This window comes from Nocardioides sp. Root140, assembly GCF_001426745.1.
Taxonomy (GTDB): domain Bacteria; phylum Actinomycetota; class Actinomycetes; order Propionibacteriales; family Nocardioidaceae; genus Nocardioides.
Map to the genome: position 1 here is coordinate 456,497 of NZ_LMFI01000010.1, position 111,962 is coordinate 568,458.

Annotated in this window: 118 protein-coding genes and 1 pseudogene (2 of these 119 running past the window's edge); 30 read left to right on the forward strand and 89 right to left on the reverse strand. The window is 69.2% G+C overall.

From position 1 onward, the window contains the following. The 6 genes from ASD30_RS12540 to rplM form a co-directional block, all read right to left on the reverse strand. On the reverse strand, positions 1-279 hold the 5' portion of the coding sequence (locus ASD30_RS12540) for a hypothetical protein (RefSeq protein ID WP_056681650.1). 498 nt of this gene lie to the left of the window's left edge; 279 of the gene's 777 nt are visible here — the first part of the coding sequence; its start codon is at positions 277-279; its stop codon lies off the left edge, out of view. A gap of 7 nt (positions 280-286) precedes the next feature. Further along, a complete protein-coding gene (locus tag ASD30_RS12545) occupies positions 287-1,333 on the reverse strand; it encodes a GNAT family N-acetyltransferase (protein WP_156393636.1) in 1,047 nt (348 codons plus the stop codon). Beyond that, a complete protein-coding gene (locus ASD30_RS12550) occupies positions 1,330-2,334 on the reverse strand; it encodes a GNAT family N-acetyltransferase (protein ID WP_056681654.1) in 1,005 nt (334 codons plus the stop codon). Before ASD30_RS12550 ends, ASD30_RS12545 begins: the two co-directional genes overlap by 4 nt. Positions 2,335-2,499: 165 nt before the next feature. Further along, positions 2,500-3,849: a phosphoglucosamine mutase gene (gene glmM / locus ASD30_RS12555; protein ID WP_056681657.1), complete on the reverse strand. Its 1,350-nt coding sequence runs from the start codon at positions 3,847-3,849 to the stop codon at positions 2,500-2,502. 20 nt (positions 3,850-3,869) lie between these two features. Continuing rightward, positions 3,870-4,379 carry a 30S ribosomal protein S9 gene (rpsI, locus tag ASD30_RS12560; protein ID WP_056684904.1) on the reverse strand — a complete coding sequence of 170 codons (510 nt, stop codon included), beginning with the start codon at positions 4,377-4,379 and terminating at the stop codon, positions 3,870-3,872. 20 nt (positions 4,380-4,399) lie between these two features. After that, a complete protein-coding gene (rplM, locus tag ASD30_RS12565; protein WP_056681660.1) occupies positions 4,400-4,843 on the reverse strand; it encodes a 50S ribosomal protein L13 in 444 nt (147 codons plus the stop codon). Between the two features lie 356 nt (positions 4,844-5,199). Between rplM and ASD30_RS12570 the strand changes: the two are divergent. The 3 genes and pseudogenes from ASD30_RS12570 to ASD30_RS12580 form a co-directional block, all read left to right on the forward strand. Beyond that, positions 5,200-6,414 (forward strand): annotated as a pseudogene (locus tag ASD30_RS12570) (citrate synthase); the annotation flags it as partial. 305 nt (positions 6,415-6,719) lie between these two features. Continuing rightward, a complete protein-coding gene (locus ASD30_RS12575) occupies positions 6,720-7,352 on the forward strand; it encodes a ceramidase (protein ID WP_235532582.1) in 633 nt (210 codons plus the stop codon). Between the two features lie 8 nt (positions 7,353-7,360). Further along, the gene (locus ASD30_RS12580) at positions 7,361-7,891 is read left to right on the forward strand and encodes a DoxX family membrane protein (protein WP_056681666.1); all 531 of its coding nucleotides are present in this window, start codon (positions 7,361-7,363) and stop codon (positions 7,889-7,891) included. A gap of 36 nt (positions 7,892-7,927) precedes the next feature. Here the strand turns inward: ASD30_RS12580 and ASD30_RS12585 are convergent, their stop codons facing one another. The 4 genes from ASD30_RS12585 to ASD30_RS12600 form a co-directional block, all read right to left on the reverse strand. Continuing rightward, a complete protein-coding gene (locus ASD30_RS12585; RefSeq protein WP_056684907.1) occupies positions 7,928-9,502 on the reverse strand; it encodes a long-chain-fatty-acid--CoA ligase in 1,575 nt (524 codons plus the stop codon). A 110-nt stretch (positions 9,503-9,612) separates the two neighbouring features. Beyond that, entirely contained in the window at positions 9,613-11,313 is a 1,701-nt protein-coding gene (locus tag ASD30_RS12590) for an ABC-F family ATP-binding cassette domain-containing protein (RefSeq protein ID WP_056681668.1), read from the reverse strand. 55 nt (positions 11,314-11,368) lie between these two features. Further along, positions 11,369-12,400, reverse strand: coding sequence for a hypothetical protein (locus ASD30_RS12595; RefSeq protein WP_056681672.1), 1,032 nt, complete (start codon positions 12,398-12,400; stop codon positions 11,369-11,371). Beyond that, positions 12,393-12,896 carry a SigE family RNA polymerase sigma factor gene (locus tag ASD30_RS12600; protein WP_235529945.1) on the reverse strand — a complete coding sequence of 168 codons (504 nt, stop codon included), beginning with the start codon at positions 12,894-12,896 and terminating at the stop codon, positions 12,393-12,395. Before ASD30_RS12600 ends, ASD30_RS12595 begins: the two co-directional genes overlap by 8 nt. Before the next feature lie 143 nt (positions 12,897-13,039). Here ASD30_RS12600 and ASD30_RS12605 point away from each other — a divergent pair, with 143 nt between their 5' ends. Next, positions 13,040-14,059, forward strand: coding sequence for a phosphatase PAP2 family protein (locus ASD30_RS12605; RefSeq protein ID WP_082563810.1), 1,020 nt, complete (start codon positions 13,040-13,042; stop codon positions 14,057-14,059). 37 nt (positions 14,060-14,096) lie between these two features. Here the strand turns inward: ASD30_RS12605 and ASD30_RS12610 are convergent, their stop codons facing one another. The 3 genes from ASD30_RS12610 to ASD30_RS12620 all read right to left on the reverse strand — a co-directional run bounded on the left by ASD30_RS12610 (position 14,097) and on the right by ASD30_RS12620 (position 16,506). Beyond that, complete coding sequence (locus tag ASD30_RS12610; RefSeq protein WP_056681681.1) at positions 14,097-14,696, reverse strand: class I SAM-dependent methyltransferase; 600 nt, start codon at positions 14,694-14,696, stop codon at positions 14,097-14,099. Next, on the reverse strand, positions 14,689-15,525 hold the full coding sequence (truA, locus tag ASD30_RS12615; protein ID WP_235532583.1) for a tRNA pseudouridine(38-40) synthase TruA: 837 nt from the start codon (positions 15,523-15,525) through the stop codon (positions 14,689-14,691). Before truA ends, ASD30_RS12610 begins: the two co-directional genes overlap by 8 nt. A 69-nt stretch (positions 15,526-15,594) precedes the next feature. After that, positions 15,595-16,506, reverse strand: a complete 912-nt coding sequence (locus ASD30_RS12620) for a PfkB family carbohydrate kinase (RefSeq protein ID WP_056681688.1) — start codon at positions 16,504-16,506, stop codon at positions 15,595-15,597. Between the two features lie 48 nt (positions 16,507-16,554). On the opposite strand from ASD30_RS12620, the gene ASD30_RS12625 reads away from it, so the two are divergent. Both ASD30_RS12625 and ASD30_RS12630 read left to right on the forward strand, forming a co-directional pair. Next, positions 16,555-16,914, forward strand: a complete 360-nt coding sequence (locus tag ASD30_RS12625) for a GntR family transcriptional regulator (RefSeq protein ID WP_056681691.1) — start codon at positions 16,555-16,557, stop codon at positions 16,912-16,914. A 78-nt stretch (positions 16,915-16,992) separates the two neighbouring features. Next, entirely contained in the window at positions 16,993-17,730 is a 738-nt protein-coding gene (locus ASD30_RS12630; RefSeq protein WP_056681694.1) for a DUF2786 domain-containing protein, read from the forward strand. Positions 17,731-17,810: 80 nt separating this feature from the next. Here ASD30_RS12630 and rplQ read toward each other — a convergent pair whose 3' ends face one another. The 35 genes from rplQ to rpsJ form a co-directional block, all read right to left on the reverse strand. Then, positions 17,811-18,482: a 50S ribosomal protein L17, sunset domain variant gene (gene rplQ, locus ASD30_RS12635; RefSeq protein ID WP_056681697.1), complete on the reverse strand. Its 672-nt coding sequence runs from the start codon at positions 18,480-18,482 to the stop codon at positions 17,811-17,813. A gap of 282 nt (positions 18,483-18,764) precedes the next feature. Continuing rightward, entirely contained in the window at positions 18,765-19,781 is a 1,017-nt protein-coding gene (locus ASD30_RS12640) for a DNA-directed RNA polymerase subunit alpha (protein ID WP_056681700.1), read from the reverse strand. A 109-nt stretch (positions 19,782-19,890) separates the two neighbouring features. Then, positions 19,891-20,499, reverse strand: a complete 609-nt coding sequence (gene rpsD / locus ASD30_RS12645) for a 30S ribosomal protein S4 (protein ID WP_056681703.1) — start codon at positions 20,497-20,499, stop codon at positions 19,891-19,893. A gap of 30 nt (positions 20,500-20,529) precedes the next feature. Further along, a complete protein-coding gene (rpsK, locus tag ASD30_RS12650) occupies positions 20,530-20,937 on the reverse strand; it encodes a 30S ribosomal protein S11 (protein WP_056681707.1) in 408 nt (135 codons plus the stop codon). A 76-nt stretch (positions 20,938-21,013) separates the two neighbouring features. Continuing rightward, positions 21,014-21,388: a 30S ribosomal protein S13 gene (gene rpsM / locus ASD30_RS12655; protein ID WP_056681710.1), complete on the reverse strand. Its 375-nt coding sequence runs from the start codon at positions 21,386-21,388 to the stop codon at positions 21,014-21,016. Between the two features lie 178 nt (positions 21,389-21,566). Then, positions 21,567-21,680 (reverse strand): 50S ribosomal protein L36, encoded by a 114-nt coding sequence (rpmJ, locus tag ASD30_RS12660; protein WP_056681713.1) that lies wholly within the window; start codon positions 21,678-21,680, stop codon positions 21,567-21,569. Positions 21,681-21,754: 74 nt separating this feature from the next. Next, complete coding sequence (infA, locus tag ASD30_RS12665; protein WP_026145687.1) at positions 21,755-21,976, reverse strand: translation initiation factor IF-1; 222 nt, start codon at positions 21,974-21,976, stop codon at positions 21,755-21,757. 290 nt (positions 21,977-22,266) lie between these two features. Then, on the reverse strand, positions 22,267-23,334 hold the full coding sequence (locus ASD30_RS12670; protein ID WP_200951150.1) for an LLM class flavin-dependent oxidoreductase: 1,068 nt from the start codon (positions 23,332-23,334) through the stop codon (positions 22,267-22,269). A gap of 133 nt (positions 23,335-23,467) precedes the next feature. Then, positions 23,468-24,640 (reverse strand): hypothetical protein, encoded by a 1,173-nt coding sequence (locus tag ASD30_RS12675; protein ID WP_056681717.1) that lies wholly within the window; start codon positions 24,638-24,640, stop codon positions 23,468-23,470. Continuing rightward, the gene (locus ASD30_RS12680) at positions 24,633-25,130 is read right to left on the reverse strand and encodes a SigE family RNA polymerase sigma factor (RefSeq protein WP_235529947.1); all 498 of its coding nucleotides are present in this window, start codon (positions 25,128-25,130) and stop codon (positions 24,633-24,635) included. The genes ASD30_RS12675 and ASD30_RS12680 overlap by 8 nt, the downstream gene beginning before the upstream one ends. Positions 25,131-25,327: 197 nt before the next feature. After that, complete coding sequence (locus ASD30_RS12685) at positions 25,328-27,931, reverse strand: FHA domain-containing protein (RefSeq protein ID WP_082563812.1); 2,604 nt, start codon at positions 27,929-27,931, stop codon at positions 25,328-25,330. A gap of 54 nt (positions 27,932-27,985) precedes the next feature. Beyond that, on the reverse strand, positions 27,986-28,807 hold the full coding sequence (gene map / locus ASD30_RS12690) for a type I methionyl aminopeptidase (RefSeq protein WP_056681722.1): 822 nt from the start codon (positions 28,805-28,807) through the stop codon (positions 27,986-27,988). Between the two features lie 4 nt (positions 28,808-28,811). Further along, on the reverse strand, positions 28,812-29,381 hold the full coding sequence (locus ASD30_RS12695; RefSeq protein ID WP_056684915.1) for an adenylate kinase: 570 nt from the start codon (positions 29,379-29,381) through the stop codon (positions 28,812-28,814). Between the two features lie 20 nt (positions 29,382-29,401). Continuing rightward, a complete protein-coding gene (gene secY, locus ASD30_RS12700; protein WP_056681725.1) occupies positions 29,402-30,703 on the reverse strand; it encodes a preprotein translocase subunit SecY in 1,302 nt (433 codons plus the stop codon). 194 nt (positions 30,704-30,897) lie between these two features. After that, positions 30,898-31,338, reverse strand: coding sequence for a 50S ribosomal protein L15 (rplO, locus tag ASD30_RS12705; RefSeq protein WP_056681727.1), 441 nt, complete (start codon positions 31,336-31,338; stop codon positions 30,898-30,900). Position 31,339: 1 nt separating this feature from the next. Beyond that, positions 31,340-31,522, reverse strand: coding sequence for a 50S ribosomal protein L30 (gene rpmD / locus ASD30_RS12710; RefSeq protein WP_056681735.1), 183 nt, complete (start codon positions 31,520-31,522; stop codon positions 31,340-31,342). After that, entirely contained in the window at positions 31,522-32,133 is a 612-nt protein-coding gene (gene rpsE, locus ASD30_RS12715; protein ID WP_056681737.1) for a 30S ribosomal protein S5, read from the reverse strand. The genes rpmD and rpsE overlap by 1 nt, the downstream gene beginning before the upstream one ends. Before the next feature lie 28 nt (positions 32,134-32,161). Further along, positions 32,162-32,545 carry a 50S ribosomal protein L18 gene (gene rplR / locus ASD30_RS12720; protein ID WP_056681741.1) on the reverse strand — a complete coding sequence of 128 codons (384 nt, stop codon included), beginning with the start codon at positions 32,543-32,545 and terminating at the stop codon, positions 32,162-32,164. 2 nt (positions 32,546-32,547) lie between these two features. Next, positions 32,548-33,090 (reverse strand): 50S ribosomal protein L6, encoded by a 543-nt coding sequence (gene rplF / locus ASD30_RS12725; RefSeq protein ID WP_056681744.1) that lies wholly within the window; start codon positions 33,088-33,090, stop codon positions 32,548-32,550. Positions 33,091-33,128: 38 nt separating this feature from the next. After that, positions 33,129-33,548 (reverse strand): 30S ribosomal protein S8, encoded by a 420-nt coding sequence (gene rpsH / locus ASD30_RS12730; RefSeq protein ID WP_056681747.1) that lies wholly within the window; start codon positions 33,546-33,548, stop codon positions 33,129-33,131. A gap of 82 nt (positions 33,549-33,630) precedes the next feature. Continuing rightward, positions 33,631-33,816, reverse strand: a complete 186-nt coding sequence (locus ASD30_RS12735) for a type Z 30S ribosomal protein S14 (protein ID WP_011757321.1) — start codon at positions 33,814-33,816, stop codon at positions 33,631-33,633. Position 33,817: 1 nt separating this feature from the next. Next, complete coding sequence (rplE, locus tag ASD30_RS12740) at positions 33,818-34,384, reverse strand: 50S ribosomal protein L5 (protein WP_056681750.1); 567 nt, start codon at positions 34,382-34,384, stop codon at positions 33,818-33,820. A 1-nt stretch (position 34,385) separates the two neighbouring features. Beyond that, positions 34,386-34,742, reverse strand: coding sequence for a 50S ribosomal protein L24 (gene rplX, locus ASD30_RS12745; RefSeq protein WP_056681752.1), 357 nt, complete (start codon positions 34,740-34,742; stop codon positions 34,386-34,388). Continuing rightward, on the reverse strand, positions 34,742-35,110 hold the full coding sequence (gene rplN / locus ASD30_RS12750) for a 50S ribosomal protein L14 (RefSeq protein ID WP_056681755.1): 369 nt from the start codon (positions 35,108-35,110) through the stop codon (positions 34,742-34,744). The genes rplX and rplN overlap by 1 nt, the downstream gene beginning before the upstream one ends. Positions 35,111-35,228: 118 nt before the next feature. Then, positions 35,229-35,507, reverse strand: a complete 279-nt coding sequence (gene rpsQ, locus ASD30_RS12755) for a 30S ribosomal protein S17 (protein ID WP_056681758.1) — start codon at positions 35,505-35,507, stop codon at positions 35,229-35,231. After that, a complete protein-coding gene (gene rpmC, locus ASD30_RS12760) occupies positions 35,504-35,752 on the reverse strand; it encodes a 50S ribosomal protein L29 (RefSeq protein ID WP_056681761.1) in 249 nt (82 codons plus the stop codon). Before rpmC ends, rpsQ begins: the two co-directional genes overlap by 4 nt. Then, positions 35,752-36,171, reverse strand: coding sequence for a 50S ribosomal protein L16 (gene rplP, locus ASD30_RS12765; protein ID WP_056681764.1), 420 nt, complete (start codon positions 36,169-36,171; stop codon positions 35,752-35,754). Before rplP ends, rpmC begins: the two co-directional genes overlap by 1 nt. A gap of 3 nt (positions 36,172-36,174) precedes the next feature. Beyond that, positions 36,175-37,017, reverse strand: a complete 843-nt coding sequence (rpsC, locus tag ASD30_RS12770) for a 30S ribosomal protein S3 (protein ID WP_056681767.1) — start codon at positions 37,015-37,017, stop codon at positions 36,175-36,177. Beyond that, positions 37,017-37,454, reverse strand: coding sequence for a 50S ribosomal protein L22 (gene rplV / locus ASD30_RS12775; RefSeq protein ID WP_082563813.1), 438 nt, complete (start codon positions 37,452-37,454; stop codon positions 37,017-37,019). The genes rpsC and rplV overlap by 1 nt, the downstream gene beginning before the upstream one ends. Further along, on the reverse strand, positions 37,451-37,732 hold the full coding sequence (gene rpsS / locus ASD30_RS12780; RefSeq protein WP_056681770.1) for a 30S ribosomal protein S19: 282 nt from the start codon (positions 37,730-37,732) through the stop codon (positions 37,451-37,453). Before rpsS ends, rplV begins: the two co-directional genes overlap by 4 nt. Before the next feature lie 6 nt (positions 37,733-37,738). Then, the gene (gene rplB / locus ASD30_RS12785; RefSeq protein ID WP_056681773.1) at positions 37,739-38,575 is read right to left on the reverse strand and encodes a 50S ribosomal protein L2; all 837 of its coding nucleotides are present in this window, start codon (positions 38,573-38,575) and stop codon (positions 37,739-37,741) included. Between the two features lie 31 nt (positions 38,576-38,606). Beyond that, positions 38,607-38,912, reverse strand: a complete 306-nt coding sequence (gene rplW, locus ASD30_RS12790) for a 50S ribosomal protein L23 (protein ID WP_056681776.1) — start codon at positions 38,910-38,912, stop codon at positions 38,607-38,609. Then, on the reverse strand, positions 38,909-39,823 hold the full coding sequence (rplD, locus tag ASD30_RS12795) for a 50S ribosomal protein L4, sunset domain variant (RefSeq protein WP_056681779.1): 915 nt from the start codon (positions 39,821-39,823) through the stop codon (positions 38,909-38,911). The genes rplW and rplD overlap by 4 nt, the downstream gene beginning before the upstream one ends. Beyond that, positions 39,820-40,479: a 50S ribosomal protein L3 gene (gene rplC / locus ASD30_RS12800; protein WP_056681783.1), complete on the reverse strand. Its 660-nt coding sequence runs from the start codon at positions 40,477-40,479 to the stop codon at positions 39,820-39,822. Before rplC ends, rplD begins: the two co-directional genes overlap by 4 nt. 11 nt (positions 40,480-40,490) lie before the next feature. Continuing rightward, positions 40,491-40,799 carry a 30S ribosomal protein S10 gene (gene rpsJ / locus ASD30_RS12805; RefSeq protein ID WP_008360994.1) on the reverse strand — a complete coding sequence of 103 codons (309 nt, stop codon included), beginning with the start codon at positions 40,797-40,799 and terminating at the stop codon, positions 40,491-40,493. Positions 40,800-41,238: 439 nt separating this feature from the next. Here rpsJ and ASD30_RS12810 point away from each other — a divergent pair, with 439 nt between their 5' ends. Further along, positions 41,239-41,976 carry a tetratricopeptide repeat protein gene (locus ASD30_RS12810; RefSeq protein WP_156393637.1) on the forward strand — a complete coding sequence of 246 codons (738 nt, stop codon included), beginning with the start codon at positions 41,239-41,241 and terminating at the stop codon, positions 41,974-41,976. Between the two features lie 74 nt (positions 41,977-42,050). On the opposite strand, the gene ASD30_RS12815 is transcribed toward ASD30_RS12810, so the two are convergent. From ASD30_RS12815 to ASD30_RS12860, 10 genes are all read right to left on the reverse strand, one after another. Further along, the gene (locus ASD30_RS12815; RefSeq protein ID WP_056681789.1) at positions 42,051-43,451 is read right to left on the reverse strand and encodes a hypothetical protein; all 1,401 of its coding nucleotides are present in this window, start codon (positions 43,449-43,451) and stop codon (positions 42,051-42,053) included. A gap of 5 nt (positions 43,452-43,456) precedes the next feature. Beyond that, positions 43,457-44,176 (reverse strand): tRNA (guanosine(46)-N7)-methyltransferase TrmB, encoded by a 720-nt coding sequence (trmB, locus tag ASD30_RS12820; RefSeq protein ID WP_056681793.1) that lies wholly within the window; start codon positions 44,174-44,176, stop codon positions 43,457-43,459. Positions 44,177-44,361: 185 nt separating this feature from the next. Beyond that, positions 44,362-44,934, reverse strand: coding sequence for a mismatch-specific DNA-glycosylase (locus tag ASD30_RS12825; RefSeq protein ID WP_056681796.1), 573 nt, complete (start codon positions 44,932-44,934; stop codon positions 44,362-44,364). A gap of 219 nt (positions 44,935-45,153) precedes the next feature. Beyond that, a complete protein-coding gene (gene tuf, locus ASD30_RS12830; RefSeq protein ID WP_056681799.1) occupies positions 45,154-46,347 on the reverse strand; it encodes an elongation factor Tu in 1,194 nt (397 codons plus the stop codon). A 75-nt stretch (positions 46,348-46,422) separates the two neighbouring features. After that, positions 46,423-48,534: an elongation factor G gene (fusA, locus tag ASD30_RS12835; protein WP_056681802.1), complete on the reverse strand. Its 2,112-nt coding sequence runs from the start codon at positions 48,532-48,534 to the stop codon at positions 46,423-46,425. 56 nt (positions 48,535-48,590) lie between these two features. Beyond that, positions 48,591-49,061: a 30S ribosomal protein S7 gene (gene rpsG / locus ASD30_RS12840; RefSeq protein WP_056681804.1), complete on the reverse strand. Its 471-nt coding sequence runs from the start codon at positions 49,059-49,061 to the stop codon at positions 48,591-48,593. Next, complete coding sequence (gene rpsL / locus ASD30_RS12845; protein WP_056681807.1) at positions 49,061-49,435, reverse strand: 30S ribosomal protein S12; 375 nt, start codon at positions 49,433-49,435, stop codon at positions 49,061-49,063. The genes rpsG and rpsL overlap by 1 nt, the downstream gene beginning before the upstream one ends. A gap of 158 nt (positions 49,436-49,593) precedes the next feature. After that, positions 49,594-50,895, reverse strand: a complete 1,302-nt coding sequence (locus ASD30_RS12850; RefSeq protein ID WP_056681809.1) for an MFS transporter — start codon at positions 50,893-50,895, stop codon at positions 49,594-49,596. Between the two features lie 51 nt (positions 50,896-50,946). Beyond that, entirely contained in the window at positions 50,947-51,396 is a 450-nt protein-coding gene (locus tag ASD30_RS12855) for a MarR family winged helix-turn-helix transcriptional regulator (RefSeq protein ID WP_056681812.1), read from the reverse strand. Positions 51,397-51,446: 50 nt separating this feature from the next. Further along, positions 51,447-52,076: a hypothetical protein gene (locus ASD30_RS12860; protein ID WP_056681814.1), complete on the reverse strand. Its 630-nt coding sequence runs from the start codon at positions 52,074-52,076 to the stop codon at positions 51,447-51,449. 195 nt (positions 52,077-52,271) lie between these two features. On the opposite strand from ASD30_RS12860, the gene ASD30_RS12865 reads away from it, so the two are divergent. Genes ASD30_RS12865 through ASD30_RS12880 form a run of 4 tightly spaced genes read left to right on the forward strand, consistent with a single transcriptional unit; the run spans position 52,272 to position 56,161 of the window. Then, positions 52,272-53,036 carry a hypothetical protein gene (locus tag ASD30_RS12865; protein ID WP_056681817.1) on the forward strand — a complete coding sequence of 255 codons (765 nt, stop codon included), beginning with the start codon at positions 52,272-52,274 and terminating at the stop codon, positions 53,034-53,036. Positions 53,037-53,059: 23 nt separating this feature from the next. Then, positions 53,060-53,755, forward strand: a complete 696-nt coding sequence (locus tag ASD30_RS12870; RefSeq protein ID WP_056681819.1) for a class F sortase — start codon at positions 53,060-53,062, stop codon at positions 53,753-53,755. A gap of 22 nt (positions 53,756-53,777) precedes the next feature. Further along, on the forward strand, positions 53,778-54,491 hold the full coding sequence (locus ASD30_RS12875) for a YcnI family copper-binding membrane protein (protein ID WP_056681822.1): 714 nt from the start codon (positions 53,778-53,780) through the stop codon (positions 54,489-54,491). Then, a complete protein-coding gene (locus ASD30_RS12880; RefSeq protein ID WP_056681825.1) occupies positions 54,491-56,161 on the forward strand; it encodes a copper resistance protein CopC in 1,671 nt (556 codons plus the stop codon). Before ASD30_RS12875 ends, ASD30_RS12880 begins: the two co-directional genes overlap by 1 nt. A gap of 36 nt (positions 56,162-56,197) precedes the next feature. Here the strand turns inward: ASD30_RS12880 and ASD30_RS12885 are convergent, their stop codons facing one another. Continuing rightward, complete coding sequence (locus tag ASD30_RS12885) at positions 56,198-57,688, reverse strand: NCS2 family permease (RefSeq protein WP_056681828.1); 1,491 nt, start codon at positions 57,686-57,688, stop codon at positions 56,198-56,200. Between the two features lie 95 nt (positions 57,689-57,783). On the opposite strand from ASD30_RS12885, the gene ASD30_RS12890 reads away from it, so the two are divergent. Further along, positions 57,784-58,053, forward strand: coding sequence for a DUF2530 domain-containing protein (locus ASD30_RS12890; protein WP_056684921.1), 270 nt, complete (start codon positions 57,784-57,786; stop codon positions 58,051-58,053). A gap of 150 nt (positions 58,054-58,203) precedes the next feature. Then, positions 58,204-60,369, forward strand: a complete 2,166-nt coding sequence (helR, locus tag ASD30_RS12895; protein ID WP_056681831.1) for an RNA polymerase recycling motor ATPase HelR — start codon at positions 58,204-58,206, stop codon at positions 60,367-60,369. Between the two features lie 45 nt (positions 60,370-60,414). Here the strand turns inward: helR and ASD30_RS12900 are convergent, their stop codons facing one another. Beyond that, positions 60,415-61,200 (reverse strand): DUF3027 domain-containing protein, encoded by a 786-nt coding sequence (locus ASD30_RS12900; protein ID WP_235529948.1) that lies wholly within the window; start codon positions 61,198-61,200, stop codon positions 60,415-60,417. A gap of 121 nt (positions 61,201-61,321) precedes the next feature. Here ASD30_RS12900 and ASD30_RS12905 point away from each other — a divergent pair, with 121 nt between their 5' ends. Next, positions 61,322-62,836 (forward strand): MFS transporter, encoded by a 1,515-nt coding sequence (locus tag ASD30_RS12905; RefSeq protein ID WP_082563815.1) that lies wholly within the window; start codon positions 61,322-61,324, stop codon positions 62,834-62,836. A gap of 33 nt (positions 62,837-62,869) precedes the next feature. On the opposite strand, the gene ASD30_RS12910 is transcribed toward ASD30_RS12905, so the two are convergent. Both ASD30_RS12910 and ASD30_RS12915 read right to left on the reverse strand, forming a co-directional pair. Next, positions 62,870-63,265, reverse strand: coding sequence for a cold-shock protein (locus ASD30_RS12910; RefSeq protein WP_056681834.1), 396 nt, complete (start codon positions 63,263-63,265; stop codon positions 62,870-62,872). Positions 63,266-63,368: 103 nt separating this feature from the next. Further along, positions 63,369-63,995: an HAD family hydrolase gene (locus tag ASD30_RS12915; RefSeq protein ID WP_056681837.1), complete on the reverse strand. Its 627-nt coding sequence runs from the start codon at positions 63,993-63,995 to the stop codon at positions 63,369-63,371. 113 nt (positions 63,996-64,108) lie between these two features. Here ASD30_RS12915 and ASD30_RS12920 point away from each other — a divergent pair, with 113 nt between their 5' ends. Next, complete coding sequence (locus tag ASD30_RS12920; RefSeq protein WP_056681840.1) at positions 64,109-66,232, forward strand: S8 family serine peptidase; 2,124 nt, start codon at positions 64,109-64,111, stop codon at positions 66,230-66,232. A gap of 150 nt (positions 66,233-66,382) precedes the next feature. On the opposite strand, the gene ASD30_RS12925 is transcribed toward ASD30_RS12920, so the two are convergent. Genes ASD30_RS12925 through ASD30_RS12945 form a run of 5 tightly spaced genes read right to left on the reverse strand, consistent with a single transcriptional unit; the run spans position 66,383 to position 72,496 of the window. Then, on the reverse strand, positions 66,383-67,225 hold the full coding sequence (locus tag ASD30_RS12925; protein ID WP_056681843.1) for an ABC transporter permease: 843 nt from the start codon (positions 67,223-67,225) through the stop codon (positions 66,383-66,385). Continuing rightward, complete coding sequence (locus ASD30_RS12930; RefSeq protein ID WP_082563816.1) at positions 67,222-68,415, reverse strand: ABC transporter ATP-binding protein; 1,194 nt, start codon at positions 68,413-68,415, stop codon at positions 67,222-67,224. Before ASD30_RS12930 ends, ASD30_RS12925 begins: the two co-directional genes overlap by 4 nt. 31 nt (positions 68,416-68,446) lie before the next feature. Next, complete coding sequence (locus ASD30_RS12935) at positions 68,447-69,694, reverse strand: RDD family protein (protein ID WP_056681846.1); 1,248 nt, start codon at positions 69,692-69,694, stop codon at positions 68,447-68,449. Positions 69,695-69,710: 16 nt separating this feature from the next. Further along, on the reverse strand, positions 69,711-71,681 hold the full coding sequence (locus ASD30_RS12940; protein WP_056681848.1) for an FHA domain-containing protein: 1,971 nt from the start codon (positions 71,679-71,681) through the stop codon (positions 69,711-69,713). Further along, on the reverse strand, positions 71,678-72,496 hold the full coding sequence (locus tag ASD30_RS12945; protein ID WP_235532584.1) for a PP2C family protein-serine/threonine phosphatase: 819 nt from the start codon (positions 72,494-72,496) through the stop codon (positions 71,678-71,680). Before ASD30_RS12945 ends, ASD30_RS12940 begins: the two co-directional genes overlap by 4 nt. Before the next feature lie 345 nt (positions 72,497-72,841). On the opposite strand from ASD30_RS12945, the gene ASD30_RS12950 reads away from it, so the two are divergent. From ASD30_RS12950 to ASD30_RS12960, 3 genes are read left to right on the forward strand one after another with little or no spacing between them, the layout of a single operon-like run. Next, the gene (locus ASD30_RS12950; RefSeq protein WP_235529950.1) at positions 72,842-74,581 is read left to right on the forward strand and encodes a helicase-associated domain-containing protein; all 1,740 of its coding nucleotides are present in this window, start codon (positions 72,842-72,844) and stop codon (positions 74,579-74,581) included. A 9-nt stretch (positions 74,582-74,590) separates the two neighbouring features. Continuing rightward, complete coding sequence (locus ASD30_RS27520; protein WP_056681856.1) at positions 74,591-75,151, forward strand: CGNR zinc finger domain-containing protein; 561 nt, start codon at positions 74,591-74,593, stop codon at positions 75,149-75,151. Then, positions 75,148-76,794, forward strand: coding sequence for a DNA repair helicase XPB (locus ASD30_RS12960; protein ID WP_056681859.1), 1,647 nt, complete (start codon positions 75,148-75,150; stop codon positions 76,792-76,794). Before ASD30_RS27520 ends, ASD30_RS12960 begins: the two co-directional genes overlap by 4 nt. 52 nt (positions 76,795-76,846) lie before the next feature. Here ASD30_RS12960 and ASD30_RS12965 read toward each other — a convergent pair whose 3' ends face one another. The 4 genes from ASD30_RS12965 to ASD30_RS12980 all read right to left on the reverse strand — a co-directional run bounded on the left by ASD30_RS12965 (position 76,847) and on the right by ASD30_RS12980 (position 81,822). Then, entirely contained in the window at positions 76,847-77,524 is a 678-nt protein-coding gene (locus ASD30_RS12965) for a copper homeostasis protein CutC (protein ID WP_056681861.1), read from the reverse strand. A gap of 151 nt (positions 77,525-77,675) precedes the next feature. Further along, positions 77,676-78,395 (reverse strand): GntR family transcriptional regulator, encoded by a 720-nt coding sequence (locus tag ASD30_RS12970; RefSeq protein ID WP_056681864.1) that lies wholly within the window; start codon positions 78,393-78,395, stop codon positions 77,676-77,678. Between the two features lie 124 nt (positions 78,396-78,519). Continuing rightward, positions 78,520-81,063 (reverse strand): ABC transporter permease, encoded by a 2,544-nt coding sequence (locus tag ASD30_RS12975; RefSeq protein ID WP_056681867.1) that lies wholly within the window; start codon positions 81,061-81,063, stop codon positions 78,520-78,522. Positions 81,064-81,069: 6 nt separating this feature from the next. Beyond that, positions 81,070-81,822, reverse strand: a complete 753-nt coding sequence (locus tag ASD30_RS12980) for an ABC transporter ATP-binding protein (protein WP_056681869.1) — start codon at positions 81,820-81,822, stop codon at positions 81,070-81,072. A gap of 120 nt (positions 81,823-81,942) precedes the next feature. Between ASD30_RS12980 and ASD30_RS12985 the strand changes: the two genes are divergently transcribed. Beyond that, positions 81,943-82,566 (forward strand): alpha-ketoglutarate-dependent dioxygenase AlkB, encoded by a 624-nt coding sequence (locus ASD30_RS12985; RefSeq protein ID WP_056681872.1) that lies wholly within the window; start codon positions 81,943-81,945, stop codon positions 82,564-82,566. A 7-nt stretch (positions 82,567-82,573) separates the two neighbouring features. Here ASD30_RS12985 and ASD30_RS12990 read toward each other — a convergent pair whose 3' ends face one another. Both ASD30_RS12990 and ASD30_RS12995 read right to left on the reverse strand, forming a co-directional pair. Then, positions 82,574-82,978 carry a YbaB/EbfC family nucleoid-associated protein gene (locus tag ASD30_RS12990; RefSeq protein WP_056681876.1) on the reverse strand — a complete coding sequence of 135 codons (405 nt, stop codon included), beginning with the start codon at positions 82,976-82,978 and terminating at the stop codon, positions 82,574-82,576. A 9-nt stretch (positions 82,979-82,987) separates the two neighbouring features. Further along, entirely contained in the window at positions 82,988-84,013 is a 1,026-nt protein-coding gene (locus ASD30_RS12995; protein WP_056681879.1) for a hypothetical protein, read from the reverse strand. A gap of 96 nt (positions 84,014-84,109) precedes the next feature. Between ASD30_RS12995 and ASD30_RS13000 the strand changes: the two genes are divergently transcribed. Beyond that, entirely contained in the window at positions 84,110-84,748 is a 639-nt protein-coding gene (locus ASD30_RS13000) for a hypothetical protein (protein WP_056681882.1), read from the forward strand. Between the two features lie 135 nt (positions 84,749-84,883). Here ASD30_RS13000 and ASD30_RS13005 read toward each other — a convergent pair whose 3' ends face one another. The 12 genes from ASD30_RS13005 to ASD30_RS13060 form a co-directional block, all read right to left on the reverse strand. Then, positions 84,884-85,489, reverse strand: coding sequence for a hypothetical protein (locus tag ASD30_RS13005; RefSeq protein ID WP_056681885.1), 606 nt, complete (start codon positions 85,487-85,489; stop codon positions 84,884-84,886). Further along, complete coding sequence (locus ASD30_RS13010) at positions 85,486-86,103, reverse strand: nuclear transport factor 2 family protein (protein WP_056681888.1); 618 nt, start codon at positions 86,101-86,103, stop codon at positions 85,486-85,488. Before ASD30_RS13010 ends, ASD30_RS13005 begins: the two co-directional genes overlap by 4 nt. 29 nt (positions 86,104-86,132) lie before the next feature. Next, positions 86,133-87,260 (reverse strand): MlaD family protein, encoded by a 1,128-nt coding sequence (locus ASD30_RS13015; protein WP_056681892.1) that lies wholly within the window; start codon positions 87,258-87,260, stop codon positions 86,133-86,135. Beyond that, the gene (locus ASD30_RS13020) at positions 87,260-88,588 is read right to left on the reverse strand and encodes an MCE family protein (protein WP_056681894.1); all 1,329 of its coding nucleotides are present in this window, start codon (positions 88,586-88,588) and stop codon (positions 87,260-87,262) included. The genes ASD30_RS13015 and ASD30_RS13020 overlap by 1 nt, the downstream gene beginning before the upstream one ends. Further along, a complete protein-coding gene (locus ASD30_RS13025) occupies positions 88,585-89,625 on the reverse strand; it encodes an MCE family protein (RefSeq protein WP_056681897.1) in 1,041 nt (346 codons plus the stop codon). The genes ASD30_RS13020 and ASD30_RS13025 overlap by 4 nt, the downstream gene beginning before the upstream one ends. Beyond that, positions 89,622-90,638 (reverse strand): MCE family protein, encoded by a 1,017-nt coding sequence (locus tag ASD30_RS13030; protein ID WP_235532585.1) that lies wholly within the window; start codon positions 90,636-90,638, stop codon positions 89,622-89,624. The genes ASD30_RS13025 and ASD30_RS13030 overlap by 4 nt, the downstream gene beginning before the upstream one ends. After that, a complete protein-coding gene (locus tag ASD30_RS13035) occupies positions 90,638-91,645 on the reverse strand; it encodes an MCE family protein (protein ID WP_056681903.1) in 1,008 nt (335 codons plus the stop codon). Before ASD30_RS13035 ends, ASD30_RS13030 begins: the two co-directional genes overlap by 1 nt. Beyond that, positions 91,642-92,934, reverse strand: coding sequence for an MCE family protein (locus ASD30_RS13040; RefSeq protein ID WP_056681906.1), 1,293 nt, complete (start codon positions 92,932-92,934; stop codon positions 91,642-91,644). The genes ASD30_RS13035 and ASD30_RS13040 overlap by 4 nt, the downstream gene beginning before the upstream one ends. Further along, positions 92,931-93,785 carry an MlaE family ABC transporter permease gene (locus ASD30_RS13045; RefSeq protein WP_082563818.1) on the reverse strand — a complete coding sequence of 285 codons (855 nt, stop codon included), beginning with the start codon at positions 93,783-93,785 and terminating at the stop codon, positions 92,931-92,933. Before ASD30_RS13045 ends, ASD30_RS13040 begins: the two co-directional genes overlap by 4 nt. Position 93,786: 1 nt before the next feature. Then, positions 93,787-95,592, reverse strand: coding sequence for an ABC transporter permease (locus ASD30_RS27970; protein ID WP_442938237.1), 1,806 nt, complete (start codon positions 95,590-95,592; stop codon positions 93,787-93,789). Positions 95,593-95,909: 317 nt separating this feature from the next. Then, the gene (locus ASD30_RS13055; RefSeq protein WP_056681908.1) at positions 95,910-97,172 is read right to left on the reverse strand and encodes an ATP-binding protein; all 1,263 of its coding nucleotides are present in this window, start codon (positions 97,170-97,172) and stop codon (positions 95,910-95,912) included. A gap of 332 nt (positions 97,173-97,504) precedes the next feature. Then, entirely contained in the window at positions 97,505-99,640 is a 2,136-nt protein-coding gene (locus tag ASD30_RS13060) for a PA domain-containing protein (RefSeq protein ID WP_056681911.1), read from the reverse strand. Between the two features lie 151 nt (positions 99,641-99,791). On the opposite strand from ASD30_RS13060, the gene ASD30_RS13065 reads away from it, so the two are divergent. The 8 genes from ASD30_RS13065 (at position 99,792) to ASD30_RS13100 (ending at position 108,487) form a co-directional block, all read left to right on the forward strand. Then, entirely contained in the window at positions 99,792-100,550 is a 759-nt protein-coding gene (locus tag ASD30_RS13065) for an arsenate reductase/protein-tyrosine-phosphatase family protein (RefSeq protein ID WP_056681915.1), read from the forward strand. 13 nt (positions 100,551-100,563) lie between these two features. Beyond that, complete coding sequence (locus ASD30_RS13070; RefSeq protein ID WP_056681918.1) at positions 100,564-100,971, forward strand: VOC family protein; 408 nt, start codon at positions 100,564-100,566, stop codon at positions 100,969-100,971. 39 nt (positions 100,972-101,010) lie between these two features. Next, the gene (locus tag ASD30_RS13075; protein WP_056681921.1) at positions 101,011-102,870 is read left to right on the forward strand and encodes a helix-turn-helix domain-containing protein; all 1,860 of its coding nucleotides are present in this window, start codon (positions 101,011-101,013) and stop codon (positions 102,868-102,870) included. Positions 102,871-102,982: 112 nt separating this feature from the next. Continuing rightward, complete coding sequence (locus ASD30_RS13080) at positions 102,983-104,251, forward strand: hydroxymethylglutaryl-CoA reductase, degradative (protein ID WP_056681924.1); 1,269 nt, start codon at positions 102,983-102,985, stop codon at positions 104,249-104,251. Next, positions 104,248-105,219 (forward strand): hydroxymethylglutaryl-CoA lyase, encoded by a 972-nt coding sequence (locus ASD30_RS13085; protein WP_056681927.1) that lies wholly within the window; start codon positions 104,248-104,250, stop codon positions 105,217-105,219. Before ASD30_RS13080 ends, ASD30_RS13085 begins: the two co-directional genes overlap by 4 nt. Then, positions 105,219-105,635 carry a hypothetical protein gene (locus tag ASD30_RS13090; RefSeq protein ID WP_056681929.1) on the forward strand — a complete coding sequence of 139 codons (417 nt, stop codon included), beginning with the start codon at positions 105,219-105,221 and terminating at the stop codon, positions 105,633-105,635. The genes ASD30_RS13085 and ASD30_RS13090 overlap by 1 nt, the downstream gene beginning before the upstream one ends. Further along, a complete protein-coding gene (locus ASD30_RS13095; RefSeq protein WP_056681932.1) occupies positions 105,632-107,002 on the forward strand; it encodes a tripartite tricarboxylate transporter permease in 1,371 nt (456 codons plus the stop codon). Before ASD30_RS13090 ends, ASD30_RS13095 begins: the two co-directional genes overlap by 4 nt. 243 nt (positions 107,003-107,245) lie before the next feature. Next, positions 107,246-108,487, forward strand: a complete 1,242-nt coding sequence (locus ASD30_RS13100) for a mechanosensitive ion channel (protein ID WP_082563820.1) — start codon at positions 107,246-107,248, stop codon at positions 108,485-108,487. A 20-nt stretch (positions 108,488-108,507) separates the two neighbouring features. Here ASD30_RS13100 and ASD30_RS13105 read toward each other — a convergent pair whose 3' ends face one another. Next, positions 108,508-109,704, reverse strand: a complete 1,197-nt coding sequence (locus tag ASD30_RS13105) for a DUF6895 family protein (protein WP_156393639.1) — start codon at positions 109,702-109,704, stop codon at positions 108,508-108,510. Further along, entirely contained in the window at positions 109,701-109,925 is a 225-nt protein-coding gene (locus ASD30_RS13110) for a hypothetical protein (RefSeq protein ID WP_056681940.1), read from the reverse strand. The genes ASD30_RS13105 and ASD30_RS13110 overlap by 4 nt, the downstream gene beginning before the upstream one ends. Before the next feature lie 246 nt (positions 109,926-110,171). Between ASD30_RS13110 and ASD30_RS13115 the strand changes: the two genes are divergently transcribed. Further along, positions 110,172-110,873: a hypothetical protein gene (locus tag ASD30_RS13115; RefSeq protein ID WP_056681943.1), complete on the forward strand. Its 702-nt coding sequence runs from the start codon at positions 110,172-110,174 to the stop codon at positions 110,871-110,873. After that, the gene (locus ASD30_RS13120; RefSeq protein ID WP_056681946.1) at positions 110,870-111,265 is read left to right on the forward strand and encodes a hypothetical protein; all 396 of its coding nucleotides are present in this window, start codon (positions 110,870-110,872) and stop codon (positions 111,263-111,265) included. Before ASD30_RS13115 ends, ASD30_RS13120 begins: the two co-directional genes overlap by 4 nt. 144 nt (positions 111,266-111,409) lie before the next feature. Here the strand turns inward: ASD30_RS13120 and ASD30_RS13125 are convergent, their stop codons facing one another. After that, positions 111,410-111,808 carry a type II toxin-antitoxin system VapC family toxin gene (locus tag ASD30_RS13125; RefSeq protein ID WP_056681949.1) on the reverse strand — a complete coding sequence of 133 codons (399 nt, stop codon included), beginning with the start codon at positions 111,806-111,808 and terminating at the stop codon, positions 111,410-111,412. Further along, positions 111,805-111,962 carry the 3' portion of a type II toxin-antitoxin system Phd/YefM family antitoxin gene (locus tag ASD30_RS13130; protein WP_056681952.1) on the reverse strand. The gene runs 85 nt beyond the window's last position, so only the last 158 of its 243 coding nucleotides appear in the window; its start codon lies beyond the right edge, outside the window; it ends in the stop codon at positions 111,805-111,807. Before ASD30_RS13130 ends, ASD30_RS13125 begins: the two co-directional genes overlap by 4 nt.

A 111,962-nucleotide genomic window follows, 5' to 3' on the forward strand; every position in this document is an offset into this window, starting at 1 on the left:
CAATCTGTAGCTGGCCACCTCACCGGAGTCGCCGGGCATGCCGTTGACGACCTTCCAGCCGGTGTAGTCGAAGCCCGGGTCCTCGGTGGTGCTCGTCTCGGACGGCCCCGTCCCGGACTCCGTCGGGTCGCCCTTGCCGCGGACCAGGGTGCCCGAGCCGTCGGGGTCGTCACCCTGGCCGGCCGCGACACCCGCGGTGATCCCCGCGCCCAGGGTGGTCAGGACACTCACGACAGCAAGCGCCAACGCTGCCTGGCGCAGGCCTCCCCGTTCGTTCATGACTCCATCATGACGCACCGGGATTCTTCTGAAACTCCCCCAGTCGTTCGACCGGGCGGAAGCCCAGCAGGTCGTTGACCGCCACCATGTGATCGTTCACCTCCGCGTTCCAGGTGCGTACGACGCCCAGGTCGGGGCGTTCACGTTGCAGGGACACGAGGTTGCGCGCCTTGAGCGCCAGGCCGAGCCGGTGGCCGCGATGCGCCGACCAGACCAGGGTGCCCCACTGGTAGCCGCGGCCGCGGTCGTGGGCGCTGGCGACGATGTCGGTGTAGCCGGCCAGTGTGCCGTCGTCGGCGATGGCGACCGTGCCGTAGCGGGTGCGCCCCTGCCGCTCGAGGACCTCCTGCTCCGCACGGAAGGCATCGACGTCGACGTGACTCGACTCGAGGACGAGGTCACCGGTGGGCGCCTCGGTCATCAGCGCTCCGCACAGGGCGGCGTACTCGGCGAGGAGCTCCTCGGGGATCTGCCCGGCGAACGAGCGGAAGGTGTACGACGCGTGGCTCGACGCAGCTGAATCGACGAGGGCATGCAGGTCGTCCTCGGGGACCGGCAGGTCGAGGATGCGCTGCACGTCACCGATGCCGAAGGTGAACCCGCGGTGCCGCAGGAAGTCGGCGTACGGGTGTCCGGAGCCGTCCTGGGGCGCGTCGATCGGGTAGCTGCACTCGGCGAGCAACCGGGTGCGGCCGGCCGCCCGGGCCTGCTCCTCGAGCACCGCCAGCATGGCCGAGCCGTGCCCGTGGGTGCGATGGGCCGGCTCGGTGAAGACCTCCACCATGGCGAGGTCGCGGTTGTCGTGGTGGGTCAGCCTGAGCTTTCCGGCGACCACCGTGCGGCCCTCCAGCAGCCCCGACCACCACGCGCTCTCCTGGTGCTCCTGCACCGCCTGTCCCTGGGCCCGCAGCTCGGCCAGCGTCCAGGTGGCGGCCAGCTCCTCGCGTCCGTGTGCGTCGGCAGCGGCGTACGTCGCGTACCAGGCCTCGAACGCCTCGTCGTCGAACGGATCGACCCGGACGATCTCGCAGCTCATGCCCTTCCCTTCCGTCATGCCAGGCGCTTCTGCACGTCGAGGCAACGCTCCACCACGCGATAGCCCATGCGCTCGTTGACCGCGTTCATCGGCGCGTTGACCCCGGCGTTGCCGGTCTCGATGAACTCGCACTCGGGGAAGAGCTCCCTCACCCGCCCGTGCGTGAGCAGCTTCATCGCCAGCCCGAGCCGATGGCCCCGGTGTTCGGGGACCACCAGCGTGCCGCCGACCCCAGCGTGCCGTGGGTCGGCCCGGCTCAGGCGTACGTCGGAGAACCCGCAGACCCCACCGGCCGGGGTCAGGGCCAGCGCCGTGACGTTGACCCGGCCGGCCTCGACGCGTTCGCGCTCGCCGAGACGGATGCGCTCGGGAGTCCACTGGGCGTCCTCGAGGTCGAGGTCACCGGACGGAATGGCACCGATGAAGATCGAGAGCACGTCGGCGAACCCCTCGACGTGCTCCTCGGGGCACGGGCCGTCGAAGACGATGCAGGAGTAGTCGCCGAGCCCGGCATCCGCCTCGTCCTGCAGGGAACCCCACGACTCGGTCGCGGTGGCCAGATCGACCAGCTTGGTCTCCTCGGCGCTGCCCACGGGGTATCCGCGCGCGGCGGCGAAGAGCGAGCCCGGGCTCTCCCCGTCGACCGGGGCGAAGGCACTCGAGATGATCGAGGTGCGGCCGCTGCGGCGTACCCGCTCCTCGGCCTCGTCGAGCAGCTGCGTGCCGAACCCGCGCCGGCGCTGTGCCGGGTCGACGTACACGGTGACCTCGGCGAGGTGGGTGTTGTCGAGGAGGAACTCCACGACCAGTGCCGTGCCCACTGCGGCGCCCGCGTCGAAGGCGGTGAGCAGGGTGATCGCGGAGTCGGTGCGCGGGAACGGCAGCGCCACCCGCGAGACCTCCCACGCCGGCCATGCGTCGAAGGGCCGCTCCGCGCTGGCCGCGTGCCCGACCTCCCACCAGGTGCGCAGCGCGGCCTCGTCATGGACGTCGACCTCGCGGATCTCCAAGTCACTCACGGGGCGACCCTAGGCACTGGGGCAGGCCGGGTCGACCCGTTTTCGTCCCACCCCGCCCCGGGTAACGCGGGGTTACGGTCGCTCCACACGCGTCACGCCACGGGCGAACCGACCACAGCACCGCACAAGTGCGGCCCCGTATCCGTTACCCGTACCCGCGCTCGGTCAGAGCGACAGGCGCTCGCGCACGACGGCGGCGAGCTGCTCGGCCACCGAGGCGGCCTGTTCCTCGGTCGGGGCCTCGACCATCACCCGCACCAGCGCCTCGGTGCCCGAGGGGCGCAGCAGCACCCGACCGGTGTCGGCCAGCTCGGCCTCGGCCTCGGCGACCGCCGCAGCGAGTACGGCGTCCTCGTCGGCCCGCGACTTGTCGACGCCGGGGACGTTGATCAGCACCTGCGGCAGCCGGGTCATCACGGCGGCCAGCTCGGCCAGGGAGGACCCGGTCGAGGCCATCCGCTCCAGCACGTGGAGTGCGGTGAGGATGCCGTCGCCGGTGGTGGCGTGCTCGCTCATGATCACGTGGCCCGACTGCTCGCCGCCGAGACCGTAGCGGCCGGCCTTCATGGCCTCGAGCACGTAGCGGTCGCCGACCTTGGTCTGGCGCACCTTCACCGAGTTGGCCTTCATGGCCTGCACGAAGCCGAGGTTGCTCATCACGGTGGCGACCACGACGTCGTTGGGCAGCCGACCGGCGTCGCGCATGGAGAGCGCGAGTACGGCGAGGAGCTGGTCGCCGTCGACGACCTCGCCCGAGGCATCGACGGCGAGGCAGCGGTCGGCGTCGCCGTCGAGGGCGAAGCCGACGTCGGCGCCGTCCTTGATCACGGCCTTGCGAAGGGACTCCAGGTGGGTCGACCCGCAGTCGTCGTTGATGTTGAGCCCGTCGGGCTGGGCGTGGATCGCGGTGACGTCGGCCCCGGCGTCCGCGAGCGCCTTGGGCCCGGCCTCGGCGGCCGCACCTTCGGCGCAGTCGAGCACCACGCGCAGTCCGGTGAGCGGACGGGTCGTCGTACGGACCAGGTGAGCGCAGTAGTCGTCGACCGCCGCGTCGTACGTCGACACGCGGCCGACGTCGCCACCGGTGGGACGGTCCCAGGGCTCACCCAGGCGCTGCTCGATCGCGTTCTCGATCGCGTCGTCGAGCTTGACCCCACCCCGGGCCAGGAACTTGATGCCGTTGTCGGGCATGGGGTTGTGCGAGGCGCTGAGCATCACGCCCAGGTCGGCCTCGAGCGCACCGGTCAGGTAGGCCACGCCCGGTGTCGGCAGCACGCCGAGCAGGAGGACGTCGACCCCGGCAGAGGCCAGGCCGGCCACGACGGCAGCCTCGAGGAACTGCCCGGAAATGCGCGTGTCCCGACCCACCACGGCGACGGGGCGGTGCCCCGCGAACTCGCCGCGGTCGGCCAGGACATGTGCAGCAGCCACGGAGAGGTCCAGGGCCAGCTCTGCGGTCAGTTGACCGTTCGCCAGACCCCGGACCCCGTCCGTGCCAAACAGTTTCTGCGGCATGGACCCAGAAACCTGCGCGATCAGCGCTTGGAGAACTGCGGTGCCTTGCGGGCCTTCTTGAGACCGGCCTTCTTGCGCTCGATGACGCGCGCGTCGCGGGTCAGCAGCCCGGCCTTCTTGAGCGACGGGCGGTTCGCCTCGACGTCGATGGCGTTCAGGGCACGGGCCACGCCGAGACGCAGGGCGCCGGCCTGGCCGGTGATGCCACCACCGTGGATGCGGGCGATGACGTCGAAGCGGCCCTCGAGCTGGAGGTTCGCGAACGGCTCGTTGACAACCTGCTGGTGCAGCTTGTTCGGGAAGTACGAGTCGAGGTCGCGGCCGTTGACGGTCCACTGGCCGGTGCCGGGAACGAGGCGGACGCGGGCGACGGCCTCCTTGCGGCGGCCGGTGGCGTTCGCGGGCGCGATGGTCGCGGGACGCAGCGGGGCGTCGGCGGACGGGGCGGACTCCGAGGAGTACGCGACGCCGTCTTCGTTGGTCTCGAAGGTCTCTTCGACCTCGGCGGTCTCAGCCTGGTTCTCAGTCACGTTGATGTCCTTGTCTGCAATCACTGGGAGATCTGCGTGATCTCGAACGGCTTGGCCTGCTGGGCCGCGTGCGGGTGCTCGGGTCCGGAGTAGACCTTGAGCTTCTTCAGCATCTGGCGGCCGAGGCGGTTCTTGGGGAGCATGCCCCAGACCGCGTTCTCGATGGCCTTGCGGGCGTCCTTCTCGAGGAGGTCACCGATCGGCGTGGTGCTCAGGCCGCCCGGGAAACCGGAGTGGCGGTAGACCATCTTGTCGGTCTTCTTCTTGCCCGACAGGGCGACCTTCTCCGCGTTGACGACGATGACGAAGTCACCCATGTCCATGTGCGGGGCGAAGTTCGCCTTGTGCTTGCCGCGGAGCAGCGTCGCGGCCTGGACGGCGAGGCGGCCGAGGACAACGTCCTGGGCGTCGATGACAAGCCATTCGCGCTGGATGTCAGCGGGCTTGGGGCTGTACGTACGCACGTATGTAGCCTTTTCGTTCGTTGGGCCCGGGCAGAGGTCCTGACCGGGTGGTGACGCAGCGCTTCTGACGAACTCTGCCCGGTTCCATTTCGTCCGGGTCTGCACCCGTGCGGGCGCGGCAGGAGACGCGACTGTCAAGAATAGGCGGCGCGCTCCCCCACGGTCAAAACGGGCGAACCCACCCGATCGTGGCCACTGCCCGTCGTACGACGCACGGCGTACCGGCGCGGCTTGCTACTCACGGGTCACGACCACGATGAGGGACGCCGCGTTCGCGTCATCGACACGGACGGAATAGGTTGGCATCCGACACATATACGAGAGTCAACGACACTCTTTCACCGACAGGAGCCGACGTGACCGACGTACCGGCCGTCACTGCCAACGAGGCAGGCTCGCTCACCGTTCGAGACAACCGCACGGGCAGCGAGTACGAAGTACCCATCACCGACGGCACCATCAAGGCCGCCGACCTGGGCAAGATTCGCGTTTCCGAGGAAGCACCCGGCCTGGCGGTCTATGACCCCGGCTTCGTCAACACCGCATCGTGCCGCAGCGCGGTCACGTTCATCGACGGCGACAAGGGCATCCTCGAGTACCGCGGCTACCCGATCGAGCAGTTGGCCGAGAAGTCCAACTTCCTCGAGGTTGCCTACCTGCTCATCCACGGCGAGCTGCCGACCAAGGAGCAGTACGACAACTGGGAACACGAGATCACCTACCACACGTTCGTGCACGAGAACGTGAAGACCTTCATGCAGGGCTTCAGGTACGACGCCCACCCGATGGGCATGATGATGGCCTCGGTCGGTGCCCTCTCGACGTTCTACCCCGACGCGCGCAACATCGGCGACCCGGACAACCGGCACATGCAGATGGTGCGCATGATCGCCAAGATGCCGACGCTCGGCGCCTGGTCGTTCCGCCACGCACAGGGCAAGCCCTACATCTACCCTGACAACGACCTCGGCTACACCGCCAACTTCCTCTCCATGCTGTTCAAGATGAGCGAGAAGAAGTTCGAGGCCGACCCGCGCCTGGTCAAGGCCCTCGACGTGCTGTTCATCCTGCACGCCGACCACGAGCAGAACTGCTCGACCAACGCGGTCCGCTCGGTCGGTTCCAGCCAGGTCGACCCCTACTCGGCAGTGGCTGCCGGCGTCGGCGCCCTCTACGGCCCGCTGCACGGTGGCGCCAACGAGGCCGTGCTGCGCATGCTTCGGCGCATCGGCAAGAAGGAGAACATCCCCGCGTTCATCGAGGGTGTGAAGGCCGGCAACGAGAAGCTGATGGGCTTCGGCCACCGGGTCTACAAGAACTTCGACCCGCGCGCCACGATCATCAAGAAGGCCTGCGACGACGTCTTCGAGGTCACCGGGGTCAACCCGCTCCTCGAGATCGCCAAGGAGCTGGAGAAGATCGCGCTCGAGGACGAGTACTTCGTCAAGCGCAAGCTCTACCCGAACGTCGACTTCTACTCCGGCCTGATCTACGAGGCCTTCCAGTTCCCGCCCGAGATGTTCACCGTGCTGTTCGCCATCGGCCGTACGCCGGGCTGGCTGGCCCAGTGGCTCGAGCTGGTCCAGGACAAGGAACAGAAGATGGCCATCGACCAGCAGAAGCCCGACGGCACCCGCCAGCTCGTCGCCCCCTCCATCAAGGCGACCGAGTCGATGGACTTCGCCGGCTTCACGCCGTGCGTCCGGGGCCCGTGGTCTGTGCCGGGGTGGTGGCCGTCGCCGGTGTGGGGCTCCTGCTCCTGGCGGCGTACGACGGGTGGCTGGGCGCCGACGTCGGCCGCGGCGACACGTTCTGCGAGGCCGCCCGCGGCGGGTTCATCAAGCAGCCGGCCAACACGTGGAGCAACCTCGGGTTCGTGGCCGCCGGACTGGCCATCGCCTGGTCGTTGCTGCGCCACAGCCCGACCCGCGGCGCCCTGGGCCGGCACCGGTCACTCGCCCCCGCGTTCGCAGTCCTGGTCGTGCTCCTCGGGCCGGCCAGCATGGCCAAGCACGCCACGCAGTCCAGCCTCGGTGGCCACCTCGACATGGCGAGCATGTACCTCGTGGCCTCGTTCATCGCCGGCTACGCGCTGATGCGGCTCCTCGACCGTGGGCCGGTCTTCCTGGCGGTCATCTTCGTCGTCTTCGTCGCCGCGTGTGAGATCGCCGGGCTGTGGAGCCGTGAGATCCCGGTCGTGATGTACGCCGGCAACGTCGCGTTCGGCTTCCTCCTCGTGGTCGGCCTGGCCATCGAGGCAGTCCTGGTCCGCCGCGGTCTCTTCCCTCACGCGCGGTGGGCCTGGGCCGCGGTGGCCTGCATGGTGGTCGCCTTCACGATCTGGAACCTCACGGCGTCGGGCACCGGCCTCTGCTCGCCCGACTCGCTGCTGCAGGGTCACGCCGTCTGGCACGTGCTGTGCGCGGCGTCGGCGTACTGCCTCTATCGCCACTACGCGACCGAAATCGACCGGGACCCGACTCCCGCCCGACTTGGCGGTCGGGTATGAATGGAGGCATGACTCTCGTGCGACTGATCGCCCGTCCGCTCCTCGCGACCACGTTCTTCTTCGGCGCCACCAACGCCCTGAAGAACTCCGACGTGCTGGCCGCCAAGGCCGCCAAGGTCACCGACCGGGTCGTCCCGCTCGCCCAGCGCGTCGCGCCGGGTGCGCCGGTGCCGTCGAACCCGCAGACGCTCGTGCGCCTCAACGCCGGCGTGCAGATCGCGGCCGCCGCGGCCCTGGCCCTCGGCAAGGCGCCGCGTCTGTCCTCCACGGTGCTGGCCGCGAGCCTCGTGCCGACCACCGTCGCCGGTCACCCCTTCTGGGAGGAGACCGACCCCGCCGCGAAGAACATGCAACGGCTCCAGTTCTTCAAGAACGCCGGCGTGCTCGGCGGCCTGCTGCTGGCCGGCGTCGACACCGAGGGCAAGCCGGGCGTGGCCTGGCGCGCCCGCCACGCCGCCACCTCCGCCCGCAAGGACGCACGCCGCCTCGCCAAGGACGTACGCCGCGAGGCGAAGCTGGCCAAGGCCCAGCTCTCCTGATCCCGGTCCGCCCGGCGCCGGGCGGACCGCCGCGTGCTAGACGATGGCGGAGTCGCGGCCGCCCCAGTGCAGCTTGCGCAGCTCACGCTTGAGGATCTTGCCGCTGGGATTGCGCGGCAGCGCCTCGATCACGTCGATGGAGCGCGGGCACTTGAACGACGCCAGGCTGGCCTTGCAGAACGCGATCAGCTCGTCGGCGGTGGCGGTGGTGTCCGGCTTGAGCGCCACGACCCCCTTGACCGACTCGCCCCAGGTGTCGTCCGGCACGCCGATCACGGCGACCTCGAGGACGGCCGGGTGCTCGGCGAGCACCCGCTCGACCTCGGGCGAGTAGATGTTCTCCCCGCCGCTGATGATCATGTCCTTGATGCGGTCCTGCACGTAGACGAACCCGCCGTCGTCGACCTTGCCCATGTCGCCGGTGCGGAACCAGCCACCGTCGACGATGACCTCGGCAGTCTCGTCGGGCCGGTTGAGGAACCCCTGCATCAGCTGCGGCGTGCGCAGCCAGATCTCACCCTCCTCACCCACTGCCACGTCCCCGAGGGATGCGGGGTCGACGATGCGCACCTCGACACCCGGGATCGGGATTCCCGCGGAGAGCAGTCGCTCCGGGTGGCCCGGGTCGCGGTGGTGCTCGGGCAGCAGGTGCGTGGCGACACCCGCGACCTCGGTCAGTCCGTAGACCTGGAGGAAGTCGGTGTCGGGCCAGGCCTCCATGGCGGCGCGCAGCAGCGGCGGTGGCATCGGGGCCGCGCCGTAGGTGTAGGTCTTCAGCTTCCCGAAGACCTTCACCGCGTCGGGGCCGGACTGGAGCACCTGTGCCAGCACCGCCGGCACCAGGAAAGTGCGGTTGGCGCCCTTCATGATGGCGCCGGCCAGTGACGCGCCGTCGGGGTCGCGGGTCATCACGCTCGGCACGCCGTCGTGCATGCCGAAGAGCACGTACGACGACCCGCCGACGTGGAACAACGGCATCGAGACCATCGACTTGTCGCCGGGCTCGAAACCCCATCCGTCGTGGGCGTTGATCGTGTGCGCGAGCATGTTGGCCTGCGAGAGCATGATGCCCTTGGGCCGGCCGGTCGTGCCGGAGGAGTACATCACCAGGCAGGTGTCCTCGGGAGTCACGTCGTCGGCGCGCCCGACCGGCTCCGATGCCGCCAGCCACCGTTCGTACTCGTCGCCGTCGGCGCCGTCGGGCGTGACCACGATGACCTTCTCCACGGCGGTCAGCCGGTCGCGGCTCGCCTCGATGGTCGGCATCAGCTCGGCTCCGACGAAGAGCACGCGGGCCCCGGAGTCGTTCACCGCGTAGTCGACCTCGTCGCCCGCGGAGCGCCAGTTGACGATGGCGTTGGCGGCGCCGCGCGAGGCGGCCGCCTGACTGATCTCGACGCAGGCCGGGTGGTTCTTGTCGAGGAACGCCACCACGTCACCGCGGCCGATGCCGAGGTCGCGCAGGCCACCCGCCGCCCGGCGTACCCGGTCGTTCCACTGCGCCCAGGTCCAGGTGCGGTCGAGGTAGGTCATCGCCTCGCCGTCCGGGTCGTGCTCGGCCCACCACGCCAGCCGCTCGTCGAGGAACTGCGGGATCGGTGCTTCGGTCACGGGGATCTCCACTCGGGTCGTGTCCGCGGATGCGCTCGCCGCATTGTGACCCGCGTCACGCGCCACGGCAAGGGCGTCGTACGCCGGACGTGGCCGCCGTGTCCCGTGGCTCAGCGGACCCGCTCGACCCGGCCCTCGTCCCAGACCGGCCCGTCGGACTCGTAGACCGAGCCGTCGGACCCGTAGACCAGGAACCGGTCGAACCCGCGTGCGAACCAGCGGTCGTGGGTGACCGCGAGGACCGTGCCGTCGAAGGCGGACAGCCCGTCCTCGAGCGCCTCCGCCGACTGGACGTCGAGGTTGTCCGTCGGCTCGTCGAGCAGCAGCAGGGTCGCCCCCGACAGCTCGAGGAGCAGGATCTGGAACCGCGCCTGCTGGCCGCCCGAGAGCGACTCGAACCGCTGCTCACCGGCGTGCGCCAGCTCGTAGCGGTCGAGCACGCGTGAGGCCTGCTCGCGCCCCATCCCCTGGCGTCCTCGGCCGTCGGGCTGGGCCTCACCCCGGTGCAGAATCTCCAGCAGGGTGCGACCGACCAGCTCGGGGTGCTCGTGGGTCTGCACGAACCAGCCGGGCCGCACCCGGGCACCCAGCTTTGCCTTCCCGTTGTGGAGCACCGGTACGACGGGGACGTCGCCGACCGGCTGGTGCTCGATGTCGGGGTCGGTGCCGCCGGCCGCCAGGAGTCGCAGGAAGTGTGACTTGCCGGAGCCGTTGGAGCCGAGCACGGCCACCCGCTCGCCGTACCAGACCTCCAGGTCGAAGGGCCGCATGAGACCGGTGAGCTCCAGGGACTCGCAGACGACCGCGCGCTTGCCGGTGCGGCCGCCCTTGAGGCGCATCGTCACCTGCTGCTCGCGGGGCTGCTCCATCGGCGGCCCGGCCTCCTCGAACTTGCGCAGCCGGGTCTGGGCCGCGCGGTACTGCGAGGACATGCCGTCGTTGTACTCCGACTTGATCTTGAGCCGGAGCACGAGTGCCTTGATCTTGGCGTGCTCCTCGTCCCAGCGGCGGCGCAGCTCCTCGAAGCGCAGGAACCGGTCCTTGCGTGCCTCGTGGTACGACGCGAAGCCGCCCGGGTGGGTCCAGACCCGGTTTCCGGCCGAGCCGAGCTCGACGGTCACCACCCGGGTCGCGGTGTTGTCGAGCAGCTCGCGGTCGTGGCTGATGAACAGGATCGTCTTGTCGGACTCGTTGATCCGCTGCTCGAGCCAGATCTTCCCCGGCACGTCGAGGAAGTTGTCGGGCTCGTCGAGCAGCAGCACCTGGTCGGGCCCGCGGAGCAGGTACTCCAGCACCAGCCGCTTCTGCTCACCGCCGCTCAGGGTGGAGAGGTCGCGGTACTTCGCCCGGTCGTAGGAGACGCCGAGGGCGGCCGTCGTACAGACGTCCCAGATGACCTCGATGTCGTAGCCGCCGGCGTCGGTGAAGTCGGAGAGCGCCGTGGCATAGCGCATCTGGGTCTTCTCGTCGTCGGATTCCATCAGCGCCCGCTCGCACTCGTCGACGGCGGCCGCCGCCGCCCGCACACGGGGTGGGGCGACCGAGAGGAGCAGGTCCGCCACCGTCGGCGCCTCGGCCAGTCCGGCGTTGACCATCTGCCGCATGACGCCCAATCCGCCGGTGCGGGTGACCGCGCCGGCGTGCGGCGTCAGCTCACCGGTGACGATGCGCAGCAGGGTCGTCTTGCCAGCGCCGTTGGCACCGACCAGCGCGACCTTGGCGCCCTCCCCCACCCGGAAGGAGACGTCGTCGAGGAGCACCCGGCCGTCCGGGAGCTCGTACCGGACACCGGCGACATCGACATGGCCCACGAGCGGATTGTTCCCCGCCGTGGGCCCTGCCAGCAAACGAGTTCTTGCGCCGGGCTCAGCCCAGCGACATCGTGGCCGGGTCGACCGCGTCGAGCAGGGCGTAGTCGAGCTGCTGTGGGCCGTCACCGGTCACGATCTGGGTGCCGCCGCAGTCGCTCGAAGCGATGTCGACCAGCACCACGTCACCGACCTGGAGCCGGTGCACGAGGACCGGCGGCGCACCCTTCGACAGCGTGCACCCGGGGTCGACCTTGGCTGCGTTCGCCATCGTCCGTGTGCTGGTCAGGGCCGCGGTCAGCTGCTCGCCCTGCGCCTCCTTCAGCGTGCGCGAGGAGTCGAGCACGGGCGTGCTGCGGTCGGACCCGTATCCCCCGATGACGTAGTCGCACATCGTGACGGCTCCCTCGGCCTCCCCGAAGGCCGCGGTGCCGAACTCGATCGATGGTGCACAGCCGAGGCTGTCGGTCTCGGTGATCTCGTGGGCCGAGGCGACGACCTGGTCGAGGGTCTCTTGGTCGGCGGCGACCACGTCGAGGGTGTTGCCGGCGAGGCTGACCCGCTTGGCGACCCCGTCGCCGGCCGCGATCGGTTCCTTGGGGGTCCCGGCCAGGAAGGTCACGCCCTGCGGGCAGCTTGCCGTGCCCTCGACGTCGGGCTCGAAGTCGGCCTGGTAGGCGTCGCGGCTGATGTTGCCCGCGGGCTGGTTGGGTGCCCCCGGGATGCAGAGGTCGTACGCCGAGCCGTCGCGCCAGTCGCCGGGCACCGCGACCTCGACGTTGCGCCACGACTCCCACCGCCAGCCGTCGGGGATCTCCGGAAGGTCGGAGGCGGGGTCCGCGGCCCCCGTGTCAGGGCTCGTGCTCTCACGGGCCGCGCTGTCACGGCCACCGGAGTCGCCGCGGTCGACGAGGGCCAGCCCCAGCGGAATGGCAGCCACCACGGCCGCGGCCACGACGGCACCGCCGATCGCCGTACGCCGGCGGCCACGACGAGCCCTGGCCGCGTCGGCCAGCCCGGAGGCGTCGCCGGGTGCCTTGTCGGCCTGCCCGGCGAGGGTGTCGCGCACCCTCTTCTCGAAGTCACTCATCTGCCGTTCCCCTTTCGTGGTCGTGGTCACCGAGCTCGGCCCGCAGCGCGTCGAGCCCACGCGAGACGCGTGACCTGACGCTGCCCTCGCGGACGCCTGTGATCGCGGCGATCGCCGCGTAGTCCATGTCTTCGTAGAACCGGAGCACGATCGCGGTCCGTTGGGCCTCCGGGAGTCGGCGGCAGGCCTGCCAGAGCCGGTCGTCGTACGCCGGCGGGCCGGTCACCTCTGAGCCGTCGGTGCGCACCTCGGCGACCGGGGACTCCCGGCGGCGGAACTTGCGCCACCAGGAGGTGTGCGCGTTGACCACCATGCGGCGGACGTAGGCGTCGGGGTCGTCGGCGGCACAGATCCGAGGCCAGGCGCCGATCGCCCGGGAGAGGGCGTCCTGGACGACGTCCTCGGCGTCCGCGGCGTTGCCGGTCAGCACGTAGGCGAAGCGGAGCAGGCCACCGCCGCGCGCGGTCACCCAGGACTCGAAGTCCGGATCGGTCACACCCACTCCATCCAAGGTCATCGTGCTCATGCAGAACAGACGCGTTCGGGGTCCATTGTGTTGCGAACCCCGGCAATTCTTCGTCCCGACACCTCCCGATAAGGAAATGCCACCTTTACATGGGTTGACGTAGCATTCCGCTCATGGCAGAAGCAACGGGGGACACATCGGTCCGCTCTGCCCTTCCCTCTCGACGGGGTGTGACGCGGCCCGGAATCCGGGCACTGGCCTACGCCGTCTTCGCCGTCGCGCTCGGCGCCTGGATCGTCCGGTTCGGCATTCCGAGTGACACGGTCCAGATCTTCCTGTGGTTGTGGCTCGCCACGATCTGCTGGAACGTCGAGGAGGAATGGCGGTACCACCTCAACTTCGTGCGCGACTGGTGGATACCGGTGGCCGCGCTCGTCGTCTACTTCTACAGTCGCGGCCTGGCCGACGAGCTGCTGAAGATGCCGGTGCACATCCGCATGCCGGTGCAGGCCGACCAGGCGTTGTTCGGCGAGCTGCCGTCGTACTGGCTCCAGGAGCGCATGTGCGGCTCCCCCTGCGACCCCGACAGCCCCGCCCGGTGGTACGACATCGCCCTGGCGGTGGTCTACACGAGCCACTTCGTGGCCGGCCTGATCCTGGCCATGGTGCTGTGGCTGCGCAACCGTGGCGAGTGGAAGAAGTGGATGCGCCGCTACGTCGGGGCCAACCTCGTCGCGCTCGTGATCTACATCCTCTACCCGATGGCCCCGCCGTGGATGGCCTCCGAGGACGGCTATCTCGAGCATCCGGTGTTCCGGATCACCCACCGCGGCTGGGAGGCCGTCGGCCTGGGCCGCTTCCACCTGGTGCTGACCGGCGTCGGCAACCCGGTGGCCGCGATGCCCTCGTTGCACTTCGGCATCTCGTTCCTGATCGCGGTCTACGCCATCATCCGGCTCCGCTCGGGGCTGCGCTGGCTGCTGCTCGCCTACCCCGCGACCATGGGCCTGGCCCTGGTCTACTTCGGTGAGCACTACGTCATCGACATCATCTGCGGCGCCGTCCTGGCCGGCTTCGTGCTCGCCGTGTGTGCCTGGTGGGAACGCTCGCGTGACACCCTCGACCGGGCGGCCCGTGACGGGCTCGACCGGGCCGAGCACGAGTCCGTCGACGAGGCAGCGCCCCTCCAGTAGGAGTCCGCTCGTACGACGACTCAGCCCGGCCGCGGGCTCAGTCGGCCCGGCGCGTCTCGAGCACCCGGAAGCCCTTGGCGCTGGCCAGCCGGGTCGTCGGGTAGCCCTGGTCGCCCAGCCACCGCTGCAACGAGTCGGCGCCCAGGTGTTTGCCCACCACCATCACTGCCCGGCCGCCGGGAGCCAGCCGGGGCAGCCAGGTCAGCAGCAGCTCGTGCAGGGCCTCCTTGCCGATGCGGATCGGCGGGTTCGACCAGATCTCGTCGAAGAGGTACGTCGAGGGCACCTGCTCCGGCGTACAGGCCACGAAGCGGCCGTCGAGCCCGAGGGACTTCGCGTTCTCGTTGGCCAGCAGCACGGCGCGGGCGTTGACGTCGACACCGGTGACGTTGGCCAGCGGCACCGCCCGGGCGACGGCCAGCCCGATCACGCCGTACCCGCAGCCGAGGTCGAGCACCTGGCCCTGGGCTGGTGGTTCGGTCTCGCGGAAGAGGATCGCGGTGCCGTGGTCGAGGTGCCCGCGCGAGTAGACGCCGGAACCGCTGGTCAGGGCGAGCTCGTTGCCCCAGACCTCGCAGGTGAAGTCCTCACGGGTGAACGGCACCGACGGGTCGGCGGAGAAGTAGTGGTCATCCATGCGGGAGCTCCCTCTTGTTGCGTGCCCGGTCGGCCTGCGCGCGCAGTTCGTCGCCGTCCGGGTAGCCGACCTCTTCGAGCGTGAGGCCACGAGCCTGCACCACGGTCACGGCCGGGTTCCGGGCGCCCGCGACCAGCACCTGTGCCGGCCACTCACGAGGTCGCCGTCCGTCGCCGACGGCGAGGAGGCACCCGACCAGGGAGCGCACCATGTTGTGGCAGAACGCGTCGGCGCGCACGGTGAGCTCGGCCAGGCCGTCGTCCGCGCGCGCCCAGTGCAGGTCGATCAGGGTGCGCACGGTGGTGGCGCCCTCGCGGCGCTTGCAGAACGACGCGAAGTCGTGGAGGCCCAGCAGGTCGGAGGCGGCGAGGTTCATGGCCTCGATGTCCAGCGGCTTGGGCCAGGCCAGCACGTGGTTGCGGCGCAACGGGTCGACGGCCGCGGCGGTGTCCGCGACCCGGTAGACGTAGCGGCGCCAGCTGGCCGAGAACCGGGCGTCGAAGCCCTCAGGGGCCGGCGAGATGCGCAGCACCCGGATGTCCGGCGGGAGGAGCCCGTTGAGCCTGCGTCGCAGCGCGTCCATCGGTGGGTCCTGGGAGCGCCCGCCGCCCTTGGCCACGACGGCTTCCTCGAGGTCGACGTGGAGCACCTGGCCACGGGCGTGCACGCCCGTGTCGGTGCGGCCGGCGACGGTGACGGTGACCTTCTCGATGCGCAGCACCGTGGCGAGTGCCTTCTCGAACTCGCCCTGCACCGTGCGGAACGCCGGTTGGCGGGCCCAGCCCCTGAAGTCGGTGCCGTCGTAGGCGAAGTCGATCCTGATGCGCACGGTCGGCAATCCTGCCATGGCTCCGGCACGCGACGGGCTGCCGGTCGGCCGGTCACTCCTCGCCCGGCCTCAGCGCTCGAGCTCGCGGCGGTACGGCGGGTCGGCGCCGGCCCGCGAGACGGTCACCGCGGCCGCCGCCGCACCGTGCGCCAACACCTCCTGCCACCCGGCCGGGTCAAGGGCGCGCAGGCGAGCGCGCGCCGGGGCACCCAGCAGGTCCCTCGCCCACAGTGCGTCGAGCACGGCCGCGGAGAAGGTGTCTCCGGCGCCGATGGTGTCGACGACCTCGGTCTGCAGCGCCGCGACCTCGACGGTCGCCTCGGCGGTGAAGCACGTCGCGCCCGCGCTCCCCCGGGTCAGCACGACCGCGGCAGGTCCGAGGGCCAGGAGGGCCGCGGCCGACTCCGGCGCCGAGCGCAGCGGGAACAGGCCCTTGAGGTCCTCGTCGGAGGCCTTCACGACGTCACTGAGCCCGACCAGGTGCTCCGCCCGCCGTCGAACCTCGTCCCCGCGACCGCTGACCTCGGGGCGCAGGTTCAGGTCGAAGCTGACCGTGGCCCCGGTTCGCATCCTGGCGACCAGGTCGCGCACGTCGTCCGCACCGGGGCTCAGCACGGCGCCGAGGGAGCAGAGATGCACGACGACCGGTGCCAGGTCGGTGGGCTGCGCCATGCGCCACTCGATGTCGAAGTCATAGCTGGCCCCGCCTCCCGGGCCGATGGTGGCGACCGCCGTCGACGTCCTCGCCAGCTGCAGCGGGTCACTGGCCAGGCCGACCCCGTTCGCGGCCAGGTGGTCGGCCAACAACCGGCCGTGCTCGTCGTCGGCCCAGCTCGTGGCCAGGAGTGTGGGCCGCTCCAACCTCGACAGGGCGACCGCGACGTTGGCCGCGCTGCCACCGGGGAACGCGGTGACGGATCCGTCCGCCGCATGCACGACGTCCACCAGTGACTCCCCGACGACCAGCGCGACGTTGTCCATGCCCCCTCTCTACCGCATCGGCCCCGCGCCACCTCATAGGGTGCGGGCATGGAGTTCACACCGCTCGATCCGGAGTCGGCCACGCCGCCGTACGAACAGCTGCGCGTGCAGATCGCCTCGCGGGTGGCCTCGGGCGAGCTCACGCCGGGCACGAGGCTGCCCACAGTGCGGGGCCTCGCCGGACAGGTCGGGCTGGCCGTGAACACCGTCGCCCGGGTCTACCGGGAGCTCGAGGCCGACGGGGTCGTGGTGACTGAGGGCCGGCGCGGCACGTCGGTGGCCAGCACTGCGACGGCCTCCGGCGGGGAGGCCCGGGCAGCCGCCGCGGCGTACGTCGCGACCGCGCGCCAGCTGGGCCTGGAGCTGTCGGAGAGCCTGCGCCTGGTCGAGCAGCACTGGCGCGCCTGACGATGCCTGTGGAGAACCTCCGCCGCTGTCGGTGCGGTGTCGCAGAGTTGTCCACCCACCGACGAGAGGATTCCCCCCATGCACGCTGACCACCCCATGCTGGCGAAGATCCGCAAGCTGCTGGCCAAGGCCGAGAACGACGCCTCGACGCCCGAGGAGGCCGAGCTCTACACGGCCAAGGCGGCCACGCTCATTGCCGACTACGGCATCGACCAGGCGCTCCTGGCCGCCGAGGTGCCGCAGTCCGACGTCGTGGGCGACCGCGTCGTGCATCTCGAGGCGCCCTATGCCCGCGACAAGGCCGACCTGCTCAGCGCGGTGGCGGTCAGGTTGCGTTGTCGCGCGGTGCACATGACCGATCGCACGCCTGACGGCAAGCGGTTCGCGGTGCACCTGTTCGGACACGAGTCCGACCTGGCCCGCGCCGACCTGCTGTTCACCAGCCTGCTGATGCAGGCCTCGACCTGGCTGGGCCGCACACCGGTTCCGGCGTGGGACCACAAGGCCGCCTTCCGGCGCTCCTGGCTGGCCGGTTTCCGGCTGGCCATCAGCCGCCGCCTCGAGACCGCGGAGCGCCTCGCGGAGACCGGGGCCGCAGGCCGGGCCGCCGCGGCCGGCCGCTCCATGGGCCTCGTGCTCGCCGACCGCTCGCTCGACGTCGCCCGGGCGGTCACCGACACCTACCCCCGCCTCGGTACGGCGCGGCCGCGCCAGCTCTCCGGCTCGGGCCTGCCCGGTGGCTATGCGGCCGGTCAACGCGCCGACCTCGGTGGGTCGCGCCTGGGGTCCGACCAGGATCCTGCCCTGCTCCCCTGACCTCTGCCGAACCGCTGCCGGGAAATGACGAAGGCCCGCCACCGCGAACGGTGACGGGCCGACGAGTGCGAGCAGAGTGGTCAGCCGGCCTTGGTGAAGCCAGCGGCCTCGGCGGCTTCCTCGGTCTTGAACCAGACCTCGGCAACCGTCGCGTCGTACCACTGCGACTCGGTGGTGTGGAACTTCATCGAGTCCTGGTTGCCCTTGATGGTGAAGCCCTCGGGGGCCGAGCCGTCCTCGAGAGGAGCGGCAGCGTCGTCGCCGAGGTCGGCGAGACCCTTGACCTCGGTCTCGTCAGCAGCGGCCTCGGTCTCGGTGGTCTCCTCCGCGGGAGCCTCCTCGACGGGAGCAGCGGCCTTCTCGACCTTCTTGGTCGACGGGGCCTTGGGGCTGTAGGCCTCGGTCACCAGCTCGATGACCGCCATGGGGGCGTTGTCGCCCTTGCGGGGGCCGATCTTGGTGATCCGGGTGTAGCCACCCGGACGGTCGGCGAAGGTCGGCGCGATCTCGGTGAAGAGGGTGTGCACGACCGACTTGTCGCGGATGGTCTTGAGGACCTCGCGACGGTTGTGCAGGTCGCCCTTCTTCGCCTTGGTGATCAGCTTCTCGGCGTGCGGACGCAGCACCCGGGCCTTGGCCTCGGTGGTGGTGATGCGACCGTGCTCGAACAGAGCAGTGGCCAGGTTGGCGATGATGTGACGCTGGTGCGCCGGGCTTCCGCCGAGGCGGGCACCCTTCATGGGGGTAGGCATTGTGTTCTCGATTCTCCCCGGCCGTGTCAGGTACCGGAGTAGATGTTGCGGGAAGTGTGGTGCCGATGGCGACCGACGTACGAAGGTGACCCCAGGTCCGTCAGCCGCCGAGAGCGACCGACGCACGAAGGTGACCCCGAGTCCGTCAGCCGCCGCGAGCGACCGCTGTACGAGGGTGACCCCAGGTCCGGCAGCCGCCAGCCGACCTCAAGCCGAGCGAACCTCGACCGCGAGGCCGGCAGCGTGGACGGACGGAGTCCGGACACGCTCGGCCAAATTCAATTAGTACTGCTCGTCCTCGACGAAGGTGTCGTCGTCGTCATCGCCGTACGCGGCGAGGGCGGTGGCCGGGTCGAAGCCGGGCGCGCTGTCCTTGAGGGACAGGCCCATCTCGACCAGCTTGCCCTTGACCTCGTCGATCGACTTGGAACCGAAGTTCCGGATGTCGAGCAGGTCCTGCTCCGAGCGCGAGATGAGCTCACCCACGGTGTGGATGCCCTCGCGCTTGAGGCAGTTGTAGGAGCGAACGGTCAGCTGCAGGTCCTCGACCGGGAGGGCGAGGTCGGCAGCCAGCTGCTCGTCGACGGGCGACGGGCCGATGTCGATGCCCTCGGCCTCGACGTTCAGCTCGCGGGCCAGGCCGAAGAGCTCGACCAGCGTCTTGCCGGCCGAGGCGATCGCGTCGCGGGGACGGATCGACGGCTTGGTCTCGACGTCGATGACCAGCTTGTCGAAGTCCGTGCGCTGCTCGACACGGGTGGCCTCGACCTTGTAGGTCACCTTCAGGACGGGCGAGTAGATCGAGTCGACCGGCATGCGGCCGATCTCGTTGTCCCCGCCCTTGTTCTGCACGGCGCTGACGTAACCGCGACCGCGCTCGACGACCAGCTCCATCTCCAGCTTGCCCTTGTCGGACAGCGTGGCGATCTTGAGGTCGGGGTTGTGCACCTCGACACCGGCCGGCGGCAGGATGTCGGCAGCGGTGACGTCGCCGGCACCCTGCTTGCGGAGGTACATCGTGACGGGCTCGTCGTGCTCCGAGGAGACGACCAGACCCTTCATGTTGAGGATGATCTCGGTGACATCTTCCTTGACGCCCTCGATGGTCGAGAACTCGTGGAGAACGGTGTCAACCTTGATGCTGGTGACGGACGCACCCGGGATGGAGCTGAGGAGCGTACGGCGCAGCGAGTTGCCGAGCGTGTATCCGAAGCCGGGCTCCAGGGGTTCGATCACGAACCGCGAGCGGAACTCGTCGACGGACTCTTCCGACAGGGTCGGGCGCTGAGCGATAAGCACTGATTCTTTCCTTTCCGGACCCACCCACTATTTGACGGGCCCGATTTCAAAGGTATTCGGCGGATAGTCGTCTGTGGTCGCAGACTGAGCATCGACCACCGAACAGGTGTTACTTCTTCGAGTAGTACTCGACGATCAGCTGCTCCTGGACCGGGATGTCGATCTGGGCCCGGACGGGGAGCTGGTGCACGAGGACGCGCATGCGGTTCGGCAGCGCCTCGAGCCAGGCGGGGACGACGCGCTCGCCGTGGGTCTCGCGAGCCACGATGAACGGGGTCATCTCCAGCGACTTCTCACGCACGTCGATGACGTCGTGGGCGGTCACCTGGAACGACGGGATGTCGACCTTCTTGCCGTTGACCTTGAAGTGGCCGTGCACGACGAGCTGGCGGGCGTGGCGGCGGGTGCGGGCGAAGCCGGCACGGTAGACCACGTTGTCGAGGCGGCACTCGAGGAGCTGAAGCAGGTTGTCACCGGTCTTGCCGGCGCGGCGCGAGGCCTCCACGTAGTAGTTGTGGAACTGCTTCTCGAGGATGCCGTAGGAGATGCGGGCCTTCTGCTTCTCGCGAAGCTGGAGGAGGTACTCGCTCTCCTTGATGCGGCCACGGCCGTGCTGGCCGGGCGGGTAGGGGCGACGTTCGAACGCCTGGTCGCCGCCGACGAGGTCGACACCGAGACGGCGCGACTTCTTGGTCATGGGGCCGGTGTAACGGGCCATTTCTCAAAGTCTCCTAAGGTCTCGGGGTGATCAGACGCGACGGCGCTTGGGCGGCCGGCATCCGTTGTGCGGAGTGGGCGTGACGTCCTGGATGGTGCCGACCTCGAGGCCGATTGCACCAAGCGAACGGATCGCCGTCTCGCGACCCGAGCCCGGGCCCTTGACGAAGACGTCGATCTTCTTCATGCCGTGGTCCATGGCCCGACGACCGGCAGCCTCGGCTGCCATCTGTGCCGCGAACGGGGTGGACTTGCGCGAGCCCTTGAAGCCGACGGTGCCGGCAGAGGCCCACGAGATGACCGCACCCGTGGGGTCGGTGATCGTGACGATGGTGTTGTTGAACGTGCTCTTGATGTGGGCTTCGCCCTGAGCGATGTTCTTCTTCTCCTTGCGGCGCACCTTCTTGGCGCCAGCCGCGGTGCGGCTCTTGGGAGGCATTCAATATCTCCTGAAGTTTGCTGGTAGCTGTGTGTACGAGGAAGTGGGCGTCAGTGCCGTGCCGTGAGGCAGCGGGTCACTTGGCCTTCTTCTTGCCGGCAACCGTGCGCTTGGGACCCTTGCGGGTACGCGCGTTGGTCTTGGTGCGCTGGCCGCGGACCGGGAGGCCCATGCGGTGGCGGCGACCCTGGTAGCTGCCGATCTCGATCTTGCGACGGATGTCTGCCTGGACCTCGCGACGGAGGTCACCCTCGATCTTGAAGTTGGCTTCGATCTCGTCACGGAGCTTGACCAGCTCTTCGTCGCCCAGCTCGTGGACGCGGAGGTTCGGGTTGACCCCGGTGGCTTCCAGCAGCTGCTGGGAGCGGGTACGGCCGATGCCGTAGATGTAGGTGAGTGCGATCTCGATGCGCTTGTCGCGCGGGAGGTCAACACCAACAAGGCGTGCCATGTGATGGCCCTTTCTGTGAAGAGCTTGCGCCCTTCGGTAGTTCACAGAGGTTTCGGTCGTGTCGCGCCCTGACGAGTGCCAGGCCCCGGCCTTCTGCTCCGGAGGTGGTTTCGGCCCTGAGGCCTAAGCGATCACGTTGTCTTGGTGTTCAGTTGTGTGGGTTGGTCGCTGTTGCGACCTAACCCTGGCGCTGCTTGTGGCGCGGGTTCTCGCAGATGACCATGACGCGGCCGTGGCGACGAATCACCTTGCACTTGTCACACATCTTGCCGACGCTCGGCTTGACCTTCACGAGGACGGTCCTTTCGGTTTGAATTCGGCTGGCACAAGCCACCGACCCGGTCACGCAGGCGCGACCGGTTGCGATCACTTGTAGCGGTAGACGATCCGACCGCGAGTGAGGTCGTACGGCGAAAGCTCCACCACGACCCGGTCCTCGGGGAGGATGCGGATGTAGTGCTGGCGCATCTTGCCGCTGATGTGGGCGAGAACCTTGTGTCCGTTGCTGAGCTCAACACGGAACATGGCATTCGGAAGGGCCTCAGTGATGGTGCCCTCGAGTTCGATCACGCCTTCTTTCTTCGGCATGTCCTCCACAATCTGTTGTAACGGATACGTCTACCGTGGTGCACTGCGACCGGATGGCCGGTCCCAGCTGGCCCGGGAACCTCTCCCACGTGAGTGGAAGTGGACCTCGTGAACCGCCGCATGGGCCTCATTTTCCCCAGACACACTCCCTCACCCGGGGGTGAGGAAACTCGATGTCCGGGCAGCCGCGAGGCACCACGAAACAGACCCACGTTGGGCCGACGCACCAGTCTAGTTGGTGGGCGCCGACATCCCTAATCAGGCCGGTTCGGCCGGTTCAGCCTCGAGGCTCAGCCCACGAACGCGGGAATCGCCGCGGCCAGGTGCCTGAGGGTCGCCTCACGGGTGGCTGCGGAGTCGACCGGCTCGCCGACGTACGACCCGGCGACGGGGTGCACCATGACCTCGTCGACGTCGAACTCCGCGGCCAGGTCCGCGATGCGCTCGGCGGCGGTGGCCGGGTCACCGATGACCCAGCGGCCGCGCATGCCGTTGACCAGTGGCAGGTGCGCGTCGGGGAAGCCGATCGCCTCGGCCTCCTCGACCAGCAGCTGGGGCCGGAGCTGCCCTCCTGTGCGGAGGGTGAGCATCGCGTGCAGCTGCGGGAGCGCGAGTCGCTCGGCCTCCTCGGTCGTCTCGGCGACGGAGGCGTTCACGGTCAGGAAGGTGCGGGGCTCGGGGTTCTCGGGCGAGGGCCGGTACGTCGACCGGTAGAGCTCGAGGGCCTCCGCCGTACCGCGGCCCGAGAAGTGGTGCGCGAAGACGTAGGGCAGGCCCTGGCTGGCGGCGAGGCGGGCCGAGTAGTCGGAGGAGCCGAGCAGCCACACGGTCGCCCGCGACGCGGCCCGGGGCGTGGCCCGCAGCTCATGGGTACGTCCCGCAACGGACAGGCCGACGCCGCCCTCGTCCATCATCGCGACGATGTTCTCGACGTACTCGGGGAACCGCTCGACCGCGTCCTCACCGACCCCGCCGGCGCCGTGGCGCAGGGCGAAGCTGGTCACCGGGTCGGTGCCCGGCGCGCGTCCGATGCCGAGGTCGATGCGGCCGGGGAACGCGGCCTCGAGGAGGGCGAACTGCTCGGCGACCACGAGCGGCGCGTGGTTCGGCAGCATCACGCCGCCGGAGCCGACCCTGATCCGCTCCGTGGCCGCCGCCAGCAGGGCGATCATCACCGGCGGGTTCGTCGCTGCGACGGCCGGCATGTTGTGGTGCTCGGCCACCCAGTAGCGCCGGTAGCCGGTCTCGTCTGCCACCCGGGCCAGGCCTCGGGTGGCGGCGACGGCGTCGGCAGTCGTCTGGTCGGTGCGCACGGGCACCAGGTCGAGCACGGACAGGGCAGGAGCAGGTGACGTCACACCCGGCCCAACGACGTCCGCACCGCCCCTATTCCAGCGACCCGTCGTGAGTTCGTGTTGACCTGTCGCCAGTTCTGGAACAAGCGACGGGTCAATCCGTATTCACGACAGGTCGATCAGAACAAGCGACAGGTCAACCGAGGAGACCGCGGAACATTCCCTCGCCGTCCTTGCCGGCGTACTCACCCCAGTTGACGGGCCCGGCAAGGTAGCCGCGGGTCCAGGAACTGGCCCAGGGCGCCACCGTCCGCGGAACCACAGGTGAGGCGGCGAGCGACTCGGGATCGCCCTGCGCCTTGTAGTGCCACAGGATCTGCGCGCACTCCCCCATCACCACGCCGGTCCACGCGGTCTTGCCACCGGCGCCGTTGACGCCGATCGCCAACCACTCGCCGTCGGGCTGCTCGGTGCACGGCCGGATCGGGTCGTAGTTCGCCGACGACTCCTCCACGACCTGGGCGTACTGCGCCGCGTCGTCCGTGTCGCGTCGTGCCGACCAGACCAGCGTGGTCTCGCCGCGATAGGTCATGTAGCTGCACACGGACAGGGACTCCGGCTCGATCTCGCGCAGTGTGCCGTCGGGCACGTCGTCCCACGTGGCGTCGGTGGCACAGCCGTTGGCGTCCACCTCGACCGACTCCGCCGTGGCCAAGATCTTCGTGCGGAGCTCGGGATCGTCGCTCGTGACCGTGACCGTGTCGTCCCCGACCTTCACCGTCTCGCGGACATAGCCGTTGCCGACGTCCACCGTCCCTGGCTGCACACCCACCGCGTCCAGCCAGACCGAATCCGACGTCGGCACACCAAGCTCCGACAGCTCGCGCCCGGTGAGGACCGTGCAGGCGTCGGTCATCATCACCGGACGTCCGACATACGGCGTGTTCTTCGGGATGAACTCGTAGTCGGAGCTGCCGGGTCGCACGAAGGCGGCAGCACCACAGTCGAGAGGTCGATCGTCGCCCGGGTCCACGTTGCGCATCGGCGCGCCACCCCATCCCCAGCTGGGTGGGACGCGCACCTGCACGCCGCCGTACGACTCGACCCGCCACGCGGGCGGTCCCCCGTCGTCGGTGGCCACCTCGTCGCCGCCGGTCGGTCCCGTGTCGTCACGGTCGATCGCCTGCCAGGCCAGTGGTACGCCGACCACCAGTGCGGCCGCGACGGCTGCCGCGGCGAGCCAGTTGCGTCGGCGGCCCGGGCGCGTGGCCAGCGGTTCCTCGAGGGAGTCCGCGGCCTCCTCGGCCCGTTCGGCCAGGCCCTGTCGCATGATCCGTTCGAGATCCTGCTCGGTGTACTTCTCAGTCATCGCCGGCCTCCTGCCGTTCGAGTTCGACCCGGAGGGCCGACAGTGCACGGTGGATCTGGGAGCGGACGGTCGACTCGGAGCACTCGAGGATCGCCGCGATCTCGCGGTCGCTGAGGTCCTCGTAGAAACGGAGCACCACGGCGGCACGCTGTCGCTCCGGCAGCGCCTGGCACACCCGCCAGACCGCATCGGCGTTGCTGACGCCTTCGGCCGGGTCGGGCGTACGCGCAATGTCGAAGACCTCGGCCACCGGGGACTGTCGCTTGCCCCAGCGGCGCCACGACGTGACGTTCTCGTTGATGATCATCCGCCGCACGTAGGCGTCGGGATCGTCGGTACGACGCACCGTGCCCCACCGCTCGAACGACCTGGTCAACACGCTCTGGAGCACGTCGTCGGCGGCCTCACGGCTTCCGGTGACGAGGTAGGCGAACCGGAGCAACGCGGGCACCCGCGCACTCACCCATTCGTCGAACTCGAGATCTGCCACCACCACATCCATGCACATCTCACGCCCCGGAGCCTCCCCATGTTGCACCAACCCCGAACTTTTTCTCCCCCTCCTCCGCGAACCGTGGGTTGTTGATGCGCGAGCCGTGGGTTGTTGATGCGCGAGCACCGGATTGTTGGTGGTCGAGGAGCTTGCGCCCGCGCCCGACCGCCTCGACCAGCGAGGCCGGCCGGAGGTCAGTGTCGGGGGGTGGCGCTGCGGCGGACCAGCCAGAAGGAGACGGCGAGGATGATCGCGGCCAGGATCCAGAGCATGCTCATGTCGAGGATCCACTGCGCGACGGTCTGGTCGTAGAGCGAGTCGAGGTCTCGTTCGTCCTTCGGCAGGCCGCGCTTGGCCTTGTCGAGATCGACGACCGCGGCGGTGGCCGCGAACGCCCACCGCGCCGGTGCCAGCCAGGCGAGCTGCTCGAGTACGGCGCGTCCGGCGACGGGCACGAGTGCACCGCACAGCACGAGCTGCACCATCACCAGGCCGACCAGCGCCGGCATGGTCTGTTCGTTGGAGGTCACCACGGCCGAGACCGCGAGCCCGAGCACCGCCATCGCGAAGGACAGTCCACCGATGGCCAGCGCCACCTCGAAGTTGCCCATGCCCAGAGCGCCGTCCTTGTCGGGACCGGGCAGGCCGACGGTGGCGATCCAGGTGACCAGCATGCCCTGCAAGAAGCACGCGGTGCCGAGGACGCTGACCTTGCTGAGGAGGTACATGCCGGGAGACAGGCCCACGGCGTACTCGCGCTGGAAGATCGGCCGCTCGCCGACCAGCTCCCGGATCGTGACCGCCGTCCCCATCAGGGCGGCGGCCATGATCAGGATCGTGAGCCTGGTCAGGGCTTCCTTGTGGTCCATCATGCCGCGCTCGTTGATCGTCCGCGCGATGCTGAATCCGTCGTCGCCGGGTACGACGCGACTCAGGCCGCCGAGCACCAGGGGCAGCAACAGCAGCATCATCAACAGGAGTCGGTCGGAGACGGTCACCGCCAGGTTGCGGCGGACCAGCGTCCAGTACTGCCGGCTCATCGACTGGAGCGGCGGCTGGGTGACGCCGGCATTCATCGCCGGCAGGCGGCCGGTCTCGACGGGCGCCGGAGGGGCCGGGATGCGCTGCCACAGGTCGGGCTCGTCGAGCAGGTCGAACACCTGCGGGTAGTCCCTGCAACCGAAGTGCGCGAGCACGCCGTCGGGCGGCCCGAAGTACGCACGACGCCCACCGGGCGCGAGCACCAGCACGTTGTCGCACACGTCGAGCGCCAGCACGGAGTGGGTCACCACCATCACGACGCGACCTTCGTCAGCGAGGGTGCGGAGCTGGTGCATGACGTCGCGGTCCAGGCCCGGGTCCAGCCCGGAGGTGGGCTCGTCGAGGAAGAGCAGCGGCGGTGCGGTGAGCAGCTCGGTCGCGATGGACACCCGCTTGCGCTGGCCACCGGAGAGCTGGGTGCCGATGCGGTTGTCGATCTGGCGCTCGAGCTGCATCTGGCCCACGACGCGCTGCACCCGGCTGGCTCGCTCGGCGGCCGTGGTGTCGGGAGGGAGCCGCAGCATCGCGGCGTACGACAGGCCCTGGCGCACGGTCAGCTGCGGGTGCTGGATGTCGGACTGCGGCACCAGGCCGATCTGGAAGCGGAGCTGTTCGTAGTGCGTGTAGAGGTCCTGACCCTGCCAGATGACTTGGCCGTGCGTGGCCGGGTTGGAGCCGGTCAGCGCTCCCAGCAGGGTCGACTTGCCCGCGCCGGACGGGCCGATCACCGCCGTCAGGCTGGACGGCCCGAGCTCGAACGACATGCCTTCGAGCAGCCGCTTGCCACCCTTGGCCACCGTGGTGAGGTTCTCGGCGAACAGGGTGAGGTCGGTACGGGTGGCTCGCACCGACAGGTTGGCGCCGGTCCAGCTGAAGGTCTGGTTGCCGAAGATGACCTCGTCACCCGGGTTCAACGGGGTGCTGCCGGCCAGTCGGTGGCCGTTGACGAAGGTGCCGTTGAAGCTGCCGAGGTCGTGGAGTACGGCGACGTTGCCGAGCGCGATCGTGGCGTGCTGCCGCGACACCAGGGGGTCGTCGATCACCACGTCGCACGTGCGCGAACGGCCGATGGTCAGCACCCGACCCTGCGGCTGGTTGGACGGGATGACCGTCTGGCCGTGCACCATCTGGCCCGGCGGCGCCAGCGGGATCGAGCTCTCGCCCGCGGGGTACCACGGCTGGGTCGGTGCCCCGGGTGCCATCGGCGGCGGCTGGAACTGCTGGGGCTGGTTCGGTCCCGGGTACGACATCGGCGGGACCCCGGCCTGCGGCGGGTACGTCGACGGGCCCGTGCCTGCCCGGCCTGCGTCCGGCTGCTGTGTCTGCGGGGGCGGGAACTGTGGCGCCGGGGACTGTGCGGCCGGGGACTGTGGCATCGGCGACTGCTGCGCGCCCGGCTGACCGGTGCTGGTGCCCGGGTTCGTGAGCGGAGCCGGGACCACCTCCACCTCGAAGGCGGGGCCCTCGGTGCCGCCGACGACCACGGTCACCGGATGCCCCGCGGGCAGCAGCTCCTGCGAGATCGGACGCGACCCGATGCAGGTGCCGTTGGTGGACTCGAGGTCGACCAGCACCCAGCCCTGGCGGGTACGCCGGAACTCCGCGTGCCGGCGTGACACGTCGGGGTGCGGCAGCGAGATCAACGCCTGCCCGTCGCGACCGACCGTCACCACCGCGTCGGCGAACTCACGCGTCTGACCGGCGACGGTCACCCGGAGGGTCGACAGCATGGCGGGCTGATGTGCCATGGTGCCCATGCGCTCCAACCTGTCCCGGATCGTCTACGTCGCGGCCCACGCTAACCGAATCGGTCAGCGTCCGCCGTACGGGACACCCAGTTCAGCGAGCTTGGCCTGGCCGCCGTCGAGTGCGGTCAGGATCCACGCACCGTCGGGTGTGAGGGTGAAGGTGTGCTCGTAGTGGGCGGCCCAGCTGCCGTCGGTGGTGACGATGGTCCAGTCGTCGTCGAGCACCGCGGTGCGCTTGGTGCCGAGGGTGACCATCGGCTCGACGGCCAGGGCCAGCCCACGCACGATCTTGGGTCCGCGACCACGCCGTCCGACGTTGGGGACGTTGGGCGGCTGGTGCATCTCGGTGCCGATGCCGTGGCCGGTGAAGTCCTCGAGGATGCCGTAGTCGCCCTGCGAACGCACATAGCTCTCGACCGCGTGGGAGATGTCGCCGACCTTGCCACCCAGGCGTGCGGCCGCGAAGCCGCGCCACATGGACTCCTCGGTGACCCGCATCAGCTCGGCGACGTCGGCAGGGACCTCGCCGATGGCGACCGTGACGGCCGCGTCACCGTGCCAACCGTCGACGATCGCGCCGCAGTCGATCGAGATGATGTCGCCCTCGGCCAGCGCCCGGTCGCCCGGGATGCCGTGCACGACCTCATCGTTGACCGAGGCGCAGATCGAGGCCGGGAACGGCGGGTCGGCGTACCCCTTGAACGAGGGGATGCCGCCGCCGGACCGGATGTTGTCCTCGGCGATCGCGTCGAGCTCACCAGTCGTGACCCCGACCTTGGCGGACCGGCGCAGCAGCTCGAGGGTCTCCCCCACGAGCAGGCCGGCGACCCGCATCTTCTCGATCTGCTCGGGGGTCTTGATCTGGATCCCGCGCTCGAACACGATCGGGTCAGCTGCCTCGGGACTCGAGGGCGTCGAAGATGCGGTGCGTCACGGCGTCGATCTCGCCCATGCCGTCGACGTCGACGACGAGTCCGCGGCCGCCGTACACCTCGATCAGGGGTGCGGTCTGCTCGGTGTAGACCTCCTGGCGGCGACGGATCACCTCTTCGGTGTCATCGGCGCGGCCTTCGATCTGGGCACGCTGGAGCAGCCGCGAGATCAGCTCTTCCTTGTCGGCGGTGAGTACGACGACCGCGTTGACCGGGTGGCCCTCGCCGACCATCTCGTCGAGCTCCTCGACCTGGGCGAGCGTGCGCGGGTAGCCGTCGAGCAGGAACCCGGGCTCCGCGTCGGGCTGGGCCAGACGGTCGCGCACCATGGCGTTGGTGAGCTCGTCGGGGACGTACTCGCCGGCGTCCATGTAGCGCTGGGCGTCGACGCCGAGCGGGGTCTTGCCGGCCACGTTGGCGCGGAAGATGTCACCGGTGGAGATGGCGGGGATACCGAAGTGGTTGGCAATCACCTTGGCCTGCGTGCCCTTGCCGGCACCCGGCGGGCCCATCAGGATGATGCGCATTCCCTTGAGGTTGGAGGTCATCAGCGGAGGAATCCTTCATAGTTGCGCTGCTGGAGCTGGCTCTCGATCTGCTTCACCGTGTCGAGCGCGACGCCAACCATGATCAAGATGGAGGTTCCGCCGAACGGGAAGTTCTGGCTGGCCTGGATCACTGCGAAGGCGATCAGGGGGATCAGCGAGATGAGACCGAGGTAAAGCGCGCCCGGGAAGGTGATCCGGGACAGGACGTAGGACAGGTAGTCCTCGGTCGGCTTGCCCGCACGGATGCCGGGAATGAAGCCGCCGTACTTCTTCATGTTGTCCGCGACTTCCTTCGGGTCGAAGGTGATCGAGACGTAGAAGTAGGTGAAGAAGATGATGAGCAGGAAGTAGATCGCCATGTAGCCCGGGTGGCTGCCGTCGACGAGGTACTTCTGGACCCAGTTGATCCAGCCCGGCTGGTCGGCCTTGCCCTGGTTGAACTGCACCGCCATGGCGGGGAGGTACATCAGCGACGAGGCGAAGATGACCGGGATGATGCCGGCCTGGTTCACCTTGAGCGGGATGTACGTCGAGCTGCCGCCGAACATCTTGCGGCCGACCATGCGCCGGGCGTATTGCACCGGGATGCGGCGCTGGGCCTGCTCGATGAAGATGACGGCCGCGACCAGGATCAGGCCGATGACCATGACGATGGAGAAGGTCAGCCAGCCCTTGCTGGTCTGCACGCCCCACAAGGCACCCGGGAACGTCGCCACGACCTGGGTGAAGATGAGGATCGACATGCCGTTGCCGATGCCGCGCTCGGTGATCAGCTCACCGAGCCACATGATCACGGCGGTGCCGGCGGTCATGGTGATCACCATGACGAGGAACGTCTGGGTGTCTTCCTTGTGCAGGAGCGGGAGCTCACAGCCCTGCAGCAGCTGGCGGTTGCGGGCCAGGGCCACGATGCCGGTGGCCTGGAGCAGCGCGAGCGCGAGCGTGAGGTAACGGGTGTACTGGGTGATCTTCGTCTGGCCGGACTGCCCCTCCTTCTTGAGCGCTTCGAGCCGCGGGATGACCACGACGAGCAGCTGCAGGATGATGGAGGCGGTGATGTAGGGCATGATGCCCAGCGCGAAGACGGTGAGCTGCAGGAGCGCTCCACCGGAGAACAGGTTGATCAGGCTGTAGACCGAGTTGTCCTGGACGTCACTGATGCAGGACTGCACGTTCGCGGTGTTCACACCGGGTGCAGGGAAGGTCGAGCCGAACCGGAAGATCACGATGATCCCCAGGACGAAGAGCAACTTGCGTCGCAGGTCCGGTGTCCGGAAAGCGTTGGCGAACGCGCCTAGCACGTGATCCTCTTTCTCAAGTCAGTCGGTGATCGAGCTCGTCGAGCGCTGTGTCGAGCCTGTCGAGATGACCACACTGCCCCGGCCGGGCCAGAACTCGGGGAAGCCTAACAGGCAACTCAATGCCGCCCGCAGTCGAGACAGGGCGAGGGGCGCCGGACGAATCCGGGCCCCTCGCCTGTACTACGAATGTTCGATCAGAGCACCGTGACCGAGCCGCCAACGGCCTCGATCTTCTCCTTGGCCGAACCGGAGAACGCGTTCGCGCTCACCTGGACGGCGACGGAGATGTCACCCTGGCCGAGAACCTTCACCGGGTGACCGTCGCGGACGGCACCCTTGCTGATCAGGTCTTCGACGGTGATGGTGCCACCCTCGGGGAAGAGCTCCGAGATGCGGTCGAGGTTGACGACCTGGAACTCCACCTTGAAGGGGTTCTTGAAGCCCTTGAGCTTCGGCAGACGCATGTGCAGGGGCATCTGGCCACCCTCGAAGGCAACCGGAACCTGGTAACGCGCCTTGGTGCCCTTGGTACCGCGGCCCGCGGTCTTGCCCTTGGAGCCCTCACCACGACCAACACGGGTCTTGGCGGTCTTGGCACCGGGGGCAGGACGCAAGTGGTGCAGCTTGAGCGTCATGTCAGTTCACTTCCTCAACGGTCACGAGGTGGCGCACGGTCTGGACCATCCCACGGATCTCGGGACGGTCCTCCTTCACGACCACGTCGCCGATCCGCTTCAGGCCGAGCGAGCGCAGGGTCTCGCGCTGGTTCGCCTTGCAGCCGATCGTGGACTTCTTCTGCTCGACCTTGAGCTGAGCCATTACTGGGCCACCTCCGCCCGAGCCTTGAGCAGGGCGGCCGGGGCCACCTGCTCGACGGTCAGGCCACGACGGGCGGCAACAGCCTCGGGCTCTTCCAGCATGCGCAGCGCCTCGACGGTCGCGTGCACGATGTTGATCTGGTTCGAGGAACCGAGCGACTTGCTCAGGATGTCGTGGATGCCGGCGGCTTCGAGCACCGCGCGCACCGGACCACCGGCAATGACACCGGTACCGGGGGCTGCCGGACGGAGCATGACGACGCCAGCCGCCTTCTCGCCCTGCACCGGGTGCGGGATGGTGCCCTGGACGCGGGGAACCTTGAAGAAGTTCTTCTTGGCTTCCTCCACGCCCTTGGCGATCGCCGCGGGAACTTCCTTGGCCTTGCCGTAACCGACACCAACCATGCCTTCGCCGTCACCGACGACCACCAGGGCGGTGAAGCTGAAGCGACGACCACCCTTGACGACCTTGGCGACACGGTTGATCGCAACGACGCGCTCGATGTACGCGGTCTTGTCGGCCTGCTGGCCTCCACGACCGTCGCGTCCACGGCGGTCACCGCCACCCTGGCGCTCACCACCGGCGCGCTGTCCGCGCTGGGGTCCGCTCATGAGAACTACCTCTTCCTTGTCTTTGCGATCAGAACGTCAGGCCGCCCTCGCGGGCGCCATCGGCAAGGGCCGCGATGCGGCCGTGGTAACGGTTGCCAGCGCGGTCGAAGACCACGCCCTCGACGCCAGCTGCCTTGGCACGCTCGGCAACGAGCTCGCCGACCTTCTTGGCCTTGGCAGTCTTGTCGCCTTCGAAACCACGCAGGTCGTTCTCCATGGTCGAGGCCGACGCGAGCGTCTTGCCGACCAGGTCGTCGACGACCTGAACACTGATGTGCTTGGTCGAACGGGTCACGACGAGGCGGGGGCGCTCCGTCGTACCGTGCAGCTTCTTGCGACCACGCTTCTGGCGACGCAGACGCGACGCAGTGCGGGTGGCCGTGTGCTTGTTGTGCTTCAGTGAGATCGCCATGGTCACTTACCAGCCTTTCCGACCTTGCGGCGGATGTGCTCACCCGCGTAGCGAACGCCCTTGCCCTTGTAGGGCTCGGGCTTGCGCAGCTTGCGGATGTTGGCCGCAACCTCGCCGACCAACTGCTTGTCGATCCCGGAGACACCGAGCTTGGTCGGTCCCTCCACGGTGAACGTGATGCCCTCGGGGGCGTTGAACGTGATCGAGTGGGAGTAACCGAGCTGGAACTCCAGCTGGGTCGGGCCCTTCGACAGGACGCGGTAACCCACGCCGACGATCTCGAGCTTCTTCTCGTAGCCCTCGGTGACACCCACGACCATGTTGCTGATCAGGGTGCGGGTCAGACCGTGCAACGAGCGGCTCTCGCGCTCGTCGTTCGGACGCTTGACCTCGAGTACGCCGTCCTCACCGCGCTCGACGGTGATGGGAGCGGCCACGTTGTGGCTCAGGCTGCCCTTGGGGCCCTTGACCGTCACGAGGCTCTGCTCGATCTGGACGTCGACACCCGAGGGGAGCGTGATGGGGAGCTTGCCAATGCGCGACATGCTTGTTCCTCTACCTTTCCTTGCTCTCGGTGTGCCGACTACCAGACGTAGGCGAGGACTTCCCCACCCACGCCCTTCTTGTTGGCCTGACGGTCGGTCAGCAGGCCCTGGCTGGTCGAGATGATCGCGACCCCCAGTCCGCCGAGGACGCGGGGCAGGCCCGTGCTCTTGGCGTAGACCCGCAGGCCGGGCTTGCTGATGCGGCGAACGCCCGCAATGGAGCGCTCGCGGTTGCGGCCGTACTTGAGCGTGATGGTCAGCGTCTTGCCGACCTCCGGCTCGCCCTCGGCTGAGACGTTGTCCTTCACCTCGAAGGAGGTGATGTAACCCTCCTGCTGGAGGATCTCGGCAACGCCCGCCTTGAGCTTGCTGTACGGCATGGCAACCGAGTCGTGGAACGCCTGGTTGGCGTTGCGCAGACGCGTGAGCATGTCTGCGATCGGGTCAGTCATCGTCATGGCCGGATTGGCCCTTTCTCCACCGTGGTTTCGTGCCCGCATCTCGGGCACGACCTTCAGCGATCGTTTTTGGTTTGGGGTCTTACCAGGAGGACTTGGTGACGCCGGGCAGCTCGCCGCGGTGCGCCATCTCCCGGAGGCAGATCCGGCACAGGCCGAACTTGCGGTAGACGGCCTTGGGCCGGCCACAACGCTGGCAGCGGGTGTAACCGCGGACAGCGAACTTCGGCTTGCGGGCGGCCTTCACCTTGAGGGCGGTCTTCGCCATGTCAGTTGCCTTCCTTGAAGGGGAAGCCGAGCTGCTTGAGCAGCGCGCGACCCTCATCGTCATTGGTGGCGGTGGTCACGACGGTGATGTCCATACCGCGCGACCGGTCGATCCGGTCCTGGTCGATCTCGTGGAACATGACCTGCTCGGTCAGACCGAAGGTGTAGTTGCCACGGCCGTCGAACTGGTTGCCGTTGAGGCCGCGGAAGTCGCGGATGCGGGGCAGGGCCAAGGACAGCAGGCGGTCGAGGAACTCCCACATGCGGTCGCCGCGCAGCGTGACGTGCGCGCCGATCGGCATGCCCTCACGCAGCTTGAACTGCGCGATGGACTTGCGGGCCTTCGTGACCTGCGGCTTCTGACCGGTGATCGCGGTGAGGTCCTTGACCGCACCCTCGATCAGCTTGGAGTCGCGGGCAGCCTCGCCGACGCCCATGTTGACCACGATCTTGGTCAGGCCGGGAACCTGCATCACGTTCGCGAACTCGAACTCGGCCCGGAGGGCGGGAACGATCTCTTCGCGGTAGCGCGCCTTGAGACGCGGTGCGTTGGTCTGGGTCTCAGTCATCTCAGATTTCCTTACCGGTCTTGCGCGAGACGCGGACGCTGCGCTGAGCGGTGTAGGTCGAACCGTCGGAGCGACGCTTGGTGACCTCGTCGCGACGGAAGCCGATGCGGGTGACGCCGTCACCCTCGACCAGCATCACGTTCGAGACGTGGATCGGGGCCTCGGTGGTCACGATGCCACCGGTGTTCCCGCTGCCCTGGTTGACGACCTTCTCGTGCTTCTTGACGCGGTTGACGCCCTCGACGATGACGCGGTCCTCGTCACGGAGAACGCTGATGACCTTGCCCTCGGCGCCCTTGTCCTTGCCCGCGATCACCTTGACGGTGTCGCCCTTCTTGATGTTCAGCGACTTACCCATCACAGCACCTCCGGGGCGAGCGAGATGATCTTCATGAACTTCTTCTCGCGCAGCTCACGACCCACGGGGCCGAAGATGCGGGTACCTCGCGGCTCGCCGTCCGCCTTGAGGATCACGGCTGCGTTCTCGTCGAAGCGGATGTAGGAACCGTCCTGACGACGACGCTCCTTCACCGTGCGTACGACGACAGCCTTGACGACGTCACCCTTCTTGACGTTGCCACCGGGGATCGCGTCCTTCACGGTGGCAACGATGGTGTCGCCGATACCGGCGTAGCGCCGACCAGAACCACCGAGAACACGGATGCAAAGGATTTCCTTCGCACCGGTGTTGTCGGCGACCTTGAGTCGCGACTCCTGCTGGATCATCGGGTTTTCTCCTGAATGTCGTGCCGGTTCTCAGCGCCCATCCCGAGACGAACGGGGCGTGAGCCTTGCCGAACTGATATTTGACGTAGAGCTGGTGAGGGCCTGGCAGGCCCTCCGATCACTTGGCCTTTTCGAGGATCTCGACGAGGCGCCACCGCTTGGTGGCCGACAGGGGGCGGGTCTCCATGATCAGGACCCGGTCGCCGATGCCGCACTCGTTCTGCTCGTCGTGGACCTTGAGCTTGCTGTTGCGGCGAAGGACCTTGCCGTACAGCGCGTGCTTCACGCGGTCCTCGACGCTGACCACGACGGTCTTGTCCATCTTGTCGCTGACGACGAGACCCTCGCGAACCTTGCGGCTCGAGCGGTCTGCCTCAACTGCGGTCTGCTCGCTCATGCGGCGCCACCATCCTTCTCGGCCTCAGTGCTGGTGCCCGGGGCGGATCGAATGCCGAGCTCGCGCTCACGCACCACGGTGTAGATCCGGGCGATGTCCTTCTTGACCAGGCGAAGCCGGCCGTGGCTCTCCAGCTGGCCGGTGGCCGCCTGGAAACGGAGGTTGAAGAGCTCCTCCTTGGCCTCCCGAAGCTTGGCTTCGAGGTCGACGCCGGAAAGGTCGTCGAGTTCAAATGCGGTGCTCATCAGAATTCACCAACCTCACGCGAGATGAACCGGCACTTCATCGGAAGCTTGTGCGCGGCAAGGCGCATGGCCTCGCGGGCAACTTCTTCGGTGACACCGGAGAGTTCGAACATGACGCGGCCGGGCTTGACGTTGGCAACCCACCACTCCGGGGAACCCTTACCGGAACCCATGCGGGTCTCGGCAGGCTTCTTGGTCAGCGGGCGGTCCGGGTAGATGTTGATCCAGACCTTTCCGCCGCGCTTCATGTGACGGGTCATCGCGATACGAGCGGACTCGATCTGACGGTTGGTCACGTAGGACGGCTCGAGCGCCTGGAGACCGTACTCTCCGAAGGAGATGCGGGTCCCACCCTTGGCAGCACCGGTCCGCTTGGGGTGGTGCTGCTTGCGGTGCTTGACACGACGGGGCATCAACATGGCTCAGGCCTCCCCAGAGGTAGCAGCGGTTGCCTCGGCCGCGGGGGCCTCGGCTGCGGGAGCCTCGGCGGCAGGCGCCTCGGCGGTGGCCGAACGGTCCGAGCGGTTGGGACGGTCGCCACGCGAGCCACGGCTCGGGCGCTCTCCGCCACGGCCGCCACGACCGCCACGACCGGGGGCACCGGCGCGGGCAGCAGCCTGCGCCTCGCGCTCGGCACGGGTGCCGGCGACCTCGCCCTTGTAGATCCAGACCTTCACGCCGATGCGGCCGAAGGTGGTGCGAGCCTCGTAGAAGCCGTAGTCGATGTCCGCACGCAGGGTGTGCAGCGGCACGCGACCCTCGCGGTAGAACTCGGTACGCGACATCTCCGCGCCGTTCAGTCGGCCCGAGCACTGGATCCGGATGCCCTTGGCGCCGGAGCGCATGGACGTCTGGATCGCCTTGCGCATGGCACGACGGAACTGGACACGGCCGGAGAGCTGCTCGGCAACGCCCTGGGCGACCAGCTGCGCGTCGACCTCGGGGTTCTTGACCTCGAGGATGTTCAGCTGCACCTGCTTGCCGGTGAGCTTCTCGAGCTCGCCGCGGATGCGGTCGGCCTCGGCGCCGCGGCGACCGATGACGATGCCCGGGCGGGCCGTGTGGATGTCCACGCGGACACGGTCACGGGTGCGCTCGATCTCGACCTTGGAGATGCCGGCCCGCTCCATGCCCTTGGAGAGCAGCTTGCGGATCGCGACGTCTTCACCGACGTACGACTTGTACAGCTTGTCGGCGTACCAACGGCTCTTGTGGTCCGTCGAGATGCCGAGGCGGAAGCCGTTCGGGTTGATTTTCTGCCCCATCAGGCAGTCCGTCCCTTCTTCACGTTCTTCTGCGCAGCGACGACGTCCGCCGGCTGCACAACAAGAGTGATGTGGCTGGTGCGCTTGTTGATCCGGGTGGCCCGGCCCTGCGCACGCGGGCGCCAACGCTTCATCGTCGGACCCTCGTCGACCATCGCGGTCGAGATCACCAGGGTGCCGGCGTCCAGCCCCTCGGTGGTCTCGGCGTTCGCAACGGCGCTCTCGAGGATCTTGAACACGGTCTCGGCGGCCGACTGCGGCGCGAACTGCAGCAGCGCGAGGGCGTCCTCGACGGGCAGACCGCGAACCATGTCGACGACACGGCGGGCCTTCATCGGGGTGATCCGCACGAAGCGGGCGCTCGCGAAGGCGCCGGGCTGGTCACCGAGAAGCGAATCGCGGCGTGCGCTGGTGCGCTTACGCTCTGTGACACTCATCGACGACGTCCCTTCCGGTCTTCCTTCACGTGCCCGCGGTAGGTGCGGGTCGGGGCAAATTCACCGAGCTTGTGGCCGACCATCGAGTCGGACACGAAGACGGGAACGTGCTTGCGACCGTCGTGCACGGCGATGGTGTGACCGATCATGTCGGGCACGATCATCGACCGGCGCGACCAGGTCTTGATGACGTTGTGCGAGCCCTTTTCGTTTTCGGCGTCCACCTTCTTCTGCAGGTGGCCGTCGACGAACGGGCCCTTCTTCAGGCTACGAGGCATAGTCGGTTACTTCCTACCCTTGCCGGACTTGCGGCGACGAATGATCTGGGAGTCGGAGGCCTTGCGCTTGCGCGTGCGGCCCTCGGGCTTGCCCCAGGGGGACACCGGGTGGCGACCACCGGACGTCTTGCCCTCACCACCACCGTGCGGGTGGTCGACCGGGTTCATGACGACACCACGGACGGTCGGGCGCTTGCCCTTCCAGCGCATGCGGCCGGCCTTGCCCCAGTTGATGTTCGACTGCTCGGCGTTGCCGACCTCACCGATCGTGGCGCGGCAGCGCACGTCGACGAAGCGCATCTCGCCGGACGGCATGCGCAGTGTGGCGCGCGAGCCCTCCTTGGCGACGAGCTGGGCCGAGTTGCCGGCCGAGCGGGCGATCTTCGCTCCGCCGCCCGGACGAAGCTCCACACAGTGGATCGTCGAACCGACGGGGATGTTGCGCAGCGGCAGGTTGTTGCCCGGCTTGATGTCGGCGTTGGCGCCCGACTCGACCGGCGTGCCCTGCTCCAGGCCCTTCGGCGCGATGATGTAGCGCTTCTCGCCGTCGGCGTAGTGCAGCAGCGCGATGCGCGCGGTGCGGTTGGGGTCGTACTCGATGTGCGCGACCTTGGCCGGGACACCGTCCTTGTCGTAGCGACGGAAGTCGATGACGCGGTAGGCACGCTTGTGACCGCCACCCTGGTGACGCGTGGTGATGCGTCCCTGGTTGTTGCGGCCGCCCTTCTTGGGCAGCGGGCGCGTCAGCGACTTCTCCGGAGTGGTCCGGGTGATCTCGACGAAGTCGGCGACCGACGAGCCACGACGGCCCGGGGTAGTCGGCTTGTACTTGCGGATAGCCATTTTCTCTCAGTCCTCTGCTAGAAGGCGCCGGTCAGGAGACCGGGCCCCCGAAGATGTCGATGCGGTGGCCCTCAGCGAGGCTGACGATGGCGCGCTTGGTGTCCGCGCGCTTGCCCATGCCGAAACGCGTACGACGCGTCTTGCCCTGGCGGTTGATCGTGTTGACCGACGTGACCTTGACGTTGAACACCTTCTCGACCGCGATCTTGATCTCGGTCTTGTTGGCGTCGGGACGCACGACGAAGGTGTACTTGTTGGCGTCGAGAAGGGCGTAGCTCTTCTCGGACACGACCGGCGCGATCAGGATGTCGCGGGGGTCCTTGTTCAGGGTGCTCACTTGTCGTCCTCCTCAGTGGCAGCAGCCTTCTTGCCGGCCTCGACGAAGCCAGCGGCCTCGGCGTCGGCAGCGGTCTTGAACCAGACCTCGGCCACCGTGGCGTCGTACCAGCGGCCACCGGGGGCGTGGTACTTCATGGAGTCCTTGTTGCCCTTGATCTCGTAGCCCTCGGGCGCGTCGCCGTTCTCCAGCGGCTGTGCGCCACCGGCGTGGTCGGCGTCGTCGACGGCTGCGAAGGCCTTGACCTCGGCGGCCGGGGCCTCCGTGGTCTCGGACTCAGCGGCAACGGCCTTGACCGACTTGCCCTTCGGCGTACCGGCCACCAGGGCGTCGAACGAGCCCTTGGTGAAGACCACGTCGTCGGAGTGCAGGACGTCGTAGGTGTTGAGCTGGTCGACGGCCAGGATGTGGACGTTCGGCGCGTTGCGCAGGGACAGCCAGGTGAGGTTGTCGCCACGCTCGAGCACGACCAGGAAGTTCTTGCGCTCGCTGAGCGAGGCCAGGGCGGCAATGGCGTCCTTGGTCGACGGCTTGGAGCCGGAGACGAGGGACTCGACCACGTGGATGCGGTCGTTGACGGCCCGGTCGGTCAGCGCGCCCTTGAGGGCGGCGGCCTTCATCTTCTTGGGGGTGCGCTGGTCGTAGTCACGCGGCTGCGGACCGTGGACGATGCCACCGCCGGCGAACTGCGGCGCGCGGGTCGAGCCCTGACGGGCGCGGCCGGTGCCCTTCTGCTTGTAGGGCTTGCGACCACCACCGCGCACCTCGGCGCGCGTCTTGGTGGAGTGCGTCCCCTGACGCGCAGCGGCCTGCTGGGCCACGACGACCTGGTGGATCAGCGGGATGCTGACCTGGACGTCGAAGATCTCGGCGGGGAGGTCGACCTTGGCGACCTTCGCGTTGGTGCTCACTGGGAGACCTCCTTCTTGACGGCCGAGCGCAGGACGACGAGCCCACCCTTGGGGCCGGGAACGGCACCCTTGAGCAGCACGAGGCCCTTCTCGACGTCGACGGCGTGGACGGTGACGTTCTGGGTGGTGATCGTGTCGCCACCCATCCGGCCGGCCATGCGCATGCCCTTGAAGACACGACCCGGAGTGGCGCAGGCGCCGATCGAGCCGGGCTTGCGGTGGTTGCGGTGGGCACCGTGCGAGGCGGACACACCGTGGAAGCCGTGACGCTTCATGACACCGGCGTAGCCCTTGCCCTTGCTGGTGCCGGTGACGTCGATCTCGTCGCCGGCGGCGAACAGCTCGGGGCTGATCTCCTGGCCGACGGAGTACGACGCGGCGTCAGCGGTGCGGATCTCGACGAGGTGACGGCGCGGCGTGACGCCGGCCTTCTCGAAGTGACCCGAGGCAGGCTTGGTGACCTTGCGTCCCTCGATCTCGCCGAAGCCGATCTGGATGGCGTTGTAGCCATCGGTCTCGGGCTGGCGGACCTGGGTGACGACGTTGGTCGAAGCCGCGATCACGGTGACGGGGACGATCTTGTTGTTCTCGTCCCAGGTCTGGGTCATGCCCAGCTTGGTGCCTACAAGGCCCTTGATGTTGTGTTCAGTAGTCATGACTCCCGACCTCAGAGCTTGATCTCGATGTCGACACCGGCAGGCAGGTCGAGGCGCATGAGCGAGTCGACCGTCTTCGGCGTGGGGTCAATGATGTCGATGAGGCGCTTGTGGGTGCGCATCTCGAAGTGCTCGCGGGAGTCCTTGTACTTGTGCGGCGAGCGAATCACGCAATAGACGTTCTTCTCGGTCGGCAGCGGCACAGGGCCGGCGACCTTCGCGCCCGTACGGGTCACGGTGTCAACAATCTTCCGCGCCGAGGTGTCGATCACCTCGTGGTCATAGGCCTTGAGCCTGATGCGGATCTTCTGTCCCGCCATAGGTCTCTCTCGTCCCTTGTCTCTAGTACCGGTGTGGGTACCGCGTGCAGTCTGTCTCGACACGACTCCGGGTGAAGTCGTCCCGCCGCGCTCCGCCGACCCCCGCGGTCGGGCGTGTCGCGCTGACTTCGCGCAACTACAGCCGTGATTCCGCTGGATTTGTTGGTGGCGCCCGACGGGTTCGTCGAGCTGATCGGGTCTCCCTCTGATGGCTCAGAGCGGTGCGGACGCACGCCGACCACCGATCTCGAACTCAAGAGACGCGATTCAGTAGTCAAGTTTGCCGCACCCCGGCGACCCGCCGGAGCAACCGGACTATCTTGGCAGAGATCACCCCGACTTACCAAATCGGTTGGGGCGGGGATCCTGCGACACTCCGGTTCGGGGCACAATCGCCCCGTTGATGCCTCCGAAAGGTACCCCGTTGGACACTGAATCGGTGATTCCTGAGCAGTTGTGGGACTTCGAGGACCCCTCGTCGAGCCTCGAGAGGTTCCGGGCCCTCCGTGCCGCCGCGACCGGCGACTCGCCGGCCGACTCCGTGCTGGCCACCCAGGAGGCGCGGGCGCTCGGCCTGCTCGAGCAGTACGCCGAGGCGCACGGCGTGCTCGACGGCCTGGACCCTTCCCTCTCCCCCGAGGTCGCCACCCGCATTCATCTCGAGCGTGGCCGCCTTCTCCGCAGCGCCGGCCACGACCCGGCGCACGCCGCCACGGAGTTCGAGGCAGCCGCGTCCGCGGCCGGCGTGGCAGGGCTCGAGGCACTCCACGTCGACGCCCTGCACATGCTGGCCCTGATGGTCGAGTCACCCGCCGACCAGGCCGCCGCGAACCGCCGCGCCCTCGACGTCGCACTCGCCTCGCAGGAGCAGCGGGCCCGCGACTGGGACGCCTCCCTGCTCAACAACCTGGGCTGCGCGCTCGTCGACGACGCTCAGCTCGAAGAGGCCCTGGAGACCTTCCGCCAGGCCCTGACCGCCCGGATCCGCATCGGGTCGGCGCGGGAGATCCAGATCGCCCGCTGGATGGTCGGCTGGACCCTGCGGCTCCTGGGCCGGACCGACGAGGCGCGCACGGTGCAACACGGCCTGCGACTCGAGCTCGACGCGGCCGGCATCGAGGACGAGTACGTCGACGAGGAGCTCGCCCTGCTGGGTCCGGCCGACGAGCCTTCCTGAGCCACTCCCCCGACGCTGACGTGTTCAGTGCCACCGGATGTCGGTGGTTCGACCAGCTCTCGACGGGTCTCGTGTCAGAGGTCTCCCACCTCGGCGGCGTCCTGCAACTGCTCGTCGGCAAGGATCTCGATGCGGTGCAGGGCCCAGATGCGAGCGCACAGGTCATGACTGTCCTCGCGCACCTCGGTGCGGTCCTGGTCGGCCAGCACCCCGAGCACGGCCGGGCTTCTCTCTGCTGACCTGCTCTCGGCAATCCGCCGGGCCTGATGATCCTCGAAGAGGATGCTCAACGCGGCTCGGGCACGGGGCTCCGCCGCGCCGATCGCGTGCACCGACCCGACCGCGGCGCGACCGCTGGCGACGAACTGCGCGGCCGCCATGACGTCGGCCCACGGCATCGCCAGCTCCGCCGGCATCACCACCATGTGCAGGTGAGGGTCCTCGGGAGTGATCACCCCGAACATGCCGACAGCCAGGATCGCCGCGACACCGGCCAGCACGCACGCGAGCACCGGTCCGGTGAAGGCGGTGACGAGCAGGATGCAGAAGCTGACGAGCGCGAGCAGGGCAAGCCCGGTGGCAGCGCCGCTGCGCACTCCGTGAACGCGACGCCGAGTCCGCGCCTTCTTGACGTCGACAAAAGGTCGGCGTGGATTCGGCAGTTCGAGGTCGGCCCCGGGCGCGGCGTAGTGGCGGCGTCGGAGCTGCACCAGCGACGCGAAGTCGATGTCGTCCTCCCGGCCTCTGAGCGGCGCCAGGCCGGCCGACACCACGGTCTCGGTGGCCGAGGCCGCCGAGGCCAGCTCGTCGGCGTCGAATGCTGGGAGGGTGTCGATCAGCCCGCGTCGTACGCCGGTGTCCCCGGTCTGTGAATCGAGTGCTCGGCTCACCCGCTCGGCATGGGCCCGTAGCGCGAACGCTTCGGCGCCGAGCTCGTCGGCCCGGGACTGCAGCCGGGCCCTCTCGACGTCGGAGAGCTGGTCCTCCCCTAGAGCGGTCACGGCGGCCCGCATCTCGGCCTCGTGTGCTGCGAACACGGACCAGGACAGGTCGAAGTGGTCACGGTCCGCGGAGTCGGCGGCCGCGGCGAAGTCGGTCCAGGGTCGGGCCACCCGGCGGGCCATGGCGACGTCGATGAAGCGGCCTCCCATGAACGCCAGGAGCTTCGCGACGCCCAGCCCCACGAGCAGCGCCAGGCCCAGCATGATCCAGCCGAGCGACGTCTGACCATGGCGCCAGTAGTTGGTGGCGAGAGACGTGGCAACGAGCATCGCGACGACGACGATCAAGCAGCCGAAGGCCGGGCGATCGTTGCCCGGCCGTTCGGGTCCGCCTTCCTGACCCGGCACCGCGTACGCAGGATTCGGCACCTGGTCGAACCTGAGCTCCTCGCCTGCTGCGGCGTACCACTCCTGGCGACTGACCCTCAGGATGCCGAGGTCGGTGCAGCTCTCGTCGGAGTGGTCGGGCGGCACGCGAGTCAGACCTTGCGGTAGAGAAGCTCGATCGGCGCACGGCCCTCGGCCAGGCCCCGTCGTTCGAAACGGGTCACCGGACGGTCGTCCCAGCGCGGGACCACGCCACCCTTGAGTGCCGGCTCTGCGTCGAGCACCTCCACCATCTGCTCCGCATAGTCGGCCCAGTCGGTGGCCAGTCGCCACACTCCCCCGCCGACCAGTCGGCTGGCCACCAGCGCGGCGAAGTCGGGGGTCACCAGGCGACGCTTGTGGTGCCGCTTCTTGTGCCACGGGTCGGGGAAGAACGTCCACAGCTCGGCGAGCTGGCCCGGCCCGACCAGGTGCTCCATCGACCAGACTGCGTCGACACTGCTCATCCGCACGTTGTCGACGCCTGCCTCGCCGAGCCGACCGATGGTCTCGGCCACCCCGGGGTGCCAGACCTCGAAGCCGACCACGTTGTACGACGACCGCGCGGCGGCCAGCGCAGCGGTCGCCTCACCGACTCCGCAGCCGATCTCGATGATCAGCGGCTGGTCCGTCGTGAACTGCCCGGTCAGGCTGAACTCGGGCTGGTCCACTGCGTCGTCGGGGATGACGTAGCGGTCGGCGTACGCGTCCCAGGCCAACTGTTGCTTGGGTGTGAGCCGGCTGCCCCGGCGCGAATAGGTGAGCACTTCGCGCACCCGGCGACCGTCATCGGTCACCTTGTTGTGCGGTCGGGCGGGGCGGGACTGGTTCATGGCCGGACAAGTCTAAGGGCGCGCGCTCGCGAACTGCCCGTCAGGCGTCGTGGTAGGGCGGGAGCGGCGGCGGCTCCGGCCAACCACGCTTCTGAGCCGCGTAGGCATAGGCCCCGCAGCAAACTTGGTGAGCAGCACCCTGACCGGATTCACCGACACGTGTCCGGCGCCATCCGCAGGCACGCTTAGACGTCGAGCAGGCCGGCGGCGCGGGCGGGCGCGGCGTACGCCTCGGCGAGGGAGGCGACGGTCTCGTGGGCGTTGAGGCCGCTCGGGTTGGGCACCACCCAGAGGTCGGCGCCGGCCAGGCCTTCGGTCTGGCGACCGGCGAGTGCCTTCGGTAGCCCGAAGGCGGTGCGGTACGCCGTGATCCCGGCGACCGCCACCACGAGTGGCCGGTGCTCGGCGACGAACCCGGCCAGCCTCGCGGAGCCGGTGCGAAGCTCCGCGCGATCGAGCTCGTCGGCCCTGGCCGTGGCCCGGCGTACGAGGTTGGTGATGCCGATCCCGCGGGCGATCATCATGGCCCGGTCGTCGTCGGTCATGCCCGCGGCCGGGTCGATCGGTCGCGGAGTGATGCCCGCGGCGTACAGGGCCGGGTAGAAGCGATTGACCGGGTGCGCGAAGTGGGTCTTCGTGGCGGCCGTCCAGAGACCGGGGTTGATCCCGACGAACAGCAGGCGGAGGCCGGGGCCGACCAGGTCGGGCACCTCGGCGTCGCGGAACGACTCGAGCTCGGCACGCGAGAAACGGGGCATGCCCCCATCCCACCAGACCGCACGAACCGTGTGTTCTTGCGTCGCGAACCGTGGATGGTTGCGCCCCGAACCGTGGGTTCTTGCGGTCTTGCACCAAGAACTCACGGCTCGGACGTCAAGAACCCACGGCTCGCGCATCAAGAACCCACGGTTGGGGATGCGAAAGGCCCTGCACCGCGAGCGGTGCAGGGCCTTTCGGGTGAAGCAGGTGAGGCTAGATCACTTGGTGATCTTGGTGACGCGACCGGCGCCAACCGTGCGGCCACCCTCGCGGATGGCGAAGCGCAGACCCTCGTCCATGGCGATGGGCTGGATCAGCTCGACGACCATCTCGGTGTTGTCACCGGGCATGACCATCTCGGTGCCCTCGGGAAGGGTCACAACGCCCGTCACGTCCGTCGTACGGAAGTAGAACTGCGGACGGTAGTTGTTGAAGAACGGCGTGTGACGGCCGCCCTCCTCCTTCGAGAGGATGTAGACCGAGGCCTCGAAGTTGGTGTGCGGGGTCGTGGTGCCCGGCTTGATGACAACCATGCCGCGCTCGATGTCCTCGCGCTTGGTGCCACGAAGCAGCAGACCGACGTTCTCACCGGCCTGGCCCTCGTCGAGCAGCTTGCGGAACATCTCGACGCCGGTGACGACCGACTTCTGAGCGGTGTCGCGGATGCCGATGATCTCGACCTCCTCGTTCACCTTCACGATGCCCCGCTCGATGCGGCCCGTGATGACGGTGCCGCGACCGGTGATCGTGAAGACGTCCTCGACAGGCATGAGGAACGGCTTGTCGGTCTCACGCTCGGGAGTCGGGATGGACTCGTCGACAGCCTTCATCAGCTCGAGGATCGACTCGCCCCACTTGGCGTCGCCCTGCAGCGCCGGGAAGGCGGCAACGCGAACGACCGGGATGTCGTCGCCCGGGAACTCGTACTCGGAGAGGAGCTCGCGCACCTCCATCTCGACGAGCTCGATGAGCTCCTCGTCGTCGACCATGTCGCACTTGTTGAGCGCCACGACCAGGGCCGGCACGCCGACCTGGCGGGCGAGCAGCACGTGCTCACGCGTCTGCGGCATCGGACCGTCGGTGGCGGCGACCACGAGGATCGCGCCGTCCATCTGGGCCGCACCGGTGATCATGTTCTTGATGTAGTCCGCGTGACCCGGGCAGTCAACGTGCGCGTAGTGGCGCGCCTCGGTCTGGTACTCGACGTGCGCGATCGAGATCGTGATGCCGCGCTGGCGCTCTTCGGGCGCCTTGTCGATCTCGTCGAATGCGGAAGCCGCGTTCAGCTCCGGGTACGCGTCGTGCAGCACCTTGGTAATCGCCGCGGTCAGCGTCGTCTTACCGTGGTCGATGTGACCGATGGTGCCGATGTTGACGTGCGGCTTGGTCCGCTCGAACTTCGCCTTAGCCACTGTGGGCTCCTCCTGGGTTGTGTGTTTCTTGACTCGTAAATGTGGGTGTTGCTGTGCCGAGGATCCGGACGAGTGTCACTCGCCGCGAACCTTCTTGATGATCTCGTCGGCGACGTTCGTGGGAACCTCGGCGTACGAGTCGAACTCCATCGAGTACGACGCCTGGCCTGAGGTCTTGGACCTCAGGTCGCCAACGTACCCGAACATCTCGGAAAGCGGCACGAGCGCGTTGACGACCATGTCGCCGTGACGCTCTTCCTGTGCCTGGATCTGACCGCGACGCGAGTTGATGTCACCGATGACGGTTCCGAGGAAGCTGTCAGGGGTGGTCACCTCGACCGCGAACATCGGCTCGAGCAGCACCGGCTTCGCCATGCGGGCGGCCTCCTTGAAGGCCTGGTTGCCGGCGAGCTTGAACGCGAGCTCGGACGAGTCGACGTCGTGGTAGGCGCCGTCCTCGAGCGTGAACTTCACGTCGACCATCGGGTAGCCGGCGAGCACGCCGAACTCCATGGCGGCCTGGCCACCCTGGTCGACCGACGGGATGTACTCGCGCGGCACGCGGCCACCCGAGACGTTGTTCACGAACTCGTAGCCGGCACCAGTGCCGGTCTCCGGGTCGATGTTGGGGCCGAGCGAGATGACGACCTTGGCGAACTGACCCGAACCACCGGTCTGCTTCTTGTGGGTGTAGCTGTGGTTCGTGACGTCCTTGCGGAGCGTCTCGCGGTAGGCCACCTGCGGCTTGCCGACGGTCGCCTCGACGCGGAACTCGCGCTTCATGCGGTCGACGAGGATCTCCAGGTGGAGCTCGCCCATGCCGGCGATGATCGTCTGGCCGGTCTCTTCGTCGGTCTTCACCGTGAAGGTCGGGTCCTCGTCGGAGAGGCGCTGGATCGCGGTGCCCAGCTTCTCCTGGTCGGACTTCGTCTTCGGCTCGATGGCGACCTCGATCACCGGGGCCGGGAACGACATGGACTCGAGGACGACCGGGTTCTGCGGGTCACACAGGGTGTGACCGGTCTTGGTGTCCTTGAGGCCCATGACGGCGACGATCTGGCCAGCACCCACCGACGCGATCTCCTCGCGCTTGTTGGCGTGCATCTGGTAGACCTTGCCGATGCGCTCCTTGCGGCCGTTGACCGGGTTGAGCACCGTCGAACCGGCCTCGAGCTTGCCGGAGTAGACGCGGACGTAGATCAGCTTGCCGAGGTGCGGGTCGGTCGCGATCTTGTAGGCAAGACCGGAGAACGGCTCGTCGTCGGAAGGCTGACGCACGATCTCCTTCTCCTCGTCGTTGGGCGCGTGCCCGACGATGCCCTCGATGTCGAGGGGCGAGGGAAGGAACTTGACGACCGCGTCGAGCAGGGGCTGGACGCCCTTGTTCTTGAAGGCGGTGCCACAGAGGACCGGGTTGAGCTTGTCGGCGAGCGTCGCGCGACGGATGGCCGCCTCGAGCTCCTCGACGGTGAACTCACCCTCCTCGAGGTACTTCTCCATGATCTCGTCGTCGGCCTCGGAGAGCGTCTCGAGCAGCTTGATGCGGTATTCCGCGGCCTGCTCGGCCAGCTCGGCGGGGATCTCCTCGACGGTGTAGTCCTCACCCATCGTGGTCTCGCCACGCCAGGTCAGGGCACGCATGCCGACCAGGTCGACGACACCGAGGAAGTCGCCCTCGGCGCCGATCGGGATCTGGAGCACCAGCGGGGTGGAGTTGAGCCGCTCGACCATCATGTCGACGCAACGGAAGAAGTCGGCACCGGTGCGGTCCAGCTTGTTCACGAAGCACATGCGGGGGACGGAGTACTTGTTGGCCTGACGCCACACCGTCATGGTCTGGGGCTCGACACCGGCAACACCGTCGAAGACCGCGACGGCACCGTCGAGGACGCGCAGCGAGCGCTCGACCTCGGCGGTGAAGTCGACGTGACCCGGGGTGTCGATGATGTTGATCTGGTGCTTCTTCCACCAGCAGGTGGTCGCAGCAGAGGTGATCGTGATGCCACGCTCCTGCTCCTGCTCCATCCAGTCCATCGTGGCCGCACCCTCGTGGACTTCACCGATCTTGTAGGTGATGCCCGTGTAGAACAGGATGCGCTCGGTGGTGGTGGTCTTACCGGCATCGATGTGCGCCATGATGCCGATGTTGCGGACCGTGTTGAGGTCCGTGGTGATGTCGACAGCCACTTAAGTGATGTCCCCTCGAAAAGAGTTGGTCGCGATGACAGGCTCGAGAGCCTGCGTCACCAGCGGTAGTGGGCGAAGGCCTTGTTGGACTCGGCCATCTTGTGAGTGTCTTCGCGCTTCTTGACAGCGGCACCGAGGCCGTTGCTGGCGTCGAGGATCTCGTTCATCAGGCGCTCGGCCATCGTCTTCTCACGACGGTCCTTCGCGTAGCCGACGAGCCAGCGCAGCGCGAGCGTGGAGCCTCGGGTGCCCTTGACCTCGACCGGAACCTGGTAGGTCGCGCCACCGACACGGCGGGACTTGACCTCGATGGCCGGCTTGACGTTGTCGAGTGCACGCTTGAGCGTGACGACGGGGTCGGTGCCGGTCTTCTCGCGGCAACCCTCGAGCGCGGTGTAGACGATGCGCTGGGCGACCTGCTTCTTGCCGTCCATCAGCACCTTGCTGACGAGCTGGGAGACGACAGGCGAGCCGTAGACCGGGTCGACGTCGATCGGGCGCTTGGGAGCGGGACCCTTGCGAGGCATTAGCTCTTCTCCTTCTTCGCGCCGTAGCGGCTACGGGCCTGCTTGCGGTTCTTGACACCCTGGGTGTCGAGCGAGCCGCGAATGATCTTGTAGCGAACACCGGGGAGGTCCTTCACACGACCGCCGCGGACGAGCACGATCGAGTGCTCCTGGAGGTTGTGGCCAACGCCCGGGATGTACGCCGTGACCTCGACGCCGCTGGACAGGCGCACACGGGCGACCTTGCGCAGGGCGGAGTTCGGCTTCTTCGGGGTGGTGGTGTAGACGCGGGTGCAGACGCCTCGGCGCTGCGGCGATCCCTTCAGGGCAGGCGTCTTGTTCTTCGACACCTTGTCCTGGCGGCCCTTGCGGACCAACTGCTGAATGGTGGGCACCTTGGTGGTTCCCCTTCGTTGTCTCTCACAGGACCCGACGACTTGTCGGGAACGAAAACTGCTCAAATGCCCGGTTGGGCATGGTGTCCGGGTGGTGCTTGGCAACCCCGTCTGGCCACCCCCGCGCTCGGGCGTGTCGGCCGTTTCAGATGCGCCGACTATTTTCGAGCACGCGCAACGGCCGGGTTGTCCCAGACACGAGGGAACACGTTACCCGGTGCCCCAGCGGGGGTCAAAACGGAACGAGAGCCCCTGTTCATGCGCCAGAACACCAGCACGGCCACGCCGACACCGGCGATGGTGAGCAGACCACCGAAGATCAGGGTCCAGCGAGCCCCGAAGGACTCCCCGATCCACCCGATCACGGGTGAGCCGAGGGGCGTACCGCCCATCACGATGGTCATGTAGAGCGCCATCACCCGACCGCGCAGCTGGGGGTCGGACTCGAGCTGCATCACCGCGTTGGCGGAGTTGAGCAGGGTGAGCGTGCAGAGGCCGATCGCGGGACTGAACAGCGCGAAGGCGACGTACGACGGCATCAGGCCGGCCACCACCTCGGCGATGCCGAACCCGAGCGCAGCCACGACCAGCAGCCGCATGCGGATCCGGACCCGGCGGGCGGCCATCAGGGCACCGGCCAGCGAACCGATCGCCATCGTCGAGCCGAGCAGGCCGAACTCACCGGCGCCCTTGCCGTAGACGTCGGTCGCCATCAGCGCGGACGTGATCTGGAAGTTCATCCCGAACGTGCCGGCGAAGAAGACCAGGATCAGGATCATCACCATCTTGGGCTTCCCCCTGACGTAGCGGACCCCCTCCCGGAGCGCCCCCGGGGCGCGTTCGACCCGTTTCGGCGTGTGGAGGAGGTCGGCGTCCATGCGCTCGAGCTGCCAGATGACGGCGGCGTAGGAGACCGCGTTGATCAGGATCACCCAGCCGGTCGCCCAGGCGCCACCGCCGAGGGCACCGATCATCAGGCCGGCCAGGCCGGGGCCGAGGATGCGGGCCATGTTGAACGTGGCCGAGTTGAGCCCCACCGCGTTGGTGAGGTCGTCGGCGTCGACCATCTCCGAGACGAACGACTGGCGGGCGGGGGCGTCGAAGGCGGAGGCGATGCCGAAGACGAAGGCGATCGTGTAGACGTGCCAGACCTCGACCACACCGAGCACGGTGATCAGGCCGAGGGCGAACGAGGCGACACCCATGGCGGCCTGGGTCACCTGCAGCAGGCGGCGCTTGTCGAAGCGGTCAGCGATCACGCCGGCGTACGGCGAGAGGAGCAGGACGGGCAGGAACTGGAGTCCGGTGGTGATGCCGAGGGCGGTGCCGCTGGCCGTGAGGACCAGGATCAACCAGTCCTGGGCCACTCGCTGCATCCAGGTGCCGACGTTCGAGACGAGGCTGCCGGCGGCATAGCGCCGGTAGTTCGGGTTGTGCAGGGAGCGGAAGGTGGGACTCACGGCCGAGCCTCAGCGTGCTGACGAGGGAAGGGGTGCGGGATCAAAGCGTGGTCAGTCCTCCTCTGCCATGCGTTGCAGGATCGGGGCGGCGGCACGCAGGACCGCGCGCTCCTCGGTGGTCAGGTCGGAGAGGCGCCGGGCCAGCCACGCGTCTCGACGTGCACGGTCGGCCAGGAGGGTCTCTCGACCCTTCTCGGTGAGTGCCACGACGACCTGGCGGCCGTCGGACTCGTGGGGGCGGCGGGTGGCGTAGCCGCCGTCGACCAGGCTGTTGACGGTGCGGGTCATCGACGGCGGCTGGACCCGCTCTCGACGGGCCAGCTGGCCGACGGTGCAGTCGCCGTGGCGCGCCAGGCAGCCGAGCACCGCCATCGTCGGGATGCTCAGCTCGTTGTCGGGAGCACGCTCGGACGTGAGACGTCGACGCAGGCGCATGACCGAGAGCCGCAACTCCGAGGCCAGCCCCGCATTGGTGCGGACGGCTTTCTCAACAGTTGGCATGTGTTTAGCATAGGTCATTACCCATGCTAAGCAAATTCAAGGGACGCGACTCAGGTGTGCTTCTCCCAGCACGCCAGCACGCTGGTGGCCACGGCGTAGGCCAGGTCCGCCTGCGTCATGTCGCCGTCCGGGCCGAGCCCGTCGGGCAGTGCCGTGGCGTCGACCTCGAGCGTCTTGTCGTCCTTGATGAACACGGCGACGCCGTCGCCGGTCTCGTAGGCGGGCAGGCCGAGGCTGGTCATGCCGACGATGTCCTGGGCGTCGTCGAGCGTCGTCCGCAGTGTCTCGTAGTGGTCGCGCCCGGACTGCGCGTCGGTGGCGTCGTGGACCGAGAGGACCAACGGACCCTCGGGGAGGCTGTAGGTGCAGGTGTACATCGGCTCGGACCACGACGCCTGGCGCGTCGGGGCCTTCCCGAGACCGGAGATGCGCTGCACGTCGTCGGCGACGTCACCGTCACACACCATGCGGGCCGCGGGAGACGGCTCGGCGCCCGCTGGTTCGGCGCCGCCCGACTGCATCTCGTCGTCGGACATCACCGAGCCGTCGGGCATCGTGTGGGAGCCCGTCGAGCTCTTGTCCGGCGCGGGCTTCGACTCGTTGTCGGCCGCCGTCGAGCCGCAGCCGGTCAGCAGCACCGAGGCCGCAGCGACCGCAGCCCATCGTGTCGTGCGGTTCATTCCAGACTCCCGTCGTCGTGCCGGATCGCGAACGGTTCACCAGTGGTTCGTCCCGGAGGCACACCCGGATTGGTGTGGCTCCGTCCCGGAACTTGGCAGATCCCACCAATCCGATGGCACGAGTGGTCCGAATCACTCGCAACTGTGCTCGCCCGCACGATTCAGAAAGGGCGAGCCATGGAGGAGGAGTCTTCAATGAAGAAGCCGATCCGATTGCTCATTCCCCTTGCGGCAGCAGCCGTGACCATTGCGATGTCACCCACTGCCGCGTTCGCTGACGGCGCCGACGGCACCTACCAGACGAGCCTCGACCCGCTGAACGGATCCTCTGGGTCCGGCATGGCCATGATCACCGTGCAGGGCGACCAGGCCACGGTCGAGCTCAGCTGGAGCGGGCTGCCCAAGACGTTCATGAACGCCGACTACCCGCACGTCCAGCACATCCACATCGGAGCCCAGGGCACCTGCCCGTCGGGCCTCGCCCTCGACAAGAACGGCGACGGCATCGTCGACACGGTCGAAGGCACTCCGGCGTACGGCGACATCGGCACCACGCTGTCGGTCAAGGGCGACACCAGCCCCAAGGCCGGCACCAACATCAAGATCGCACCCGGAGGCGACAGCCTCGAGTACAACCGCACCATCACGCTCAGCCAGGACACCGTCGACCAGCTGAGCTCGGGCACCGGCGTGATCGTGGTCCACGGGCTCGACCCGGCCACGCTGAGCAAGAAGGCCGCCAACGCCAAGAGCAAGCTGGTGCCGTCGCTGCCGCTGGCCGCAACCGCCCCTGCGCTCTGCGGCGCCCTGGACAAGACGCCCAGCGGTGGCGTGGACACCGGTAGCGGCTCGACCGCCGGCGTGGAGAACCTGGGCATGTTCGCCCTGGGTGGCGGCCTGCTCTCGGTCGCAGCCGTCGGCATGATGGCCCGCCGTCGCCGCGTCGAGCAGGACGCCTGACCGGAAGGTCGAAGGTTCCTGACATGTCGGTCACTGGCGGTCGCCGCGGCGGGCTCCTGCTCGCCGCGGTGGCCGCCGTCGGCATCCTGGTCCTGGTCCTCGCCCTGAAGGGCCAGGACCCCGACCCGCCGCCGGCACCTGACGACACCGGTTCCCTCGACGCGACCCGCGACCCCGGGAGCGCCTCACCCGACGGCTCCCCCGGTTCCTCGACGCCGGGCAAGGCGGCCGAGGAGAAGGACCCGCCGCTCGGGCCCTCGACCCCGATCACCCTCACGGTCCCGAAGATCGGGGTCGACTCCGAGGTCATCACCGTCGGCACCGCGGACGACGGGACCCTGGAGGTTCCGCAGCCCGGCCCCGACCTCGACAAGGCGGCGTGGTTCGACAAGTCGCCGACACCGGGGCAACCGGGACCTTCGATCATCGAGGGACACGTGTCCACGGAGGAGGGCGCGTCCGTCTTCCTCGACCTCGGCCGACTGCGTCCCGGGGACAAGGTCACCGTCGACCGGGAGGACGGCACACGCGCGACCTTCACGGTCTACGCCCTGCGCACCTTCGACAAGGACCGCTTCCCGACGAAGCTCGTCTACGGCGGGGACCTGAGCACTCCGACGCTGCGGCTGATCACCTGCAGCAACTTCGACCCCAACGTCGGACACCACACCGGAAACCTCGTCGTGTTCTCGAAGCTCACCGCCGTCCACGACGGGTGACCCCCACCTGAGGAGATGCCCCATGAAGGCAGCTCGACTGCTCGCCCTGCCCTGCGTCACCGCCCTGGTCGTGCTGGGTACGCCGACCGCCGCCGACGCCCACGTCACGATCACCGCCTCTGAGACCGGCGCCGGGGCCTCGACCGTGCTCACCGCGAGTGTGGGCCACGGCTGCGAGGGGTCCGCGACCACCCGGATGACCTTCCGGATCCCGGAGCAGATCCTCTCGGTGACCCCCACCCGCAACCCGTTGTGGAAGGTGCGCACGCAGATCGTCCCGCTCGACGAGCCGGCCACCGACGCCCACGGCAACACGGTCACCGAACGGGTGGGCACGGTCACCTACACGGCAAGGACTCCCCTGCCCGACGGCGTACGCGACACCTTCGAGCTGTCGTTGACCCTTCCCGACGCCGAGGGCGAGACCCTCGCCTTCCCGGTGATCCAGACCTGCGAGAAGGGCGAGACCGCCTGGACCGAAGTGGCCGCCGAGGGCCAGGACCCGGAGCAGCTCGAGTCGCCCGCGCCGACGGTCACGATCAGCGGTTCCGAGAAGGCGGGCGCCGAGGGCACCGGGCACGCTGAGAGTGCCGCGCACGAGGAGGGCACTGCGAGCGACGCCTCCGGGGGCTCCCCCGAGGCAGCATCCCGCTCGATGGAGATGGCCGCCTTCGGGGTCGGCATCCTGGGACTGTTGGTGGGAGGGGCGGCGCTGGTCCTCGTACGCCGACGCTGATGGCGCGGCGTCTGGCGCGGATCGCGCTGGCCGTCGTCGCCGGGCTCCTGGTCGTGCTCGGATCGGCGGGACCGGCCTCGGCACACGCCACCCTCGTCGGCTCCGACCCGGCCGAGGGCGAGGTGCTGGTCTCGGCACCCGACCGGGTCACGCTCACCTTCGACGAGGGCGTCACCCTTCCGTCCGACGCGGTCTCACTCTTCGACGCCGACGGTCGGTCACTCGACTCCGACAGCGCCGCCCGGGACCGTCAGGTGACCGTCGATCTCCCCGACGAGTTGGGCGACGGCACCTACGTCGTCACGTGGCGCATCGTCTCCGACGACGGTCACCCGGTGGCGGGGTCGCTCACGTTCTCCGTCGGCAAGCCCAGCGAGCACGTGGCCGCGCCGGGTCAGGTCAGGGACCCGTCGACCGCGGTCTCGGGCACGCTCGGTGTCGCGCAGGGCGCGTTGTACGTCGCGTTGCTCCTGGCCGCGGGACTCATCGCCTTCGCCTGCCTGCTGCTGCCTCCGGGGGCGAACGTGGGCCGGGTGCGCGGGCGGCTCACGGTGGTCACCCGGGTGTGTGCCGCGGTCGCCGGGCTCGCCGCACTCGCGGTGGTGCCGTTGACCGCCGTGCACCAGCAGCTCCTCGGTCTCGGCGACCTCGCATCGGCTGGTGCGTGGGACCTCGCACTGGTGGGCGACGACCTGACGATCGCCCTCCTGGTGGCGTCGGGCCTGGGCGTCGCGGTCGTCGTACTCACCGCGGCGGGGCGTGCCCGGGGCTGGACCCGACGCCTGCGCGCGGTCGCCCTCGCCGGAGCGACCGTCGCGGTCGTCGCTCCCGCCCTGGTCGGGCACGCCCGCACCACTGGTCCACAACCGCTCGTGCTGGCCACCGACATGCTGCACCTGGTGACCGGAGCGGTCTGGCTCGGCGGACTCGTCGGGCTCGCCCTCACCCTGGGAGCCCTGCGCCGACACGGCGATCTCGCGGCCCGCACGCTCGCCCGGTTCTCGACCGTGGCGGCCGGCACCCTGGCCCTGCTGGTGGTCGCGGGATCGTTCATGGCCTGGCGCATCGTCGGCTCCTGGGACGCGCTGTTCGGCACCCGCTACGGCACGGTCCTGATGGTCAAGGTCGGCATCGCGGTGCTCGTCATGGCGGTGGCCGCCGCCAACCGCTGGGTGCTGCTCCCCCGCGCGCTGGCCACCCCCGACGACGGCACTCCGCGCCATGCCTTCGACCTGGTCCGCCGCTCGGTCACGGTCGAGACGTCGCTGCTGGTCGTCGTGCTCGGGCTGACCGGGTTCCTGGTCTCCCAGTCACCCGAACCTCGACCCGCGGAGCCGGCACCGGCTGCTGCTGCGGAGTTCGTCTCGGCCGACATCGGTGACCTGACCGTGCTGGTGCTGCTGACGCCGCCGTCCCCGGGCCGCACCACGCTGCACGTGCACCTCGAGGACTCGGCCGGACGGCCCGTGTCGCCGTACGCCGCACCCGTGGTGTCGATGCGCTCGGACGACGTCGACCTCGGCGCCGTACCCCTGGAACGCTCGGGCACTGGTGTCTACACGGCCCCCGTCGTGCTCCCGGAGCCCGGCGACTGGCAGGTCCAGGTCAGCCTGCGGGTCGACGAGTTCGACAACCCCGTCGCCACCCTCACCGTCCCCGTGCCCCGTTGACCCGTCGCCAGTTCCGATCGACCCGTCGCCAGTTCGTCAGTTGATCCACGAGCTGATCGGGCTGTAGGCGAAGTAGACGACGAACAGGACGGCCACGATCCACATCAACGGGTGGACGTCGCGCAGCTTGCCCATCACGACCTTGAGCAGCACGAACGCGAGGAACCCGGCGCCGATGCCGACGCTGATCGAGTAGGTGAACGGCATCAGCACGATGGTCAGGAACGCCGGGATCGCGATCTCGGGATCGCGCCACTCGATGTCGCCAACCTGCTGCATCATCATGAAGCCGACCAGCACCAGGGCCGGCACAGCGGCTTCCGAGGGAATCGCTCCGACCAGGGGCGTGAGGAACATCGCCAGCAGGAACAGCACGCCGGTGACGATCGAGGCCAGTCCGGTGCGGGCGCCCTCGCCCACGCCCGACGCCGACTCGATGTAGGACGTGTTCGACGAGACGCCGCCCGCGCCACCGGCGATCGCGGCCACGGAGTCGACGATCAGGATCCGCTGGGTGTTGGGCGGGATGCCCTGCTCGTCGTTCAGGCCCGCCTCGGCGCCGATCGCGGTCATCGTGCCCATGGTGTCGAAGAAGTCGGCGAGCAGCAGGGTGAAGACCAGGAGTACGGCGGCCAGGATGCCGCCCTCGACAGAGTCGAAGGCGCCGAACAGGTTGAACTCGCCGAGGGTGGCGAAGTCGGGCTTGTCGAACACGGAGCCGTCGAGCGACGGGACACTCAGCGCCCACCCGTTGGGGTTGCTGCCATCGGACTGCACGGCGCCCAGGTCACCGATCGCCTCGACGATCACGGCGAGCACGGTGCTGGCGAGGATCCCGATCAGGATCGCGCCGCGGACCTTGCGCACCCACAACCCGACCATCAGCGCCAGCCCGACGACGAAGACCAGGACCGGCCAGCCGAGCAGGTGGCTGTCGACGCCCAGCTGGACTGGCACGGTGGTGGTGAACGCGTCGGGGATGCGCGTCACGAAGCGCGCGTCGACCAGGCCGACGAGCGTGATGAAGAGCCCGATGCCGACCGAGATGGCCACCTTCAGCTGCCGTGGCACGGCGTGGAAGACCGCCGTACGGAACCCGGTCAGCACGAGCACCAGGATCACGATGCCCTCGAGCACGACGAGCCCCATCGCGTCGGACCACGTCGACTGCCGGGCGATCGTGTTCGCCACGAACACGTTGAGGCCAAGGCCGGTGGCCAGCGCCAACGGGAAGTTCGCCACCGATCCCATCAGGATGGTCAGCAGACCGGCGATCAGCGCCGTCCCCGCGGCGATCGCCGGGATGCCCGAGCCGGGATCGGTGCCTCCGCCGAGGAAGTTGCCCTCGGAGTCGGGCACGTAGCCGAGGATCAGCGGGTTGAGCACGACGATGTAGGCCATCGTCAGGAACGTGACGAGACCACCGCGGAGCTCCTGTCCGATGGTGGAGCCGCGTGCGGAGATCTTGAAGAACGAGTCGATGCCGGAGGTCGCCCGAGGCTGCGCAGGTGAGTTCACGATCCGCATCGTGGCAGATCCGGGGACCTGTTGGCACTCCTCCCCGTTACGGCGACGTCACGGGGTGGACTAGGTTTCGTCCTGTGGAGCACGAGGACCAGCCGATGACGCACGAGATCGGCAACCGCACCTACATCGTCGCGGACGTCGATCCGCTCGACGTCGACGGCGTGCGCACCCTCGAGGTCGGCACCGGGCTCTGGCTGCTCGGTTTCCTGGCCCTGCTGCCGTTCTACGGGCGTCTCTCCGACGACGGCCACCTGTGGTGGCTGTGGACCTGCATGGCCGGATTCGGGCTCGGCCTCTTCGGGCTGGAGTTCTGCCGGCGCCGGCGCAAGGCCCGCGAGGAGCGCACCGCCGAGGGCCCCGCCTGACCTGCGGTTCGCAGACTCAGGGCACGAAAAAGGAGAGGCCCTCGCCTCTCCACTCCCAAGGTATAGCGCAGGTGGGGGCTTGCCGCAAGGCCCCGTTCATGCCGCAGAATCTCCGGGCCATGGCCTCCTGCAGCGATCGGAACTGATGCCGTGAACCCCTTGCCCACCAGTGCGTTCCACCTTCCCGACCACCTCACCCACAAGGACGACCCGGCCCTCGTCGCCGGCGACGAGAAACACTTCGCGGTCATCGCGGAGAGCCTCGAGCAGGCCATCGCCGACCTGGAGCAGCGCCTCGACGAGACGCGCAAGGCCCCCGGGGGCACCGGCCAGGCGGCGATGGACCGCGACCTCGAGGTGCACCGGCTGACCAACCGGCTGCGCACCATGCGCCGCTTCGGGCTCGACCTGTGCCTGGGCCACATGGTCGCCGTCGACGACCAGGAACCGGTGTACGTCGGGCGCCTCGGCCTCACCGCCCCCGACGGGCGGCGCCTGCTGGTCGACTGGCGCTCCCCCGCCGCCGAGGCGTTCTTCGGAGCCACCCACGGCAACCCGATGGGGCTGGCCAGCCGACGCAGGTACCGCTGGACCAGCGGCCAGGTCACGGACTACTGGGACGAGGTGTTCACCCCGGACGGCATCGAGGCGCGGGCCGCACTCGACGACCAGTCCGCGTTCATCGCCAGTCTGGGCAGCAACAGGTCGGCCCGGATGCGCGACGTGCTCGGCACGATCCAGGCCGACCAGGACGCGATCATCCGGGCCGGGTCCCGTGGCACCCTCGTGGTCGACGGCGGGCCCGGCACTGGCAAGACCGTGGTGGCCCTGCACCGCACGGCGTACCTCCTCTACTCCGACCCTCGGCTGGGTCACCGGCGTGGAGGCGTGCTGTTCGTCGGTCCGCACCAGCCCTACCTGGCCTACGTGTCCGACGTGCTCCCCAGCCTCGGCGAGGAAGGGGTGCAGACCTGCACGCTCAGGCACCTGGTCCCCGAGGGCGCCACCGCACCGGACGAGGCCGACCCCGAGGTGGCCCGCCTCAAGGCCACCGCCGACATGGTGCGGGCCATCGAGCCGGCGGTCCGCCTCTACGAGGAGCCGCCGAAGGAGGGCATGGAGGTCGAGACCCACTGGGCGGACCTGTGGCTGAGCACCGCCGACTGGGTGGAGGCCTTCGAGTCGCGCGAGCCCGGCACGCCGCACAACGAGGCCCGCGACCAGGTCTGGGAGGAGCTGCTCACCATCCTGGTCGACAAGCACGAGACGGATGACGAGGTCACTCCCGAGATGGTGCGCTCGTCGCTGGCGCAGAACGCCGACCTGCGCGCCGAGTTCGGCAAGGCCTGGCCGTTGATCGAGCCCACCGACCTCGTCGGCGACCTCTGGGAGGTGCCGGCCTACCTGCGCATGTGCGCCCCGTGGCTGACGCCCGAGGAGGTTCGCACCCTGCAACGCGACGACCCGTCGGCGTGGACCGTCTCGGACCTCCCGCTGCTCGACGCCGCCCGGCAGCGCCTCGGCGACCCGGAGGCGTCCCGTCGCCGGCGTCGGCACGAGGCCGCCGTCGCCGCCGAACGCGAGGAGATCGCGGCGGTCGTCGACCACCTGATCGAGGACGACGACTCGGAGATGAAGCTGATGTCGATGCTGAAGGTCTCGGACGCCCAGAGCATCATCGTCGACGAGTCGGCCCAGCCCGGCGTGGAGCCGGACCTGCTGGCCGGGCCGTTCGCCCACGTCGTCGTCGACGAGGCGCAGGAGCTGACCGACGCGGAGTGGCAGATGCTCCTGCTGCGCTGCCCCTCACGCAGCTTCACCATCGTCGGCGACCGCGCCCAGGCCCGGCACGGCTTCACCGAGTCGTGGCAGGAGCGGCTCGAGCGCGCCGGCCTCGACCGGGTCGAGATCGCCACCCTCGGCATCAACTACCGCACGCCCGAGGAGGTCATGGTCGAGGCCGAGCCGGTGATCCGGGCCGCGCTGCCCGACGCCAACGTGCCGACCTCCGTCCGCAGCAGCGGCCTGCCCGTGGTGCACGGGCGTACGGCGGAGCTGGCCGCGACGGTCGACGAGTGGCTGGCCGGGCACGAGGAAGGCGTCGCCTGCGTCATCGCGACCTCCCCGGAGAACTGGGCGATCCCCGACGACCCGCGGGTCCGGGCCCTCACCCCGGAGCTGTCCAAGGGGCTCGAGTTCGACCTCGTGGTGCTGATCGACCCGGACACCTTCGGCTCGGGGATCGAGGGCGCCGTCGACCGCTACGTCGCGATGACCCGCGCCACCGAGCGACTGGTGGTGCTGCGCAGCACGTGACGCGCCGGCCGTCGTACGGCGGTCAGGCGGCCGTCGTGTGACGGGTCAGAACGCGTCGACCTCGTCGATGGTGAGGGTGTCGAAGACGTGGTCGGGCATCGGGAGCGGCTGCTGCTTCTTGGTCAGCTGGGCCTCGGAGTGCGCACCGCAGCCGTGGCCCAGTGCGACCACGCGTCCGTCGTCGTTGGCGTTGCCGTTGGCGCAGACGCCGAAGGTCACCGACAGCGGACCGGCCAGGCGCACGAGGAACCCGCACGACCAGCAGTTGGCCGGGGCCTGCTGCGCGATGGGTGCCAGCGGGCCTGCCTCGCCGTCGTACCACCGCTCGGCAGCCAGGTCGCGGCCCTCGAGCGAGAGCGTGCGCACCCGGCCGAGGCCGAGGTCGTCGGCCACCTGGCGCAGCTGTGCGTCGTCCTGCTGGTCGAGCGGGTCGACGGCGCTGTCTCCGACGAGGTACGTCGGGACCAGGCGGGCGTCGTCGTCCTCGACGGGCAGCAGGTCGCCGGGCGACATGTCGCCGGGCTGGATGCGCTCCTTGTAGGGCACCCAGGCCGGGGCGGTGATCGACTCGGGGCCGGGAATCAGCACGATCTCGTCGACCGTGGCCGCCTTCTGGCGGGAGGCCCGGGTGATCGTCACCGACCAGCGCCAGCCCGTGTAGCCCGGACGGGTGCAGTCGAAGTAGTGGCTCAGGACCCGGTCGCCCTCCTCCTGGTGACCGAGGTGCTCACCGATGTCGGAAACGGGCACGTCGGCGGCCAGGGCAGCGCGGGCCGCGTCGACGGCAGCGACAAGGGCGCTGTCGGACTTGGTTCGGGTTGTCACGGTCACGTGCGTGATTGTGTCCCATGCGAGCACGTATTGTCTTGCCGGGTAGGGGTTCGGCAGGCGATTCACCAGACGGGGAGGGTTCGGCTCGCATGATGTCGGGGGCACCGGGCAGGATGGCGGCATGACCACACGGCCGCCCGACGATCCCCACCAGGACCCGTCCCGCGATCCCCACCAGGGCCCCGGTGACGCCACCGACGGCCATGGGTACGACCCCTACGGGCCCACCCACACCAAGGGTGAGAACGCGATCCGCTTCGCCAAGGCCACCGGTGTCGGTGCCCGGGCGGTGGCCCGTGGCACCGCCAAGGCGAGCAAGGCGACCTTCCGGGTGGCGCGCCGCGCCTCCCACGCCGAAGGAGCCGGAGACTCGGGCCTGTTCCGCCTGATCGAGCTGCACGCCTTCAACGCCGCCGGAGACACGGCGGTGGCGATCTCGTTGGCCGGCACGCTGTTCTTCCAGGTGCCGACCGGTGAGGCGCGCGGCCAGGTGGCCCTGTTCCTGGCGATGACGATGCTGCCGTTCGCAATCGTCGCGCCGCTGATCGGCCCGTTCCTCGACCGGTTCAGCCACGGCCGACGCTGGGCCATCGGCAGCACGATGGCGATCCGCGCCTTCCTGTGCTGGGTCCTCGCCGCCGCGGTGGTCACCGAGTCGACGTGGTTGTTCCCTGCCGCCCTGGGCGTGTTGGTCTCGTCGAAGGCCTACGGCATCACCAAGGCCGCGGCCGCGCCACGCCTGGTGCCCGAGGGCGTCACGCTGGTGAAGGCCAACGCACGCATCGGTCTGGCCGGTGTGGTCGGCGCCGGTGTCTCGGCCCCGTTGGCTGGTCTCGCCGCCACCTTCGGTCCCGAGTGGTCGCTGCGCTACGGCTTCGTGGTCTTCATCGGTGCCACCATCCTGGCCATCCTGCTGCCCCGCAAGGTCGACTCCTCAGCCGGCGAGGCACACCTCGAGCTGATGCCCGGGCCGTCCGCGCGGGCCAACCCGCAGCGCCAGAGCATGCGCATCCCCGCACCCGTGGCGTTCGCGCTGCGGGCCAACTGCGGGCCACGGTTCCTCTCCGGCTTCCTCACGATGTTCATGGCGTTCCTGCTGCGCGAGAACCCCATCGACGGGTGGGAGGACAGACAGGCGATGCTCCTCGGCCTCGTGATCGGGGCCGCAGGGCTGGGCAACACCCTCGGCATCTTCCTCGGCTCGATCCTGAAGAAGGTGAACCCGTCGGTCACCGTGGTGGTCGCACTGCTCGCCGACGCGGCGATGGCGCTGGTGGCTGCCCTGTTCTACGGGCTGATACCACTGGTCGCCCTGGGTCTCACGGCAGGACTCTCACAGTCGCTGGCCAAGCTCTCGCTCGACTCGACGATCCAGACGCACGTGCACGAGCGCGTGCAGACCAGCGCGTTCGCCCGCTCCGACACCATGCTGCAGCTGGCCTGGGTGGTCGGCGGGTTCGTGGGCATCGCGATGCCGCTGATCCCCCGCCTGGGCCTCGGCGTCGGGTTCGCCGTGCTCGCCGCGTGGGCCGTGTTCGTGCTCGTCGTACGCGGTGGACCGGCGCGGCGGCCGCGGCCGCCGTACCCGCACCAGCCCCCGCACGAGCCGCAGACGGTGCCCGGCGAGAGCTACTGACCGCTGGGGCCTGGGCCGTGTGAGAGATACGGCCTAGAGCTCGAGCTCGTCGGCCAGCGCGCGGAGCAGCTTCGCGGTCGGTCGGGCGGTCTTCGCCTCGGGGTGCCGGCCGCGACGGTAGCCCTCGCCCACGTCGTCGAGCAGGCGGATGAGGTCCTCGACGATGGTGGACATCTCTTCGGGGGTCTTGCGCTGCGCCTTGGACTTGTTGCGCGCCACGGACACCGGGGCGTCGACCAGCTTCACCTGGAGGGCCTGGTCGCCCTTGCGGCCCTGGGCGATGCCGAACTCGACCTTGGTGCCGGCCTTGAGCACGGTGGTTCCCTCAGGAAGGGCCTCGGCGCGTACGTAGACGTCGGGGCCGTCCGTCTGGGACAGGAAGCCGAAACCCTTCTCGGCGTCGTACCACTTCACCTTGCCAGTAGGCACTGGAGTGCCCCTCTCTGATGTGCGCTACCTGCGTGCGCGCTGCCTGATCGTGCTGCGCCCGGTCGTACGACGCAGTCCTGCATGCGGAGCCTATGGTGCGACGTCACCCGGAGGCCAATGCGATTCCGAGGTGGTCGTCGAGCCAGGCCGGAAAAGCGGTGAGGTCGTCGAGCACGACGTGGGTCCCGGCCGCCTCGAGCTCCTCGCGGGTGCAGCCGCCGGTGAGCACGGAGACGCTGAGGATGCCCGCCGCCAGCGCGCCTTCGACGTCGTGCACGTGGTCGCCCACGTAGATCGTCGCGCCCTCCTTGCGGAGCACGTCGGCCTTCCCGACACCCCACACCCACCCTTCGAGGTGGTCGATGTCGAGACCGAGGTGGTCGACGTGGCGTTGCGCGTTGGTGGCCACCTTGCCGGTGACCAGGATGTTGCGACCGCCCAGTCGGCGTACGGCGGCCAGGGACTCGTGCGCACCCGGGAACACCGACACCGAGGCAATGGCCAGGTCCGGGTAGAGCGCCCGGAAGCGGTCGCCGGCCGGGTTGACCTGCTCCTCCGGGAGGTGGTCGCGCAGCATCATCTCCAGCGGCGGGCCGAGCCGGCGGGTCATCTCCTCGACCGGGAAGTCGACGCCGAGCTCGTCGCCGAGCGCCGCCAACGTGGCCGCGAATCCCGGAACGGTGTCGATCAGCGTCATGTCGAGGTCGAAACCGACCACAGGGCCCGTCATGTGTGACAGCCTAGGTGCAGGTGCCCAGCGCCTTGTGGGGACGGAATTGAAACCGCCCCCCGACGCTGCCACCATGGGGGTTTCGGTAACTGCTGCGACTTGTGGGTTCTGTGATGCGACGCATGGTGCTGGGCGCCGCCCTGGCAGGGGTGGGCCTGTGTGCTGCCCTGAACCCGGTGCCGGTCTCCGCCGAACCCACCGATTCGCTCTACCTGATCACCCTCGACGGTCCCGGCACGGCCGGTGACCGTAGTGCTGAGTCCGCGGCCAACCTTCGCACGAGCATGCTCGCCCAGCAGGACGACACGCTGGAGCTCCTCGACGCCGACGACCCGGTCTACCGCTGGACCACCGCGCTCAACGGCTTCGCCGTCGCACTCTCCGCCGACCAGGCCCGCCTCGCGCGCGGCCTCCCCGGCGTCGCCCTGGTCGAGCGCAACGACATCCGCTCCCTGGCCGGTACGACCGCCGACTCGTTGTCCGCCGGACCCGTGCCGCGCGGTTCGGGTGGTCGGGGCACGGTGATCGGCGTGGTCGACAGCGGCATCTCGCCCGACACCCCGGCCCTGGTGTCCACCACGTCACTGGGCGCCCTCCCGACCGACTTCCGCGGCACCTGCGAGGCGTCCGCGACCTGGTCGAGCAGCGACTGCAACGGCAAGATCGCCTCCGCGACCTGGTTCGTGACCGGCTTCGGCGCCGACAACCTGCGCTCCTCCGCCGAGCTGTCCCCACGCGACGACTCCGGCCACGGCACGAAGGTGGCCTCGGTCGCCGCCGGCAACGCGAAGGTCACCGCGATCTCGTCCGGACGCCGGCTCGGCACGTTCTCCGGCACCGCCCCCGACGCCCGCCTGGCCGTCTACAAGGCCTGCTGGTCGGCCCCCGACCCGGCCGACGACGGCTGCTCGACCGCCGACGTGGTCAGCGCCATCGACCGCGCGGTGCACGACCGGGTCGACGTGCTCAACGTGTCCGTGGCCTCGCCCGGTGCCGGTGCCCCCGACACCGTCGACCTGGCCTTGCTCGGGGCGGCCGAGCGCGACATCTTCGTGACCGCCGCCGCCGGCAACGACCACCGTTCGGCCGGCTACCAGCACCCGTGGGTGACCACGGTCGGCGCCAGCTCCGGCCCCGACCGCAGCGGCGCGCTCGAACTTCCCTCCGGTGCGCCGATCACCGGCATCCTCACCGCGCGCAGCCTGCCTCACCGTGCACCGGTGGTCCTGGCCGCCGACGTCCCCGCTCCCGGTCGTACGCCGGCCGAGGCCCGACTGTGCCTGCCCGGCGCGCTCGACGCCGCACGTGCCGCCGACCGCATCGTGCTGTGTGAACGCGGCCAGGTGGCCCGGGTCGACAAGTCCGCGGCCGTCCGCCTGGCCGACGGCGTCGGCATGGTGCTGGTCAACGCACCCGGTGAGAGCCTGAGCGCCGACTTCCACTCCGTGCCGACTCTCCACGTCGACGCCACCGAAGGCGCCCGGCTGCGTCGTGCGGTCGCCGCTCCCGGAATCCTGCGCGGCCGGCTCGTGCACACCCGTGGTGCGGCCGGTGCGCCCGCCGTACTCCCCTGGTCGGCGCGCGGCTCCGCAGACGCGGGCGTGGTCAAGCCCGACCTCGTGGCACCCGGTTTCGGACTGCTGGCGGCCACGTCCCCGGCGGCCGGCAACGGCAACTGGGAGCTGCTCAGCGGCACGTCCGGCGCCACGGCACGAGTGAGCGGCCTGGCCGCGAGCCTGCGCTCCGCCCACCCGAACTGGAGCGCCAACCGCGTGCGTTCGGCCCTGATGACCACCAGCCGGCAGGCCGACCACCGCCCCAGCGCCCTCCGTCAGGGTGCCGGCATCGTCCGCTCGGACGACGACGCGCGGCCCGGCCTGGTCTTCGACCTGCCGCCCTCGGCGTACCGCCGCGCGCTCGACGCCGGTCGTGATCCCTCCGTGCTGAACCTGCCCTCGGCCGAGCGCCGGGTACCGGCCCGCGGCACGATCATCACTCGCCGGGTGACCAACGTCGGCCCCAAGGCGATGTACTACTCGTCCGAGGCGACGGGCTTCGACACGCACATCGTCACCGTGGTGCCGGCCGCCCTCAAGATCGCCCCGGGAGACACCCGCTCGTTCCACGTGCACGTGCTGCGGCGTACGCCGATGCGTGGTGCCGCCGACAGCGGGTCGGTGACCTGGCGCGGGGCCAACGGCACGCGGGTCCGCATCCCCCTCGTCCTCACCCGCTGACCTGTCGCCAGTTCTCAGCAACCTGTCGCCAGTTCGGGGCGACCTGTCGCCAGTTCTGCCGGAGGACCCGAACTCACGACGGCTCGATCAGAACTGGCGACGGCTCGATCAAAACTCACGGCGGCTCGAACAGAACTGGCGACAGGTGGGTCAGGCGTCGCGGGTCTTGAAGCTGTAGAGCGAGCCGGCCATCAGCACCGCGGTCATGCCGCCGAAGATGATCAGCGCGCCCAGCGGGCTCAGCGGGTTGTCGAAGAGTCCGGAGTTCGACTCGTAGCCGTTGGTCAGCCCGAAGTCCTGGATGATCCGGCCGCCCGCGTTGAACGGCAGGAAGCGTGCGGAGTCGGAGATGCCGGGGTTGAAGATGCCGAAGATCAGCAGCATCGCCCGCAGCAGGGTCTCGACGCCCAGCGGCCACAGGTAGAGCAGCACCAACGCGAAGGTCTGGTGCCGGATCAGCTCGGTCACCGCCATCACCAGCCAGGTCAGCAGCACGGTGTAGACCATGCGCTGCAGGATGGAGAGCCCGAGCTCGGCCCAGTCGTACTCGAAGTCGAGGCTGGCGAACCACAGCAGCGTGCAGGCCAGCGACAGCACGCAGGCCACCAACACGGCCGCGGCCACCCAGGCGCCGACGGTGATGAACTTGGCGCTCCACACCGCGGTGCGGTTCGGCACGGCGGTCAGGGTCGCGCGGATCATGCCGTGGCGGTACTCGTGGCCCCACGACAGGATGCCCAGGATCGCGATGGCGAAGGCGATCAGGTAGAACACCGGGTCGACGTTGGAGAACTGGGTCATCCCGGCCTCGAGGAAGAACCGCGAGTCGTCCTTGTCGACCGACCCCTTCAGCTCGGAGGGGATGTTCAGCCGGATCAGCATCGCCACCACGAACGTGAAGCCGGCGCTGACCGCGATCGCGGCACCGGTGATCCACCACGTGGAGTGCAGGGTGGTCAGCCGTCGCCATTCGTACCTCAACGCGGCGGTCATGCCCGGTCTCCTGACTGGTCGTCGCCGCCGTCACGGGGCGCCTGCTGGGGTGGTGGGGTCTGCTGGGGCGGCTGCGCCCACTGGCCGGGCTGCTGGCCGGGCTGTCCGTAGACCGGGGGCTGCTGCTGGCCGGCGTACGGCTGCTGCTGGCCGGGCTGGCCGGCGTACGGCGGCTGCTGGCCGTACTGACCCTGCGGGGGCTGGCCGTAGGAACCCTGCGGTGGGCCGGGCTGCGGGCCACCGAATGCGGGGGCCTGCGGCCGGTGGGGCACCGGGTTCTGCGCCTGGTACTCCTCCGACCCACCGGTCAGCTCGAGGAACGCGTCCTCGAGGCTGGCCTGGATCGTGGACAGCTCGTGCAGCCGGATCTGGTTGTCGAAGGCCATGTCGCCGATGTCGTCGGCGGTCAGGCCGACCACGCTGAGCTCGCCGGGAGTGACCGCCTTGACCGAGCCCTGGCCGGCCAGCCTCTGGCCGATCAGCGCGGCCAGGTCGTGCGCCTGCGGGGTGCGCACCTTGATGTGGTTGGCACTGCTCTGCCTGGTGAAGTCCTCCACCGGGCCGTTGGCGATCATGCGACCGCGACCGATGACCACGAGCTCGTCGGCCATCAGGGCCATCTCGCTTAGCAGGTGGCTGGAGACGAAGACCGAGCGGCCCTCGGAAGCCAGGCTCTTGAGCAGGTCGCGCATCCAGCGGATGCCCTGCGGGTCGAGGCCGTTGGCCGGCTCGTCGAGGATCAACGTGTGCGGGTTGCCCAGCAGCGCGGCGGCCAGGCCGAGGCGCTGGCCCATGCCGAGGGAGAACGTGCCCGGCTCCTTGTTGGCCACGTCGGCGAGCCCGACCATGCCGAGCACCTCGTCGACGCGGGTGTCGGGGATCGAGTTCGGCGCGGCGATCATGCGCAGGTGGTTGCGCGCGGTGCGCGTCGGGTGGAACGGCTTGGCCTCCAGCAAGGCGCCCACGTGCTGCATCGGGACGTCGTACGACGCGAACGGGTGGCCGTCGAACGTGCAGGTGCCGTGGCCGTTGTCGAGGCCGAGCATCAGCCGCATCGTGGTGGACTTGCCCGAGCCGTTGGGCCCGAGGAAGCCGGTCACCGTGCCGGGCCGGACGTCGAACGACAGGTTGTTCACGGCAGTCTTGCCCTTGTAGGCCTTGCCGAGCCCCCGTGCCTGGATCACAGCCATCGACAGATCTCCTCGAGCATGCAGTGTGTGTTCATTGGTCCTCCCTGGAAACCTTCATCTGGCGATCGCCGAAGACCACGCGGTCACCGTCGACCAGCGTGGCAGGGCGACCCGCCGTGAGTTCGCGCGACACACCCTTGCGGACGAGCAGCGAACCGTTGGTGGACCCTCGGTCGATGAACACCAGTGCCCCGTCGGAGGCCAGGTGAAACTGTGCGTGCGTCTTGGAGATCGACATGTCCTCCGAACGCAGGGGTACGACGTGGCGCACCGGCTCCCCCGGCCGCCCGACGGGCTGGCGTCCGAGGACGCCGAGACCTTCCACCACGAACGTCTCACCGGAGTCGAAGGTGATCCGCCAGGTGACCCGCGTCCGCGGACCGGGGCTGGTCGACGGGGCGTCGGGATGCTCGACGACGCCGCCGGGCACCGTGCGGTCGGACAGCCCGTCGTTGCGCCCGGCCTGGCGAGGGGCCGTGGGCGCCTGCGGCAGCTGCACGGCTGGCCGCGGTGCCGGCGGTTGCGGCTCCGGTGCCTGGACGGGTCGGGCCGCAGGCACCTGGGTGGGTGGGGCCGGTGGCTCCGGGGAGAGCGCGGGCGGTGCGGTCGGCGTGCTGGTGGGCCGGCCCGTTGGTGTGCCGGTCGGCGTGCCGGTTCGTGTGCCCGTGGTGGGGCCGGTCGCCGGGCCTGCCGACGTGCGGCCGGGCGCACCCGAGAGGGCCGCCCCGACGGGCTTCGGGGCGTGCCGCACCGGCACCAGCTTCATCGCCGTCAGGTTGACCACGTGGCGCGGGCGTTCCTCGACGGCCACCTCGGCCACCGGCCGGGGGCGTACGTCGACGACCACCGATCCGGCCACCTGGTCGTGCCAGCCACGGCGTTCGCGGGAGCGGTCCTCGACCGCGGTCCACGCGAGCGTGGCCAGCCCGAGCCCGAACATCGGCAACGAACCGAGGCCGACGACGAGGGTGCGCAGCAGTGCCTTGCCGACGCCGATCGGTCCGCCGCCCTCGTGGGAGACGACGCGGAGTCCGAACAGGGCCTTGCCGGGCGAGGTCCCCCTGGTGCCGAGCAGCACCGCGAAGACCACGCTGACCACGAGGACCGTGCCGGCGACGAGCGCGACGCCGGGCCACGGACTGCCCTCGCGGAAGAACCACCACCACGCCGCCACACCCGCGGCCGCGAACAGCGACCACGCCACCGCCCGGTCCACGACGAACGCCTGGAAGCGCCGTTCCGGCTCGGCCGCGAGCGCGCTCTCGGAGTTCAGGGACATGGCGGCGGGCGCCGGCTCAGAGGCTGGTGACCTGGATGGTGACTCCGTCACCGAGGTCGATCACCGAGCCGGGCAGCAGCTGTACGGCAATGCCGGGCTGGAGGTCCTCGGGGGCGAACCCGGGCTGGGTCAGCACGGTTCCGTTGGTCGAGCCCATGTCGGTGACGATGGCGCTGCCGTGGTCGACGCCGGAGCCCGGACGCACCTCGAGGTGGGTCGAGGAGATCTCCTGGTTCGGACTCGGCACGGTGACCAGGCGCGGCTGGTCGGTGGAGGTGAACCGGCGCGCCTCGGGGGCGCGCCCGACCAGGACGGCACGGTCGACGTCGATGGTCTCGCCGCTGGAGAACACCAGGCGGGCGACCGCGTGCGCGGTCACGCTGGGTGCCGGCGGCTGGCCGGGGATGCCGGGGTGCTGGCGCGCGAACTGGTCGGCCTGGTAGCCGCCGGCGGCGGTGTTGCCGTCGTGGTCGGCGTCCTGCACGTCACCCTGGTTGCCCCAGGCCGGGGCCTCGGGCGCCTGCGGTGCTCCCCACTGCGGTGCGGACGCCGGGGCCGGCGGCTCCCACATCGGCGGCTCGGCGGGGTTGTCGGCCCCGGGAGCGAACGGGTTCGAGGGCGCCTCGGACGGCGTGTAGACGTTGCCCTGCTGCGGCTGGCCCCAGGCCGGTTCGGCGGGAGGCGCGGACGGTGGCTGGGTCGCGTCGGCAGGAGGCTGCGGCTGGCCCCACGCGGGTTCGGACGGGGGTGCGGCCGCGGCAGGTGCCTGGCCCGTCTCGGCGGCGGGCTGCTCCGGCTGGCCCCACGCTGGTTCGGCGGGCGCCTCGGCGGCCGGGGCCGGCTCGGGGTCTCCCCAAGCGGACTTGGCGGGCGCCTCGGGCGCCTGCTCGACCGGAGCCTCCTCGGCCACCGGCTCTGGCACGGGCTCCGGGTCGCCCCACGCGGACTTGGCGGGCGCCTCGGGCGCCTGCTCGGGCACCGGCTCCGGGTCGCCCCACGCCGACTTGGCGGGCGCGTCGGCGTCCTGCACGGCCGGCAGCTCGCCGGTCTCGGGGTCGGGGTCGTTGAAGAACGGGAAGGCGTGGGCCTCGGTCGGTGCGTCGGCACCCGCCTCGGGCACCTCGTCGACGACGGGTTCGTAGGCGACGGGCTCGTCGGCGATCGGCAGGTCCTCGACCGGCGCCGCCGGGGGCTCGTCGACGATCGGCTCGTCGACGACCGCCGGCTCCTCGACCGCCGGCGCCTCGACGCTCGGCGTCTCACCGGACCGCGCACCGGCGATCTCGTCGGCTGCGGGTTCCTCGACCACGGGCTCCTGCGCATAGGCGTGCTCGGGCAGGTCGTCGGTGAGCGGGTCGAACCCGACCACGGGCGCCACCACCGGGGCGGCGTACGGCGTGGCGGGTGCACCGACACCGACACCCGCACCGGCACCGCTCGACTGGCCGGCATCGGCCGGCGCCACCTCGGACTCCCCCGAGGCAGCCGTGGGCACGGACGCGGCGGCGGCACCGGCGACCGGGGCCACCGTGCCTGAAGAGACCGGCGGCTGGTCGACGCGCGAGACCCGGACGAGTCCGCCACGGATGCCGAAGTCGACCGCCTCCTCGGCGTCCTCGAGCACCAGCTGGAGCGAGGCCACACCCGACAGCGCCTGCTCGACCCAGGTGGCGGCGGCGCCACCGTCGACGTCGACGGCCTCGCCGCTCTCGAGGGTCACCACGGCGCGGGCGGCGCCACGCAGGACGATGCGGGTCGGGTCCTCGGCAGTGCTGACCAGCACGAAGCCGGGCAGGGAACGCAGTCCCGTCGCGATCAGCGCGTCGAGCAACTCGTCGAAGCCGGCTCCGGCGTCGACCAGCTCCCAGAGTGCGGCCACCCGCGGCTTCTCACTCTCCGGCAGGAGCACGCAGGCGTGCTCGCCGAAGACGGCGTACCACCCGCCCGGGCGGTAGCTGCGGATGGCGTTCTGTGGAGCGTCGTTCATGGGAGTGCCCCCAACTTCTCTTCCAGGCTCACAGGTTCGGTGCGCAACACGTGGGGCGTCGCGCTCTCGGTCAATCCCACCACATCGACCACGACAGCGGTCGCGTTGTCCTCGCCGCCCGCCGCGACCGCCGCCGAGACGAGTGCCTCGGCCGCGTCGCGCGGGTCGTCGGTGGTGGACACGATCTGGTGGATCACGTGGTCGGCGATCATGCCGCTGACCCCGTCGGAGCAGAGCACGAGACGCTCGGCCGACGAGAGCGGCAGCACGAAGAAGTCGGGGTCGCGGAACACCGGTCCGCCGAGCGCCCGGGTGATCACGTGCCGCTCGGGGTGGGTGGCGGCCTCCTCGGCGTTGATCTCGCCGGAGTCGAGCAGCTCCTGCACCAGGGAGTGGTCGACCGAGACCTGGTCGAGGCTGCCGTTGTGCAGCTTGTAGATGCGCGAGTCACCGAGGTTGGTGAGCAGCCACTTGGCGCCCTCCTCGTCCTCGCAGAGCACGGCAGCGGCGACCGTCGTTCCGGCGTACCAGTCGCCGTCGCCCTCGTTGCGGTGCTCCTCGCCGTACTGCTGGATGCTGCGCTGGCAACGCTTCAGGGACTCGGTGACCACCTCGGGGGCCTTGCTCGAGTCGTAGCCGTCGTGGGCCAGGCGGGCGAACTCCTCGACGACGATCGCGCTGGCGATGTCTCCGGCCTGGTGGCCGCCCATGCCGTCGGCGACCACGAAGACGGGTGACGACGCGAAGTGCGCGTCCTCGTTGGTCGAGCGCACCCGCCCGACGTCGGTGGCGGCACCACACTGGAGATGAACCACGGCCACGCCACTCCTCACTGTCCCGGTCAACATGCGGGTCACTCCCAGCGCTCCCTGAGATGCCCGCACCGACAGGTTAGGGCCTCAGCCACACTGACTAGTAGCGTGAGTGGGATGGTCGCCTCCCCCGCCGCCGGATCCGATCCGGCGTTCCGCTCATTGGCGGACCAACTTCGTGCGTGGCCCGAAACTCGTCTCGCGCAGTTGCTGCGCGCCCGCCCCGATCTGGCCACTCCCGCTCCTCAGGATTCGTCTCAGCTTGCCTCGCGGGCGGCCACCAGGGCCTCTGTCCTCCGCGCGCTCGACCGACTCACCCGCGCCGAGCTCTGGCTGCTTCATGCCCTCGTGACCGACGGCGAAACCCGATCGGCCGACGATCCTGACCTCGCCCGACTGCTCGACCTCGCCCTGGTCTGGGAGTCGTCCGCCGGACCCCGACCGCTCAGTGTCGTCGCCGAGCTGCTGCCCCGCGGGGGCGAGTACGACGGCGCCGCCGTACCCCTGCCAGAGCTGCTGACCAGCGAGCGCGACGCGTCCATGACCTCAGGGGCCGCGGCCGGTGCCGCGTTCGACGTCGTACGCCGGGTGGAGCTTCTGCTCGATGCGTGGGGCACGGCTCCGCCACCCGTCCTGCGCACGGGCGGGCTGGCCGTCCGCGACCTCAAGGCCGCCGGCGTGCTGCTCCACGTCGACCTGCGCGAGGCCGGGTTCCTGGTCGAGCTGGCCGCCGCCGCCGGCCTGGTCGCGACCGTCTCGGCCGACGTGGCCGACAACTGGATCCCCACCGACGCGTACGACGCGTGGTGCCGCAAGCCGTTCGCCGAGCGCTGGGCAGACCTGGCCCAGGCCTGGCTGTCCAGCCCACGCGTCTCGGGGATGGTGGGCGCCAAGGACTCCGCCGGCAAGTCGCTGAACGCGCTGGCACCCGGCCTGGTGGACCCGCACCTGGTCGACACCCGGCTGGTCTCGCTGGCCCAGCTCGCCGCACTCGAGCCCGGCACGGTGCTGGCAACGGCCACCGGCGTCCCGTCCCTGGTGGCGCGCGTGCAGTGGCTGCGGCCCCGTCGCCCCTCCACACTGCCCCGCCTCGTCGCGTGGTCGACCGAGGAGGCGGCCCTGGTCGGCGTGACCGGGCTCGGCGGGCTCTCCGACTTCGGCCGGCGACTGGTGTCCGGCTCCCGCGACGAGGCCGTCGCAGCCCTGGCGCCGCTGCTGCCCGAGCCGCTCGACCACATCCTCATCCAGGGCGACCTCACCGCGATCGCCCCGGGGCCGCTGGAGTCCGCGCTGGCCGCCAAGTTGCAGCTGATCGCCGACGTCGAGTCCCGCGGCGGCGCCACCACCTACCGCTTCTCCTCCTCGTCGGTGCGTCGGGCCCTCGACGCCGGCTGGACCTCCCACGAGATCCACGCGTTCCTCACCTCTGTGTCGCGTACCGAGATCCCCCAGCCGCTGGCCTACCTGGTCGACGACACCGCTCGCACCTACGGCTCGCTGCGGGTCGGCTACGCCGAGGCGTTCCTCCGCACCGACGACGAGGCCGCCCTCGAGGCCCTCCTGCACCTTCGCGGCGCCTCCACGCTCGGCCTGCGGCGGATCGCCCCCACGGTGTTGATCAGCACCACCCCGATCGACGTGCTGCTGCCCCGCCTGCGCGAGCTCGGCGCCGCACCCGTGGTCGAGGCCGAGGACGGCACCGTGCACGTCGCGCGCCCCGCCGTACGCCGGGCCCGCACGCCCAAGCAGCGCACCACCGGGCGTGACGCCGCCCGCGCGCAGGCCCAGGTGACCCACGCGGTCGCGGCGATCCGGGCCGGCGACCGGGCCCGCGACCTGCGTCCCGAGGCCCGCACCGCCACCACGCCGGCCGACTCGCTGGCCATGCTGCGAGCCGCGATCGAGTCGGGCACCAGCGTGTGGATCGGCTACCTCGACAACCACGGCACCGCCACCGAGCGCGTGGTCGACCCGGTGCGCGTCGAGGGCGGCCAGCTCACGGCGTACGACCACCGCAGCGACGACCGGCGCGCGTTCTCGATCCACCGGATCACGGCCGTCCGGAATGTCACTGGTGCGGAAACGTAGACTGGGCCCGTGGATTTCATCAGGTACGCCGAGTCGGCTGCGAGTCTGCTCAACGCAGACATCGCAGACGTCGACGACCTCATCGACTTCCTCTCCCGCCGTGAGTGGCTGCACAGCCAGACCACCGAGAAGGACGTCGCGCACCTGCGCCGGTTCGCCGACGACCTGCGGCCCGTCTTCGTGGCCTCGGGCGACGACGACGTGAAGACTGTCGTGGCCGGCCTCAACGACCTGCTCGACCGGCACCCGGTGACGCCGATGATCTCCGACCACGACCTGGGCAACCTGCACCTGCACGTCGCCAACCGGGCCGCGTCGGTCTCCGAGCTGCTGGTCTCCGAGGCCCTGCTCGGGCTGGCCACGCTGGTCTGCGACCTCGGCCCCACCCGGCTGGGAGTCTGCGCGGCGTCGCCGTGCACCAACGTCTACGTCGACACCTCGCCGAACCAGTCGCGCCGCTACTGCTCCGACCGGTGCTCGTCGCGGGCCAACGTGGCGGCGTACCGCGCCCGCAAGAAGGTCGCCTCCGTGCCACTCGCCGACGAACTCCCCGAGAGCAAGGCCCTGTGAACGGACCCCTGATCGTCCAGTCCGACAAGACGTTGCTGCTGGAGATCGACCACGACGACGCTGCCGACTGCCGACGGGCGATCGCGCCGTTCGCCGAGCTCGAACGCTCGCCGGAGCACGTGCACACCTACCGGCTGACGCCGCTCGGGCTGTGGAACGCCCGCGCCGCCGGTCACGACGCCGAGCAGGTCGTCGACACGCTGCTGAAGTACTCCCGCTACTCCGTGCCGCACGCACTGCTGGTCGACATCGCCGAGACGATGTCGCGCTTCGGGCGGCTTCGCCTCGACAAGCACCCGGTGCACGGGCTGGTGCTCTCCTCCACCGACAAGCCGGTGCTCGAGGAGGTGCTGCGCGCCAAGAAGATCAAGGGCATGATCGGCGACCGGGTCGACGACGAGACGGTCGTCGTCCACGGCTCCGAGCGCGGCAATCTCAAGCAGGCACTGTTGAAGCTCGGCTGGCCGGCCGAGGACTTCGCCGGCTACGTCGACGGCGAGTCGCACCCGATCGCATTGCGCGAAGAGGGCTGGCACCTGCGCAACTACCAGGCCGAGGCGGCCGAGTCGTTCTGGCACGGCGGCTCCGGTGTCGTCGTGCTCCCCTGTGGTGCGGGCAAGACGATCGTCGGTGCCGCGGCGATGGGCCACGCACAGGCGACCACACTGATCCTGGTCACCAACACCGTGTCCGCGCGGCAGTGGAAGGACGAGCTGGTCCGGCGGACGACCCTGACCGAGGACGAGATCGGCGAGTACTCCGGCGCCGTCAAGGAGATCCGGCCGGTCACCATCGCGACGTACCAGGTGCTCACGCTGCGGCGGAAGGGCGCCTACCCGCACCTCGAGCTGCTCGACGCGCGCGACTGGGGCCTGGTCGTGTACGACGAGGTGCACCTCCTTCCCGCGCCGATCTTCCGCATGACCGCCGACCTGCAGGCCCGGCGACGCCTGGGCCTCACCGCCACGCTGGTGCGTGAGGACGGCCGCGAGGGTGACGTGTTCTCGCTGATCGGGCCGAAGCGCTTCGACGCGCCGTGGAAGGACATCGAGACGCAGGGCTACATCGCGCCGGCCGACTGCGTCGAGGTGCGGGTGACGCTGCCGTCTGCCGAGCGGATGGCCTATGCGGTGGCGGAGCCGGAGGAGCGCTACCGGCTGGCCGCGTGCACGCACCACAAGATCGACGTGGTCAAGCGGCTGGTCCAGCAGCACTCCGGCCAACCCACGCTGGTGATCGGGCAGTACATCGACCAGCTCGACGAGCTCGCCGCGGCCCTCGACGCGCCGGTGATCAAGGGTGAGACGACCGTGCGTGAACGGCAGCGGTTGTTCGAGGCTTTCCGGTCCGGCGAGATCGGGCTGCTGGTGGTCTCGAAGGTCGCCAACTTCTCCATCGACCTGCCCTCGGCGGAGGTCGCCATCCAGGTCTCCGGGTCCTTCGGGTCACGCCAGGAGGAGGCCCAGCGCCTCGGCCGGCTGCTGCGCCCCAAGTCGGAGGGCAAGTCCGCGCACTTCTACACGATCGTCTCGCGCGACACGGTTGACGCGGACTTCGCGCAGAACCGGCAGCGGTTCCTCGCGGAGCAGGGGTATGCCTACCGCATCGTCGACGCCGACGACCTGCCCGCGCTCGACGCCTGACCTCACCATCGACATCGTGTGGGTTCTGCCCGGTCGAGTCGCCCGCCCCGGCTCAGGAGTCGAGCAGGAGCCGCCACGAGCGGACGTGACCGGAGTCGACGTACGACTTGTACGACGCACCGGGGCGAGCCTGGATGCCGATGTGGAACTTGGTGACCCCCGCGCGGGCCAGCCACGGCACATGCTCGGGCAACAGGCCCTGACCGGGCAGCATCAGCGCCGCCGCCCGTTCGTCCGCCTGGGCGGTGGCCAGCAGGTCGTCGTACCCGACGCCGAGACCCTGCGGCGATCCCGAGGTGAGTACGCCGTCCAGGCCGGGCAGCTGGAGAAGTGAGCGCCAGACGCGGCGGGTGTCGAGGCCCGAGTCGACCGCGTCGTGGAACGTCCACGGCACGCCCTCGAGTGACTCGGCGAGCGCTCGGCAGGTGGCTTCGTCGATGTCGAGGTCGGCGTCGAGGAACCCGAACGCGACACCCTCGGCGCCCAGTGCGACGTACTCCTGGGCGAGGCCGACCAGCCGGGTGAACTCGCCGCCGGTGGTGGTGAACGAGTCGTTGAGGCGCAGCACGATGCGCACCGGGATGTCGGCCTCACGCAGCGCCACGGAGGCGGCGGTGAGGTCGGGCGAACGCCCGTTGGCGTCGGTCAGCAGCAGCCGGTCGGCTCCGCCCTCCTGGGCTCCCATCACGTCGCGCTCACTGCGGATCGCGACTTCGAGGAGGAGGCTCATGCGGCGCAGCCTATTGCCGTTGCCACTCCCGACGCGGCATTGATCGACCTGTCGTGAGTTCTGGTCGACCCGTCGTGAGTTTCTGTGCGCCGCGTGAACTGGCGACAGGTCGACGTGAACTGGCGACGGGTCGACGTGAACTGTCGACAGGTCAGTGGGCGGCGAACTGGACCCAGAGGGTGAAGCGGTCGGCGCGGTAGGTCGAGCGTGAGACCTCGACCGCCTTGTCGTCCATGAACGCCCGCCGCGCCACGCGCAGCACCGGCGATCCGGCGGCGATGCCGAGCAGGTCGGACTCCTCGGCCGTGGCGATCGCGGCGCTGACGGAGTCCTCGGCCCAGGTCGGACGCAGGCCGCGGTCCTCGAGCTCGGCGTAGAGGCTCACCGGCAGTGCGGCCTGCAGGAAGCCGGGCAGCAGCACCTCGGAGAGGTAGGCGTTCTCGATGCACATCGTCTCGCCGTCGGCACGCCGCAGCCGCTGCCAGCGGATCACGGCGTCGCCCTCACTGATCGTCAGCGCGCGCGCCACGCCGGGGCCGGCCTTCTCGAGCCTGGCGACGAGGGTCTGCGACTCCGCGAGGAGGCCGCGGCTGCTCATCTCGTCGGTGAAGCTGCGCAGCTCCCCGACGCGGGTCCGGGGCTCGCTGACGAAGGTGCCCTTGCCGGGGATCCGGTCGAGCAGGCCCTCGGCGACCAGCGCCTCGATGGCCTGACGGACCGTCATCCGGGCCACGCCGAACCGCTGCACCAGCTCGCGCTCGGAGGGCGCCGGCGACCCGGCGGGCAGGCCGTGGATGAGGTCGCGCACGTATTCGCGCACCGCGACGTGCTTGCGCGGCGGCGCGGTCGTGAAGTCGAGGGCCTGGTCCACGTCGCGAGTGTCGCAGCGCCCGCGCCCGCCTCTCCGGCGTTTGCGGTGAAGATGACCCGTTGGGACTACGGAGTCTGACTGTTCGGCTGGGGCAGGTCGTCCCGGGAGACACGACCCCCTCGGGCTACTCGGTGGCGATCGCCCGCAGCACGTCGAGCTTCGCCGCCCGCCGGGCCGGGAACACCGCGGCGAGTACGCCGAGCACCCCGGAGGCGACCACGAAGACGACCAGCAGCCCCCACGGGATCGAGAGCTCGGTGAGCCCCTGGTCGGCCAGCGCCCACACCAGCGTGGACCCGAAGACCACGCCCATCACCATGCCGAGCAGGGCACCGAAGACCGCGACGACCACCGACTCGAGCCGGATCATCGTGCGCAGCTGGCGCCGGCTGAGGCCGACCGCGCGGAGCAGGCCGACCTCGCGGGTGCGCTCGATGACCGAGAGGCTCAACGTGTTGACGACGCCGAGGATCGCGATGATCACCGACAGTCCGAGCAGCCCGTAGATCATGTAGAGGAACTGGTTGATCTGGGTCTTCTGCTCGTCGGCGTACCCCTCGGGGTCCTTGACGGTGACGGTCGGAAGGTCCTTGGTGATCTCGTCGATCTGGTCCTTCAGGTCGTCGGTCGAGGCGCCGTCCTTCTTGGTCACGAAGACCATCGAGTCGAGCGGCACGAGGCCGCCCTTGGTGAGCGTGTCGGGGGTGACGAGGTAGTTGCCGGGCACCACGCCGACGCCGTCGAAGATCGCGACGACCTCGAGTTTCACCTTGCCTGCCTGGAAGTCGAGGGTGACCGAGTCGCCGATGGAGAGCCCCTTGTCCTCGGCCTGCCCTTCGGCGACAGCCGCCTTGCCGGGGCCGAGATCGGCAAGGTTGCCCGACGAGACCGGGATGCGGAAGGCGAACTTGATGTCCTGTGCGCGCATCGCGGCGGCGTAGACGGTGCTCCCCTTGACCTTGGGGTAGCCCTGGCGCACCGAGGCCACACCCTCGACGGTGTCGAGCTTGCGGACCTGACGGGCCACGTCGGGCGAGAACGGCTGGCCCACCACGTTGGAGACGATGAACTGCGAGGTCAGCGACGTGCCGATCGCGGCATCGGTCGACGCCGACGCCGACGCCCCGAAGATCGACATCATCGACATCAGGGCCAGGCCGATCATCAGTGCGCTGGCGGTCGCGCCGGTGCGGCGCGGGTTGCGCAGCGTGTTCTGCGCGGCGAGGTTGCCGACACTGCCGAACAGCCTGCGGTAGATCGCGCCGAAGAGGGTGAGCAGCGGCCGGCCGAGCAGCGCGCTCATCAGCGCCACGCCGATCAGGATCAGCAGGATGCCGCCACCGATCAGCACCAGTCCGAGCGTGCCGGACCCGATCAGTCCACCGGCCATGCCCGCGGCGCCCAGCACTACCAGCACGGTGCCGACGACCATCCGCTTGCGCAGGGTCGCCTCGGGCAGAGCGACGTCGTCGCGGAGCGCCGCGATCGGCGGGATGCGGGATGCGCGTACGGCGGGCAGCACCGCGGCGATCGTGGTGACGACCAGCCCGACGGCGTACGACCAGAAGACGGTCCAGCCGGTGACCGGGAACTCGGCGCCCCCGAGGTCGAGCCCGAACTGCCCGAACAGGAATCTCAGGAACAACGCGAGCAGGTAGCCCACTCCGAGCCCGAGGGTCGACCCGACCAGCCCGACCACGACCGCCTCGCTGATCACCGACCGGTTGACCTGCCCGCGCGAGGCGCCGAGGGCCCGCAGCAGGGCGAGCTCGCGGCTGCGCTGGGCGACCAGGATCGAGAAGGTGTTGATGATCAGGAAGACGCCGACCACCAGGGCGACGCCGGCGAAGACCAGCAGGAACGTCTTCAGGAAGCCCAGGATCTCGTCGAGGCTGGCCTGGTTCTCCTCGACCGCGTCGTCACCGGTGCGCGCCTCGACTCCCTTGGGCAGCACCTTCTGGGCGGCGTCGCGCAGCTGGGTCTGGGAGACCCCGTCGGCGGCGTTCAGTGAGATGGAGGTGTAGACGTCGCGGCCGCCGAAGAACTTCTTCTGGAGGAACTTCGTGTCGAAGACGGTCAGGGTCGCGCCGTTGAGGCCGCCGGAGCCGAACTCGACGAGCCCGGTCAGCTTCGCCTTCATCGTCGGCGGGGTGGCGCCGGTGGCCAGCGTGACGGTGTCGCCGATGTCGTAGTCGGCCTTCTTGGCGGCGTCGACGTCGATCGCGATCTCGTCGGGGCCGTCGGGCAGCTCACCCTTGGCGGTGACCAGCACCGGGTTGCCGTTCATCGAGGTCGCCGTGGTCGGGTTGAAGGCGAGCCCGGGCGGGCCGCTGCCACCGACCACCTTGCCGTTGTTGCCGATGATGAAGACCGACTGCAGCACGTTCTGCGGGTGCGCCGACTCGACCTCGGGCAGCTTCTCGAGGTCGGCGACGACGGAGGCGGGAATCGTGCGGTTGTCCTGCACGGAGTCGAAGTCGCCCGCGCCGGCGTACGCGATCTCGACGTCGGCCGTGGAGCCCTCGATGATGTCGTCGAACGCCCCGCCCATCGCGTCGGTGAAGATCATCGTGCCGGACACGAACGCGACGCCGAGCACGATCGCGAAGGCGGAGAGCATCAGCCGCACCTTGCGGGCCAGCAGGTTGCGCCAGGTGACCTTGAACATCGTCGGTCAGGCCTCGAGCTCGCGGGCGGTGAGCTCCTGCATCTTGCCGAGGATCTGCTCCCGGTCGGGGTCGCGCAGCTCGTCGACGATGCGACCGTCGGCGAGGAAGACGACGCGGTCGGTGTACGCCGCCGCCACGGGGTCGTGGGTGACCATCACGATCGTCTGGCCGTAGTCGTCGACGCTGGTGCGCAGCAACCCGAGCACCTCGGCGCCCGACTTCGAGTCGAGGTTGCCGGTCGGCTCGTCGGCGAACATGATGCTCGGCCGACTGGCCAGGGCACGCGCCACCGCGACGCGTTGCTGCTGGCCGCCGGAGAGCTCGTTCGGCTTGTGGCCGAGCCGGTCGCCGAGGTCGACGGTCGAGATCACCGTGTCGTACCACTCGGGGTCGGGCTTGCGACCGGCGATCGCCATCGGCAGCTTGATGTTCTCCTCGGCGGTCAGCGTCGGCACGAGGTTGTAGGACTGGAAGACGAAGCCGATCTCGTCGCGCCGCAACCGGGTGAGCTCCTTGTCGCCCATGCCGCTGAGCTGGTGCTCGCCGATGTGGACGGTGCCGCTGTCTGCGGTGTCGAGCGCCGCACAGCAGTGCATCAGCGTCGACTTGCCCGAACCGCTCGGGCCCATCACCGCGGTGAACTCCCCCGCGGCGAGGTCGAGCGTGACATCGTCGAGCGCCTTGATCAGGGCCTGGCCGGTGCCGTAGGTCTTGGTCAGGTTCTGCACGCGTGCCGCGGGCGCGGAGCCATTCGTCATGGGCTCCAACCTAGGGGATCGCGGGGCCGGGCTCCCACTGCTTTTGGCAGGTTCCGGGGGTGGTTCAGGGACTTCCCCGACTTCGAACGCCTGTTCGATGAATCTGCTAGCCTTGCACGCATGAGCGTCGAGTTCCAGGCCAACCTGTTCGACGTGGCCACCGCGCCGTCCGTCGGTGGTCTGGCGCCTGCTCGGCGTACGACGCTCTCGCGTGGCGCCTGGGTCGACGTACGACCGAACTGGATCGCCGGCGCCGACGACGTCTTCACCGCACTGGTCGAGACGGTGCCGTGGCGCGCGGAGCGGCGCGAGATGTGGGACCGGGTCGTCGACGTGCCGCGTCTGGTCCACACGTACGGCGTGGGCGAGCCGCTGCCCCACGCCGTCCTCGGATCAGCCCGTGACGCGTTGAGTGCGCACTACCTGCCCGAGCTGGGTGAGCCGTTCGAGACCGCCGGATGCTGCTACTACCGCGACGGTCGCGACTCAGTGGCCTGGCACGGCGACACCATCGGTCGTGGACGACATGAGGACACCATGGTCGCGATCGTCTCCTTCGGCGACCCACGCAAGCTGATGCTGCGCCCGCGCGGCGGTGGACCGTCGGTGTCGTTCACGATGGGGCACGGCGACCTGCTGGTGATGGGCGGATCCTGCCAGCGCACCTGGGAGCACTGCGTGCCCAAGACGGCGCACGCGGGACCTCGCATCTCGGTGCAGTTCCGGCCCCTCAACGTGTTCTGACGACGACTCAGATCCCGTGGCGGCGCATGGCCTCCTTGGCTTCGTCCACACGCTTGTCGATGTCTGTCTCGACGTCGGCGGACCCCTGGATCAGTGACGCCACGTCGAGGTCGCTCTGCACCCCGTTCTCCGCCCAGATCTCACGCACGCGGACCGCGGCGTTCTGGGTCGCCACTCGGGAGGCCTCCACGATCGCCTCGGCCAGGTCCTCGCTGGGCATCCGCATGGCCTTCGGGTCGAGGTGTACGCCGACCAGGGAACCGGTCGCCGTCACGGTGACCTTGATGTGTCCCTCGGCCACCTCACCCTCGACCTGCAGCTCGGCCACTTCCCTTGCCACGGCCTTGGTCTTCTCGACCTGCGCAGTCATCTGCTCCAGCATGCGCTTCATGTCGGTTTCGGGCTTGATCACTGCACTCTCCTAGATGTCCGCGGCCCAGTCGATCCGGGGCAGCTGCTCGAAGTGGGGTTGGGCCTGGTTGCCCGGCTGGTTGATCTGGAAGCCGTCGGCATTGTTGGCCTGCTCGTTGAGGTTCTTGATGAGGTCGAAGACCAGGCCGCCGATGCCGATGACGGTCGCGATCGTGCCCAGGGTCAACCCCAGACCGGCCAGCTGCTTGATCGGCTGGATCACCGCGGACGCGCCGGGAATCAGCTCGAGCGCGGTGAGCGTGATCAAGAGCGCCAGGGTGCCCACGACAATGCCGAACATGAGGTCCTCGGAGGTTCCGATCGCGTCCACCACGTTGTCGAAGGTCGTCTCGACGCCCTGGAGGCTCTGGATCAGCAGGTCGAGGTTGCTGTCGTAGAGCAGCTTCCAGCTGTCGTAGGCCTCGCGGGCCGTCTCGCTGCTCGGCCAGGCGTCGTTGAGGCCGGACAGCTTGGCGGCGAGCTCATTCTTCGCCATCTGCGAATCCATCCGGGCCGACCCCCAGGCGCTGAACGCCCGCGAGAGCGCGGCGTCGTCGGGCTGCACAACGGCCCACGCCGTCATCGCGCCGAGGGCCGTGGGGGCCAGTGCCGAGCAGCCGACGATGGTGGCGCCGGTCAACGACCACATCACCAGCAGCCCGACCTCCGCCCCGACAACGGCGATCTGGCCGCCCGTCGAGTCGCCGGTGCCGTCGATGTTGGTCGGTGGCAGCTCTGGCAGCGATGCGTTCACCGTGTTCACCGCCTCGGCCGAGCCGTAGGCGCGGGCGACATCACCCAGGCCACGGGCCAGGTTGAGGGTCGCCTCCGTGCCCTGCTCCGTAGCCGTACCCATGAAGGCGCGCGCCCCTTCATAGCTCGAACTGACGAACGCGCTCGGCAGGATGCCGAAGGCCAGCGGTTGCAGTGGACACTCGTTGGCCACCGTGTGGTGAGCACGTTGCACGTAGGCGTGTGGTTCAGCTGCGACCTTCTTGGCGATCGCGAGCACCTGGTCGGGATTGACTTCACCCATGGTCTGCTCCTCTCATCCGTTGCGCACGTCCTACCCCGAAGTGCGGGACCTAACCGCCCGGGATTCGAGCGCCTCGTGCGTGGGTACGGTCAGGTCATGGAATCGGGTTCGCGAACGCTCTACCGCGTGGCGACCCGGAGCGCCCTCAAGGCCCATGCCCTGGCGCTCGTGTTGCTGCTGATCGGAGCGGCCGCCCTGGTCGGTGCGGTCACGGTCTGGACGGGTGACCTCTGGACCGGCCTGATCGGGCGGAAGGAGCTGTCCGACGCCGGCGAGTGGGTGCGCACCGAGCCGACGACCGCGGTGCGGGTGGTCTGGAGTCTGGGCCTCGGAGTGTGCGGCACCCTGCTGACTGCGGGAGGCATCGCAGTCGTCGTGCAGACCCGCCGCAGTACGACGGGACGCTACGGGCTGGTGGTCGGCAGCGACGGCCTCCGTGTCGAGTCGAGCACCACGAGGTTCACCACGACCTGGCAGCGAATCCAGGACGTGGCGGTTGCCGATGAGGAACCGGGACGAACCCTGGTCGTCACGTGCGCGGGGACGGACCTCGCCGACCACCTCGGACCCAAGGAGGTGGCCCGCCGCGAGCGGCAGCTGCGTGACCTCCTCCATCCGCGGGTGACCAGGGCGGAGAGCGGCGAGGTCGTCCGCTTGAGCCCGCTGAGCACCCTGGGTGTGCGGGAGTCAGAGTTCCTGGATGACGTACACCGCCACGTGGCCGCGCGCGACTGACGGTTTCGCTGGTCGAGTGCCGCCGAGGAACGAGGCGGTGCATCGAGACCAGACTCGCCTCGAAGCCACTCCCCCCGAGACGGAGTGGCTTCGAGACGGCGCTGGCGCCGCCTCCTCAACCAGCGAGGCGAAGAGTCACAGTGGGCGGAGCTGGGTGATGGTCCAGGCGCCGTCGACCTTGCGCGCCTCGATGGACAGCTGGGCGGCGGAGATGCTGGCCTCCTTGTCGTCGACCCGCTTGCTGGTCTGGTCGAGGAAGACCAGCAGCGTGGCCCTGTCGTCGTTGAGCTCCTTGACCGCAGCGGCCTGCACCTGGGCGGTGAGCACCAGCTTCTGCCCGGGCGCCTTCTCCTGGAGGTTCTTCAGGAGTACGTCGTACTCCTTGCGCGCGTCACCGGTGAGCACGTTGTCGACAATCTTCTGCGAGACCGACGGGTCGGCGTAGTCATAGCTGAGCACCCCGGTCAGCGCCCGCGACACCTCGGTCGAGACCTCGCTGGTCGCGGCCTTGTCAGTCAGCGCGTGGTTGTCGGCGGATGGCGCCTCCTCCTCGGAGTCGAGGCTCGCCAGCCAGCCGAACGCTCCGACCAGCAGGAACACCACGGCCACGACGTACAGCGCGTTGCGGCGGAGCAGTCGCTGCCATTCGCCCGGCATCGAGGCCCCGGCCGACGTGTCCACTGAGGTCTCGGTCGGTGCTTTGAAAGTGGTCTCGGTTGCTTCGTTCTTCTCGCCGCTCATGAGAGATCCACCGCCACCTGCTGGAGGTTCTCCAGCTTCCATTCACCGTCGACCTTGGCCAGATCGGCCGTGTAGCGATTGCGCTTGGGTGGCGTCTGGGCGTCTGGGTCCTTGTCGTCGATCACGGTGAGTTCGAGTGAGGCGATGACCGTCGCCGTGGTGGGCGTGATGTCCACGACCGCGGCGTCGACGACCTTGGCGGTCGAGATCGCCTTCTGCTCCTTCAACAGCTGGCGCTGCTCGTCGGTCAGGTTCACCGTCTGGTCGTAGAGCAACCCGGTGGTGACCTCCTGCCACGCCGCTACGCTCCCGTCGATGTCGCGGTAGTCGAGGGTGTTCATCACCTCGATGTCGTGCTTGGCCGCGATGAGCGCTGCGTCGCGACTGTCGCCCAGGGTGGACGCCGGCTCCTCGTTGCTGCTGTGCCACCAGGCGAAGAGCCCTGTGCCGAGTACGACGGTCGCGAGCAGCAGTGCACCGACCTGGAACCAGAACGCCTTGCCGGCCAGCGGCTCGGCACCGGAGTCCTTTGACGACGACACCGGCGACGCCGAGTCGGCAGCAGAAGCCACCGGTGCCGTCGAGTCTTCTCTGTCTTCGTCGGGCGCGGTCACGCGCTCCCCCTCCGTTGTGGACAAGGCCATCATTCCCCCATGAGTTCGGCCAGAGTGGAAGGAACACGCACGCTCGTCGGTCCGCGCACGTTGGCCCCGCTGCTCGGTGCGAGCGTGCAACCCGCGTTGGTGTTGAACTTCTTGCCACCTGACGTGTCGAGGCCGGGGCGCACCGTCGTGTCGCCGTACCCCGTGGTGCAGGGCAGCGGGTCGAAGTAGGTCTGCACGAGTCCCATCTCCATGCCACTGGACTTGGTGATGGCGTAACCGACGCTGAACGCCTCGGGCATCCTGATCAACGCATCCTCGACACCGGACGCGTTGACGCCGAAGATCTGCGCGGTCGAGACCAGGTTGGCCATCAGCGCACCGATCGGGCCGCCGACCTCGTTGAAGAGCTTGCCGATCTCCTGCGAGGCGGCCGGGGTGGCGCCGATCAGGTCACGCAGCGGCTTGTCGGCGTCCTTCAGCCCGCCGGCGATCAGGCGGAGGTTGCGGCTGAACGCCTTGATCGACGCCGCCGACTCCTCCTGGGTCTTCAGCACGATCGTGGAGTTCTCGATCAACCCCTTGGTGACCAGGAAGTTGCGATCCGCGCTCTCGGCGAAGTCCTTCGAGGTCTGCACCAGCCGCGGCAGGTTTCGGTTGGCGCCCTTGGAGAAGTTGTAGGTCTCGTCGATCACCGTGGTGAGTGCGTCCTTAGGCACCGAGTTCACGAACTCGTAGCCGGTGCGCAGCAGCTCGTCGATCGACGGCGGCAGCGAGGCGTCGGTGCCGACGATGCGGTCGCCGCTCTCGAGCTTCGGGCCGTCGGTCGTCTCGGAGCTGAGGTTGATGTACTGCTCGCCGATCGCGGAGCGGTTCGACACCTGAACCTTCACGTCGGCCGGGATGTCGGGCGCGTCCTTGTTGATCCGCAGCGTCGCCTCCACGCCGTTGTCGGTGACCTTGAGCGACTCGATCCGGCCGACGGGTACGCCGCGGTAGGTGACCTCGCCGTTCTCGAAGATGCCGCCGGCCTGGGGCAGCGCCACGGTCACGTTGTACGACGACTTGAACGGGTCGAGTCCGACGTACCGGGCGCTCAGGTAGGTCGTGGCCAGCAACGCGATGATCACGAACGCCAGCACCTGGATCTTCATCCGTGCGGTCAACATCACTGATCACCCTCTCGGGGTGCGAGGGACGAGTCCGCCTGTGGGGACGACGAGTCCGTCGGGTCGGACGGCGAGGGGTCGGACGGCGAGGGGTCGGACGACGTGGTCGGGTCCGAGGACGACGGGTCGGACGACGGCGACGGGTCGGACGACGGGTCAGTCGGGTCTGCCGAGGGCGTCGGCACCGTCATCGTCGGTGTCGGGATGCCCGGTGCCGGCGAGTTGGTCGGCTCCAGCAGGGTCGGTGGTGCGTTCGTGTTCAGCCCCGGCGACGTGCGGGTCGCCGGTGCGGTGCCCGACACCCGCGGCCACACGCACCCGATCGCGTCGCAACCGGCCGGCAGGGTGCGGAAGTTGGTCGTGATGAACACGTTGAGGAAGTCGCCCTTGATCGCGCCCAGCACCGAGTCCGGGAACGGGTAGGTGAGCAGCATCTGCAGGGACTCCGGCAGGTCGGAGCCCGACTTGGCGAGCTGGGCCAGGATCGGCTCGAGGCTCTGCAGGTCGGCGACGATGTCGTCCTGGGCGGCGTTCAGCGTCTCGACGGTGACGTTGGAGAGTGTGTCGAGCGAGCTGAGCATCGCCACCAGCTGCTTGCGCTGGTCGACGATCACCTGCATGCCGGGGCTCAGCTCGTTGAGCGCGTTGGTGATCTTCTCCTTGTCGCCGTCGAGGGTCTCCGACAGCCTGGCGAGTCCGTCGATGGCCGCGGTGATCGACTCCTTGCGGTCGTCGAGCCCGGTGACGAAGGTCTGCATCTGGCCCAGGAACGCCTTGATCTCGCCGGGTCGGCCGGTGGAGATCTTCTGCAGCTCGCGCGAGATCTGCTGGAACTTGTCGATGCCGCCGCCGTTGAGCACCATCGACAGGGCACCGAGCACCTGCTCGACCTCCGCGGCCTGCGAGGTGGCGGCCAGGCCGAGGTTGTCGCCGTCACTCAAGGAGCCAGAGGGGCCGGATGTGGAGGCGGCCGGCCGTACGAGGGCGACGTACTTCTCACCGAGCAGCGAGGTCTGCGAGAGGCGGGCCTGCGTGCCGGCGGGCAGGTCGACGTCGCTGTTGACCACCAGCTCGACGTGGGCGCTGTGGCCGTCGTCGTTGAGGGTGATCTCCGAGACGCGTCCGACGGCGACGTTGTCGACCTTGACGCTCGACTGCGGCACCAGGTCGAGGGCGTCCTCGAAGTCGGCGCTGATCTTGATCGGGTCGTCGCCGACGTCGGCGCCGCCGGGCAGCGGCATGTCGTAGGCGCCGCCGCTGATGCCGGAGCAGCCGGCGAACAGCAACACCGAGGAGGCGGCCAGGGAGCCGAGGGCAAGACGCTTCATCGGGTCTCCCCCACTCCGGGCAGCAGGTTCGGCGGCGCGTCGGAGGACGTCCGGCTGTCGAGGCCGTTCTTCGACCACAGCGTCAGCTCGTTGAGGTTGCCGCGACCCTGCAGCGTGTTGGACTTCGGGTCGTAGGCCTTGAGGTAGTTCTGCAGCACCAGCGGGATCAGGCGCACCGACTCCTCGAGCGACTTCTTCTGATTGACCAACACCTTGGTCGGGCCGACCAGCTGGCTGACCGACGACTTCAGGTTGCCGCGGTTGTCGCGGATGAAGTCGTCGAGGATCACCAGTGCGTCGCCCAGGTTGGTGACCGCCGTGGTGAGGTCGTCGCGGTCGTCGGCGAGGTAGTCGGTGACTGCCGCGAACTGCTGGTTGACGTTGCCGACGGTGCGGTCGTTGGCGACCAGCATGTCGTTGAACTTCTCCAGGTTGGTGACGGTCGAGAAGAAGTCGGTGTCGGTCTTGCTCAACGTGGCGGTCGCCTTGCTGAACTCGCTGATCATCGTGTTGAGGTTGGTGCCCTGCCCGTCGAGGTTGGCTGCGGCTACCTCGAGCAGGTCGGCGAGCGCACCGTCCTTGTTGGCTCCCTCGGGACCGAGCTTCTTCCCGACGTCGTTGAGCGACTTGTAGAGGTCGTCGATCTCGACCGGCACCGCCGTGCGCTCGCGCGGGATCTCGTCGCCGGACTCGAGCTTGGCGCCCCCGTCGTACGGCTCGGTGAGCTGCACGAAGCGGTCGCTGACCAGGGTCGGGGCGACGATCACGGCGGCGGTGTCGGCGCCGACCTCCTGGTCCTCGTCGATCTCCATGCTGACCCGCACGAGGTCGCCCTCGGGGTCGACCGCGGTGACGTGGCCGACGGGTACGCCGAGGATCTGTACGTCGGAGCCGGGGTAGAGCCCGACGGTCGACTCGAAGAGTGCCTCGACCTTGGTGGGCTCGGGCTTGAACCAGGCCTTGGCGCCGACCACGATCGCGGCCGTGACCAGTGCCAGGGCGATCACGATGACCGCGATCCGCTTGACGAGCTTCATCGTCCGCCTCCCGTGGCCGGCGAACAGTTGCGTTCGACGTCGTTGTCGAGCAGGGGTGCCTGCGAGGCGTCGAAGAGCCCGCAGATGTAGCTGTCGATCCAGCGGCCGCTGCCGGTCGCGGAGGCGAGCACCCGGTAGTAGGGACCGAGTCTGGACATGGCTGCCTCGAGGTTCTGCTGGTTGCGGTTGAGGATCTCGGAGACCTTGTCGAGCTTGGCCAGCGCTGGGCTGAGCGTCTTCTCGTTGTCCTTGACCAGGCCGCGCAGCTGGGTGCCCAGTGCTGTGGTGCCGGTGAGGAGGTCCTTGACGGTCTGGCGGCGGGTCTCGAGCTCACCGAGCAACGCGCTGCCGTCGGTGATGATCTTGGCGAACTCGGCGTTGCGGTCGGCCAGCGTGCCGGTGACACTGCTGGCCGACTGCATCAGCCCGGCCAGCTCGGCGTCGCGGCTCGACAGGGTGCGCGACAGGTCGGTCAGCCCGGTGACGATCGAGCGCACCGACTGCGGGGTGTTGCGGAACGTGTCGCTGAGCACCTGGAAGCTCTTCTCGAGCTGCTCGGTGTCGATCTCGTCGACGGTCGTGGAGAGGTCGGAGAACGCCGCGTTGACGTCGTACGGCACGGTGGTTCGCTCGACCGGGATCGGCTCGTCGAGCTCACCGCTGCCGAGCGGGTCGATCGAGAGGAACTTCTGGCCGAGCATCGTCTTGACCTTGATCGAGGCGGTGCTCTCGCTGCCGAGGTCGACGTCCTTGACCCGGAACTCGACCTCGACCACCTTGCCGTCGAGCGAGACGTCGGTGACCTCGCCGACCATCACCCCGGCGACGCGCACCTCGTTGCCGGGGCGGATGCCGCCGGCCTCGGCGAACTGGGCGGTGTAGGTCCTGCCGCGCAGGCCGGGAAGGGCCTCGGCGTAGAACGCGCAGAGGAAGACCAGGACCATGGCGGTGATGCCGACCAGGGCCAGGACCACCTTGTTGCGTTCGGCGAACGCTGTGCGATAGCGCGTCATCATCGGCACCTTCCGGCGATCGGCTGGGCTCCGAGGTCCCCGTAGTAGCCCTCGGGCATCGGGATGCGTCCTTCGATGGAGCAGAGGTAGAAGTTGACCCACGAGCCGTAGCTGGCCGCGCGTCCGATCCGGTCGAGCTTGGTCGGCAGGGTCTGGAGGAACTTGTCGATCACCGGCGCCGAGTCGTCGAGGTTCTCCGACAGGTCGCCCAGCGCGGAGATCGCACCCTTCAGCGGCTTGCGTCCCTCGTCGAGCAGTCCGGCGACGCTGGTGGTCAGGTCGCCCAGCCCGTCGAGGGTGTTGCCGATCGTGACCCGGTCGCCGGCCAGGCCGCTGACCAGCTGCTGGAGCGTGGTGATCGTGGTGTCGAGCTGGCCGGACGGGTCGTTGAGCGTGGTCAGCACGTTGTTGAGGTTGGTGATCAGGTCGCCGATCACGGCGTCCTTCTCGGCGATCGTCGAGGTCAGGCTGGCCGTGCTCGACAGCAGCCCGTCGACCGTGGCGCCCTCACCCTGGAAGACCGCGATGATCTGGTTGCTCAGGTTGTTGACGTCCTCGGGGTTCAGCAGCTTGAACAAGGGGCGGAAGCCGTTGAACAGCATGGTCAGGTCGAGCGCCGGCTCGGTGGCGTCGGTGGAGAACGTGTGGCCCTCGCTCAGCTTCTTGCCCGGCTTCGTGGGCAGCTCGAGCGCGATGTAGCGCTGGCCGACCACATTGCGGAACCGCAGCTGCGCTGTGGTGCCCTCGGTCAGGTCGACGTCGTCGCTGACCGTGAAGGTCACCTTCGCCAGCCGCTTGTCGGCCACCTCTACGTCGGAGACCGTGCCGATCTTGACGCCGGCGATGCGGATGTCGTCGCCCTTGTTGAGACTGGTCGCGTCCTCGAACATCGCGCTGTACTCCCGCGAGCTGCCACCGGAGTCGTTGCGAATCGTGGAGGCCAGGATCGCGGTCGCGAGCACGGTGACGATGGTGAACACCAGGCTCTTGATGATCGTGCTGGTCATTGGAGAACCACCTTCGTGTTCCGCAGGGCCGGGCCGAGCAGCAGGCTGGCCCAGTCGGGGTAGTCCTCGGGTGCGAGCCCCTGCGTGGGCGCCATCAGCTCGGCGATGAGCTGGTTCTCCGCCGGGGAGTTGGCCTCGCCGAGTCCCCGCGCACTCGGCGAGACCGACAGCTGTGCCGGTGCGATGCCGGGCGGTGCCGAGATCGCGTCGGGCTCGCCACTGGCCCGCGGCCTCGTGGTGTCGCCGGTGATGTAGGGGCAGCGCGCCTTGCCACCGGTCGAGAACGTCGGGGCGTCCTTGCCTGCGAGGTACTTGCCCCGCGAGGGCTCGATGTTGAGCCGCACGTGCAGGCCCGGCTCGTCGGTGCCCTTGCCGAGCACCTTGTCCATCGTGGGGATGAAGTTGCGCACCGCGCGGAACATGCAGGGGAACTGCGAGGCATACGGGCGTACGGCGCCCAGGGCGGCACGCGACTTGTCGGAGAGGATCTCGATGGTGTCCTTGTTCTGGTCGAGGAATCCGTTGCTCGCGTTGGCCGCCGTGATCACGTTGGTGTAGACGTCGCTGAGCTGGGTCTGCTGGTCGACCAGCGTCTTCGAGGTCACCGTCATCGTGTTCAGCGCGTCGAGCAGGTCGGGGAACGCGTCGTTGTAGCCGTCGGCGACCGTGGCCAGCCGGGCGAAGTCCTGCGTCATCTGCGGCACCAGCGGGTTGAGCTTCTCGAGGTAGGCGCCCCACTGCGTCATGGAGTCGCCGATCGCCTCACCCTGCCCGGCCAGCATCGCGGAGAGCTCGCCGAGCGAGGCCGAGAGCTTGTCGGGCTGCAGGGTCTGCAGCAGCGGCAGCAGCTTGTCGAAGAGCTTCTCGAGCTCGACCGCCTCCTGCGACTTGTCCTGCTCGATGACGTCACCGTTGGAGAGTCCGTCACCCGGTGCGCCGGCGGCCGGCATCAGGACGACGTACCGCTCGCCGAAGAGGGTCTTGGGCAGCAGCCGGGCCAACGTGTCGCTCGACAGCGTCTTGGCGGTGTCGGGGTCGAGCGAGAGGGTCAGCGTCGCGCCACTGTCGGTGGCCTCCACCGAGGAGACCCGGCCGACGGGCACGCCGTGCACCTTGACGTCGGAGCCCTCCTGCAACGCGTTGCCGACCGCGCCGGCCTCGAGCTTGACGTCGACGGTGTCGGTGAAGGCCTTGTTGTAGACCATCAGTGCGACCACGCAGAGCAGCAGCGCGAGCGCCAGGGAGCCGAGGCCGAGGCCCACGTCGGTGAGCTTGTAGGGGCGCTTCATCCGGCGATCCTCACGGTGGTCGTCGTGCCCCACATCGCCAACGACAGCACGAGGTCGAGGACGGCAACGGTGACGATGCTGCGGCGTACGGCGGTGCCGACGGCCATGCCCACCCCGGCAGGTCCGCCCTGGGCGGTGAAGCCGAGGCGGCAGTGGATCAGGATGATCAGCACCGAGAAGATCAGCACCTTCACGAACGACAGCAGGATGTCGATCGGGGGCAGGAACAGGTGGAAGTAGTGGTCGTAGGTGCCGGCCGACTGCCCGTAGAAGTAGACCGTGATCAGCCGTGATCCGGCGTACGACGTGAGCAGGCCGATCATGTAGAGCGGGATGATCGCGATGAAGCCGGCGATCACCCGGGTGGTGACCAGGTAGGGCACGCTCGGCACTGCCATCACGGTGAGGGCGTCGACCTCTTCGTTGATCTGCATGGCGCCGAGCTGGGCCGTGAAGCCGGAGCCGACGGTGGCCGACAGCGCTAGGGCCGCGACCAGCGGGGCGATCTCGCGGGTGTTGAAGTAGGCCGAGATGAAGCCGTTGAGGGTCGAGGTGCCGATCTGGTCGAGGGCGGCGTAGCCCTGCATGCCGACCACGGTGCCGACGAAGAGCGTCATGCCGAGCATCACGCCGATCGTGCCGCCGATGACGGCCAGTGCACCGGAGCCGAAGCTCACCTCGGAGAGCAGCCGCAGGATGTCGCGGGGGTAGCGCTTGAGGGTGGCCGGGATCCACGCCATCACCGCGCCGTGGAAGCGCAGGTCGGCGCCAGCGTTGGCGATCGGCTTCAGGATCCTGTCGAACCAGCGCGGCTCCCGCACCTTGCCCCGCGTCGCGGTGTGTTGTGCCATCTCAGGCGCCCTTTCCGGGGAAGAGCTGCAGATACAGCGTGGTGACCACGAAGTTCACGAAGAACAGCAACAGGAACGTGATCACGACGGACTGGTTGACCGAGTCGCCGACGCCCTTCGGGCCGGGCGCGGTGTTGAGCCCGCGGTAGCAGGCGATGACGCCGGCCAGGAAGCCGAAGATGACCGCCTTGAGCTCTCCGACGTACAGGTCCTCGATCTGGGCGAGCGCGGTGAAGCTGGAGAGGTAGGCGCCCGGGGTGCCCCCCTGCACGATGACGTTGAAGAAGTAGCCACCGAGCACGCCGACCACGGAGACGAGCCCGTTGAGCAGCACGGCGGCGCCCATGCAGGCGAGCACCCGTGGCACGACCAGGCGTTGCACGGGCGAGATGCCGATGACCCGCATCGCGTCGATCTCATCCCTGATGGTGCGGGCGCCGAGCTCCGCGCAGATCGCGGCACCACCTGCCCCGGCGATGACGAGCGTGGTCACGATCGGCGCCGCCTGTTGTACGACGGCCAGCACGCTGGCCGCGCCGGTGAACGACTGCGCACCGATCTGCACGGTGAGGGTGCCGAGCTGGAGTGCGATGACCGCGCCGAACGGGATCGCGACCAGCAGGGCCGGGATCCACGACACGGAGACGACGAACCAGAACTGCTCGATCACCTCCTTCAACGCGAAGGGGCGCCTGAAGCTGAAGCTGACCGTGTCGAGGGCCAGGGCGAAGAGGTCACCCGTGGAGTTCAGCGCACGGGTCGGAAGACTGGGACGGCGGATGGGCCGCGCTCGGTCCTTCTCCTCGTCGTCGGCGGTGTAGAGCTGCGCCGCCCCGGAGTTCACGCGTTCGCGGTGCCGCAGCCCGGCCGCACGCGGCGCCCCGGAGACCGGAGTCAGCTGGCGGGGCAGCACCTCGATGGCGCGGGCGCCGCCGCCGCGCATCATCACCGCGGTGCCACCGTCGGGACCCGCAGGCCCACCCGACATCGCCGGCTCGTAGGAGTCGGGGTCGTTGGTGCGGTGGTCGGTCTCTTCGCTCATGCCGATCGGGCCCTGCGGGTCGCCGGTCATGAACTGCGAGACGACCGGGTGGTCGGTCATCAGGAAGTCCTCGCGCGGGCCGAACATGACCAGCTCGCGGCGATAGAGCATGCCGAGGTTGTCGGGCAGGGTACGGGCCAGCTCGATGTTGTGGGTGACCACGAGCATGGTCGCGTCGGTGGCGGTGTTCACCTCGACCAGCAGCTGGGCCAGGTTGGAGGTGCGCACCGGGTCGAGACCCGAGTCGGGCTCGTCGATCAGGATGATCTCGGGGTCGGTGACCATGGCCCGGGCCAGCCCGGCGCGCTTCTTCATGCCGCCGGAGATCTCGCCGGGGAGCTTCTTCTCGGTGCCGGCGAGGCCGACGAGATCGAGGTTGGTGAGCACGATCTCGCGGATCTCGGACTCCGACTTGCGGGTGTGCTCCCGCAGTGGAAAGGCCACGTTGTCGTAGACGTTCATCGAGCCGAAGAGCGCGCCGTCCTGGAAGAGCACGCCGAACTTCTTGCGCAACGCCAGCCGCTTCGACTCCTTGGCGGTGACCATGTCGACGCCATTGACCAGGATCTGGCCCTCTTCGGGTTCGATCAGGCCCATCACCGACTTGAGGAAGACCGACTTGCCCGTGCCCGACGGTCCGAGCAGTGCCGTGATCTCACCGGGCGGAAGGGTGAGGGTGACGTCGTGCCAGATGTTCTGGCGACCGAAGCTCTTGGTGAGTCCGGTGACCTCGATCAGTCCGCCCATGGTGGTTCCCCTGCTCATCGCTTTGTCGGCGCACGCCGGTGTCGGCGGCTTCAGGTGGGCGGAAACGACCGTGGGTCCCCCGCCACGACAGACCCTGCTGTGTGGCGTGGCTCATACGCAAGCACCTGGACCCGACTGGCAGCGAATGGCTGGAGAAGTTGTCACGCGGGTGACAAGAACGGGTGGCGGCGACCTGCTGGGCACGCGCGTACGCCGAGCAGAGGGTCGGCCGCGACCGCGCGCGGGTGACAGCCCGACGGTCCTCGAGAGTTGCAGTTCGTACGCCTAGCGGCACCGAAGTGGTACGAACTGCAACTCTCGCATCACCCTCTTCGTCACGGAGCCAAGGCTCCCACGGGAACCACTGCGATGCCATCCGGTCGGCGATAGCCATATGTGCCGTTCGTGATGACCCCGAGCACGGTGGGCGCGCCACTCCTCTGACTGTCGATCGAGGCGGCGAACCGACTCAGCGACGCCGCGGCTTCATCGACGCGTTCCGGACCCAGCTTGACCTCGAAGGCGCCCCATCGCCCGTCGGGCAGTTGCACGATCAGATCTGCCTCGACTCCGTTGGAGTCCCGGTAGTGAGAAATCGTCGCCCCCAGCGGTGCCGTCAATGCTCGAAGGTCTCTGATCACCATCGACTCGAAGATGAAGCCGGCAAAGTTCAGATCCGCCATCAGCCTCTCCGGACTGGCGGCGAGCGCGGCCACTGCGAGCGACGGATCTGCGAAGTGACGCTTCGACTCCTTCCGCAATGTGGCCCTCGACCGCAAGTGCGGCGACCACGCCGGAACGTCTTCGATGAGCATCAGACGCTCGAGCGCCGAGAGGTAGTCATAGATCGTTGTGCGGGCGAGCGGCGTCTCGCGCCCATCACCTCCCGTGGTGTCACGGGCGAGCACCGAGATCTTCACCTCCGTCGCGGTGTTGCGTGCGAGCGACTCGATGAGCCGACCGAGGCGTGCCGGGTCTCGGGAAGCGCCTGCGACCGATGGCACGTCCACCTCTCGGGCATTCGCGAGGTAGTCGATGTTGCTCTGGGCGGCCGCGTCGACCGACCGCCCCAGATTGATCGGCCATCCACCGACGACGAGCAACTCCAAGAGTTTGTGGATGGAGATTCCGGGATCGCTGCACGGCGTCATCTCGCCTGACATCAGGGCTCCCACGGACACCTCTTCGGTCGACAGGCCCATCTCGAACAAGCTCATCGGGCGCATGCGGAGGCGACTTATCCGACCAGCGCCGGAGTGACGAGTCACGTCGTCGCGAGGAGTCGCGGATCCAGTGAGGACGAATTGCCCAGGTAACTGCCTGTCGTCAACTTCACGACGCACTTTGTTCCACAGCAGCGAGCCGCCGAGTTGCCACTCGTCGACGAGCCTCGGAGCAGTTCCACTCAGGATGATTGCGGGATCCACGGCAAGCGCTTCTCGCGCACCGAGGTCGACGTCAAGGAGCACCTCGCTCGCGCAGACCCGTTTCGCGGTCTGCGTCTTGCCGCAGGCCTTGGGTCCCTCGATCAGGACGGCACCGGCACTCGCCAACCTGTTCTTCAGTGGCCCGTCGATGACTCGAGGTAGGTATGCCATGCGAACCACGCTACAGTTTGAGGCCAACTCAGGCTACAGAATATGGGGGTTTCAGGCTACAAACTGTGGATCTGCTCGCAACGAGACCGCGACGGCCTAGCTGGTGCTCGTGGTCTCCGGAGCGGGCTCGGTGGGCGACTCGGTCGGCGGATCCGTGGTCGGCGGATCCGTGGTCGGCGGATCGGTGGGGCAGTCCGTCGAGGGCGGGTCGGATGGCGGGTCCGTGGGTGTCTCCGGGTCCGTGGGCGACGGGCACTCGGTGGGAGGCTCCGGATCCGTGGACGTGGGCGGGTCGCTGGGCGTGCCCGGATCCGTCGCGGGGTCGGACGGCTTTACGGGCCCGGCGGGACGGGTCGTGCCGTCGCCGTCCTTGTTGTCACTCCCCTGCTCGCGCCCGGGCTTGTGGTCGTCGGACTTCTCTGCGTCACGACCTCACCGGCCGGAACAGTCGTCGACGCGAACGTCCAGACCGACTCGGTGTGCGTGGAGAGCTCGGCCCACGGCTGCGGGTTGTCGGCGACGAACGACACCTCGACCCGTGAGTCACCCGCCGGCAGCACGGCGACTCCGGAGGGCAGGTTGTCGGTCTCCCCCACGAGCTCGCCGTCCGCACGGATCTGCAGCAGTGTGCTCATCCCGCTGTTGGTGGAGTACGACGTGCCGTGGTTGCCGTCGGCGTCGACGAAACCATCGATCGCCACCCGCGTCTGGTTTCCGGAGCGCTCCATCGGCCGGAACGTGCTCGGGGCCGCGGTGACCGGCGCCGTGCCGACCGGCTTGGTGGTGCGCCCGGCCGACTCGTAGGCGACCAGGTCCGGGTCACTGAGCGTCATCCGCAGCACCGGCGGGTGCGGGAAGAGCGCGTTGTACGTCGACTGCGGTGTCACCGTCGCGTAGGTCCACCGGGTGTCCGGGTCGGGCACGCGGTATTCGACGCGGTTCCGGGCACCGCCCCGGAACGGGTACATCGTCGAGACCGAGAAGGTGTCCTCGGGCTGGTACTGGTAGGCCGCCTCGGAGAACGTCGAGTCGACCGTCGGCTGCCCGTGGATCTCGCGCACTTGGGCGGCCAGGTCACGGTCCCGGAACACGTAGGAGAGGTCCTTCGGGATGCTGCCCTGCTCCTTCAGCACCAGGTCGTAGAGGTAGGGACTGGCGGTCTCGCCGCGCACCTCGACCCGCCCACGGGCCGCCTTCAACGCCTCGCCCTCCGCACGGTCCAGTCGCAGCGTCGGCACCTGCAGCTTGGTGCCGGTGCCGTTGGGGTCGTCGTTGTCGCCCGGCCCGTCGTTGTGCACGACGACCAGCGCCGCACCCGCCACGGCGGCCGCGTTGGACTGCTCGGCGACGGAGAGGTCGTCCGTGCGTTCGGCGACCGCGATCGCCCCGCGCAGGTTCTTGCCGGCCAGGTCCGCCGGGGTGGCGTGGCCGACGTCGACGACGCGCAGGCGGTCGTGGCCGTCGTACATCGGGAAGTCGGTGATCACGTCGGAGAACCACACCTGGTCGTAGTACTCCGGGTGCAGCGCGCGGCCGGCCACCGTCAGTTCGATGTCGGGCGCCTCGAGGCGCAACCGGGTCAGGGTCTCGAGCGCGCCGTTGCGCACCGGTGCGGCGGCCTCCATGAAGAACCGTTGGTCGAGCATGGCGGAAGGCCGGTACTGCCGGACGATCTTCCTCCCGTTCGCCGCGGTGCGTGAGTAGCCGACCTGCATCGCGCCGTCGGCATTGACCTTGGTGCGGTGGTCGGGGGTGCGGATCTCGACCGGCCGCGCCCGGCGGGCATCGAAGGTGAAGTCACGCGACGCCTCGACCGCCACCTCCGGATCACCGACGAGCGACACGTTCTGCACCGTCCGCTCGCGCGCCGTGCCGGGGCGGGCGGCCGGCATCGTGTTCACGAAGGCCATCACCGAGTAGGTGCCGGGCGGGACCAGCACGCAGGAGCTTTCCTCGAACGACTTGGTGCTGCAGGCCGCGTCAGGATCACCGGGGATCCGGCGCACGGCCTGGGTGGCGCCGGTGACCACGTCGTAGACGGTCACGTCGGCGCTGGCGGTGCGACCGTCGCGGGCGATGGCGTCGAGGTTGAGCTCGACCAGGTCGGCTGCGGTCGCCCGCGTCGTGGTCGGTGCGGTGCCGTCGACCAGGGTCGGCTCACCCGAGCCGTCCGTGGCCCGCAACGTGGTGCCGTGGTCGTCGGTGCTGACCAGCAGCCCCGGCGTCGTGCCGTCCTGGCTGCGCAGCGGCTCGATGACCTGCCGACCGTCCTGGCCGAGCGGGGTCAGTCGGACCCGGTCGCCCTGACCGAGCCCGACGACGGCGCTGCGGGACGCGGGTCCGGTGAGCCGGTCGGGGCCCGCCACACCCGAGGCGCCGCTGGCACCCGAGAGTGGAAGCTGGCCGGCAGCGGACAGTGCGGCGCAGAGGGCCGCGACGCCGATCAGTCGAGGCGTACGTCGGTTCATGGGGACTCCCGGGAGAGATGAGAAGGGGCGCGTCCTCCCTTCGTAGTGGACCCGCCAGCCATCCGAACAGCCCTGGCCGTGGCGGTGTGCGGACATGGCGTGTGCACGACATGCACGATTCCAACAATCTGGATTGATGTAATATCGAGAGATGGCTCGAGCCACGACCCTCACCCCACCGGTCACGGTGCCGGCGTTCCTGCGCCTGAGCGGGCATCCGGTCCGGTGGCAGCTGCTCAACGAGCTGGCCCGCGGCGACCGTCAGGTGCGGGAGCTCACCGCGTCGGTCGGCCAGCAGCAGAGCCTCACGTCGTACCACCTGAGGCTCCTGCGCGACGGCGGTCTCGTCACGATGCGGCGCAGCTCGGCCGACCGACGCGACACCTACTACAGCCTCGACCTGTCCGCCTGCCGCGAGCTGCTCGGAGCGGCTGGCGGTGCCCTGCATCCCGGGCTGGCCCCGCCCGGGCCCCCGCCAACGAAAGGCGGGCGCAGGAAGCCGGCCCGCGTGCTGTTCCTCTGCACCGGCAACAGCTCGCGCTCACAGATGGCCGAGGCGATCCTGCAACACCTCGGCGGCGCCGCGGTCGACGTGGCCAGCGCCGGGAGCCACCCCAAGCCGATCCACCCGTACGCCGTCCGCGTGATGCGCAAACGCGGACTCGACCTGAGCGACAAGCGCAGCAAGCACCTCGACGACTACGCCGGGCAGCGGTTCGACCACGTGATCAGCCTCTGCGACAAGGTGCGCGAGGTGTGCCCCGACTTCCCCGGGACTCCGTCGGTGGCGCACTGGAGCATCGCCGACCCGGCGGCCGAGGGCCACCCGGCGTTCGTACGCACGGCGGAGGAGCTGGAGACCCGCATCCGGTTCCTGCTGTCGGCGCTCGGGTGCCAACCAACAGAATGAGAAGGGAATCGCCATGCCTGGCACGACATCCACGCCGGACGTCGCCGATCTGGTGAGCGTCCGCTACATGGTCGACGACGTCGAGAAGTCGATCGCGTTCTACACCGAGCACCTCGGGTTCACCGTGCGCACGGACTTCGCGCCGGCCTTCGCCGACGTGGTGCGCGGCAACCTGCGGCTGCTGCTGAGCGGTCCCACGAGCTCGGCAGGCCGCCCCATGCCGGACGGCGCGCAGCCGGGCCCCGGCGGGTGGAACCGCATCCACCTGATCGTCGACGACCTCGTCGCCGAGGTGGAGCGGCTCGGCACCGCCGGGCTCACGTTCCGCAACGAGATCGTCTCCGGACCCGGCGGCCAGCAGATCCTGCTCGGGGACCCGTCCGGCAACATGGTCGAGCTGTTCCAGCCGGCCGCTCGCTGACCGTCCTCCCCGCCCCGGCCGGGCCGCTATCGTTCGCCCATGAGCACGCCGGACCTGCGGGCCCTCGCCGAGCTGGTCATCGCCGACCGGCCCGTCTCCGATGACCAGCTGCGTGACGCCGCTGCGGGGCTCGACGACGACACCACGCGCACCCTGATCGCCGCCCGCGGCCGGCTCGACCGACTGCGGTCCCGCGACCGCGAGCTGTCGGCGCTGATGTCCAGCATCCGTGAGCTCGTCGGCGTGCGCGACGTGCAACCCCTGTTGCAGAAGCTCGTCGATCGCGCGCACGAGTTGATGGGCACCGACGTCACCTATCTCTCCGAGTACGACGCCGAGACCGACGAGCTCTTCGTGCGGGCGAACCGCGGCGCCGTGTCGGCCAACATGCGCGGCCTCCGCGTTCCCGCGGGAGTCGGCCTGGCCAGCAAGGTCGTGCAGACCCGCAGCCCCCAGTGGACCGACGAGTACGACGAGGGCGCGTTCCCCCGCGACTCGGAGGTGACCGCCGCGGTCCAGGCCGAGCACATGCGCTCGATCCTCGGCGTGCCCCTGATCTCCTCCGACCGGGTGTTGGGCGTCCTGTTCGCCGCCGACCGATCCACCCACGGCTTCAGCACCGACCAGATCGCCCTGCTGACCGCGTTCGCCAACCACGGCGCGGTGATCCTGCAGACGGCGCGGCTGCTCGAGGCCGAACGCACGGCAGCAGCGAAGGCCGCCACGGCCAGCGCCGAGGCCGAGCGTCGCGCGGCAGCCATGGAGGCGTCCGCCGCCTTCCACGAAGAGCTGACCCGGCTCGTGCTCGCGGGCGAAGGCTCGTCGGCGATCGTCGAGTCGCTGGCCCGCGCGCTGGGCCGGGAGGTCTCTGCCGCAGACCGCGACCTGGTGCGCGTCGCCGGCACCGGCCTCGACGCCTGGTGGGTCGACGACCAACTGCGTCCCGAGATCGTCGCCGCGGTCGAGGAGAGCCGCAACACCGCGCACTGGGTCGGGCTCGACTCCCCCGACCTTCCCGACGGCGTGGTCGCCGCGATGGCCGGGTCCACGCTCCTCGGCGCACTCCTCGTGGGAGGCGGCGACGAGCTCGACGACGTGCAACGCCGCACCATCGAGCGCGCGGCCCAGATCCACGCCCTGGTCACGATGCAACGCGACGCGATGGCCGACGCGGAGGAGCGGGTCCGCGGCGAGTTCGTGGGCGACCTCGTGTCCGGGCGGGCCGACTGGACGGCGCTGCAGCAACGCGCCAAGCAGCGCGGCGTGGTGCTCGACGGCGACTGGTTGCCGGTCTACGTCGACGGTTGGGACCGGCAGCGCTGGAGCCTGACCCGCTCGCTGGCCGCGATGGACACGCAGTGGCTGGTGGCCCAGCACGGCACCGGGGTGCTGGCCCTCGTGCGCTCCGACGAGGATGCGCAGGAGCTGGCCGACCGGGTGGCCCGGCGACTGACCGGCACCGAGTCGCCGGGGCTGGTCGTGGCCGGCGACCCCGTGCCGATGCGCGAGATGCCGGCCGAGGTCGACACCGTGACCTCCCTGGCCGAGGCGCTCCCGGGCATCGGCGTCACGAAGGGCGCGGTCACCGCCAGGGCCTACGCGCCGTACCTCGTGCTCTTCGGTGGCGGCGCACAGCGCGCCAGCGGGTTCATCACCGACCAGCTGCAGCCGCTGATCGCCTGGGACTCCACGCACGCATCGGCACTGGTCGCCACCCTGGCGACGTACCTCGAGCAGCACGCCAGCGTGACCCGGGCGGCCGAGGCCCTCTTCGTGCACCCGAACACGGTCAAGCAGCGACTCGAGCGCATCGGGACCCTGCTCGGGGACGACTGGCGCACCCCGGAGCGCCAGTTCCGGCTCGGCATCGCACTGCGCCTCCATCAGCTCAAACGCTGAACGGCCACACGAACGGCCCCAAGTGTGTCCAGTTCGGACATGTGCCTCACGATCACGCCGGGCTTTCCTAGGAAGGTCGAAGAACTTGACCCCAACTTTCGAGGAGCAGCACGTGGCCACCAGCAGAATTTCCGGATTTCGCGACCTGACCGTCGACCAGCGCCGGGACGCGGTCGCCGAGGTCGCCGGCATCGACGTGACGGAGCTGGACGCGTTCGACGCCGCCGGGTTCTCGGTGGACGCTGCCTCCCACATGAGCGAGAACGTGATCGGCACCTTCTCGCTGCCGATCGGTGTCGCCGCGAACCTCACCGTCAACGGCCGCGACGTGCTCGTCCCGATGGTCACCGAGGAGGCCTCGGTGGTCGCCGCGGCCAGCAACGGCGCCCGGATGGCCCGCACCCTCGGCGGCTTCCACACCAGCAGCACCGGTCCGATCATGCAGGCCCAGATCCAGGTCGTCGACGTGGTCGACCCCTCGGCCGCGCGCCTTCGCATCCTCGAGGCACGCCACGAGCTGATGGAGCTGGCCGCAGAGCAGGACCCGAAGCTGGCCGAGGTCGGCGGCGGCGTGAAGGACCTGATCGTGCGCACCGTCGAGTCGGTCGACGAGACGTACGTCGTCGCGCACCTCGTCGTCGACGTACGCGACGCGATGGGCGCCAACGCGGTGAACACGATGGCCGAGGCCGTCGCCGACCGCATCGCCGAGATCGCCCGCGGCCGGGTCGTGCTGCGCATCCTCACCAACAAGGCCGACCTGCGCCTGGCCCGGGCCCGCGCCGTGCTCGACGCCGAGTCGCTCGGTGGCGCGAAGGTCGTTGACGACATCGTGCACGCCTACCGGCTGGCCGCGGCCGATCCCTACCGCGCCGCCACCCACAACAAGGGCATCATGAACGGCATCTCCGCCGTCGTCCTCGCCACCGGCAACGACACCCGCGCCGTCGAGGCGGGCGCCCACTCCCACGCCGTCGGTCCCGACGGCCGCTACACCTCGCTGTCGACGTTCGAGAAGGACGCCGACGGCAACATCGTGGCCACCCTCGAGCTGCCGATGCCCGTCGGCCTGGTCGGCGGGGCCACCAAGACCCACGCCGGCGCCCGTGCCGCCGTCGCGATCACCGGTGTGCAGACCGCCGCCGAGCTGGCCGAGCTGGTCACCGCCGTCGGCCTGGCCCAGAACATCGCCGCCCTCCGGGTGCTGGCCAGCGAGGGCGTCCAGCGCGGCCACATGTCGCTCCACGCGAAGAACATCGCCATCGCCGTCGGCGCCACCTCGGACGAGATCGGCCCGCTCGTGGCCACGCTGATCGCCGAGAAGGCGTTCCGCCACGACCGTGCCGAGGCCGTGCTCGCCGAGATCCGGGGCGCCGGATGACCTCCACCGTCGATCTCGGACTGCCGATGGCGGTCCCGGATCCCGAGCTGCCGTCGGCGGTGCGCATCTACGAGGTGGGCCCGCGCGACGGACTGCAGGCCGAGAAGGTGCCGGTGCCCGTCGAGGTGAAGGCCGAGTTCGTACGCCGACTCGTCGGCGCCGGCCTGTCGACGGTCGAGCTGACCAGCTTCGTGTCACCCAAGCGCATCCCGCAGCTGGCCGACGCCCGCGAGCTCGCCGCCCTGACCGACTTCGACGCCGGCGTCCGCCACCCCGTGCTGGTGCCGAACGCGCGTGGGCTCGAGGACGCGCTGGCCGCCGGAGCCCGTGAGGTCGCGGTCTTCGCCAGCGTCACCGAGTCGTTCTCGAAGGCCAACCTCGGCGCTCCTCGCTCCGACGTGGCTGCCGCCCAGGCCCTCGTCACGAAGGACGCGCTGGCCGCCGGGGTCGACGTACGCGGCTATCTGTCGATGGTCTTCGGTGACCCCTGGGAGGGTCCGGTGCCCGTCGACGCCGTGGTCGAGGCCTCGGTCGCGATGATGGAGACCGGCGTCCACTCACTCTCGCTCGGCGACACCATCGGCGTCGCGACCCCCGGCCACGTGCGCGCCGTCGTACGCGCCCTGGTCGACGCCGGCATCGCCGTCGACCGGATCGCCCTGCACGCACACGACACCTACGGCCAGGCACTGGCCAACGTGTACGCCGCACTCACCGTGGGCGTCACCGAGTTCGACGCCTCGACCGGCGGAGTCGGCGGGTGCCCGTTCGCGCTCAGCGCCACCGGCAACCTGGCCACCGAAGACCTCGCGTGGATGCTGCGCGGACTCGGCATCGACACGGGCGTCGACCTCACCACACTGGTCGAGACCAGCACCTGGCTGGCCGGCCACCTCGGCCGCCCCTCTCCGTCGCGAGTCGTCACCGCGCTCGCGCCCAGCATCACTGACCGATCGGAGCTCACCTGATGTCCCGTCTCATCGAGGTGTGGGGCGACACCGTCGACTCCCGCCACATGACCGGCGCTATCGCCCTCGGGATCGGCATCGCCACGCCCACGTTCCTGCTGGGTCGCCGGATCTTCGAGAGCACCGTCGACGACCAGACCCTGGCGCAGTCCTACGCGCTGCTGGTCGGCCTCGGCGCCTGCCTTGTCGCGGCCGTCATCTCGGCGCGCCTGTTCAAGCCGAAGCGGGTCGTCACCGAGGTCGAGGCGACGCTCGAGGGTCGCCGCGCGGCGCTCGACGCGATCGCGGCCGAGGGTGGCGAGTGGACCGACCCGGCCGAGCTGGCTCGTGAAGTGCAGGAGGAGCTCCGCTCCCTCGGCCTGTACGACGTGCTCGTCGAGGCACACCGTGACCGCCAGGAAGAGGTGACGGCATGATCGAGGCATTCCTCTGGGCCCTGGGCATGGGCCTGATCGGCGCCATCGCGTTCGCCGCCATCGGCCTGGTCTCCGGCACCGACGAGACCGCCGTCGTGGCACCGCTGACCCTGCTGGTCGTGCTCCTCGGAGTGCCGGCCTCAGGCGTGTTCAGCTTCTTCCTCGCCGGCGTCGTGGCCAAGCACATCACCCATGCCATCCCGACCACCCTGCTGGGAATCCCGGGCGACACGATGGCGGTGCCGATGCTCGCCGACGCGCAACAGCTGCGCGACCTGGGCGTGCCGCACATCGCGCTGCGCAAGGCGATCTCGGGCGGCGTGGTCTCGGCGTTCATCGCGGTGCCGTTCGCGGTGCTCTTCGCGACGCTGCTCTCCCCCATCGCCGACGAGATCGGCGACGCCGCACCGTGGATCTTCGCCGGTGCCGCCCTGCTGATCGCGTTCACGTCGAAGGGCCGCTGGGCCGCGATGGCCGCACTGTTCCCGTTCGTGCTGCTCGTCGTCGGGCTGAACCTGTTCGTCACCCAGCAGCTCGGCCACGGGCTGAGCATCAGCTTCTTCCTCGGCATCGCCACCGGCCCGCTGATCGCGGACCTGTTCCTCGCGATGTCCCCGTCGGGCCGCAAGACCCTCGAGCGTTCCAAGCCGTCGGAGTTCGACCTCGCTCCCGACGTACGCACCTGGAAGGGCCGGATGCCCAACCCGCTGAAGGTCCTGGACCGCAAGCAGCTTGCCTACACCTCGGGTGCCGCGGTCGTCTCGAGTGCGACGTTCGTCTTCTCGCCGGTCGCGATGACCGTGATGATGGGCGAGCTCGCCGGGTCGCGGATCAAGAACGGCTACCACCGGCTCACCACGATGATGTCGGTGCGCAACGGCACCACCGAGTCGACGTACATCGCCGAGACGTTGATCCCGCTGATCGCCCTCGGCCTGCCGTTGTCGCCGATGGCGGCCGGACCCGCGGCGCCGCTGTTCAACGCGCCGCCGGTCTACTCGGTCAACGCCGAGACCGGTGCCACGCACAACCTGCACGACCTGCTCTCCACGTGGGAGTTCTTGGTCTTCGGGCTGCTCGCCGTGGCGATCGCCGCGCTGGTCGCCTACCCGTTCGCGATGACCAACGCCCACCGTGCGGCGTCCTGGGTGATGCGCAACGTCTCGCACGAGGCGATCATCGGCGCCTTCGCCGGGCTGATCCTGGTCATCTGCCTCTACGAGGGCGGGCTGCTGGCCGTGCTGGTCACCGTGACCGTCGGTCTCATCGGCGGGTTGATGAACCGTCTGCTCGGGGTCCACTCCGGTGTGCAGTTCATGGGCTACTACGCCGCCGTGCTCACCGTTCCGGCGCTGATCGCGCTGTAGCTCCACGCAGCATTCACACCGGTCCGCAGTCACCTCGTGGCTGCGGACCGGTGCTGTTTGTCGGGCTCTTTGTTGTGCTGTGCAAGGTGTCGTGCCGATCGTGAGACGGGGCTGGCGATTCGCTCGCGCTTCGACCGCTTCGCGATAACGTCACAAAAAGGCGACGATCGTTGCGCCCGTCATCTCGGGCGGGCGCCGACCTCGATCGTCGTACGGATTCTCCGCTTGGGAGGAGATGTCGAAATGGATTCACTCAAGGAAAGTTTCGAGGACGTCGACTGGGCAGGGCTGGCCGGAAAGGTCGCCGCAGCCATCGTCATCCTGGTGGTCACCTGGTTGATTGCGAAGCTGGTGCAGGCCGCGTTCGTGAAGGCCACCCAGAAGGTCACCGTGCTGCAGAAGGCCGGGTCCGACGGCGAGAGCATCGGCGCCTCGTTGGGCACGATCGGCTCGTTGCTGGTCTGGATGTTCGGCCTGATAGCACTGTTGCAGCTGTTCGGACTGACCCAGACCCTGGCGCCGATCCAGAACCTGCTCAACGGCGTCACCGGCTTCATCCCGAACCTGATCGGTGCGGCACTGATCTTCGTCGTCGGCTCACTGTTGGCGAAGGTGGTGCGACAGCTCGTCGAGACGGCGCTGGGTGCGTTGCCCTTCGACAAGTGGCTCAACCGGGCGGGTGCCGACGAAGTCACCGGCAACACCTCGATCAGCAAGACGCTGGCCCTCGTGCTCTACGCACTGATCATGATCGTCGTCGCCATTGCTGCCTTGCAGGTCCTCGGCATCTCCTCGATCTCGGAGCCCGCTGAGCAGATGCTCAACACCATCTTCACCGCGATTCCGAACATCATCGCCGCGGCGCTGCTGCTCGGCATCGGTGTCGTGATCGCACGCTTCGCCGGCGACCTGCTCGAGGAGCTGCTCAACGGCTTCGGCGTCGACCGTTCGCTGCACGCGATGGAGGTCCTCCCCGCCGACAAGAGCGCGACCCCGGCGATCGCCAAGATCGCCCAGGTCGGCATCGTGCTGTTCTTCGCCGTGATGGCCGCGCAGCTGCTGGAGTTCCCGCAGGTGACCGAGTTCCTCAGCGCGATCCTCGAGCTCGGTGGGCGCGTGATCTTCGGTGCCGCCGTGATCGCGGTCGGCGTACTCATCGCGAACCAGCTCGCCAGGCTGGCCACCGGCAGTGGTGGCACCATCATCAAGGGCGCCACGATCGTGCTGTTCGCGGCCATGGGCCTGAAGTTCATGGGCATCGCCGACTCGATCATCGAGCTCGGCTTCGGTGCCGTGGTCATCGGCGGCGCCCTGGCCGCAGCCCTGGCCTTCGGGCTCGGTGGCCGTGAGGCGGCCGCCCAGCAGCTGGCCAGGCTGCAGCAGTCGGCGGCGAACTCGTCGACCGGCGGCCCGGCTGGTGGCCCGGCCGGCGGCTCGACTGGCGGGACGCATTCGGGCGACCCGCTCGGAGGTCCGACCGTCTGACCTCACGCACGACAGCTGGCTCAGCTGCCGACACCTGTTGCTTGAGAGGCGTGCACGACGCGGGCGAGCAGGTCGCTGGCTTGTTGCACCGACGGCAGCTCGCTCCAGCCGTACGCAGCGGCCCACGCCAGCACTCGGCGTACGCCGACCAGGTCGCGACGCGCAACGCACAGCCGGAGCTCGGCGCCGAGGACCAGCGGTGTGCAGGCAGCTCTCTCGCGGACCGGCAGCGCACGCAGGCGATCGGCCCACGAACCGTCGGCGCGGTGCAGCAACGGCATCGGGTCGGCGTACGACGACACGTCCGCGAGCATGCACGATGCGCCGGCCAGCAGGCCCGTCGCGAGGACACCCCACACGATTCCGGTGTGGTAGCTGGACTGGATCAGGTGGTCGTCGCCGACTCGACTATGGACGGCCGGATCGTGTTCCGGCCCGGGCAGGAAGCCGTGCTCCGCGTGCCGCGCGGCCAGCGTGTCGAGCACGAACGCGGCCGACGGCGAGAACGGCGTCCCGGTCATGGGCCAGGTCCAGAGCAGTTCTGCGGCGACGTCGTGGTTCTCGGCGGCCAGGGCCTGACCGAGCAGGGCGTCGGCTTCGTCGATCAGTGCTCCCAGTGGCCGTCCGTACGACGCGCGGCGCGTGCCCAGGTCGGTGGCGTGCGCGATGGCGTGGGTGAAGGAGTAGGCAGCGGTCAGATCGCCGTGCAGGAGGTCGGCGCCACGGGAGAGGACGGACCCGCAGATCGTTGTGGGTGCAGGCGATTCGTCGTACGCCATCGCGCGCAGCCAGCGGCGCTCGAGGCGGTCGAAGGCGGAGGGCTCGTCACCGGAATCGACGCCGTCGACCAGGGTGTGCAGGTCCTGGGCGACCGCACGCAGTCGTTCGTCTCGCGTGCCCAGCAAGGCGAAGGGGAAGACCTGGTCGACGAACGTGCCGGGATCAACAGCCACCATGAGGCGTGCCTTGTCGATGTCCAAGGCGTCTGCGATCCGCTGCCTGAGCTGTTCGTCGGCGGCCACCAGTGGTGAGTCGGTGGGGTCGACGACCAGGCCCGTGCACCGGCTGAGCAGCGCAGCCTCGGCGTACACCTTGACCGGCCGCAGAGGCCGCAGCCCTTCCACTCCCGGCAGGTCCCACCCGGCCGCGCCGACGCTGGCCGTGCACAGCTCGAGGCTGTGCAACAGCCAGTGCCGCGCTTCAGCTGCTGGGTTCACCCGCGTCCCTGGAACTGGCCGAGGTCCAGCTCCGGGCCGGGCCAGCCGCAATTGATGAGGAAGTTCTTGTTGATGATGAGAGTCAGGTCCTCCCGGGAGAGAACTGCCTCCTCGGCGAACTCCTGGAAGACCGTCGTCATCTGCTTCAGGTCGATCGCTCCGCTGTTGATGAGCGTCTCGGCGACCTTCTGGTGGAAGTCGGACCGCTTGAACTCGGACATGGTGGTGCTCCCTTGAGCTCGGGCCACCCCGCTGGAGGCCTCGTTGCCGGTGAGGAACCGCAGCTGGGGAGCCGGATACCGCCGGGACGCGGCCTCCCCAATTTTCGGCCTCGACGTCCGACGGAGGCCACGGTCTCCGTCGGCGAAACCAGCCGAAGGTCGCTGTGGTCTAGACAGATCGGCGTCGTTGTCGGTGGTGCCGTGGACAGTCCGAGTTGTCCAGAGCAACTCAAACCGGGGGTCGACATGAACGACAACACCGCGCCGTACGGCGCACAGCAGCAGCCGTCGTACGACGGAACGCAGGGCACGCACACCATGGGCCAGCAGTGGATGCAGCCGCAGCCGGCGAAGAAGCCGGCTTGGTACAAACGGACCTGGGTGATCGCCCTGGCGGTCGGGTTCGTCTGCCTCGGCCTCGGTGCGGCCAGTGCCGGCACGACCGACGTCACCACCACCTCGGAGTACAAGTCGGTCGTCGACCAGCGCGACGCCGCGCGGTCGGTCCTGTCCGACACCGAGACCGAGCTCGCCACGTCGAAGACAGACCTCACGACGGCTCAGGCCGACCTCGAGACGATCGCCGGCGAGATCCCGGCTCGCGAGGCGGCAGTCACCGAGGCCGAGGCCTCCGTGAAGGCTCGGGAGGCCGCCGTCACGAAGAAGGAGAAGTCCGTCGGCAAGCGCGAGAAGGCGGTCGGCCTGGTCGAGCAGACCATCGCGAACAACACGCTGTCCGGCGACGGAATCTGGGAGGTCGGCGCAGACATCAAGGCCGGCACCTACAAGACGATCGGCGGCTCGCAGTGCTACTACGCGGTGCTCAACAGCACCGACACCAGCGACATCGCAGACAACAACAACGTCTCAGGTCCGGCAATCCTGAGCGTGTCTGACGGCCAGTACCTGGAACTGTCGGGCTGCGGCGACTGGGTGTGGCAGCGATGAGCATCGTGCGCAGGGTCGGCGGACTCGTCCTGGCGATCGCGGCGGCGGTCGTGTGGTTCGTGGCAGCGCCTGACGACGTCAGCGCGGCCGACCACAAGGACGACATCGCGTCCGCGCTCAGCGATGACGACGCCAACAACCTGTTGACGGAAGGAGCTCCGCAGCAGACCGTGGTGAACGGGTGGACCGCCAAGAACCTACTGACGATCCAGGCCCAGCAGAACAACGATCTGCTCGAGGCAGCCAGCGACCAGCGTCCGGGCCTGCTCATGATGCTCGCCGTTCTCGGGCTCGCACTGATCGCCTTGACCACCGAGAGCAGGCAACCGTGGGCACCGCGATTCAGTCAGGCGCTGCCGCTCCCACCGGGTCCGGGTCATCCGGCGGCCTGACCACAAGCTCGGGGTCCGCCGACCGGGGGGACCGGCGGATCCCGCTCTCAAGCGACTTCACCAACTGGGGTTACGACTCAGTTGGTGAAGTCGCGCGGCTGTTGGGTCAGCGACTGCCCGCCTGAGCCCGGGCCAGGGCAGATGTCAGGAGGAGCGGCCAGGCATATGGACCGGCAGTCCGAGCCTCTCGGCGGACTCCTGCATCCGGAGGTCGTAGGTGCACACTCCGCCGACGCCGATGCGGACCGCGGCGGCAAGGTGCAAGGCATCCAGTGACCGGAGACTGTCGCCGAGGAGGAGGCCGGCCTCCCGGTAGAGCGACGCCGGCATCTCGTAGAGGTCGAACTCGTCGAGGAGGTCAGTGACCATCGACTGCGTCAGCGCAGGAATGCGACCGGCAGCCCGACGGAGCTCCGTCTCGACCAACCAGGTGCCGGCCAGCGCGATTTCACCCTGTTCGACAGCGGCGACGAGGGCTGCCGACTCTCGCTCCTCGACCAGCAACTTGAGCGCCGCGGACGTGTCGACGTACCAGGTGGTCAACGATCGCTCCGGAGGTCGTCAAGAACGCCGGCGGTGGAGAGCGAGGAGCGCACCCGAGGCAAGGCAGCCAACGCGTTGCGCCGTCTCGCCGGACGCGACGCGAGATCGGTCGCACGGACCGGACCGATCACCGCGACCGGAACCCCGCGCCTCG

Coding starts and splice junctions, on each gene's coding strand:
- ASD30_RS12545 (WP_156393636.1), bottom strand. CDS start 1,333: ATGACGGAAGGGAAGGGCATGAGCTGCGAGATCGTCCGGGTCGATCCG.
- glmM (WP_056681657.1), bottom strand. CDS start 3,849: ATGCCGCAGAAACTGTTTGGCACGGACGGGGTCCGGGGTCTGGCGAAC.
- ASD30_RS12580 (WP_056681666.1), top strand. CDS start 7,361: ATGACTCTCGTGCGACTGATCGCCCGTCCGCTCCTCGCGACCACGTTC.
- ASD30_RS12595 (WP_056681672.1), bottom strand. CDS start 12,400: ATGAGTGACTTCGAGAAGAGGGTGCGCGACACCCTCGCCGGGCAGGCC.
- ASD30_RS12605 (WP_082563810.1), top strand. CDS start 13,040: ATGGCAGAAGCAACGGGGGACACATCGGTCCGCTCTGCCCTTCCCTCT.
- ASD30_RS12610 (WP_056681681.1), bottom strand. CDS start 14,696: ATGGATGACCACTACTTCTCCGCCGACCCGTCGGTGCCGTTCACCCGT.
- ASD30_RS12620 (WP_056681688.1), bottom strand. CDS start 16,506: ATGGACAACGTCGCGCTGGTCGTCGGGGAGTCACTGGTGGACGTCGTG.
- ASD30_RS12625 (WP_056681691.1), top strand. CDS start 16,555: ATGGAGTTCACACCGCTCGATCCGGAGTCGGCCACGCCGCCGTACGAA.
- ASD30_RS12630 (WP_056681694.1), top strand. CDS start 16,993: ATGCACGCTGACCACCCCATGCTGGCGAAGATCCGCAAGCTGCTGGCC.
- rplQ (WP_056681697.1), bottom strand. CDS start 18,482: ATGCCTACCCCCATGAAGGGTGCCCGCCTCGGCGGAAGCCCGGCGCAC.
- rpsD (WP_056681703.1), bottom strand. CDS start 20,499: ATGGCCCGTTACACCGGCCCCATGACCAAGAAGTCGCGCCGTCTCGGT.
- rpsK (WP_056681707.1), bottom strand. CDS start 20,937: ATGCCTCCCAAGAGCCGCACCGCGGCTGGCGCCAAGAAGGTGCGCCGC.
- rpsM (WP_056681710.1), bottom strand. CDS start 21,388: ATGGCACGCCTTGTTGGTGTTGACCTCCCGCGCGACAAGCGCATCGAG.
- infA (WP_026145687.1), bottom strand. CDS start 21,976: ATGCCGAAGAAAGAAGGCGTGATCGAACTCGAGGGCACCATCACTGAG.
- ASD30_RS12675 (WP_056681717.1), bottom strand. CDS start 24,640: ATGACTGAGAAGTACACCGAGCAGGATCTCGAACGGATCATGCGACAG.
- ASD30_RS12685 (WP_082563812.1), bottom strand. CDS start 27,931: ATGGGCACCATGGCACATCAGCCCGCCATGCTGTCGACCCTCCGGGTG.
- ASD30_RS12695 (WP_056684915.1), bottom strand. CDS start 29,381: ATGCGCATCATCCTGATGGGCCCGCCGGGTGCCGGCAAGGGCACGCAG.
- rplO (WP_056681727.1), bottom strand. CDS start 31,338: ATGACGCTCAAGCTGCACCACTTGCGTCCTGCCCCCGGTGCCAAGACC.
- rpmD (WP_056681735.1), bottom strand. CDS start 31,522: ATGGCTCAGCTCAAGGTCGAGCAGAAGAAGTCCACGATCGGCTGCAAG.
- rpsE (WP_056681737.1), bottom strand. CDS start 32,133: ATGAGCGGACCCCAGCGCGGACAGCGCGCCGGTGGTGAGCGCCAGGGT.
- rplR (WP_056681741.1), bottom strand. CDS start 32,545: ATGGCGATCTCACTGAAGCACAACAAGCACACGGCCACCCGCACTGCG.
- rplF (WP_056681744.1), bottom strand. CDS start 33,090: ATGTCGCGCATTGGCAAGCTCCCCATCACGCTCCCCTCGGGTGTCGAC.
- rpsH (WP_056681747.1), bottom strand. CDS start 33,548: ATGACGATGACTGACCCGATCGCAGACATGCTCACGCGTCTGCGCAAC.
- ASD30_RS12735 (WP_011757321.1), bottom strand. CDS start 33,816: ATGGCGAAGACCGCCCTCAAGGTGAAGGCCGCCCGCAAGCCGAAGTTC.
- rplE (WP_056681750.1), bottom strand. CDS start 34,384: ATGACTGAGACCCAGACCAACGCACCGCGTCTCAAGGCGCGCTACCGC.
- rplX (WP_056681752.1), bottom strand. CDS start 34,742: ATGGGTAAGTCGCTGAACATCAAGAAGGGCGACACCGTCAAGGTGATC.
- rplN (WP_056681755.1), bottom strand. CDS start 35,110: ATGATCCAGCAGGAGTCGCGACTCAAGGTCGCCGACAACACCGGTGCG.
- rpsQ (WP_056681758.1), bottom strand. CDS start 35,507: ATGAGCGAGCAGACCGCAGTTGAGGCAGACCGCTCGAGCCGCAAGGTT.
- rpmC (WP_056681761.1), bottom strand. CDS start 35,752: ATGAGCACCGCATTTGAACTCGACGACCTTTCCGGCGTCGACCTCGAA.
- rplP (WP_056681764.1), bottom strand. CDS start 36,171: ATGTTGATGCCCCGTCGTGTCAAGCACCGCAAGCAGCACCACCCCAAG.
- rpsC (WP_056681767.1), bottom strand. CDS start 37,017: ATGGGGCAGAAAATCAACCCGAACGGCTTCCGCCTCGGCATCTCGACG.
- rplV (WP_082563813.1), bottom strand. CDS start 37,454: ATGAGTGTCACAGAGCGTAAGCGCACCAGCGCACGCCGCGATTCGCTT.
- rpsS (WP_056681770.1), bottom strand. CDS start 37,732: ATGCCTCGTAGCCTGAAGAAGGGCCCGTTCGTCGACGGCCACCTGCAG.
- rplB (WP_056681773.1), bottom strand. CDS start 38,575: ATGGCTATCCGCAAGTACAAGCCGACTACCCCGGGCCGTCGTGGCTCG.
- rplC (WP_056681783.1), bottom strand. CDS start 40,479: ATGACTACTGAACACAACATCAAGGGCCTTGTAGGCACCAAGCTGGGC.
- rpsJ (WP_008360994.1), bottom strand. CDS start 40,799: ATGGCGGGACAGAAGATCCGCATCAGGCTCAAGGCCTATGACCACGAG.
- trmB (WP_056681793.1), bottom strand. CDS start 44,176: ATGAACCAGTCCCGCCCCGCCCGACCGCACAACAAGGTGACCGATGAC.
- ASD30_RS12825 (WP_056681796.1), bottom strand. CDS start 44,934: ATGCCCCGTTTCTCGCGTGCCGAGCTCGAGTCGTTCCGCGACGCCGAG.
- rpsG (WP_056681804.1), bottom strand. CDS start 49,061: ATGCCTCGCAAGGGTCCCGCTCCCAAGCGCCCGATCGACGTCGACCCG.
- ASD30_RS12855 (WP_056681812.1), bottom strand. CDS start 51,396: ATGCCAACTGTTGAGAAAGCCGTCCGCACCAATGCGGGGCTGGCCTCG.
- ASD30_RS12860 (WP_056681814.1), bottom strand. CDS start 52,076: ATGAACCGCACGACACGATGGGCTGCGGTCGCTGCGGCCTCGGTGCTG.
- ASD30_RS12865 (WP_056681817.1), top strand. CDS start 52,272: ATGAAGAAGCCGATCCGATTGCTCATTCCCCTTGCGGCAGCAGCCGTG.
- ASD30_RS12870 (WP_056681819.1), top strand. CDS start 53,060: ATGTCGGTCACTGGCGGTCGCCGCGGCGGGCTCCTGCTCGCCGCGGTG.
- ASD30_RS12875 (WP_056681822.1), top strand. CDS start 53,778: ATGAAGGCAGCTCGACTGCTCGCCCTGCCCTGCGTCACCGCCCTGGTC.
- ASD30_RS12880 (WP_056681825.1), top strand. CDS start 54,491: ATGGCGCGGCGTCTGGCGCGGATCGCGCTGGCCGTCGTCGCCGGGCTC.
- ASD30_RS12885 (WP_056681828.1), bottom strand. CDS start 57,688: ATGCGGATCGTGAACTCACCTGCGCAGCCTCGGGCGACCTCCGGCATC.
- ASD30_RS12890 (WP_056684921.1), top strand. CDS start 57,784: ATGACGCACGAGATCGGCAACCGCACCTACATCGTCGCGGACGTCGAT.
- ASD30_RS12905 (WP_082563815.1), top strand. CDS start 61,322: ATGACCACACGGCCGCCCGACGATCCCCACCAGGACCCGTCCCGCGAT.
- ASD30_RS12915 (WP_056681837.1), bottom strand. CDS start 63,995: ATGACGGGCCCTGTGGTCGGTTTCGACCTCGACATGACGCTGATCGAC.
- ASD30_RS12920 (WP_056681840.1), top strand. CDS start 64,109: ATGCGACGCATGGTGCTGGGCGCCGCCCTGGCAGGGGTGGGCCTGTGT.
- ASD30_RS12925 (WP_056681843.1), bottom strand. CDS start 67,225: ATGACCGCCGCGTTGAGGTACGAATGGCGACGGCTGACCACCCTGCAC.
- ASD30_RS12930 (WP_082563816.1), bottom strand. CDS start 68,415: ATGGCTGTGATCCAGGCACGGGGGCTCGGCAAGGCCTACAAGGGCAAG.
- ASD30_RS12935 (WP_056681846.1), bottom strand. CDS start 69,694: ATGTCCCTGAACTCCGAGAGCGCGCTCGCGGCCGAGCCGGAACGGCGC.
- ASD30_RS12940 (WP_056681848.1), bottom strand. CDS start 71,681: ATGAACGACGCTCCACAGAACGCCATCCGCAGCTACCGCCCGGGCGGG.
- ASD30_RS12965 (WP_056681861.1), bottom strand. CDS start 77,524: ATGAGCCTCCTCCTCGAAGTCGCGATCCGCAGTGAGCGCGACGTGATG.
- ASD30_RS12975 (WP_056681867.1), bottom strand. CDS start 81,063: ATGTTCAAGGTCACCTGGCGCAACCTGCTGGCCCGCAAGGTGCGGCTG.
- ASD30_RS12980 (WP_056681869.1), bottom strand. CDS start 81,822: ATGACGAATGGCTCCGCGCCCGCGGCACGCGTGCAGAACCTGACCAAG.
- ASD30_RS12985 (WP_056681872.1), top strand. CDS start 81,943: ATGAGCGTCGAGTTCCAGGCCAACCTGTTCGACGTGGCCACCGCGCCG.
- ASD30_RS12995 (WP_056681879.1), bottom strand. CDS start 84,013: ATGGGTGAAGTCAATCCCGACCAGGTGCTCGCGATCGCCAAGAAGGTC.
- ASD30_RS13000 (WP_056681882.1), top strand. CDS start 84,110: ATGGAATCGGGTTCGCGAACGCTCTACCGCGTGGCGACCCGGAGCGCC.
- ASD30_RS13005 (WP_056681885.1), bottom strand. CDS start 85,489: ATGAGCGGCGAGAAGAACGAAGCAACCGAGACCACTTTCAAAGCACCG.
- ASD30_RS13015 (WP_056681892.1), bottom strand. CDS start 87,260: ATGTTGACCGCACGGATGAAGATCCAGGTGCTGGCGTTCGTGATCATC.
- ASD30_RS13020 (WP_056681894.1), bottom strand. CDS start 88,588: ATGAAGCGTCTTGCCCTCGGCTCCCTGGCCGCCTCCTCGGTGTTGCTG.
- ASD30_RS13025 (WP_056681897.1), bottom strand. CDS start 89,625: ATGAAGCTCGTCAAGCGGATCGCGGTCATCGTGATCGCCCTGGCACTG.
- ASD30_RS13030 (WP_235532585.1), bottom strand. CDS start 90,638: ATGACGCGCTATCGCACAGCGTTCGCCGAACGCAACAAGGTGGTCCTG.
- ASD30_RS13035 (WP_056681903.1), bottom strand. CDS start 91,645: ATGACCAGCACGATCATCAAGAGCCTGGTGTTCACCATCGTCACCGTG.
- ASD30_RS13040 (WP_056681906.1), bottom strand. CDS start 92,934: ATGAAGCGCCCCTACAAGCTCACCGACGTGGGCCTCGGCCTCGGCTCC.
- ASD30_RS13045 (WP_082563818.1), bottom strand. CDS start 93,785: ATGGCACAACACACCGCGACGCGGGGCAAGGTGCGGGAGCCGCGCTGG.
- ASD30_RS27970 (WP_442938237.1), bottom strand. CDS start 95,592: ATGAGCAGGGGAACCACCATGGGCGGACTGATCGAGGTCACCGGACTC.
- ASD30_RS13055 (WP_056681908.1), bottom strand. CDS start 97,172: ATGGCATACCTACCTCGAGTCATCGACGGGCCACTGAAGAACAGGTTG.
- ASD30_RS13060 (WP_056681911.1), bottom strand. CDS start 99,640: ATGAACCGACGTACGCCTCGACTGATCGGCGTCGCGGCCCTCTGCGCC.
- ASD30_RS13065 (WP_056681915.1), top strand. CDS start 99,792: ATGGCTCGAGCCACGACCCTCACCCCACCGGTCACGGTGCCGGCGTTC.
- ASD30_RS13070 (WP_056681918.1), top strand. CDS start 100,564: ATGCCTGGCACGACATCCACGCCGGACGTCGCCGATCTGGTGAGCGTC.
- ASD30_RS13075 (WP_056681921.1), top strand. CDS start 101,011: ATGAGCACGCCGGACCTGCGGGCCCTCGCCGAGCTGGTCATCGCCGAC.
- ASD30_RS13085 (WP_056681927.1), top strand. CDS start 104,248: ATGACCTCCACCGTCGATCTCGGACTGCCGATGGCGGTCCCGGATCCC.
- ASD30_RS13090 (WP_056681929.1), top strand. CDS start 105,219: ATGTCCCGTCTCATCGAGGTGTGGGGCGACACCGTCGACTCCCGCCAC.
- ASD30_RS13095 (WP_056681932.1), top strand. CDS start 105,632: ATGATCGAGGCATTCCTCTGGGCCCTGGGCATGGGCCTGATCGGCGCC.
- ASD30_RS13100 (WP_082563820.1), top strand. CDS start 107,246: ATGGATTCACTCAAGGAAAGTTTCGAGGACGTCGACTGGGCAGGGCTG.
- ASD30_RS13110 (WP_056681940.1), bottom strand. CDS start 109,925: ATGTCCGAGTTCAAGCGGTCCGACTTCCACCAGAAGGTCGCCGAGACG.
- ASD30_RS13115 (WP_056681943.1), top strand. CDS start 110,172: ATGAACGACAACACCGCGCCGTACGGCGCACAGCAGCAGCCGTCGTAC.
- ASD30_RS13120 (WP_056681946.1), top strand. CDS start 110,870: ATGAGCATCGTGCGCAGGGTCGGCGGACTCGTCCTGGCGATCGCGGCG.